Origin of the sequence: Nonomuraea helvata (assembly GCF_039535785.1) — a bacterium.
Lineage (GTDB): Bacteria > Actinomycetota > Actinomycetes > Streptosporangiales > Streptosporangiaceae > Nonomuraea > Nonomuraea helvata.
Genome location: NZ_BAAAXV010000011.1, coordinates 338,810 through 435,393 on the forward strand (window position 1 = coordinate 338,810; position 96,584 = coordinate 435,393).

At 71.1% G+C, this 96,584-nt stretch carries 96 protein-coding genes (1 of these 96 cut by a window edge); 63 read left to right on the plus strand and 33 right to left on the minus strand.

Going from position 1 to position 96,584, the window contains the following annotated elements:
* A protein-coding gene (locus ABD830_RS49540) for a cytochrome ubiquinol oxidase subunit I (RefSeq protein ID WP_345002675.1) crosses the window boundary here: on the minus strand, positions 1-1,173 show its 5' portion. 171 nt of this gene lie to the left of the window's left edge; only the first 1,173 of its 1,344 coding nucleotides appear in the window; it begins with the start codon at positions 1,171-1,173; its stop codon lies off the left edge, out of view.
* A 749-nt stretch (positions 1,174-1,922) separates the two neighbouring features.
* Between ABD830_RS49540 and iscB the strand changes: the two genes are divergently transcribed.
* From iscB to ABD830_RS49565, 5 genes are read left to right on the plus strand one after another with little or no spacing between them, the layout of a single operon-like run.
* Entirely contained in the window at positions 1,923-3,233 is a 1,311-nt protein-coding gene (iscB, locus tag ABD830_RS49545) for an RNA-guided endonuclease IscB (protein ID WP_345002563.1), read from the plus strand.
* 55 nt (positions 3,234-3,288) lie between these two features.
* Positions 3,289-3,951 (plus strand): SRPBCC family protein, encoded by a 663-nt coding sequence (locus ABD830_RS49550; protein WP_345002564.1) that lies wholly within the window; start codon positions 3,289-3,291, stop codon positions 3,949-3,951.
* Positions 3,952-3,998: 47 nt separating this feature from the next.
* Entirely contained in the window at positions 3,999-4,895 is an 897-nt protein-coding gene (locus ABD830_RS49555) for a hypothetical protein (RefSeq protein WP_345002565.1), read from the plus strand.
* Between the two features lie 35 nt (positions 4,896-4,930).
* Positions 4,931-5,602, plus strand: a complete 672-nt coding sequence (locus ABD830_RS49560; protein ID WP_345002566.1) for a DsbA family oxidoreductase — start codon at positions 4,931-4,933, stop codon at positions 5,600-5,602.
* A 10-nt stretch (positions 5,603-5,612) separates the two neighbouring features.
* On the plus strand, positions 5,613-6,020 hold the full coding sequence (locus ABD830_RS49565) for a MarR family winged helix-turn-helix transcriptional regulator (RefSeq protein ID WP_345002567.1): 408 nt from the start codon (positions 5,613-5,615) through the stop codon (positions 6,018-6,020).
* Here the strand turns inward: ABD830_RS49565 and ABD830_RS49570 are convergent.
* Positions 5,988-6,632, minus strand: a complete 645-nt coding sequence (locus tag ABD830_RS49570; RefSeq protein WP_345002568.1) for a thymidine kinase — start codon at positions 6,630-6,632, stop codon at positions 5,988-5,990. The two genes, ABD830_RS49565 and ABD830_RS49570, sit on opposite strands and share 33 nt — an antisense overlap.
* 152 nt (positions 6,633-6,784) lie before the next feature.
* On the opposite strand from ABD830_RS49570, the gene ABD830_RS49575 reads away from it, so the two are divergent.
* The 5 genes from ABD830_RS49575 (at position 6,785) to ABD830_RS49595 (ending at position 13,664) form a co-directional block, all read left to right on the plus strand.
* The gene (locus tag ABD830_RS49575) at positions 6,785-8,785 is read left to right on the plus strand and encodes a hydantoinase/oxoprolinase family protein (RefSeq protein WP_345002570.1); all 2,001 of its coding nucleotides are present in this window, start codon (positions 6,785-6,787) and stop codon (positions 8,783-8,785) included.
* Complete coding sequence (locus ABD830_RS49580) at positions 8,778-10,586, plus strand: hydantoinase B/oxoprolinase family protein (RefSeq protein WP_345002571.1); 1,809 nt, start codon at positions 8,778-8,780, stop codon at positions 10,584-10,586. The genes ABD830_RS49575 and ABD830_RS49580 overlap by 8 nt, the downstream gene beginning before the upstream one ends.
* Positions 10,587-10,600: 14 nt before the next feature.
* Positions 10,601-11,485, plus strand: a complete 885-nt coding sequence (locus ABD830_RS49585; protein WP_345002572.1) for a Gfo/Idh/MocA family protein — start codon at positions 10,601-10,603, stop codon at positions 11,483-11,485.
* Between the two features lie 83 nt (positions 11,486-11,568).
* Entirely contained in the window at positions 11,569-12,576 is a 1,008-nt protein-coding gene (locus ABD830_RS49590; protein ID WP_345002573.1) for an NAD-dependent epimerase/dehydratase family protein, read from the plus strand.
* A gap of 32 nt (positions 12,577-12,608) precedes the next feature.
* Positions 12,609-13,664: a dihydrodipicolinate synthase family protein gene (locus ABD830_RS49595; protein ID WP_345002574.1), complete on the plus strand. Its 1,056-nt coding sequence runs from the start codon at positions 12,609-12,611 to the stop codon at positions 13,662-13,664.
* A 254-nt stretch (positions 13,665-13,918) separates the two neighbouring features.
* On the opposite strand, the gene ABD830_RS49600 is transcribed toward ABD830_RS49595, so the two are convergent.
* Complete coding sequence (locus tag ABD830_RS49600; RefSeq protein ID WP_345002575.1) at positions 13,919-15,124, minus strand: hypothetical protein; 1,206 nt, start codon at positions 15,122-15,124, stop codon at positions 13,919-13,921.
* A 60-nt stretch (positions 15,125-15,184) separates the two neighbouring features.
* On the opposite strand from ABD830_RS49600, the gene ABD830_RS49605 reads away from it, so the two are divergent.
* The 5 genes from ABD830_RS49605 (at position 15,185) to ABD830_RS49625 (ending at position 20,317) form a co-directional block, all read left to right on the plus strand.
* Positions 15,185-16,336 (plus strand): DegT/DnrJ/EryC1/StrS family aminotransferase, encoded by a 1,152-nt coding sequence (locus ABD830_RS49605; RefSeq protein ID WP_345002576.1) that lies wholly within the window; start codon positions 15,185-15,187, stop codon positions 16,334-16,336.
* Positions 16,337-16,423: 87 nt separating this feature from the next.
* Entirely contained in the window at positions 16,424-17,668 is a 1,245-nt protein-coding gene (locus ABD830_RS49610; RefSeq protein WP_345002577.1) for an extracellular solute-binding protein, read from the plus strand.
* Positions 17,669-17,701: 33 nt separating this feature from the next.
* Positions 17,702-18,568 (plus strand): carbohydrate ABC transporter permease, encoded by an 867-nt coding sequence (locus ABD830_RS49615; protein WP_345002578.1) that lies wholly within the window; start codon positions 17,702-17,704, stop codon positions 18,566-18,568.
* Positions 18,565-19,431 carry a carbohydrate ABC transporter permease gene (locus ABD830_RS49620; protein ID WP_345002579.1) on the plus strand — a complete coding sequence of 289 codons (867 nt, stop codon included), beginning with the start codon at positions 18,565-18,567 and terminating at the stop codon, positions 19,429-19,431. The genes ABD830_RS49615 and ABD830_RS49620 overlap by 4 nt, the downstream gene beginning before the upstream one ends.
* Positions 19,432-19,441: 10 nt before the next feature.
* Positions 19,442-20,317 carry a dihydrodipicolinate synthase family protein gene (locus ABD830_RS49625; RefSeq protein WP_345002580.1) on the plus strand — a complete coding sequence of 292 codons (876 nt, stop codon included), beginning with the start codon at positions 19,442-19,444 and terminating at the stop codon, positions 20,315-20,317.
* Here the strand turns inward: ABD830_RS49625 and ABD830_RS49630 are convergent.
* Positions 20,301-21,173, minus strand: a complete 873-nt coding sequence (locus tag ABD830_RS49630; protein ID WP_345002581.1) for an NAD(P)-dependent oxidoreductase — start codon at positions 21,171-21,173, stop codon at positions 20,301-20,303. The two genes, ABD830_RS49625 and ABD830_RS49630, sit on opposite strands and share 17 nt — an antisense overlap.
* A 301-nt stretch (positions 21,174-21,474) precedes the next feature.
* On the opposite strand from ABD830_RS49630, the gene ABD830_RS49635 reads away from it, so the two are divergent.
* The 7 genes from ABD830_RS49635 to ABD830_RS54530 all read left to right on the plus strand — a co-directional run bounded on the left by ABD830_RS49635 (position 21,475) and on the right by ABD830_RS54530 (position 27,022).
* Positions 21,475-22,005, plus strand: coding sequence for a hypothetical protein (locus tag ABD830_RS49635; RefSeq protein ID WP_345002582.1), 531 nt, complete (start codon positions 21,475-21,477; stop codon positions 22,003-22,005).
* Positions 22,005-22,961, plus strand: a complete 957-nt coding sequence (locus ABD830_RS49640; protein ID WP_345002583.1) for a DUF4097 family beta strand repeat-containing protein — start codon at positions 22,005-22,007, stop codon at positions 22,959-22,961. Before ABD830_RS49635 ends, ABD830_RS49640 begins: the two co-directional genes overlap by 1 nt.
* Positions 22,961-23,926: an ATP-binding cassette domain-containing protein gene (locus ABD830_RS49645; protein ID WP_345002584.1), complete on the plus strand. Its 966-nt coding sequence runs from the start codon at positions 22,961-22,963 to the stop codon at positions 23,924-23,926. Before ABD830_RS49640 ends, ABD830_RS49645 begins: the two co-directional genes overlap by 1 nt.
* Positions 23,923-24,726 (plus strand): ABC transporter permease, encoded by an 804-nt coding sequence (locus ABD830_RS49650; protein WP_345002585.1) that lies wholly within the window; start codon positions 23,923-23,925, stop codon positions 24,724-24,726. Before ABD830_RS49645 ends, ABD830_RS49650 begins: the two co-directional genes overlap by 4 nt.
* Positions 24,723-25,229 (plus strand): DUF1707 SHOCT-like domain-containing protein, encoded by a 507-nt coding sequence (locus tag ABD830_RS49655; RefSeq protein WP_345002586.1) that lies wholly within the window; start codon positions 24,723-24,725, stop codon positions 25,227-25,229. Before ABD830_RS49650 ends, ABD830_RS49655 begins: the two co-directional genes overlap by 4 nt.
* Positions 25,230-25,358: 129 nt before the next feature.
* Positions 25,359-26,564, plus strand: coding sequence for a cytochrome P450 (locus ABD830_RS49660; RefSeq protein WP_345002587.1), 1,206 nt, complete (start codon positions 25,359-25,361; stop codon positions 26,562-26,564).
* A gap of 35 nt (positions 26,565-26,599) precedes the next feature.
* A complete protein-coding gene (locus tag ABD830_RS54530) occupies positions 26,600-27,022 on the plus strand; it encodes a KUP/HAK/KT family potassium transporter (RefSeq protein ID WP_425567266.1) in 423 nt (140 codons plus the stop codon).
* On the opposite strand, the gene ABD830_RS49665 is transcribed toward ABD830_RS54530, so the two are convergent.
* Genes ABD830_RS49665 through ABD830_RS49675 form a run of 3 tightly spaced genes read right to left on the minus strand, consistent with a single transcriptional unit; the run spans position 26,997 to position 30,485 of the window.
* Positions 26,997-28,940 (minus strand): hypothetical protein, encoded by a 1,944-nt coding sequence (locus ABD830_RS49665; protein ID WP_345002588.1) that lies wholly within the window; start codon positions 28,938-28,940, stop codon positions 26,997-26,999. The genes ABD830_RS54530 and ABD830_RS49665 overlap by 26 nt on opposite strands.
* A gap of 58 nt (positions 28,941-28,998) precedes the next feature.
* On the minus strand, positions 28,999-29,715 hold the full coding sequence (locus ABD830_RS49670; protein WP_345002589.1) for an amidohydrolase family protein: 717 nt from the start codon (positions 29,713-29,715) through the stop codon (positions 28,999-29,001).
* Complete coding sequence (locus ABD830_RS49675; RefSeq protein WP_345002590.1) at positions 29,712-30,485, minus strand: amidohydrolase family protein; 774 nt, start codon at positions 30,483-30,485, stop codon at positions 29,712-29,714. The genes ABD830_RS49670 and ABD830_RS49675 overlap by 4 nt, the downstream gene beginning before the upstream one ends.
* An 85-nt stretch (positions 30,486-30,570) precedes the next feature.
* Here ABD830_RS49675 and ABD830_RS49680 point away from each other — a divergent pair, with 85 nt between their 5' ends.
* Genes ABD830_RS49680 through ABD830_RS49700 form a run of 5 tightly spaced genes read left to right on the plus strand, consistent with a single transcriptional unit; the run spans position 30,571 to position 35,823 of the window.
* Positions 30,571-32,535 (plus strand): PQQ-binding-like beta-propeller repeat protein, encoded by a 1,965-nt coding sequence (locus ABD830_RS49680; protein ID WP_345002591.1) that lies wholly within the window; start codon positions 30,571-30,573, stop codon positions 32,533-32,535.
* Positions 32,536-32,554: 19 nt separating this feature from the next.
* Positions 32,555-33,247 carry an amidohydrolase family protein gene (locus ABD830_RS49685; RefSeq protein ID WP_345002592.1) on the plus strand — a complete coding sequence of 231 codons (693 nt, stop codon included), beginning with the start codon at positions 32,555-32,557 and terminating at the stop codon, positions 33,245-33,247.
* Entirely contained in the window at positions 33,244-33,954 is a 711-nt protein-coding gene (locus ABD830_RS49690; RefSeq protein ID WP_345002593.1) for an amidohydrolase family protein, read from the plus strand. The genes ABD830_RS49685 and ABD830_RS49690 overlap by 4 nt, the downstream gene beginning before the upstream one ends.
* Positions 33,955-33,967: 13 nt before the next feature.
* Positions 33,968-35,128 carry a DegT/DnrJ/EryC1/StrS family aminotransferase gene (locus ABD830_RS49695; RefSeq protein WP_345002594.1) on the plus strand — a complete coding sequence of 387 codons (1,161 nt, stop codon included), beginning with the start codon at positions 33,968-33,970 and terminating at the stop codon, positions 35,126-35,128.
* 59 nt (positions 35,129-35,187) lie between these two features.
* Positions 35,188-35,823 carry a histidine phosphatase family protein gene (locus ABD830_RS49700; RefSeq protein ID WP_345002595.1) on the plus strand — a complete coding sequence of 212 codons (636 nt, stop codon included), beginning with the start codon at positions 35,188-35,190 and terminating at the stop codon, positions 35,821-35,823.
* Here the strand turns inward: ABD830_RS49700 and ABD830_RS49705 are convergent.
* The gene (locus ABD830_RS49705) at positions 35,820-36,353 is read right to left on the minus strand and encodes a uridine kinase family protein (RefSeq protein ID WP_345002596.1); all 534 of its coding nucleotides are present in this window, start codon (positions 36,351-36,353) and stop codon (positions 35,820-35,822) included. The two genes, ABD830_RS49700 and ABD830_RS49705, sit on opposite strands and share 4 nt — an antisense overlap.
* Before the next feature lie 210 nt (positions 36,354-36,563).
* Between ABD830_RS49705 and ABD830_RS49710 the strand changes: the two genes are divergently transcribed.
* Complete coding sequence (locus ABD830_RS49710; protein WP_345002597.1) at positions 36,564-38,066, plus strand: carboxyl transferase domain-containing protein; 1,503 nt, start codon at positions 36,564-36,566, stop codon at positions 38,064-38,066.
* 12 nt (positions 38,067-38,078) lie between these two features.
* Here ABD830_RS49710 and ABD830_RS49715 read toward each other — a convergent pair whose 3' ends face one another.
* The 7 genes from ABD830_RS49715 to ABD830_RS49745 are packed head-to-tail and all read right to left on the minus strand — an operon-like array spanning position 38,079 to position 44,781.
* Positions 38,079-39,989, minus strand: coding sequence for a hypothetical protein (locus ABD830_RS49715; protein WP_345002598.1), 1,911 nt, complete (start codon positions 39,987-39,989; stop codon positions 38,079-38,081).
* Positions 39,986-40,483, minus strand: a complete 498-nt coding sequence (locus ABD830_RS49720) for a sigma-70 family RNA polymerase sigma factor (RefSeq protein WP_345002599.1) — start codon at positions 40,481-40,483, stop codon at positions 39,986-39,988. The genes ABD830_RS49715 and ABD830_RS49720 overlap by 4 nt, the downstream gene beginning before the upstream one ends.
* 34 nt (positions 40,484-40,517) lie before the next feature.
* On the minus strand, positions 40,518-40,913 hold the full coding sequence (locus ABD830_RS49725; protein WP_345002600.1) for a hypothetical protein: 396 nt from the start codon (positions 40,911-40,913) through the stop codon (positions 40,518-40,520).
* Complete coding sequence (locus tag ABD830_RS49730) at positions 40,910-41,356, minus strand: hypothetical protein (protein WP_345002601.1); 447 nt, start codon at positions 41,354-41,356, stop codon at positions 40,910-40,912. Before ABD830_RS49730 ends, ABD830_RS49725 begins: the two co-directional genes overlap by 4 nt.
* Before the next feature lie 26 nt (positions 41,357-41,382).
* Positions 41,383-42,159 carry a carbon-nitrogen hydrolase family protein gene (locus tag ABD830_RS49735; RefSeq protein ID WP_345002602.1) on the minus strand — a complete coding sequence of 259 codons (777 nt, stop codon included), beginning with the start codon at positions 42,157-42,159 and terminating at the stop codon, positions 41,383-41,385.
* On the minus strand, positions 42,119-43,090 hold the full coding sequence (locus ABD830_RS49740; RefSeq protein ID WP_345002603.1) for a DUF418 domain-containing protein: 972 nt from the start codon (positions 43,088-43,090) through the stop codon (positions 42,119-42,121). Before ABD830_RS49740 ends, ABD830_RS49735 begins: the two co-directional genes overlap by 41 nt.
* Positions 43,066-44,781 (minus strand): alpha/beta hydrolase, encoded by a 1,716-nt coding sequence (locus ABD830_RS49745; protein WP_345002604.1) that lies wholly within the window; start codon positions 44,779-44,781, stop codon positions 43,066-43,068. The genes ABD830_RS49740 and ABD830_RS49745 overlap by 25 nt, the downstream gene beginning before the upstream one ends.
* Before the next feature lie 25 nt (positions 44,782-44,806).
* Between ABD830_RS49745 and ABD830_RS49750 the strand changes: the two genes are divergently transcribed.
* The 5 genes from ABD830_RS49750 to ABD830_RS49770 all read left to right on the plus strand — a co-directional run bounded on the left by ABD830_RS49750 (position 44,807) and on the right by ABD830_RS49770 (position 50,201).
* A complete protein-coding gene (locus tag ABD830_RS49750; protein WP_345002605.1) occupies positions 44,807-45,973 on the plus strand; it encodes a pyridoxal phosphate-dependent aminotransferase in 1,167 nt (388 codons plus the stop codon).
* 995 nt (positions 45,974-46,968) lie between these two features.
* On the plus strand, positions 46,969-47,958 hold the full coding sequence (locus tag ABD830_RS49755; RefSeq protein ID WP_345002606.1) for a hypothetical protein: 990 nt from the start codon (positions 46,969-46,971) through the stop codon (positions 47,956-47,958).
* Between the two features lie 382 nt (positions 47,959-48,340).
* Positions 48,341-49,558 (plus strand): hypothetical protein, encoded by a 1,218-nt coding sequence (locus ABD830_RS49760; protein ID WP_345002607.1) that lies wholly within the window; start codon positions 48,341-48,343, stop codon positions 49,556-49,558.
* A 68-nt stretch (positions 49,559-49,626) separates the two neighbouring features.
* Complete coding sequence (locus ABD830_RS49765) at positions 49,627-49,824, plus strand: CopG family transcriptional regulator (RefSeq protein WP_345002608.1); 198 nt, start codon at positions 49,627-49,629, stop codon at positions 49,822-49,824.
* Positions 49,821-50,201: a type II toxin-antitoxin system death-on-curing family toxin gene (locus ABD830_RS49770; RefSeq protein ID WP_345002609.1), complete on the plus strand. Its 381-nt coding sequence runs from the start codon at positions 49,821-49,823 to the stop codon at positions 50,199-50,201. The genes ABD830_RS49765 and ABD830_RS49770 overlap by 4 nt, the downstream gene beginning before the upstream one ends.
* Positions 50,202-50,213: 12 nt before the next feature.
* On the opposite strand, the gene ABD830_RS49775 is transcribed toward ABD830_RS49770, so the two are convergent.
* From ABD830_RS49775 to ABD830_RS49785, 3 genes are all read right to left on the minus strand, one after another.
* Positions 50,214-51,311 (minus strand): FUSC family protein, encoded by a 1,098-nt coding sequence (locus tag ABD830_RS49775; protein WP_345002610.1) that lies wholly within the window; start codon positions 51,309-51,311, stop codon positions 50,214-50,216.
* A gap of 49 nt (positions 51,312-51,360) precedes the next feature.
* Positions 51,361-52,473 carry an FUSC family protein gene (locus ABD830_RS49780; RefSeq protein ID WP_345002611.1) on the minus strand — a complete coding sequence of 371 codons (1,113 nt, stop codon included), beginning with the start codon at positions 52,471-52,473 and terminating at the stop codon, positions 51,361-51,363.
* Positions 52,474-52,577: 104 nt separating this feature from the next.
* A complete protein-coding gene (locus ABD830_RS49785) occupies positions 52,578-53,246 on the minus strand; it encodes an alpha/beta fold hydrolase (RefSeq protein WP_345002612.1) in 669 nt (222 codons plus the stop codon).
* 148 nt (positions 53,247-53,394) lie between these two features.
* Between ABD830_RS49785 and bar the strand changes: the two genes are divergently transcribed.
* The 10 genes from bar to ABD830_RS49835 all read left to right on the plus strand — a co-directional run bounded on the left by bar (position 53,395) and on the right by ABD830_RS49835 (position 61,165).
* A complete protein-coding gene (bar, locus tag ABD830_RS49790; protein ID WP_345002613.1) occupies positions 53,395-54,486 on the plus strand; it encodes a barbiturase in 1,092 nt (363 codons plus the stop codon).
* A gap of 106 nt (positions 54,487-54,592) precedes the next feature.
* The gene (locus tag ABD830_RS49795; protein ID WP_345002614.1) at positions 54,593-54,940 is read left to right on the plus strand and encodes a PadR family transcriptional regulator; all 348 of its coding nucleotides are present in this window, start codon (positions 54,593-54,595) and stop codon (positions 54,938-54,940) included.
* Complete coding sequence (locus ABD830_RS49800; RefSeq protein ID WP_345002615.1) at positions 54,937-55,929, plus strand: HD domain-containing protein; 993 nt, start codon at positions 54,937-54,939, stop codon at positions 55,927-55,929. Before ABD830_RS49795 ends, ABD830_RS49800 begins: the two co-directional genes overlap by 4 nt.
* Positions 55,930-55,938: 9 nt before the next feature.
* On the plus strand, positions 55,939-56,472 hold the full coding sequence (locus ABD830_RS49805; protein WP_345002616.1) for an SseB family protein: 534 nt from the start codon (positions 55,939-55,941) through the stop codon (positions 56,470-56,472).
* A 50-nt stretch (positions 56,473-56,522) separates the two neighbouring features.
* Positions 56,523-57,131 carry a prepilin peptidase gene (locus ABD830_RS49810; RefSeq protein WP_345002617.1) on the plus strand — a complete coding sequence of 203 codons (609 nt, stop codon included), beginning with the start codon at positions 56,523-56,525 and terminating at the stop codon, positions 57,129-57,131.
* 43 nt (positions 57,132-57,174) lie between these two features.
* Positions 57,175-58,356, plus strand: coding sequence for a chorismate synthase (gene aroC / locus ABD830_RS49815; RefSeq protein ID WP_345002618.1), 1,182 nt, complete (start codon positions 57,175-57,177; stop codon positions 58,354-58,356).
* On the plus strand, positions 58,353-58,853 hold the full coding sequence (locus ABD830_RS49820) for a shikimate kinase (protein WP_345002619.1): 501 nt from the start codon (positions 58,353-58,355) through the stop codon (positions 58,851-58,853). The genes aroC and ABD830_RS49820 overlap by 4 nt, the downstream gene beginning before the upstream one ends.
* Positions 58,854-58,914: 61 nt before the next feature.
* Positions 58,915-59,985, plus strand: a complete 1,071-nt coding sequence (gene aroB, locus ABD830_RS49825) for a 3-dehydroquinate synthase (protein WP_345002620.1) — start codon at positions 58,915-58,917, stop codon at positions 59,983-59,985.
* Positions 59,982-60,416 carry a type II 3-dehydroquinate dehydratase gene (gene aroQ, locus ABD830_RS49830; RefSeq protein WP_345002621.1) on the plus strand — a complete coding sequence of 145 codons (435 nt, stop codon included), beginning with the start codon at positions 59,982-59,984 and terminating at the stop codon, positions 60,414-60,416. The genes aroB and aroQ overlap by 4 nt, the downstream gene beginning before the upstream one ends.
* Positions 60,413-61,165, plus strand: coding sequence for an SGNH/GDSL hydrolase family protein (locus ABD830_RS49835; RefSeq protein ID WP_345002622.1), 753 nt, complete (start codon positions 60,413-60,415; stop codon positions 61,163-61,165). Before aroQ ends, ABD830_RS49835 begins: the two co-directional genes overlap by 4 nt.
* A gap of 405 nt (positions 61,166-61,570) precedes the next feature.
* Here ABD830_RS49835 and ABD830_RS49840 read toward each other — a convergent pair whose 3' ends face one another.
* Positions 61,571-63,571: an ATP-dependent DNA helicase gene (locus ABD830_RS49840; protein ID WP_345002623.1), complete on the minus strand. Its 2,001-nt coding sequence runs from the start codon at positions 63,569-63,571 to the stop codon at positions 61,571-61,573.
* 233 nt (positions 63,572-63,804) lie between these two features.
* Here ABD830_RS49840 and ABD830_RS49845 point away from each other — a divergent pair, with 233 nt between their 5' ends.
* Together ABD830_RS49845 and ABD830_RS49850 are read left to right on the plus strand one after the other, a co-directional pair.
* The gene (locus ABD830_RS49845) at positions 63,805-65,037 is read left to right on the plus strand and encodes a hypothetical protein (RefSeq protein ID WP_345002624.1); all 1,233 of its coding nucleotides are present in this window, start codon (positions 63,805-63,807) and stop codon (positions 65,035-65,037) included.
* Positions 65,038-65,103: 66 nt separating this feature from the next.
* Positions 65,104-66,681, plus strand: coding sequence for a Na+/H+ antiporter (locus tag ABD830_RS49850; RefSeq protein WP_345002625.1), 1,578 nt, complete (start codon positions 65,104-65,106; stop codon positions 66,679-66,681).
* Here ABD830_RS49850 and ABD830_RS49855 read toward each other — a convergent pair.
* Positions 66,678-66,935 carry a UBP-type zinc finger domain-containing protein gene (locus tag ABD830_RS49855; RefSeq protein WP_345002626.1) on the minus strand — a complete coding sequence of 86 codons (258 nt, stop codon included), beginning with the start codon at positions 66,933-66,935 and terminating at the stop codon, positions 66,678-66,680. The two genes, ABD830_RS49850 and ABD830_RS49855, sit on opposite strands and share 4 nt — an antisense overlap.
* 288 nt (positions 66,936-67,223) lie before the next feature.
* Between ABD830_RS49855 and ABD830_RS49860 the strand changes: the two genes are divergently transcribed.
* The 3 genes from ABD830_RS49860 to ABD830_RS49870 are packed head-to-tail and all read left to right on the plus strand — an operon-like array spanning position 67,224 to position 68,747.
* A complete protein-coding gene (locus ABD830_RS49860; protein ID WP_345002627.1) occupies positions 67,224-67,706 on the plus strand; it encodes a DUF4231 domain-containing protein in 483 nt (160 codons plus the stop codon).
* On the plus strand, positions 67,703-68,176 hold the full coding sequence (locus ABD830_RS49865) for an SLATT domain-containing protein (protein ID WP_345002628.1): 474 nt from the start codon (positions 67,703-67,705) through the stop codon (positions 68,174-68,176). Before ABD830_RS49860 ends, ABD830_RS49865 begins: the two co-directional genes overlap by 4 nt.
* A gap of 19 nt (positions 68,177-68,195) precedes the next feature.
* On the plus strand, positions 68,196-68,747 hold the full coding sequence (locus ABD830_RS49870) for a hypothetical protein (protein WP_345002629.1): 552 nt from the start codon (positions 68,196-68,198) through the stop codon (positions 68,745-68,747).
* 53 nt (positions 68,748-68,800) lie between these two features.
* On the opposite strand, the gene bla is transcribed toward ABD830_RS49870, so the two are convergent.
* The 3 genes from bla to ABD830_RS49885 form a co-directional block, all read right to left on the minus strand.
* Positions 68,801-69,718 (minus strand): class A beta-lactamase, encoded by a 918-nt coding sequence (gene bla / locus ABD830_RS49875; RefSeq protein ID WP_345002630.1) that lies wholly within the window; start codon positions 69,716-69,718, stop codon positions 68,801-68,803.
* A gap of 96 nt (positions 69,719-69,814) precedes the next feature.
* Positions 69,815-71,023, minus strand: coding sequence for an MFS transporter (locus ABD830_RS49880; RefSeq protein WP_345002631.1), 1,209 nt, complete (start codon positions 71,021-71,023; stop codon positions 69,815-69,817).
* Entirely contained in the window at positions 71,016-71,612 is a 597-nt protein-coding gene (locus tag ABD830_RS49885; protein WP_345002632.1) for an ArsR/SmtB family transcription factor, read from the minus strand. Before ABD830_RS49885 ends, ABD830_RS49880 begins: the two co-directional genes overlap by 8 nt.
* Before the next feature lie 72 nt (positions 71,613-71,684).
* Here ABD830_RS49885 and ABD830_RS49890 point away from each other — a divergent pair, with 72 nt between their 5' ends.
* From ABD830_RS49890 to ABD830_RS49910, 5 genes are all read left to right on the plus strand, one after another.
* Positions 71,685-72,074 carry a hypothetical protein gene (locus ABD830_RS49890; RefSeq protein ID WP_345002633.1) on the plus strand — a complete coding sequence of 130 codons (390 nt, stop codon included), beginning with the start codon at positions 71,685-71,687 and terminating at the stop codon, positions 72,072-72,074.
* A 46-nt stretch (positions 72,075-72,120) separates the two neighbouring features.
* Positions 72,121-72,447: a YidH family protein gene (locus ABD830_RS49895; RefSeq protein ID WP_345002634.1), complete on the plus strand. Its 327-nt coding sequence runs from the start codon at positions 72,121-72,123 to the stop codon at positions 72,445-72,447.
* An 11-nt stretch (positions 72,448-72,458) separates the two neighbouring features.
* Positions 72,459-72,794 (plus strand): DUF202 domain-containing protein, encoded by a 336-nt coding sequence (locus ABD830_RS49900; protein ID WP_345002636.1) that lies wholly within the window; start codon positions 72,459-72,461, stop codon positions 72,792-72,794.
* Between the two features lie 50 nt (positions 72,795-72,844).
* Positions 72,845-73,174 carry a hypothetical protein gene (locus tag ABD830_RS49905; protein ID WP_345002638.1) on the plus strand — a complete coding sequence of 110 codons (330 nt, stop codon included), beginning with the start codon at positions 72,845-72,847 and terminating at the stop codon, positions 73,172-73,174.
* 111 nt (positions 73,175-73,285) lie between these two features.
* Positions 73,286-73,708: a hypothetical protein gene (locus tag ABD830_RS49910; protein WP_345002639.1), complete on the plus strand. Its 423-nt coding sequence runs from the start codon at positions 73,286-73,288 to the stop codon at positions 73,706-73,708.
* A gap of 5 nt (positions 73,709-73,713) precedes the next feature.
* On the opposite strand, the gene ABD830_RS49915 is transcribed toward ABD830_RS49910, so the two are convergent.
* The gene (locus ABD830_RS49915) at positions 73,714-75,543 is read right to left on the minus strand and encodes an ABC transporter ATP-binding protein (RefSeq protein WP_345002640.1); all 1,830 of its coding nucleotides are present in this window, start codon (positions 75,541-75,543) and stop codon (positions 73,714-73,716) included.
* Positions 75,540-77,321, minus strand: coding sequence for an ABC transporter ATP-binding protein (locus tag ABD830_RS49920; protein WP_345002641.1), 1,782 nt, complete (start codon positions 77,319-77,321; stop codon positions 75,540-75,542). Before ABD830_RS49920 ends, ABD830_RS49915 begins: the two co-directional genes overlap by 4 nt.
* 295 nt (positions 77,322-77,616) lie before the next feature.
* Here ABD830_RS49920 and ABD830_RS49925 point away from each other — a divergent pair, with 295 nt between their 5' ends.
* Both ABD830_RS49925 and ABD830_RS49930 read left to right on the plus strand, forming a co-directional pair.
* Positions 77,617-78,093, plus strand: a complete 477-nt coding sequence (locus ABD830_RS49925; RefSeq protein ID WP_345002642.1) for a nucleoside deaminase — start codon at positions 77,617-77,619, stop codon at positions 78,091-78,093.
* A gap of 53 nt (positions 78,094-78,146) precedes the next feature.
* Positions 78,147-79,463: a sensor histidine kinase gene (locus ABD830_RS49930; protein ID WP_345002643.1), complete on the plus strand. Its 1,317-nt coding sequence runs from the start codon at positions 78,147-78,149 to the stop codon at positions 79,461-79,463.
* A gap of 4 nt (positions 79,464-79,467) precedes the next feature.
* On the opposite strand, the gene ABD830_RS49935 is transcribed toward ABD830_RS49930, so the two are convergent.
* Complete coding sequence (locus tag ABD830_RS49935) at positions 79,468-80,580, minus strand: ferritin-like domain-containing protein (RefSeq protein WP_345002644.1); 1,113 nt, start codon at positions 80,578-80,580, stop codon at positions 79,468-79,470.
* An 86-nt stretch (positions 80,581-80,666) separates the two neighbouring features.
* On the opposite strand from ABD830_RS49935, the gene ABD830_RS49940 reads away from it, so the two are divergent.
* Positions 80,667-81,314, plus strand: coding sequence for a TetR/AcrR family transcriptional regulator (locus ABD830_RS49940; protein ID WP_345002645.1), 648 nt, complete (start codon positions 80,667-80,669; stop codon positions 81,312-81,314).
* 6 nt (positions 81,315-81,320) lie between these two features.
* Here the strand turns inward: ABD830_RS49940 and ABD830_RS49945 are convergent, their stop codons facing one another.
* Positions 81,321-81,545, minus strand: a complete 225-nt coding sequence (locus ABD830_RS49945; protein ID WP_345002646.1) for a hypothetical protein — start codon at positions 81,543-81,545, stop codon at positions 81,321-81,323.
* Between the two features lie 111 nt (positions 81,546-81,656).
* The gene (locus tag ABD830_RS49950; RefSeq protein ID WP_345002647.1) at positions 81,657-82,118 is read right to left on the minus strand and encodes an aggregation-promoting factor C-terminal-like domain-containing protein; all 462 of its coding nucleotides are present in this window, start codon (positions 82,116-82,118) and stop codon (positions 81,657-81,659) included.
* Between the two features lie 423 nt (positions 82,119-82,541).
* Between ABD830_RS49950 and ABD830_RS49955 the strand changes: the two genes are divergently transcribed.
* The gene (locus ABD830_RS49955; protein ID WP_345002648.1) at positions 82,542-83,027 is read left to right on the plus strand and encodes a glutathione peroxidase; all 486 of its coding nucleotides are present in this window, start codon (positions 82,542-82,544) and stop codon (positions 83,025-83,027) included.
* 4 nt (positions 83,028-83,031) lie between these two features.
* Here the strand turns inward: ABD830_RS49955 and ABD830_RS49960 are convergent, their stop codons facing one another.
* Together ABD830_RS49960 and ABD830_RS49965 are read right to left on the minus strand one after the other, a co-directional pair.
* The gene (locus ABD830_RS49960; protein ID WP_345002649.1) at positions 83,032-83,919 is read right to left on the minus strand and encodes an alpha/beta fold hydrolase; all 888 of its coding nucleotides are present in this window, start codon (positions 83,917-83,919) and stop codon (positions 83,032-83,034) included.
* A 2-nt stretch (positions 83,920-83,921) separates the two neighbouring features.
* The gene (locus tag ABD830_RS49965; RefSeq protein ID WP_345002650.1) at positions 83,922-86,666 is read right to left on the minus strand and encodes a helix-turn-helix transcriptional regulator; all 2,745 of its coding nucleotides are present in this window, start codon (positions 86,664-86,666) and stop codon (positions 83,922-83,924) included.
* A 70-nt stretch (positions 86,667-86,736) separates the two neighbouring features.
* On the opposite strand from ABD830_RS49965, the gene ABD830_RS49970 reads away from it, so the two are divergent.
* Complete coding sequence (locus ABD830_RS49970; protein WP_345002651.1) at positions 86,737-87,513, plus strand: SDR family oxidoreductase; 777 nt, start codon at positions 86,737-86,739, stop codon at positions 87,511-87,513.
* Positions 87,514-87,530: 17 nt separating this feature from the next.
* Positions 87,531-87,920, plus strand: coding sequence for a hypothetical protein (locus ABD830_RS49975; RefSeq protein WP_345002652.1), 390 nt, complete (start codon positions 87,531-87,533; stop codon positions 87,918-87,920).
* Positions 87,921-87,926: 6 nt separating this feature from the next.
* Here the strand turns inward: ABD830_RS49975 and ABD830_RS49980 are convergent, their stop codons facing one another.
* Positions 87,927-88,985 (minus strand): LacI family DNA-binding transcriptional regulator, encoded by a 1,059-nt coding sequence (locus ABD830_RS49980; RefSeq protein ID WP_345002653.1) that lies wholly within the window; start codon positions 88,983-88,985, stop codon positions 87,927-87,929.
* Between the two features lie 179 nt (positions 88,986-89,164).
* Here ABD830_RS49980 and ABD830_RS49985 point away from each other — a divergent pair, with 179 nt between their 5' ends.
* Positions 89,165-90,373 carry an ABC transporter ATP-binding protein gene (locus ABD830_RS49985; RefSeq protein ID WP_345002654.1) on the plus strand — a complete coding sequence of 403 codons (1,209 nt, stop codon included), beginning with the start codon at positions 89,165-89,167 and terminating at the stop codon, positions 90,371-90,373.
* Between the two features lie 125 nt (positions 90,374-90,498).
* Here the strand turns inward: ABD830_RS49985 and ABD830_RS49990 are convergent, their stop codons facing one another.
* A complete protein-coding gene (locus tag ABD830_RS49990; RefSeq protein WP_345002655.1) occupies positions 90,499-91,248 on the minus strand; it encodes an SDR family NAD(P)-dependent oxidoreductase in 750 nt (249 codons plus the stop codon).
* Between the two features lie 59 nt (positions 91,249-91,307).
* The gene (locus tag ABD830_RS49995; RefSeq protein WP_345002656.1) at positions 91,308-91,643 is read right to left on the minus strand and encodes a carboxymuconolactone decarboxylase family protein; all 336 of its coding nucleotides are present in this window, start codon (positions 91,641-91,643) and stop codon (positions 91,308-91,310) included.
* A 262-nt stretch (positions 91,644-91,905) separates the two neighbouring features.
* On the opposite strand from ABD830_RS49995, the gene ABD830_RS50000 reads away from it, so the two are divergent.
* The 3 genes from ABD830_RS50000 to glnII form a co-directional block, all read left to right on the plus strand.
* Entirely contained in the window at positions 91,906-92,586 is a 681-nt protein-coding gene (locus ABD830_RS50000; protein ID WP_345002657.1) for a hypothetical protein, read from the plus strand.
* Positions 92,587-92,596: 10 nt separating this feature from the next.
* The gene (locus ABD830_RS50005; protein WP_345002658.1) at positions 92,597-95,596 is read left to right on the plus strand and encodes an AAA family ATPase; all 3,000 of its coding nucleotides are present in this window, start codon (positions 92,597-92,599) and stop codon (positions 95,594-95,596) included.
* A 193-nt stretch (positions 95,597-95,789) separates the two neighbouring features.
* Positions 95,790-96,584, plus strand: a 795-nt coding sequence (glnII, locus tag ABD830_RS50010; RefSeq protein WP_345002659.1) for a glutamine synthetase GlnII, incomplete at its 3' end; no start/stop codon positions are given.

Consider the following 96,584-nt stretch of genomic DNA (forward strand, 5'->3'; position numbering starts at 1 on the left):
CGACACGCTGGAGGCGGTGAGCAGCTCGCCCGCGACCGTCCACGGCTGGCGGCCGATCTCGCTCAGCAGCCAGCCCGAGATCACCGCGACCAGCGGCAGCGGCAGGGCGAGCAGCAGCGCCCGCGACAGCCAGCTCGGGAACTCGCGCCTGCGCCGGGTCAGCCAGAGGCCGAGCACCGACAGGCCCACCGTGGCCATCCCGAACACGATCATCACCCGGAACGACCAGAACACGACCGGCTGGTCCGGCCGGTAGTCGGCCGGGCCGAACTGCTGCTCGAAGCGGCGCTGCAGGTCCTCGGTGCCCTGGACGGCGGCGTCGGGGTCGTGGTCGGACAGGAGGCTCAGCAGGCGGGGGATCTCGATGCCGGGCACCACGGAGAACGCCGCGCCCGTCGTGTCGCGCTCCAGGCCCTCGGCGGAGGCCAGCTTCATGGGCTGCTGCTCGTACATCAGCCTGGCGGACGTGTCGCCGGTGCCCGCGACGACGGCCCCCGCGATCGCCGTCATCACCAGCGCGGCCCTGGCGGCGCTGCGCCACATCGGGGCCCGCGTCTTGAGCAGCCAGTAGCCGCTCACGGCCAGCACGAACCCGCCCGCCACGACGAACGCGGCCCCGATCACATGGGGCACCTGCGCCAGTGCCGTGGAGTTGGTGAGCACGGCCCACAGGTCGGTCATCCTGGCCTTGCCGTCCACGACCTCGTAGCCGACGGGATGCTTCATCCAGGCGTTGGCCGCGAGGATGAAATAGGCCGACAAGTTGGACCCGATGGCGGCCGCCCAGATGCACGCCAGATGCGCCTTCTTCGGCAACCGCTCCCACCCGAAGATCCACAGCCCCAGGAACGTGGACTCCATGAAGAAGGCCAGCAACGCCTCCATGGCCAGCGGCGCCCCGAAGACGTCGCCGACGAACGTGGAGTATTCGCTCCAGTTCATCCCGAACTGGAACTCCTGCACGATGCCGGTGACCACGCCCATGGCGAAGTTGATCAGGAACAGCTTCCCGAAGAACTTCGTGAGCTTCAGGTACTGGTCCTTGCCCGTGCGGTGCCAGGCCGTCTGCAGGCCCGCCACGAAGATCCCCAGACCGATGGTGAGGGGCACGAACAGAAAGTGGTACACGGTGGTCACCCCGAACTGCCACCGCGCCAGGTCAAGTGCGTCCATCATCCCCGTCCACTCCGTGAGCTCTACAAGCCGTAGTACATCTACTTGAAGTAGTACTACAAGTCGTAGAGCAATGCGATGCGATGTGCTGCGAGCTTGGTCACATCGCTGTCGCCTGGTTGTCGCTGCGTACCGAGGATCCCCTGCGCGGCCGGTCCGGCGCGTCAGCCGACGGGTTGATTCATCCGTACGTCCGCAGGCGGACCCTCGGTCCTTCCAGGTCGGCGGTGCCCCTACTTCGTTCGAAAACAGTATGGAAAACATCGGTAGCAGCCAGTAAGGTTGCACTCCGTAAGAATCCTGTTACAGAAGGTGCGTAATGGTCATCCGCCGATCCACCACCAACCGTTGCGCGCCGCTCTTATGGCAGCTGTTGCCCTTATCCGCCCGATCCTGACTGCTTAAAGTTGCCGCGTAACGGGATCCCGGCCTTGGAGGGCCGGGCTTTCAGCCCCATGGGCTGAGGGCCGCCGTTACCAGACCCAGCCAACACCGACAAGGAGGTGACCATGTTGGCTACCTTTCGCGCAGGACAGAAGACCCACCAAGCTGTGCTTCCTCAGCAGCTTGCTCTGGAACTGTGGGCAGCAGACACTCCCCGGGTCGGGAACGAAACGGGCCCGCAGCGCCGTATGGCACCGTGCGTGGAAGATGGTCGAGAGGAGATCGCCAGGCGTTCACCTGCGACTGGTGGCGTCACCCCCGAGCCTTTCGGAGCCGGGGAGGAGCCGCGTGAGCGGCACCCGTTCGTGTTCGTACTCGACAAGCACGGGAGACCGTTGCAGCCGTGTACGCCCGCCAGGGCGCGCAGGCTGCTGAAGTCCGGGCGGGCGGTGGTCGCCAGGCACACCCCTTTCGTCATCCGGTTGAAAGATCGCATCGCCGCTGACAGTCAGGTCGACGGGGTGGAGCTGGGCATCGACCCCGGCTCCCGCCACACCGGCATCGCGGTATTCACCGCCGTGGCGGGGGAGCGTCGCGCCCGGTTCGCTCTCCAGCTCGACCACCGTGGCGCACAGATTCAGAAGAAACTGGCGAAGCGGGCTACCTATCGCAGGCGACGCCGTTCGGCGAACCTTCGCTACCGCGCACCGCGGTTCTTGAACCGTGCCCGCCCAGGCGGCTGGCTCGCCCCGTCGCTGCGGCACCGCGTCGGCAGCACGGCTTCGTGGGTAGACCGGCTCGTCAGGTGGGCGCCGGTCCGCGCGGTGCATGTGGAGCAGGTCGCGTTCGACACCCACGCCATCAGTGCGGGGCGTCCGCTGGAGGGAGCCGAGTATCAGCACGGCACCATGTACGGGTACGAGGTGCGCGAGTATCTACTGTTCAAGTTTGGCCGGGCCTGCGTCTACTGCGGCGCAACCGGTGTGCCGTTGAACATCGACCATGTCCGCCCTCGGTCGCGGGGTGGCTCGGACCGGGTGTCGAATTTGGTCTTGGCTTGTATCCGGTGTAATCAGGCCAAGAGCAACCGCCCGGTTGAGGAATTCGTCACCGACCGGCGGGCGCTGGCCCGGATCCTGGCCCAAGTGAAAGCACCGTTGCGGGACGCAGCAGCGGTGCAGTCGGTTCGCTGGGCTTTGTGGCGTGCCCTCGACCAGCTGCTGCCTACCCACAGCGCGTCGGGTGGGCGGACCAAGTGGAACCGCACCCGATGCGGCCTGCCCAAATCTCACACGCTCGACGCTCTGGCGGTAGGCAAGCTCACCATCATCACCGAGGCTGTCAGCCGCGTGCTGATCGCGGGATGTGCGGGCCGTGGCAGCCACGCCCGAACCCGCACCGACAAGTACGGCTTTGCCCGCCTGCGGCTACCGCGTCGCAAGCAGTTCTACGGCTTCGCCACCGGCGACCTTGTTCGTGCTGTCGTCCCCAGCGGCAAAAAGGCCGGAACCTACACCGGTCGAGTCGCCGTACGTGCCACCGGAAGCTTCAACATCGCCACCGCCCACGGCACTGTCCAGGGCGTCCATCACAGGCATGTCCGTCTGCTGCAGCGGGCGGATGGTTACACCTACACCCTCACGAAGGAGGAAGAGGTATGTGGGCTTCGCGCTTGAGGCTGTCCCGGTGGGGTTTGCTCGGGGGACTCCGATGAAAGTGGAGGGTAGTGCCGTGATCGGCGTTCAGAGGGATCGGGTGTGGGCGGCGCTCCAGGATCCCGCGGTGCTGGTGCGCACCATTCCGGGGTGCGAGCGCCTGGAGGAGACCGGGCCTGACACGTACCGGATGACGGTCAACGCGGGCGTCGCGTCCATCAAGGGCGTCTACCAGGGGGAGGTGGCGCTGTCCGATCCGCTGGCTCCTGAGTGCTTCACGCTCAAGGCGCGGGGGCAGGGGGCGCCCGGGACGGTGGACGCCACCGTGCTGGTACGGCTGAGCGAGGTGGAAGACGGGACCCGGGTGGACTACGACGCCGACGCGATGATCGGCGGGATGATCGGCGGGGTCGGGCAGCGCATGCTCGGCTCGGTGGCCAAGCGGACGGCGGAAGAGTTCTTCTCGGCGGTCGAGGATCACCTGCGTGCGGCGCCCGCGGGCGTCCCGGCGGTCGTTGGGGCCGGTGCGCATGTGCCGGCCCAGGCGGCGGGTGTGGCGGACCAAGAGGGCGCGGTGGGTCCTGTGGGGGGTGCTGTTTACGAGCGGCCCGCCGAGCGGCGCACGCAGACGCGGCCGTGGGTGATGCTGGCGTCGTTCGGGATGGGGGCGGGCATCGCGCTCACCGGGGTCGCGGTGGGCTGGCTGCTCGGACGGGCCTCCCGGCGCGGGCGCACATGAGACCGGGGCCTCTCGCGGAAAAGGATCTCCAGGCGTAGCGTGGCTGTATGCGGCAGGCACACGCGGAAGACGCACGGACCGAAGCCAGGCGAATCGTACGCAACCTGCTGGGCGACGAGCGCCCCACAGCCGAGACCCTGATGGCGGACGTGCGCCCGGCGCTCGGGGAGGAGCGGACCGCCCGCGCCCTCGAGCTGGCGCTGGGCGCCTCGCTCACCCGGCGGTCGGCCGAGCTGGCGGCCATCGCCGCGCTGCTCGTCGGCACCCGCGAGCTGGGTGCGGAGTGGTGGAGCCGGCCGAGAGGCGGCAAGCTGCCGGCTCCCGACGAGGTGGTGCGTACGGCGGTCGCGATCGAGCCGTGGACCGATCTGACCGCGCTCGAGATGCTGGCCGCCTGGATCGCCGACGACGCCGCCGACCAGATGTGGGGCCGGTCGGTCGCCGAGGTCGACCTCAACTCGTGGCAGGCCGAGGACCGGTTCGAGCTGCCGCCGGGCGTGAAGCCGGGGCAGCGGCTGGTCGTCCACTTCGACGCCGGCGGGCGGCTCGACGCGGTCGTCACCCGGCGGCCCGACGACGAGCTGGGGTCCAACCTCGACTTCCACTCCCTGCGCTACTCCCGGCCCGCCGAGGCCCAGTGGAGCTGGGGCGTGGCGGCCGGGCTGGGGCCGCACCGGCTGCCCGGCGAGGACCCCGACCCGTACACCCGGGAGGTGCCCGCCGCGGCCGTGGGCGTCCTGCGTGCCTGGGCGTTGCGGCACGGCGCCACCCGCGAGCAGCTCGGCGAGCGGTGGGAGACGGTCGGCGACGTGGTGGCGGCCATCGAGCGCGTGGACTGGATGTGGCGCAGCGGCGAGTGGTTCGGGTGGTGGCGCGGCGCGTCGGCGCTGGTGGACGACTCGGCCTACCTTCCGTACCGGCTGGAGGAGCTGGCCGCGGGATAGGAATCATCGGCGGCGCCCGGCGGTTGCCCATAGGCGTGAAGGTTGAGATTTTCTCCGACGTCGTGTGCCCCTGGTGCTACATCGGGCACGTGAGGTTCGCCAAGGCCGCCGAACGGTTCCGCGCCAAGGGCGGCACGATCGACGTGACGATGCGCCCCTACCAGCTCAATCCCGACGCCCCCGTGGCGGGCGAGCCGCTGATCCCCGCGCTGGAGCGGAAGTTCGGGCCGAACGCGCGCCAGATGGTCGAGCGGGTCACCGGCGCCGCCGCCGGCGAGGGGCTCGAGATGGACTACGACCACGCCGTCAGCGCCAACACGTTCGAGGCGCACCGGCTGATCGAGGTCGCCCACCGGCAGGGGCGCGGCAAGGAGATGACCGAGCGGCTGTTCCGCGCGTACTTCAGCGAAGGGCTGAACGTGGGCGACGCGGACGTCCTGGCCAAGCTGGCCGCCGAGGTCGGGGTCGAGGACGGCGGCGAGGGCGCCGATCAGGTGCGCGAGCAGCTCGGCAGGGCGCGGGCGCTCGGGATCAGCGGGGTGCCGCTCTTCCTGTTCGAGGGCATCTACGCGGTGTCGGGCGCCCAGCCGGAGGAGGCTTTCGCGGCGGCGATCGACGAGGTGGCGGAGCGCACCGGCCAGACGCCGATCACCCAGCTGGCGGCCCCGGCCGACGGGTGCGACGACGACGGGTACTGCGCCGTGTGAGAATCGTGACGTGTCGCGACCTCGCCGCCTCGGTTATCTGCTCAAGCATGCCAACCTGCGCCTGGGGGAGCTGACCGGCCCGGCGCTGGAGCCGTACGAGATCGACGGTCGCGAGTTCGGGGTGCTGTCGGTGCTCCGCACGCCGGAGCCGCTCTCCCAGCTGGACGCCGCCCAGCGGCTGGGCATCGACAGGACGACGATGGTCGCCCTGCTGGACGGGCTGGAGCGGAAGAAACTCGTCGGGCGCCGGCCGCATCCCGGCGACCGGCGCAAGAACATGGTCGAGCTGACCGAGCACGGCCGCGAGGTCCTCGAGGGGGCCACGCGCGCCGTGGAGGCGGCCGAGGAGCGGTTCCTCGCCGCCCTGCCGGGCGACGACGCGCGGCTACTCAGACAGCTGCTGGACCGTCTCATCTGAGCCCGCTTCCGGGCCATCTTGTGGGCCCTCTTCTGTGCCTTCGCCGAGCAGGCCGGAGCGGTGGTGGCGACGGCAGAGCACCTGGTAGCGCACGTGCGAGGCGTCGGTGTCGCCGATCACGACCTGTTCGCCCGTGCGTGCCATCACCCCGCCCACCACCCTGGCGTTGAGCTGCCCGGGACGCCCGCACCAGCACAGCACCTCGACCTGCAGCCGGCACACCTCGTCGGCCAGCTCGAACAGCCGCTGCGCCGCCGGGAACATCACCGACCTGAAGTCCGAGGCCAGCCCGAACGCGTAGACGTCCACGCCGTGCTCGTCCACCAGGTCGGCGAGCTGCTCGATCTGCTCGACGGTGTAGAAGCAGGCCTCGTCGCAGATGAGATAATCGATGCGGTGGCGGGAGGTGACCAGCCGCACGAGGTCGAGCGAGTCCTCCACCTCGATGGCCTCGAGCCCGAGCCCGATCCGGCTGGTGACCTTCGGGCCGCCGGAGCGGTCGTGCTTGGTCAGCACCAGGCCGCGCCTGCCCTGACGTCCGTGGTTGTAGTTCATCTGGAGCGCCAGCGTGGACTTTCCGCAGTCCATGGGGCCGAAATAAAACTTGAGCACGGCATCCCTGGCGCCAGAGGGCACGGCAGACAACGCAGACAGTTCGGTCACGGGGGGCCAGCTTAGTGGCTTGGCTTGTTCCATGACCTCGTGGGACATTTCTCCTCTGGAGTTCGCAGGAGGAACAGTGGTCACCGGCCAACCGAGGAGCCATGCGTAACGTCCGTATCGGAGTTGACACCGGGGGAACGTTCACCGACGTGGTGGCGGTGGACGAGGAGACCGGCGAGCTCCTCAGCACCAAGACCCCTTCGACGCCCGCCAACCCGGCGGACGGGTTCGTCGCGGGCATCGCCAAGCTCGGCGCGCTCGACATCGGCTCGATCGTCCACGGCACCACCGTGGCCACGAACCAGCTCCTCGAAGACCGGATCTCCAACCTCGGGTTCATCACGACCGAGGGGTTCGAGTTCGTCCTGGAGATCGCCAGGCAGAGCGTGCCCGACGGCTACGGCAACTCCTACTTCTGGGTCAAACCGCCCCGCATCGTTCCCGCGCACCTGGTCAAGACCGTCGGCGGGCGGCTCGACCACCGGGGCGAGGAGGTGTGGCCGTTCGCGGAGGAGCAGGCCGCCGAGGTGGCCCGCTGGTTCAAGGCCAAGGGCGTCACCGCGATCGGGGTCTGCTTCCTGCACTCCTACGCCAACCCCGAGCACGAGCGCCGCATGCGCGAGGTGCTCTGGCGCGAGCACCCGGAGGCGGTGATCTCGCTGTCGAGCGACGTGCTGCGCGAATACCGTGAGTACGAGCGCTCGGTCACCACCCTCGTGGACGCCGCCGTCAAGCCCGCCATGCGCGGCTACATCGCCAACCTGTCCAACCGTCTCGGCAAGCCGTTCTCGGTCATGAAGTCCAACGGCGGCATCCTGTCCGCCCGCGAGGTCGTCAACCAGCCGATCGCCACGGTCCTGTCGGGCCCGGCGGCGGGCGCGCTCGGCGCGGCGCTCATCGCCTCCACAGCGGGGCACGATTCGGTGATCACGCTGGACGGCGGCGGCACCTCGACCGACGTGGCCGTGGTGATCGACGGCGAGCCCTCCGTCACGACCGAGGGGTCCGTCGGCCGCTACCCGTGCAAGATCCCGATGATCGACATCATCACCGTCGGCGCGGGCGGCGGCTCCATCGCGTGGATCTCGCCCGAGGGCACGCTCAAGGTCGGCCCCAGATCCGCCGGCGCCGACCCGGGGCCCATCTGCTACGGCAGGGGCGGCACGGAGGTGACGGTCACGGACGCGCACGTGTTCCTCGGCCGGATCCCGCCCCACCTGCTCGGCGGCGAGATCCCGCTGGACGCCGACGCCGCGCGCGGCGCGATCGAGGCGCTGGCGGACAAGCTCGGCCTCACCCCCGAGCGCACGGCGACCGGCATCCTGGAGATCAGCGCGTTCAACCAGAGCAACGCGATCAGGCAGCTCACCGTCAAGCGCGGGCTCGACGTGCGGGACTTCCCCCTGGTGACCTTCGGCGGCTCCGGGCCGCTGCTGGCGTGCCGGCTGATCGACATCCTCGGCCTGCCGGCCGTCGTCGTCCCGCGCGACCCCGGTAACGTCTCGGCGTTCGGGCTGCTCACGGTGGACGTCAAGAACGACTACGTCCGTACGTACGTCACCCGCGAGCTCTCGCTCGGCAAGGCGGTCGAGATCTTCCACGACCTGGAGCATCAGGCGGGCGAGGCCCTCGACCGGGAGGGCTTCGACGACCCGGTCTACCTGCGCAGCGCCGACCTGCGGTATTACGGCCAGGCCTACGAGGTCAGCGTGCCCGCCCCGGCGGGCGAGATCGACGACGACTGGCAGGCCGAGGTGGTCAACCGCTTCCACGAGGCCCACGAGAAGCTGTACGGGTACGCGTACCGGGAGGATCCCCGCCACGGCGTCGAATGGGTGAACCTGCGCGTCTCCGGCATCGGCCCCATCACCCGCCCGGCCATCCGGCGCCTGGAGCAGGCCGGCGCGGGCGCCACCTCGGTACGTCCGGTGCATTTCGACGACACCCGCGACACCCCGATCCATCAGCGCTCCGCGCTCGGCCCCGGCGCCGTGCTCAAGGGCCCGGCCGTGATCGAGGAGTACGGCTCGACGATCCCCATCCACCCCGGTTTCACCGCGAAGGTGGACCAGTATGGAAATGTGGAGATAAGGCGTGACTGATCCGATTCTGGTGGAGATCGTCGAGGGCACGCTGGCGTCCGTCGAGAAAGAGGTCGAGACGGCCATCGCGCGTACGGCCCGCTCGCCGATGATCCGCGACGCGCACGACTTCCGCGCGGGCATCCACGACGTACGCCTGCGCAAGCTCACCGGACGCTCCTACAGCGCGCTCGTCCAGCCGGTCGTGCGCGACTTCCCGATCGAGACGATGCGGCCCGGCGACGTCTACTTCCACAACGACGTCTACCTCTCCGAGGGCGGCATCGGCCACCTGCCCGACCTGTGCGTGACCGTGCCCGTCTTCCACGAGGGCTCCGTGGTCGCGTTCGTGCAGGCGTTCGGCCACCACGACGACATCGGCGGGTCCGTGCCCGGCTCCATGCCCTCGCACGCCAGGTCGGTGTTCGAGGAGGGCCTGATGGTGCCGCCGATCAAGCTGTGGGACCAGGGCGTGCCGAACGAGGCGGCGCTGCGCATCATGACGCGCAACTCCCGCATGCCCGACTCGCTCGCGGGCGACCTCGACGCCGAGTGCTCCGCCTGCCTGATGGGGGCGCGCCGGCTGGGCGAGCTGTTCGACCGGTACGGCAGGCAGGCCGTCGAGGAGTGCTTCGACGCGATCATCGGCGGCACCACCGAGACGTTCCGCAGGGAGCTGCTTGCCAAGATCCCCGAAGGCACGTACGTGTGGGAGGACTACGCCGAGCACGACGGCGTGGACGAGCCCCGTCTGCACGCCCAGCGCATCACGCTCACCGTCGACCACGCCGCCGACACACCTCTGACCATCGACTTCACCGGCACGTCGCCGCAGGCCAAGGGGCCGATCAACCACGCGGGCGACTACGCCGACGGCGTCTTCCTGAAGAAGTGGCTGGCTCCGGTCCTGCGCAACCTGGCCGACACGCCGGAGCGCATGGCCGAGCTGGACGTCAACGAGGGCGTCGTCCCCCTCATCAAGATGATCTTCCCGGAGAAGGGCACCCTGCTCACCCCGGTCTTCCCGGCTCCCACGAACGCCCGCACGTTCGTCATCCTGCGCCTGCTCGGCGTGCTCGCCGGCGTGCTGGCCAAGGCCACGGGCGGGCGCATGCCGGCCGACCAGGAGACCATCCGCTACACCGGCGTGTACGGCACGGACGCCGACGACCAGCCGTACCTGATGCGTGAGGTCCTGGGCGGCGGCTCCGGCGGGCGCTGGTACGCCGACGGCGAGGACACGATCCACGTCGTGCCCGACTCGCGCAACATCCCGGTGGAGTTCGCCGAGGCGCGCTGGCCGTTCCGGGTGGAGCGGCTGGCACTGGCCTGCGACTCCGGCGGGCCGGGGATGTTCAGGGGCGGACTGGGCTACGACAAGCACATCAGGATGCTCAGGGACGCCTCGTACATGTCCATCGCCGACCGCTCGATCCTGTCCTGCTGGGGCGTCAACGGCGGCCTCGCCGGGCGGCCGTTCCGGGTGGAGATCGCGGGCAAGGAGATGGAGGGTCTGGTCGACGACCATCCGGTGCAGGCCGGTGAGCTGATCCGCATCCGTACGACCGGGGGCGGAGGCTGGGGCTCCCCGTACGACCGGGACCCCCGGGCGGTGGCGGCCGACGTGCGGGACGGCAAGGTGTCGATCGCGGGCGCGCTGGGCGACTACGGCGTGGTCCTCGACGGCGACCGCATCGACGAGCAGGCCACCGCCGAGCTCCGCGCCCGCCTGCGCCCGCCGGCCGACCGCTTCTTCGACCGGGGGCCGGGGTACGCGAAGCTCTCGGGCGGGCGGGCGTTCGCCGAGGTGGACGAGCTGTAGAAGGAGTCCGGACCGTGCGTATCGTCCTCGCTGGGCTGGCCACCAGCCATCCGTACACCGATGCCCGCACCCTGACCCGCCACGGCGAGCTGGTGGTGTGGGAGCCGGATCCCGAGCGGCTGCGGCGCTTCACCGACGAGCACCCGGCGGCGAAGGTGGCCGGCAGCCTCGCCGAGGCGCTGGCCACCGGGCCCGACGGCGTGGTGCTGACCGTGCCCAACCCGCAGGTGCCCGAGGCCCTGGCGCGGGTGCTGGAGACCGGCGTGGCCTGCTTCGTGAACAAACCGGCCGCCGCCAGCAGGGCCCAGCTCGACGCGCTCGACCGGCTGGCGATCCACGAGCGGGTGCTGTCGGGGTCGGTGCTGAGGTTCGCTCCCGCGTTCGCCGGGACCCGGATCGATCCCGGCGAGGTGCTGGCGGTGCGGGCCACCGTACGGCACGACGTGGGGCTGTGGGCGGACGGCTACAACGCCTGGCAGGACACCCCGGGCGAGGGCGGCGGGACCATGGTGACCATGGGCGTCCACGGCGTGGAGCTGCTGGTCGCCCTGCTCGGGCCGGACGTGCGGCTGGTGGGCGCCGCCGGGGCCAAGCGGCACTACCAGGGCCTGCGCTCCGAGGACACCGGCGTGATGGCGCTGCGGTGGGGGAGCGGCGTCACCGGGACGGTCGAGATCCTCGGCGTCTCCGAGGGCGAGTCCTACGCCGTCACCGTGCACCGACGCGACGGCTCCGACACGATCGTGATCGAGAGCGGCGACGACCCGCTCAAGGGGCTCGGGTACGAGGGGACCATCGACGCGTTCCTCTCCATGGTGCGCGGCGCGCCCAGCCCGGTGCCCTGGGAGCAGACGAGGGCCATCCTCGAGGTGCTGGTGGCCGCCCGCGAGGTCGCCTGACGCACTTGCGCGTACCCGTTGACAGCCGAAGTCTGCGCCAGTTACGGTCTGGACCGTAAATGACAGACGGAGGAGATACGCGCGTGCGCACGACAGCGGAACTCGAGGAGCGCCTTGCGCGGCCCAGCCCCGGGCTCGTGGACGATCTGGGCAGGCTCGACGGCGACATCCTGATCCTGGGCGCCGGCGGCAAGCTGGGGCCGAGCCTGGTGCGGCTGGCGCTCAACGCCACCGGCGGCAACCGGCGGATCATCGCCGTCTCGCGCTTCTCCGAGCCGGGGCTCGCCGAGTCGCTGGCCGAGGACGGCGCGACGGTGGTCCCCGCCGACGTGGCCGACGAGCGGGCGCTGCGGGACCTGCCGGACGCGCCGAACGTCGTCTTCCTGGTCGGCGCCAAGTTCGGCACGCAGGGGCGCGAGCACGCCACCTGGTTCACCAACGCGTACCTGCCCGGACGGGTCGCCGACCGGTTCAGGGGCAGCAGGATCGCCGCCCTGTCCACCGGGAACGTCTACCCTCTCGTCCCCGTCGCCGGCGCCGGCAGCACGGAGGACTCTCCGGTCGGGCCCGTGGGCGACTACGCCATGAGCTGCCTGGGCCGCGAGCGCGTGCTGACCCACTTCTCCGAGACGCACGGCACGCCGATGTCGCTGATCCGCCTCAACTACGCGGTCGAGCTGCGCTACGGCGTGCTCGTCGACCTGGCGCAGAAGGTGCTCGCGGGAGAGCCCGTCGACCTCGCGACAGGGCACGTGAACGTGGTCTGGCAGGGCTACGCCAACGAGGTGACGCTCCGGTCGCTGGCGCTGGCCGCCACGCCCCCGTACGTCCTCAACGTGACCGGCCCCGAGCTGCTCTCCGTGCGCCAGATCGCCGAGGCCCTCGGCGCGGCGCTGGGCAAGGAGCCGGTGTTCACCGGCGAGGAGGCGCCGACCGCGCTGCTGTCGAACGCGGGGCGCTGCCACCGCCTGTTCGGCTACCCGGAGCTCACGCCCGCCGAGCTCGTCGAGCACACGGCGCGCTGGGTGGCGGACGGCGGGCCGCTGCTCGGCAGACCCACCAAGTTCGAACGGCGCGACGGCCGCTTCTGACCCGCTCACCCACGACCGAAGGGGGACCTCACGTGCTCAGCACGGCTCCAGAGGCGCAGACGTCCGTGCGCGATCTGTTCAGGCGCGGCCTGGTGATCCCGGCGCACCCGCTCGCGCTCACCGAGGACAGGAAGCTGGACGAGCGCCGCCAGCGGGCGCTGACCCGTTACTACGTCGAGGCGGGCGCGGGCGGGCTGGCGGTGGGCGTCCACACGACGCAGTTCGCCATCCACGGCACCGGCCTGCTGCCGCCCGTGCTCGAGCTGGCCGCGAGCACCGCCGGGGAGTTCGACCGCGAGGTGGTGCTGGTGGCCGGGGCGACCGGGCCCACGTCCCAGGCGGTGGCGGAGGCGGAGCTCGCCAGGTCGCTCGGCTATCACATGGTGCTGCTCAGCCCGTACCGGGAGCTCGACGAGAACGGGCTGATCGAGCGGGCCAGGGCGGTGGGGGAAGTGCTGCCGGTGATCGGCTTCTACCTGCAGCCGGCGGTGGGCGGCCGCCCCTTGTCCCGAAATTTCTGGACACGTCTGGCCGCCGTGGAGTCCGTGGTGGGCATCAAGGTCGCCCCCTTCGACCGGTACCGCACGCTGGACGTCCTGCACGGCGTCGTACGCGCGGGGCGGGCCGGGGAGGTGGCCCTCTACACCGGCAACGACGACCACATCCTGGCCGACCTCATCACCACCCACCGGGTGGTGGTGGACGGGCGCGAGGTGGACGTCGAGTTCGTCGGCGGGCTGCTCGGACAGTGGGCGGTGTGGGTGAGGCGGGCCGTGGAGCTGCTGGAGCAGGCCAAGCTCGCCCGGGGCGGGGAGGACTCGGCGGTACGGCGGCTGCTCACGCTGGACGGCCACCTGACCGACGCCAACGCGGCCATCTTCGACTCGGCCAACGGGTTCCACGGGTGCATCCCGGGGATCCACGAGGTGCTGCGCCGCCAGGGGTTGCTGGCGGGGCGCTGGTGCCTCGACCCCGGCGAGGAGTTGTCCCCGGGGCAGCTCGACGAGATCGACCGGATCTGGGGCGCCTACCCGTGGCTCCGGGACGACGACTTCGTCGCCGCCGGGCTCGACCGCTGGCTCTCCTGACCTCATGCCTGCCCGCCCCGTGCCCGCGATCCTCGTTTCTGGGACGCCACCGGCCGCGTGGCGCGCGCCCGTCCCTGCACGTGGGGGCGCGTTGCGCCGCTCGCCGTACCGGCGCCGGGTGCGACGGGCGCAACCTCGGCGAGTGGCGGTGGCGTGGTGAAGACGTCGGACGGGCGGGCGATGCCGTGGTGAGGCGTGCGGTTCCGGCCGGCCCGTTGGATGGTGTGCTCCGGAAAAGGGCCGGAGAGCCCCGGTCAGAGGGCGAGGCGGTAGAGGGTCAGGGGGCGGCCGCTGGAGCCGCTGGTGAGGTTGCCCGTGCGTTCGGCCAGCCCCGCCAGCTCCAGCCGGTGGAGCATGCGCCGGGCCGTGCGTTGCTGGACGCCCAGCCGGTCGGCGATCTCGCGGGTCGTCAGCGGCTCCTCCCCGGCCGCCGCCCGCGCCTCCAGGAGCTTCTCCAGGGTGGACACCGACAGGCCGACGCGCCGGGCGATGACCGACAGGTTCTGCGCGCCCGCCGGGGCCGAGGTGACCGACTCCAGGACGATGTCCGTGTCCGCCCGCAGCGACAGGACCGCGGCCACCTCGCCGATCCTGCGGGCCCTGGCCAGGGCGCGGCGGGCCAGGCTCTCGGCCTCCGCCGCGCTGCGCCCCAGGCCGAAACCGACCCGGACCGCGTCGTTCTGGGCGGCCAGCCGCCCCAGCATGGGCAGCCCCGTGAAGCCGCCCGTGGCGTCGTGCAGCGGGCCGCGGGTCGTCACCAGCAGGTGCGTGCCGCCGCGGAAGGCGGCCAGGGTGCCGCCGAGCGCCGTGGCCTCGCGCAGCAGGCCCTCCTCGTTGGCCACCTCGATCAGACCGAGCGCGATCTGGGCGTCCTCCTGCGCCTGCCCCTCGGCGGTCAGCATGAGCTGGCGCAGCGCCACCCGTACCGAATGGACCGACGGGACCAGGCGCAGCACGTGCAGCTCGTCGCGGAGGGCCTCGTGCACGGAGCTCAGGCAGGTGATCACCGCGTGCGCGGGGCCCTTGCGGTGGAAGGCGATGGCTTTCTTGGAGGTCATCTCCGGCCGGTACGGGAGCGTGCGCAGCTCGGCGGTCGGCAGCCCGGCCTCGGCGAACGTGGTGTTGACGTCGGCGGCCGACAGCGTGTCGATCGACAGCCGGGTGACGTCCTGGCCCTCGTGCTGCAGGCGTACCAGGGCGCTGAGCAGCGTCGCGCCGGAGTAGTCGACGAACGCGGCCGGGCGGGTGAGCGCCTCGGCGTCGCGGGAGAGCATGTAGGGCACTATGCCGGTGAACAGCCACCCCTCGACGGCGGAGGCGTGCGCCTCGACGATCGCGGGCGCCTGCGACTCGTGGTCGTAGTCGAGGCGCAGCGTGCTGACGCCGGGCTGCTCCTCGCAGACGGCCGCGACGTCGTCGACCAGGTCATGCGGTCCGACGACCCCGATGACGATTCCCACCCACGCCTCCCTCTCGCTCATTTCGGTCAAGACCGCAACTATAACTTGTGAGGTGCCCCCGTGAAGTTCCCGTCCATGGCAGAGGCGGACGGCCGCACACTCGGCGACGAGGAGGTGGCCGCCGCCGAACGGGTGATCCGCTCCGGCATGCTCAACTCCGTCTGGGGGACCGAGGCGCGGGCGCTGGAGCGCGAGATCGCCCGCGTGTACGGCACCCGCCACGCGGTCGCCTGCAGCTCCGGCACCGCGGCCCTCCATCTGTCGGTCGTCGCGGCCGCGCCGGACCCCGGGGACGAGATCATCACGACACCGATCACGGACTTCGGGACCGTGGCCCCCATCTTGGCGCAGAACGCGGTTCCTGTCTTCGCGGACGTGGATCCATCGGACGGCAATCTCGATCCGGACTCGGTGGCCGGGCTCATCGGCCCCCGTACGAAGGCGATCATGGCGGTCCACCTGTTCGGCGCGCCCGCCAGGGTCGCCGAGCTGCGCGCGCTCGCCGACGAGCACGGCCTGACGCTGATCGAGGACTGCGCCCAGGCCTGGCTGACCGGGCTCCCGGACGGCCGGCTCGCGGGGACGGCGGGTCAGGTGGGCTGCCTCAGCCTGCAGCAGTGGAAGCACATCACCTGCGGCGACGGCGGCGTGGCGATCACCGGCGACGACGAGCTGGCCAGGCGGATGCGGCTGTTCTCGGACAAGGGCTGGGACCGCGCGGCCGGGCGGTCGCACGCCGCCTTCGGGCTCAACTACCGCATGACCGAGCTCCAGGCGGCCGTGGCGCGGGCCCAGCTCGCCAAGCTGCCCGGCGTGGTCGCCGCCCGCCGCCGCACCGCTGTACAGCTGCTGGACGCACTGAAGGGCCTCCCCGGGGTACGGCTGCCGCGCCCCGAGGGCCACGCCTGGTGGCTCTTCCCGGTCGTGTGCCCGGACGGGGACGCGCCCGAGCTGGCCGCGCACCTGGCGGCGGCCGGGATCCCCGCGCGGGCCGGATACCTCGCCGAGCCGCTGAACAGGGCGCCCGTGTGGGGCGCGGCCATCTACGGTGCCTCCCGCTACCCGCTCGACGGCTACCGGCCGAACCCCTGCCCGCGGGCCGAGCGCATGGTGGACCGTACGCTGCTGGTGATCGACTGGAACGAGAACTACACGTCCGAGCACGTCGAGCTGATCGCCGCCGAAATGACGAAATTTCGGGCTCGACCGTAGTTACGTTCATGTATCAAGCATTGACCCGGCCAAGATGCGCTCATTAGGTTTCGGTCAGGACCGGTATTAGTCGAAAGGAAGCCGCAGATGAAGAAGGCAGCGGCAGTCGGCGTCGTGGCCGCCCTGAGCCTCGCGGCCGCCGGGTGCGGATCCAGCAGCGGCTCGGACAAGAGCGCCGTGACCCTGTGGATGTATCCCGTCATCGGTGACCAGGCCAAGAGCCAGGCGTTCTGGGGCAAGGTGGAGAAGGACTTCGAGGCCGCGAACCCCACGATCGACGTCAAGATCGACCAGCAGCCCTGGGAGGGCCGCCAGGAGAAGGTCACCACCGCGCTCGTCTCCAAGAAGGGCTTCGACCTGGTGGTGCTCGGTCCCGACCAGATCCCGCAGTACGCCCAGCAGGGCACGATCGAGGCGGTGGACGACGTCGTCGCCCCGGCCAAGGCCTCCTACCTGCCGAACTCCCTGACCGCCCTCACGGTCAACGGCAAGCTGTACGGCGTCCCCATCTACCAGACGATCACCGCGCCCATCTACAACAAGAAGCTGTTCGCCGACGCGGGCGTCGAGAAGGCGCCGGAGACGCTGGCGGAGCTGAAGGAGGCCGCGCCCAAGCTGGCCGCCAAGAAGGTCGCCGTGCTCGACTACCCCGGCAAGCCCGACGTCAGCCTGAACCAGAGCTTCTACCCGATCCTGTGGGCCAACGGCGGCTCGGTCTTCGCCCCCGACGGCAAGACCGTCGCGTTCAACGGCCAGGAGGGTGTGGACAGCCTGCAGCTCCTGCTCGACCTCAAGGCGGTGGGCGGCCTGCCGGAGAACACCGCCAGCAAGACCAACGACATCGAGGGCGGCCCGCTGGCCGCCGGCAAGACCGCCATGTACCACGCGGCCACCGCGGGCATGGCCGACCAGCTCGCCGCCGCCATCGGCGCCGAGAACGTCGGCATCGGCCTGCCCCTCGAAGGCAAGAAGCGGGTCGCGTTCGGCATCCCCGGAGCCCTGGTGCTGGCCAAGCACTCCGACAGCAAGGACGCCGCCAAGAAGCTCGCCACCTACGTGGCCTCGCCCGAGGTGACCGCCGCGCTGGCCAAGGAGTCGGGCTTCTTCCCCGCCCGCACGGACGTGACGGTGCCCGACCAGTCGGCTGCCTCCAAGGAGTTCGCGAAGTCCCTGCAGTACGCCTTCCCCGGCGACACCCACCCCAAGGCCCGCCAGGTCATGGGCGTGCTCGGCCCGCACATCCAGGCCGCGCTGCTCGGCAAGGAGGACGCGAAGACCGCGCTCGACGCGGCCGCCAAGGAGGCCGACCAGCTGCTCGGCAGCGGCGGCTGAGCGCCCGCACCCCCACCGGAAAGGAAACACCTGGTGCGTCAACGCCTGCGTGACCCCGTCACCGGCCTGCTGTTCGTGCTGCCCGTGCTCGTGCTCTTCCTGATCTTCCGGATCTTCCCGTCGCTGGGCGCGGCGGGTATGAGCCTGACGAACTGGAACATCGGCGGCGAGTGGGACTTCATCGGCGCCGACAACTACACCCGGCTGTTCGACGACGTGAACTTCTGGCTGAGCTTACGGGTCACGCTCGTGTACGTGGCGATCTACGTGCCGCTCACGCTGCTCGTGGCGCTCGGCACGGCGTTGCTGCTCAACCAGGTGGTCTTCCTGCGCGGGCTGTTCCGCGGCATGCTCTTCCTGCCGTACGTGACCAGCTTCGTGCTGGCGGGCATCATCTGGCGCTGGATCTACGAGTTCGACGGGCTGATCAACGGCCTGCTGGCCAAGGCGGATCTCGGACCGGTGGCGTTCCTGGAGCAGACGGCCCTCGTCCTGCCCGCGCTGGCCGTGGTGTCGGTGTGGAAGGGGTTCGGCTACTCGATGCTGATCCTGCTGGCCGGGCTGAAGTCGATCCCGTCGTCGTACCTGGAGGCGGCCAGGGTGGACGGGGCGAGCGCGTGGCAGCGCTTCCGCCGCATCACGCTGCCGCTGCTCAAGCCCACGATCTTCTTCGTCGTGGTGATCGAGACGATCAGCGCGTTCCAGACCTTCGACACCGTGTACGTGATGACCGGCGGCGGCCCGGTCCGGGCCACCTACACCCTCATCTACGGCATCTACGACCACGGCTTCAGGTCGTTCGACTTCGGCTACGCCGCCACGTGGGGCATGGTGCTGTTCGCCATCGTGCTGGTCGTGTCGCTGGTCCAGCGCCGCTTCCTCGATCGGGGGACCACATGACGATCACCGCCTCCCGGCCGGTCGCCCAGGTGGGGGCGGCCCGCGTGGCCCGCCGCCGGTGGCGGCGGAGCAGGTGGCCGCTCGCGGCCCTGCTCGCGCTGCTGTCGGTGCTGACCGTCAGCCCGTTCCTGGCGATGTTCGTGGTGGCGCTGTCGCCGGCGGGCCGGCCGACCGTGCCGGCGCAGTGGCCGGACTCGCTCACGTTCGACAACATCGCGCGGGTGCTGTCGGCGTCGGGGTTCGCCACGTGGACGGTCAACTCGCTGGTGTACGCCGTCGTCTCCGTGGTGATCATCCTGCTCACCTCGTCCATGGCCGGGTACGCGTTCGCCAAGAAGCGCTTCCCCGGCCGCGAGGCCATGTTCTGGACGTTCCTCGCCACCATGATGGTGCCGTTCCAGGCCACGCTCATCCCGACGTTCGTGCTGGTCAACAGCCTGGACGGGGTGGACACGTTCTGGGGCCTCATCGTGCCGACGCTGGCGAACTCGCAGGCCGTCTTCCTGATGCGGCAGTTCATCCTGGGGCTGCCCGACGAGCTGTTCGACGCGGCCAAGGTGGACGGGGCCTCCGAGTGGCGGGTCTACTGGACGATCGTGGTGCCGCTGACCAGGCCGATCCTGGCCACGCTCGGCGTGTTCGTGTTCCTGTGGCACTGGAACGACTTCCTGTGGCCGCTGGTCGTCGGGCAGAGCGACGCCACGCGTACGCTGACCGTGGGGCTGACCACGCTGCGGACCGAGGAGCTGCAGCTGTCGGTGCTCATGGCCTCGGCGGCCGTGTCGGTGGTGCCGTGCCTGCTCGTGTTCTTCCTGCTGCAGCGGTACCTGGTCAACAGCATCGCGATGACCGGTCTGAAATAAGGTCTTTCGGGTGGATGTTGCTGCACGAAACCTTAGGGACCGGCTCCGGGGCGCGCTGATCGCCGCCGCGGCCACCCCCATGACGGCGTCCGGCGAGGTGGACCTCGACGTGGTCTCGCGTTACCTCGCCGGCCTGGTGGCCGATGGCGTCACCGGCCTGGCGGTGCTCGCCCACACGGGCCGCGGCCCGTACCTCGCCCCGGACGTCCGCGCCGGGGTCGTCGAGCGCGCCGTGGCGATGGGCGTGCCGGTGCTGGTCGGCGTGGGCGGCGGACCGTCCGATCCGGCGGAGCAGGCGGGCGTCGCGGCCGAGCTGGGGGCCGACGGCGTGCTCGTGTTCCCGTCGAACGGCGACCGGGTGGCGCTGCACGAGGAGGTCTGGCAGGCGGCCCGCCTGCCGATGATCGCCTTCGACCTCTACACCCGCCCGTGCCCGGCCGGCACACTGCGCGAGCTGCTGCGGCACCCCGGCGTGGCGGGGCTCAAGACCGCCCTGCTGTCGGACGCGATGGGCTGTCAGCGGGCCATCGCGCTCACCAGGGAGGCGGACAGGCTGGCGATCACGGGGGAGGACCGCATGTTCGGCCCGTCCCTGCTGTGGGGCGCCGAGGCGGCCCTGGTCGGCATCGCGGCGGCGAGCGTCGGCGTGACCGCGGCCGTCCTGGAGGCGTTCGACGGCAAGGACCTGGGCGCTTTCGTCGCGGCGTCCGGGCGGCTGGACCGGCTGGCGCAGGCCACGTTCACCGAGCCCATGGAGGGCTACGTGCAGCGCATGCTCTGGCTGGCCGCCGCCGAGGGCCGCGTGCCCGAGTCGCACGCCTATGACCCGTACGGCCCGCCCCTGCCGGAGGAGGAGCGGGCCGGGGTCATCACGGCTTCTCGGTGAAACTGGCGTAGTAGTTGGCGGCCATGTCCTCGTCGCCGTGGCCCTGCGCCTCGGCGCGGCGCATCCGCTCGCCCGCCGCCTGGATCACGTCGAGCCGGACACCGGCCGACTCGCCCGCCTGGGCGATCAGGCGGGTGTCCTTCTTCGCGTTGCTGACGGTGAAGCTGGGCTCGAACTCGCCCTCCAGGATGGCCTTGGACTTGGTCTGGAAGTAGACGTTGTCCATCGGCCCGCCGGTCACGACCTGACGCACCAGGTCGGGGTCCAGGCCGAGCCCCTTGGCCAGCGACAGCGCCTCGGCCACGGCGGCCGTCATCGAGATGCCGTAGCTGACAGCGGCCATCTTGAGCTTGGTCGCGGCGCCGCCCGCGCCGTCGTCGCCGAGCCAGAGCGTGCGCTGGCCGAGCACCTCGAAGAGGGGCGCGAGCGCCTGCCTGGCGTCCTGCGGCCCGGCGGCCAGGATGACCAGCTTGCCCTGCTCGGCCGGCTGCCTGGTGCCCTGGACGGGAGCGTCCACGAACGTCAGCCCGTGCTCCGCGGCCAGCGCGGCCAGCGGCTCGATCGCCTCCAGGCCGACCGTGCTCATCTGCGCCCACACCTGGCCCTCCCGCAGGCCGGGAGCTGCGGCGGTCATCGCAGCGCGTACGGCGTCGCCGTCGAGCAGCATCGTGATCACCACGTCGGCGCCCTCGACCGCCTCGGCGGGCGAGCCCGCGACGGTCGCGCCGTCGGCCGCCAAGGGCTCGGCCTTCTCCTTCGAGCGGTTCCATACCCTGACGTTGCTACCTGATCTGGCGAGGTTGCGGGCCATGGGCGCACCCATGAGCCCGGTCCCCAGCACTGCGACTACAGCCATACGATCAACCCTACGAGCTCCGGTCGCGCGGCTCGCGGGCGGGTGTTTCCTGCCAGGACGTGGAGCCCGGAGGCTCAGTGGCTGCGGGCCGTTCCTGCGTGGGTGGCGTTCCGTCGGGACTTCCCTGCCACCGGCGTACATCCTTCCGCCTCCAGCGGTGACGGGCCATCAGCATCGTGACGAGCCGGTCCCTGGCGAACCAGGCGGGTACTCCGAAGCCGAACACGCATGACGCCCTGATGGCGCCATAATGATGTCATTCTGCCTTGAAATGACGCCATGGCGATGGCATCATGACGTTATGGACCTTGCGCCGTATGTCGCCTACCTCCGCCGCGAACTCGCGATCGCCGCCGGAGCGGGCGGCGAGGAAGCCCGCGCGCTGGCGGAACGTCTCGCCGCGACGCTCGAGTCGGCCACCCGGCTCGCGCTGCTGGAGGCCCTGTCCACCGCCGCGGACGAGATCACCCAGGACCTCGCGCCGGGCTCGGTCGAGGTGCGCCTGCGCGGACGCGACCCCGACTTCGTCGTGACGCCACCGCCGAGCGCCCGGTCGTTCGAGGATGAAGGCGAGGTCGAGCGGATCAAGAGGCCGCCTGCCCCGCCGCCACCCCCGGACGCCGACGAGGGAGGTACGTCCCGGATCTCGCTCCGGGTCCCCGAGCACCTCAAGCCTCGCATCGAGGAGGCGGCCACCCGGGACGGGCTGTCTGTCAACGCCTGGCTGGTCCGGGCCGTCTCAGCCGCGCTCGACCAGGGCGAGCCAGGCCGCGGCTCCGGCCGCCGCCCGACCGCGCAGAGCGGCAACCGCTACAGCGGCTGGGTGCGCTGATGGCCACGCCAACGCAGGAGGAGGGGAACGCCATGCCGACCTTCGACACCCCAGAACCCATCCTCGCCATCATCGACATGGCGACCGCCAACGTCAGGATCGACGCGAGCGACCGCACGGACACCGTCGTGGAGGTCCGCCCGAGCGATGAGTTCAACGACGCCGACGTGCAGGCCGCCCGGCACACCCAGATCGAGTACGCCGACGGCCGGCTCCTGGTGCGGGCGGACAAGGAGCAGACCGGCTCGGCGTCCGGCTGGGGCCTGTCGCTCGACAGGCTCATCGAGTCGCCCAAGGACTGGGCGCGCTCGTTGCTGCTCGGCTCGGGCTCGGTCGACGTGACGGTCAGCCTGCCGGCGGGCTCCCGCGTCGATGCCAAGACGGAGGCGAGCCTGCGCTGCCAGGGTCCGCTCGGCGAGGTGAGCTTCACCACCTCCTACGGCGGCATCCGGATCGAGCAGGCCGGGCGGCTGCGGCTGAAGAGCACCTACGGCGACATCTCGGTCAACCGCTCGTCCGGACACGCCGAAATCACCGGGACCCACGGCGGCATCAGCATCGGAGAGATCGACGGCACGGCCGCGGTCAAGACCGCCCACGGCGACGTCCGCCTCGGCGAGGTGACCGGTGAGCTGCGGCTGCACTCCTCCCACGGCGACATCGCCGTCGATCGCGCCCTGGCCGGCGCCGTAGCCAAGACGGCGTACGGCAGCGTGCGGATCGGTGAGGTGGTGTCCGGCTCGGTCTTCATGGAGACCACTGGCGGCGGACTGGAGCTCGGGATCCCCGAGGGCACCGCCGCCTGGCTGGACGTGAGCTCGAAGTACGGCACCGTGGACGTCTCCCTCGACTCCAGCGACGGCCCCGGCCAGTTGGATCAGGTCATCGAGGTGCGGGCCCACACCACCCACGGCGACATCGTCATCCATCGTTCCGACGCCCCAAGGAGACTGTGATGCCAGACGCGATCATGGCCGAGGGCCTGGTCAAGAAGTACGGCAATGTGACCGCCCTCGACGGGATGGAGCTGAACGTCCCGGAGGGGACGGTGTTCGGGCTGCTCGGCCCGAACGGTGCCGGCAAGACCACGACCGTGCGGATCCTGACCACGTTGCTGAAGCCGGACGTCGGGCACGCCCGGGTGGCCGGGTTCGACGTCGTCCGTGACGCCTCCAGGTTGCGTGCCCGCATCGGCGCCTCCGGCCAGTACGCCGCCGTCGACGACCACCTCACCGGCGCCGAGAACCTGGAAATGGTGGGCCGCCTCTACCACCTGGGCGTCAGGCGGGCCAAGCAGCGCGCCCGCGAGCTGCTGGAGCGCTTCGACCTGACGGAGGCGGCCGACCGGTCGGTCCAGGGTTACTCCGGCGGCATGCGGCGCCGGCTCGACCTGGCCGGCGCGCTGGTCGCCAACCCGCCGGTGCTGTTCCTCGACGAACCCACTACCGGCCTGGATCCGCGGGCCCGCGCGGGTCTGTGGGACGTCATCGGCGAGCTCGTCGCGGACGGCACGACCGTGCTGCTGACCACGCAGTACATGGACGAGGCGGACCGGCTTGCCGACCGCATCGCGGTGGTCGACCACGGGCACGTGATCGCAATGGGTACCGCCGACGAGCTGAAGGATCAGGTCGGCGGCGATCGCATCGAGCTGTCGGTCACGAGCACGGCCGACTTGCAGGCCGCCTCGCGGACGCTGGCGCCGCTGGCCGTCGGCGACATGCGGCTCGACGTCACCACCTTCCGGATGACGATCCCGGTCACCGGCGGCGCAGCCGCGCTGACCAGCGCCCTCGGCCACCTGGCCGCCGAGCGCATCACCGTGCGCGATGCCGGCCTGCGCCGGCCGACCCTGGACGACGTGTTCCTGATCCTCACGGGACGCCAGGCCGACGAGAAGATCAAGGAGGGCGCCCGATGAACGCTCTGCAGATCGCCGTCGCCGACGGCGTGACGATCGCCAAGCGTAACGCCCTGAAGATCCGGCGAGCCCCCGATCTGCTGGGCGGCGTGGTCATGCTCCCGATCGTGTTCGTGCTGCTGTTCACCTATGTCTTCGGCAGCATGATCAGCCTGCCGGGCATGTCGTATGGGGAATACCTGCTTCCCGGGATCTTCGTCATGACGATCGTCTCCAGCGCGCAGATCACCGGCTACACCCTGACGCAGGACCTGCAGAAGGGCATCTTCGACAGGTTCCGCACGCTGCCCATGTCCCCCTCCGCGGTGCTCACCGGCCAGACCGTCAGCGACGTGATCATGAACCTGACCAGCATCGTCACGATGGCCCTCGTCGGGCTGCTCGTCGGGTGGCGCATTCACAGCTCGCCGTGGGAGGCCGCTCTGGGGTTCCTGATGCTGGTGCTGTTCGCGTACGCCTTCTCCTGGGTGACGGCGACGGTCGCGCTGGCTCTGCGCACCCCGGAGGTCTTCAACAACGTGGCCACGATCATGTCGTTCCCGCTGGTCTTCCTGTCCAACGCCTTTGTCGACAGCACGCGTCTGCCCGGTCCGCTCAAGCTGATCGCCGAATGGAACCCCGTCTCCACACTCGTACAGGCCGCCCGCGAACTGTTCGGCAACACCAGCCCGGCCATCCCCCCACCCAGTGCCTGGCCGCTGCAGCACGCGGTGCCGGTGTCGTTCCTGTGGTCGGTCGCACTCCTGGCCCTGTTCGTGCCGCTGGCCACGCGGCTGTACAAGAGAGCCGTCAGTCAATGAACTCGGTCTCCGTCCCGGATCGTGAGAGGGCGGTGGAGCTGGTCCAGCAGGCGTATGCGGATGGCCGGCTCAACCCCGCCGAGCTGGAGCGGCGGCTCGAACTGGCGCTCACCGCCGCCTCCTCCCAGGAGCTGGCGTCGGTCGTCGCCGACCTGCCGGACGACGTGGTCCGGCTCGGCTCCACCGGCGGGCGCGTCATGCGAACAGGCGACTGGCAGGTGCCCCGCCGCCTGCGCATTGACTCCGAGTACGGCAGGGTGCGGCTCGATCTGTCCAAAGCCCGCATCCCGTACGCGCGGATCGACATCGAGCTCCGGCTCGCGTACGGCGGCGCCGTGATCATTCTGCCCGCCGGCGCGAGCGCGAACGTCGACGGAGTACGTACCGAGTGGGGCGGCGTGACCTGCAAGGCAGCAGGCCGCCCACGTCCAGGCGGGCTGCACGTGCACATCACCGGAGAATTTCCCTACGGCCGCCTGAGGATCCGCAACTCGCGCACGTGATCCGGCGCTCGCCACTCGCAGGGCCATGCGCGTGAGATCGCGAGACACGCGCCAGGTTCACCGAATTCTGAATGCAACGCAAGCTTCGACCGACTTAAAACACGTAATATCTCGAGATAGGGGAACATCATGGGTGACTCCCTCCACACCGTCACGGCGATGCCGACGACCCGTCAGCCCAGCTGTCCCTTCGACCCGCCGGCAGAGCTGATCCAGGCCCGCGAGCACGGCCCGATCAACCGCTACATCTTCCCCGGCGGGCAAGAAGGCTGGCTGATCACCGGATACGACCTGGTCCGGTCGGTCTTGGCCGACTCGCGGTTCAGCTCGCGCAAGGAGCTCATGCTCTACCCGTTCATCGACGTCACCGGCATGGAGATCCCCCCGGCGCCGCCGGGCGAGTTCCTGCTCATGGACGAGCCACGGCATGGCCGCTACCGCAAACCGCTGGTGGGCAAGTTCACCGTACGGCGGATGCGGCTGCTCGCCGAGCGCGTCGACCAGGTCACCGCCGAGCACCTGGACGCCATGGAGCAGGCCGGCCCGCCCACCGACGTGGTGACCGCGTTCGCCAAGCCCATCCCCGCCATCATGATCTGCGAGCTGCTGGGCGTGCCGTACGAGGACCGGGGCTCCTTCCAGGAGCACGTCGACAAGTTCATGAACGGGGAGACCAGCGACGAGGACCTGATGGCGGCCTACACCGCGGTCCAGCAGTACCTCGCCGAGCTGGTGGTCGCCAAGCGCGCCGACCCCACCGACGATGTGCTCAGCGAGCTCACCGACAGCGACCTGACCGACGAGGAGCTGAAGGGTATCGCCCTCATCCTGCTGGCGGCCGGGCTCGACACCACCGCGAACATGCTGGCGCTGGGCACGTTCGCGCTGCTGCAGAACCCGGAGCAGTTGGCCGCGCTGCGCGCCGATCCCACACTCGCCGACCAAGCCGTCGAGGAGCTGCTGCGGTATCTGAGCGTGGCCAAGACGTTCCAGAGGGCGGCGCTGGAGGACGTCGAGCTGGGCGGCCAGACCATCAAGGCCGGTGCGACCGTCATCCTGTCGATCAACACCGCCAACCGCGACCCCGAGCGCTTCGCCGATCCCCACGTGCTCGACGTTCGCAGGCAGGACGGCGGGCACCTGGCCTTCAGCCACGGCATCCACCAGTGCCTGGGTCAGCAACTGGCCCGCGTCGAGATGCGGGTCGCGTTCTCCGCGCTGGTCGACCGCTTCCCCACGCTGCGCCTGGCCGTACCGGCTGAAGAGGTCGCCTTGCGCCCGGAGATCGCAGACATCTACGGGCTCAAGAGCCTCCCGGTCACCTGGGATGCGTGACCGCGAGCTGAGGCCGGATCGGTGCTCTCGTTGTGGTGTTCGGCGACATCGGGACCAGTCCCATCTACACCTTCCAGACGGTGTTCAACCCGAGCGACCCGCATCCCGTCCCGGTCAGCACGGAGAACGTGTTCGGGGTGGTGTCGCTGGTGTTCTGGTCAGTGATGATCATCGTCACGGTCACCTACGTGCTGCTGGCGATGCTCGACTCGGCAACGACCGGGGGCGGCTGCAGCTCGACCAGGCGTCCTACTTCCTGTCGAAGATCGAGCTTCAGCGCGGGCATGATCCGACGATGTCTTCGGCCTACCCTGCGACCGCACGGCCATCATGGGCTCGCAGATCGAGGTGTAGAGGGTGGACCATGGCGCGGCGGCGCGTCGGCGAACGCCACCGGCCCGAACGCTGAACGACTGGTCGATCAGGGGCATGTCAACGCCCGGCGATGGCCACCCTGACCAGGTTGCGGCCGCGTACCGCGTACAGGGCCCGGTGGGAAGGGTCGAGCGCCAGCTTGGGCTCGCCGCCGAACCACTGCCCGGCCAGCCCCTCCACGATGGGCTTCGCGGTGAACGCGACCAGGTCGATCTTGTAGATCGCGTCGCCGTCCGTGCAGTACGCCACCCGGCCGGTCACGAACAGCTCGCCGCCCTTCGCCCCCACCTTGATCGTCCTGGTGACCTTCCTGCTCCGCAGGTCGAACTCGAACACCTCGCCCGTGCTCGCCATGCCGTACAAGGTGCCCGTCCTGCCGAGGGAGAGTGAGGAGATCTGGCGGGCGCCGGGCACCGGCTCCAGCTGCCAGAGCAGCTTCCGCCTGACGAGGTCGAAGGCGGCCAGGCGGGCGGTCGTCGTGACCGGCGGCAGGCCGAGGCCCTCCTGGATCAGGGTGCCCAGGTAGGCGACGCCGTGCCGGGCGGCGACCGAGTAGACCGTCTGGCGCTCCACCACCGGCCGGTACGTCTCGAACGTGCCGGTGCCGGGCGAGTAGAGCGAGAGCGCGCCGTTCATGTGGCCGGGCTCCGGCTGGGTGGGCATCACGATCAGACCCGTCGCGGGGTCGTGGGCGAGGTCGCGCGGGCGGTCCTGCTGGTTGCCCGTGCGGGCGATCAGCCTGGCCTCGGTCTGGCCGGGGCGGTGCGCGTACAGGGCCGCCTGGGTGTAGACGCCCAGGTACGTGGTGTCGCCGACGGTGATGAGCGTCTTCGGCTCGCCCGCGATGCCCAGCCTGGTCACCTTGCCGGTCGCGACGTCGTGGATGTCGGCGCCGCCCTTGCCGCCGACGTAGACCCGCCGGCCGTCGGAGTGCACGGACATCGGCTCCTCGGGCGCCGATCTGAAGCCGCGCTGCACGAGGTTGACGTAGTCGATCGAGCCGGTCGCCGGGTCGTAGACGAAGACCGCGCTGTCCTGGATGCCGTAGATCCGGCCCTCGTGGGCCAGCAGGCGGTGGGTGGCCGCCTCGAAGTACGGGACGCCGAGCACCTCCAGCCGCTCCGTGGCCAGGTGGTAGCGGTAGAACGTGCCGGAGGGGCGGCCCGCGAAGTAGACGTACCCGTCGTGGATCAGGACCGAGACGATGTACTTCTCGCCCGCGGCGGTGGCCTTGACGACCTTGTGGTTCTGCGGCGCGGCCTTCTCCAGCACGAGCAGCTCGGCCAGCGAGTTCATGCCGCCGGCCAGATGGGTGTCCGACATGGCCAGGCTGGCGACCCAGTCGCGGTCGGCCACGGCGGGCGGCAGGAGCTCGCGCTTCTCGCCGGTCGCGCGGTCGATGGCGATCAGGTGGGCGTGGGTGCCGATCCCGGCGTAGACGTACCTGTCGTCGGCCTGGATGCTGCGGACGTACGCCTCCCCGGGGGCGGGCTGGCCCAGGTCGCGGCTCGTGCTCGTGGCCGGGTCGTACTCCCAGACGCGGCCCGGCTCGGACGTGCCCAGGTAGACCTTGCCGTCAGGGGAGGAAGCCATGGTCCAGATGTAGTGGTCGGGGTATTCGGCGACCTTGGTGACCTGGTTCGCGACGGTGTCGATCCGGTACAGGTCGGATCTCGCGTGGGTGCCGACGTAGACGTCGGTGCCGACCCGGCACATCGCCCAGATGCCCACGCCGGTCGGGATGTCGAAATGGGTCGTGACCGAATCTTTGGCGAGGTCGTACGCGCCGACCACGTTGGGCGACAGGCCGCGCGAGCCCGCGTAGAGCACGCCGCCGACGAACTCGCCGTTGCCGAGCGGGCTGGCGACGCTGGCCGGGCCCAGGTCCGTGAGGGTGCCCTCGGACTGCGTGCGGTTGGCGGCGCGGGCGGGCGTGGCCGTGAGAGTGGCGGCCGCCGTGGTCGCGGCGGCCGCCTGGAGGAAACGACGGCGGGGGATCATGCGCGGGGCTCCCTTGGTGAAGTTGGGCCGCACGCTATAACGGACTAGGCCGTAATGTCTAGATCCGGAACAGGGCCGCGGCATTGCGCCAGGCGACCCGCTCGGCGGTCTCGCCGGTGAGCCCCGCCGCCGCGACCGCTCCGAACGCCGACGACGGGTCGATCAGCGTCGCGTCGGTGCCGAACAGCAGCCGTGCCGGGTCCACACCCGCCACCACCTCCGCGATGCGGCCCGCGGGGGCGTGCGACCAGCAGGGCTCCAGGTAGAGGCGGTCGCAGGCGTTCGCGGCCTCGATGGCGTACCGGAAGCCGTCGGCGCCCATGTGCCCGGCGATCACCCGCAGGTCCGGGATGTCCTGGCAGAGCTCCGCCAGGGCGAGCACCGACGTGCCCCAGGTGTGCACGAGCGCGGGCCGGCCGGTCGCGGCGACCAGCGTGAGCGCGTCGCGGAGCTGCGGAGAGGCGACCGGCGAGCCCGTGTAGTCGGTGTGGATCTTGACGCCGACGAACCGCCCGCCCGGCAGGTACGCCGCCAGGTCCGCCTCCGCCTCGCGCAACCGGCGCGGGTTGACCGTGACGTAGCCGAGCAGGCGGTCCTGCGTCTCCAGGTACGCGGCGAGTGCGCGGTTGCCCGCCTGCGCGTCGTAGATGACGGCCTCGGTGGCGGAGACGATCGCCCGGTCGATGCCGTAGCGGTCCATGGTGGCGAGGTTGGCCTCGGCCACGTCCATGGTGAAGAACCACGGGCCCCAGTGGGCGTGCACATCGATGATCACGGCTGGGACCTCCCCAGGAGTCCTGTCGCGTTGCCGCCTGCCACGGCGGCGATCTCCTCCGGCTTCAGCCCGCTGGTCGCCAGCCGCAGGAGGGGCACGAGAGGCTCGTAGTGCGGGGTGCGCGAGCCGTACAGGAGGCGGTCGGCGCCGAGTTCGGCGGCGGCGAGCTCCAGCGCGTCAGGGGAGTTGAGCAGGCGGGTGGAGGTATGGAAGCCGGGCTCGTCCGCGGCGGCCACCAGGAAGTCGCCCAGGTGGTAGAAGTGCGTGTCAAGGAAGACCACCCTGGCCCCGAGCCCGGCGAAGGGCTGCCAGAACCTGCGCACGTCGCCTCCGGTGAGCACCACCAGGCCGAGCCGCGCCGCCCGCCGGGCGACGTGCCGCACGGACGGGAACCCCGCCTCGACGCCCTGCTCGTCGGGGAACAGCCGCACGGCCCGGACGCCTTCCGAGGCCAGCCGGTCCAGCTCGCGTGCCGCGCCGATCGGGTCGCGCAGGTCCACAGCCCCGACCGGAACGACCTCCGGGGCCTCCCGCGCGAGCAGCTCGTCGTTGCCCGAGCGCACGTCGAACAGCGCCGCCCGCAGGCTCGCCACCGCCCCCGCCCGGATCCGGTGCCCGTCCAGCAGCCCGAGCACCGAGTCGGGCGTGCCGGGTGGTCCGTCGCGGTCCGGGTAAGCCCCGAACAGCACGTCCACGTCGAGCGCCACCTCCAGCTCGCCGACCAGCCGCCACGCGTCGAACGGCATACCGGTCCGATCCTCAATCGCCATGGCGCACATCATGCCATTGACGAACCGTGCTTATAAAGTTACGGTCTGGCCCATAATTGCTCAGCAATGAACGTGAGGTGCGACTGTGCTCCGCTCCGTCCTGGTCATCCTGTCGGCGCTCTTACCCGCGCTCCTTACCGGCCCGGTCGCCCGGGCGGCCTCCTGCGACGCCCCGGCGGTGGAGCGGTTCGGCCCGGCGTCGGTCACCGGCGCCATCGTGGGCGCCGCCGTGCACGACGGGCACGCCTACGTGGTGACCCGCGGCCTGAAGCCGCCCGTGCTCGCCGACGTCGACCTCGCCACCCGGAAGGTCGTCAGGAGCGTCACCCTGCCCGACGGCCCGGCCGCCGGTGAGCCGGAGGGCGCGTGGGCCACGGCCGTGTCCGGCGGCAAGATCTACGTCGGCACCTATCCGGTGCCCGACCTCTACCGCTTCGACCCGGCCACGGGCGCCGTGGAGCGTCTGGCGTCGTTCGGGAAGAACGGCGGCTTCGTCTGGAGCCTCGCCGCCGCGCCCGACGGCACGATCTACGCGGGCACCTACCCGGACGGCAAGGTCCGTGAGTACGTCCCGGCCACCGGCGCGGTGCGCGACTTCGGCGTGCTGGTCCAGGGCGAGCGGTACGTGCGGGCGGTCGCCGCCGACGACACCTACGTGTACGCGGGGCTGCTCGACAAGGGCAAGCTCGTCCGGATCACCCGGGCGGACGGCACGGTCAAGGAACTGGCGAACGCCCCGACCGGCGTCGGCGCCGTCACCGTCCACGGCGACCGGGTGCTGGCCGCCGCCGGCGACGTGCTGATCGACGTGCGCTCGGACGGCACGGACGAGCGGCGCGTTACCCTCGAGGGCGGCACGATCGACATGCTGACCGTGGCAGCCGATGAAACCGTCTACGCCACCTCCCGGCCCGACGGCGCCGTCCACCGCTACCGGACGGGCGACACCGCCTTCACCAAGGTCGCCGACCCGCCGTCGCCGGGCGACGAGACCAGGCGGCTGCAGCAGCTCGACGAGAACACCCTGCTCGGCTTCGCGGGCAGCGGCGGCATGTGGTGGCTGGACCTCCGTACCGGGAAGTCCGATTTCGTCGACCTGATCGACGCCGGCCTGCCCAGCGGCCCGGAGCGGCCGCAGAGCATGCTCCTTGTGCCGAACCGCGCCGTCTACATCGGCGGCCACTTCTCCATGGAGGTACGCGACCTGCGTACGGGCGAGCGGCGCAGGTTCCGGATGCCCGGCGAGCCGAAGGACCTCGTACGGCGGGGCGACAAGATCTACGCCGCGATCTACCCGAGCGGTCAGATCGTCTCCGTCGACCTGCGCACGGACAAGGTGCGCAGCGTCGGCTACCTGGGACACGGCCAGCAGCGCCCCTGGGACATCGAGTACGACCCCACGACCGACAAGCTCGTTGTCGCCAGCGCCCCGCTCGGCGCCAGGCTGAACGGCGCCCTGTCCGTGGTCGACCCGCGCACTGGCCGCATCGACGTCTACGAGGGCGTCATCCCCGACGAGAGCCTCATGAGCCTCTCGCTCGACCCCCGGGGTGGTGTCGTCTACCTGGGCGGCGACGTGCTCGGCGGCGGCGGGACCCCGCCGGTCAGGACGTCCGCGTCCGTGGCCGCCTTCGACCTGCGCGCGCGCAAGGTGCTCTGGCAGGTGGACCCGGTCCCGGGACACCGCACGTTCCAGGACATCAAGGTGCACGACGGGCTGCTGTACGGCGTCTACAAGCGCGACACCGGCACCTGGATCGCCATGGACCTGGCCACCAGGCAGGTGGTCCGGCAGGGCAAGCTCTCCGGGTACGGCGAGCTGACCGTGCACCGGGGCAGGGTGTTCGCGTCCACGTTCTTCGGCGGCGGGAACGCGTACGAGCTGGGCGCCGAGGCGAAGCTCCTGGCGACCGGGCTCGGCGACGAGTGGTACACCAACCCGCAGCTGCACTTCGAGCCCGGCTCCTGGCGGGCGTGGGCGCTCGTGGGCAGGGACCTGGCCAGGATCAGGCTCGATCCGGGCTGCCCGGCCTTGACCGTCAATCAGTGACTCTATTAGGTTTCGGTCTGTGCCGAAATACGTGATCGACGCCCACCGGCTCATCGGTCCCGTGCCGTTCGACGACCTGCCGAACGACCCCCGGGACGAGATGGGCCGGCTGGGCATCGACCGGGCCTGCGTCACCCACACGCTCAGCCTCTACTCCGACCCGCGGGCGGGCAACGAGGCGCTGCTCGCGCTCGGCGACCCCCGGCTGATCCCCGTACCCGTGGTGGTGCCGGGGGCCGGGGGCGAGCCGGAGGGCCCTGAAGCGGTGGCGGCGTGGGGCGTACGGATGATCAGGCTCTGCCCCGAACGCCACCGCTTCGACCTCACGGGACCGACCGCCGTGCGGTGGCTGGCCGAGATCGGCCTGCCCGTGGCGGTCGACCTGGACGAGACCTCGCCCGCCCAGCTCCGCCACCTCGCCGAGCGCCTGCCCGGCCTGCCCCTCCTCGTGCTCAACCCCGGCTACCGCAGGCTTCGCGCGCTGGCCGAGCTGATGACCGAGGCGCCGGACGTCCTGGCCGAGATCGGCACCGTCAACACCCAGGGCGGCGTCGAGTGGCTGGCGGCGCGGTTCGGGGCGGAGCGGCTGGTGTTCGGCACGGGCGCGCCGGTGTCCGACGACTGCGGGCCGCGCTTCCTGCTCGACCACCTCGACCTGCCCCCGGAGGACGTCGAACGGATCGCCGCCGGGACGCTGGAGGCGCTGCTGTGATCCTCGACGCCCACGGCCACGTCGGGACCTGGCCCGACTTCATCGTCCCGCATCCCACCGCCGAGCACCTCGTGGCCGCGATGGACCGGATCGGCGTCACCGCGATGGGCATCAGCCACCTGCTCGCCGTCGGCCCGGACGCCGTGCGCGGCAACGAACTGGCCATGGAGATCGCCGAGCGCTTCCCCGGCCGGTTCGGCGTGTGGCAGGTCTACAACCCGCACCACCGCACCCCGCTCGCCCGCGACGGCGTGTGGGGGGTCAAGCTCCACCCCGACGTGCACCGGTGCCGCCTCGACGACTCCCTGTACGAGCCGGTCTGGCGGCTCGGCCTGCCGGTGCTCGCGCACGGCCAGACGGACTCGCCGTGGAGCGACCCCGCCCAGTTCGCCGCCGTCGCCGCCCGGCATCCGCACGTGCGGCTGATCATGGGGCACACGGGGCTCTGGGCGTACGGTTTCGGCCGGGCGGCCCGCCTCGTGGCCGAGCACCCGAACGTGTTCCTGGAGACGTGCGGCTCGAGGATGACCGGCCGGTGGATCGCCCGGCTGGCCGCGCTGGCGGGCGCCGAGCGGGTGCTGTTCGGCTCGGACGCGTGCTTCCTCGACCTGCGCACGGGCTACGGCCGCGTCGCCCTGGCCCCGCTCAGCGACGCCGATCGCGCCCTCGTCCAGGGCGCCAACCTGGCCCGCCTCCTCGGTTCATGAAGGGAAAGCTCTCGTGACGCTCGCCCTCCACGGCGGCACCCCCGTCCGGTCGGCCCCCTGGCCCGCCTGGCCGCCGCCCCTCGATCCCGCGCAGCGCGAGCTCGTCACCAAGGTGCTCGAGAGCGGCCTCTGGGGGGCCACGCAGGGCGGCTCCGTGGTCGCGGACCTGACCGCCGCGTTCGCCGGGCTCTCCGGCGTCCCGTACGGCGTCGCGGTCGGCAACGCCACGCTCGGCCTGTTCGCCGCGCTGCGCGGTCTGGGCGTGGGCAGAGGGGACGAGGTGGTCGTCCCGGCGTACACGTTCGTGGCGTCGGCCACCGCCGTGCTGCTGACCGGTGCCACGCCCGTCATCGCCGACGTGGACCCGGCCGACCTGCACCTGTCCGCGCAGACCGTACAGGACGCCCTGACCGGCAGGACAGCCGCGATCATGCCCGTGCACCTGGCGGGCAGCCCGGCCGCCATGGACCCCCTCAACGCCCTGGCCGCCCGCCACGGCCTCGCGGTCGTCGAGGACGCCGCCCAGGCGCACGGCGCCACGTACCATGAGCGGCCCGTCGGCGGCCTGGGCGACGCGGGCGTCTACAGCTTCCAGTCCAGCAAGGCGATGACCGCGGGCGAGGGCGGCCTGATTGTCTGCCGCGACGAGGCCGTGCACGGTCGTTGCTGGTCGGCCTGCAACGTCGGCCGCGAGCTCGGCGGGCGCTGGTACGGCCACCCGTCCGTGGGCTGGAACCTGCGCCTCACCGAGATCCAGGCGGCACTCCTGCTGCCCTGGCTGGACCGCCTCGACGCGGAGATCGACCGCAGGAACGCCTTCTGCGCCGCCCTGGAACGCGAGCTGGCCGCCGTCCCCGGCGTGAGCGTGGTGCCCCGGCCCGAAGGCACGACCCGCGACTCGCGCCATCTCCTGATGCTCCGCCTCGACCCCGGCGTGGACCGCGTGTTCGTGCTCGCCGCCATGGCCGCGGAGGGGGTGCCGCTCGACGCCGGGTATCCGCCGCTCGGGACCATGGCCGCCCTCAGCGCCGAGGGCGCCCGCGCCGAACCCTGCCCGGCCGCCGAGGAGGCCGCCAGGACCGTCGTGTGGGTCCGCCAGGCGATGCTCATGGCCGCCCCGGAGGCGGCCGCCGACGTCGCCGAGGCGCTCGCAAAGGTGCTGTCCGCTCGCTGATCAGCCGGTGGGCAGGTCCGTGACAAGATGGCGGAATGGCCCCGGAGCGGATCATCGCTGTGCGACACGGACAGAGTTCGGCGAATCTCGCCCACCAGCAGGCCGGCGACCGGCCGCTGCGCTACGAGCCGGGCGACCACGAGGTCACGCTGACGGAGCTGGGCAGGCGGCAGGCCGCGGCGCTCGGGCGGTTACTGGCGGGCATGCCCGCGGCCGAGACCCCCGAGGTGGTGTGGTGCTCGCCCTACCTGCGGGCGCTCGACACGTGGCGGGTGGCCCTGGAGGCGTGGGGCGCCGGCCCGCTCCCGGTGACCGTGGACGAGCGGCTCAGGGACCAGGAGGCGGGGGCGTTCGCGCACTACAACCTGGCGGCGATCAGGGAGAGGTTCCCCGGAGAGCTGGCGCGGCGGGAGGCCGAGGGGCCCTACGCCTTCCGGCCGCCCGGCGGCGAGTCCCTGGCCGACGTCGTGACCAGGCTCCGCGACCTCCTCGCCGACCTGCGCGAGCACGCGGCGGGGCGGCGGGTGCTGATCGTCGCCCACGACTCGGTGGTGCTGGGGCTGCGCCACGTCCTCGCGGGCGGCCCTGACGCGGAGCTGGGCGCCGTGCTGGACTTCGCGCCGGTGCTGAACGGCTCCGTGTCCGTCTGGGACCGTTCCGGGATCGTCCGGTTCAACGACGTCGCGCACCTCTAATCGGTGGGGACGATCAGATCGGCCCGCTCCCGGGTCCGGTCATCGGCGAACCACTCCTCCTCCGCCGCGAACCACTCCCGCCACCGCGGCTCCAGCTCGGCCCCGTCCCGCTCCATGACCCGGGCGAACCGCAGCTCCCGGGGAGCCTCCAACCAGACGGTGAACGCCAGCGAACGGGCGATGGAGGCGCGGGCCGTGCCGACGCCCTCGATGACCAGGGCCGGTGCGACCGGGACGGAAACTCTCTCGGCGTATTCGCCGCGTACCCAGTCGTACCTGCGAAAATCTCCCGGCAGACCGTCCCGCAGCGGGACGAGCACCTGCGACTCCAGCGCGTGGAACCAGCCGCCGGGGCCCTCCTCCCACGGCACGGGGAAGTCGTCGCTGTGGATCGCCTGGCAGCCCAGCGCCGCACCCAGCCGGATCGCGAACGTCGTCTTGCCCGCCCCCGCCGGACCGTCCACCGCCACCAGCCGGACGGGGCCGCACGAAGGGCGCAGGCTCATGATGCGCTCGGCCAGGTGATTCACCGGACCCAGGGTAGGCCACCGGGTGCGTGCAACTGAGAGAATGTTCTTTCGCCCCGAACGCACGCGGGAGGTTGATCTTGCTCGGACCCCTCGGGGACATCGCGGTGCTCGCCTGGCTGGAAGAGCGCGAACGATGATCCGCATCCGGCGGCACCGGAGGGCGCTTTCATGCGTCAACATTGCAATGTGGCTGACATCTAGGGAGCGATAGTGAGCCGTCCGGACGCGCGCACACTGATCGAAACGATCCTCGACCGGGGGTCGTGGAAATCGTGGGACGCGCCGCCCGCCGACCCCGCGCAGCCCGGCTCCTCCTACGCCGACGAGCTGGCCGCGGCCCGCGCCAAGTCCGGCTACGACGAGGCGGTCATCACCGGCGAAGGGCTGCTCGGCGGCCGCAGGGTGGCCATCGCGGCCTGCGAGTTCTCGTTCATGGCGGGCTCGATCGGGCTGGCGGCGGCCGAGCGGCTCACGGCCGCGATCGAGCGGGCCACCCGCGAGCGGCTGCCGCTGCTGGCCGCGCCCGCGTCGGGCGGCACGCGCATGCAGGAGGGCGCGCTCGCGTTCGTCCAGATGGTGAAGGTCGCCGCCGCGATCCAGGCGCACCGGGCCGAGGGCCTGCCCTACCTGGTCTACCTGCGGCATCCGACGACGGGCGGGGTGTTCGCGTCGTGGGGCTCGCTCGGCCACGTCACGCTGGCCGAACCGGGCGCGCTGATCGGGTTCCTCGGGCCGCGGGTGTTCGAGTCGCTGCACGGCTACCCCTTCCCCGAAGGCGTTCAGGTCGCCGAGAACCTGCACCGCAAGGGGCTGCTCGACGCGGTGGTGCCGGCCGAGGAGGCACGGGAGATCGCCATCAAGGCGCTCGGCGTGCTCGCCGACGACAGGTCGGGCGTCGTGGCCGGCGAGCCTCCGGAGGAGGACCTGCGGCCCGTCGAGCCTTGGGAGGCGATCACCCGCTCCCGCCGCGACGACCGGCCCGGCGTGCGCGCGCTGCTCAAGCTCGCCGCCACCGACGTGACCCCGCTCAGCGGCAGCGGCGAGGGCGAGAACGAGCCGGGGCTGCTGCTCGCGCTGGCCAGGTTCGGCACGGTGCCGGCGGTGGTGCTCGGCCAGGACCGGCGGGTCCAGCGGGCCAACTCGCCGCTCGGCCCGGCCGGGCTCAGGGTGGCCAGGCGCGGCATGCGGCTGGCGGCCGAGCTGGGCCTGCCGCTGATCACGGTGATCGACACGGCCGGGGCCGACCTGTCGAAGGCGGCCGAGGAGGGCGGGCTGGCCGCCAAGATCGCCCGCTGCCTGGCCGAGCTGGTCATGCTCGACGCGCCCACCGTGTGCCTGCTGCTCGGCGAGGGCGCCGGCGGCGCGGCCCTGGCGCTGCTGCCCGCTGACCGGGTGCTCTGCGCGCAGCACGCCTGGCTGTCGCCGCTGCCGCCGGAGGGCGCCTCGGCCATCCTCTACCGCTCGGTGGACTTCGCACCGGAGATCGCCCAGGCCCAGCGCATCCGCGCCACCGACCTGCGCCAGGACGGCATCGTGGACCGGGTCGTCCCGGAGCTGCCCGATGCCGCCTATGAGCCGAGGCAGTTCTGCGAGCGGGTGGGGCGGGCGCTGGAGTACGAGACGGCGCGGCTGCTGGAGGCGAGCCCGGCGGACCGTTTCGCGGCCCGCCAGGCCCGCTTCCGCAACCTCGGCGTCGGAGGCGCTCTCGGCTAGGAGGGGCCTCGGCTAGGAGGGCGGGTCCTTCCGCCACAGCTCCTTGCCGTCGGCGTCGTAGCCCTTCAAGACGACGTCCCCGACGGTGAACTTTCTCGCCGATTCACGGGCGGCGAACAGCGCCACATCCTGTCCCCACGGATCGGGGGCGGCGTCGGCCGTGGCGGTGGTGCCGTTCTTCCTCGTGGCCACGACCTTGACGGTGCCGGCGAGGGCGTAGCCGTACCAGGTCTTCTCTCCGTCGATCCACCGGGTCGGCCGCTCCTGGTCCAGCAGGTCGCTCAGCTTGCCGTCCGGCAGCGGCCCGGGCAGCGACGGCACCACCTCGCTGCCCTCCCAGAACGCCACGCAGTCCGGGGTGAGGAGAGCGGTGACGCCCGCGGGCAGCGTGTGATGCGTGGCGTCGGATCTCGCGGCTTGTCGCGCGCAGTCCTTGGTGTATATCGGGACCTGCTTGACCGGCTTGTCCTTCAGCTTCATGAGGAAGCCCCCGACCTCGGCGCCGAGAGGGACGTTGACGTACCAGACCGGGCGCGGGGTGCCCGTGCCACGCAGGAACGAGCCGCGGATCTGCCGGCCGTCGGAGAGCACCGCGTCGACCGACTCCCAGTCCTCGCCGGCCGGGCCGAAGTAGCTGACGACACCGGGGTCGGGCAGGTAGCTGGTCGTCTCCTCGTAACCGAAGGGGCCCTCCCGGAAGCTCTCCACGCAGCTGCTGGAGGAGCTCCAGTCGTCCGGCACGACGCCTCCGGAGTAGCAGAACTCGTTGTTCTTGTCGAACCAGACGCGCATCGGCTTGCCGGAGCCCTCGGTGCCCGGGATGGTCATCACCTCGCCGACCGCCGGGCGTGGGTCATCGTTGGTGCCCCCTACCATGTCCACGTTGACCCGCCAGCCTGACGCGTCATAGGAGATCACGCGATAGCCCTTCCCGCGGGCATCAGCCGACGACGGTCCGGCGAACAGCGCCACTCCCAGGTTCCACGGATCCGGCCTGGTCTCCATGGTTACCGTGCCTCCGTCGTTGACCGAGACCTCGATCCTGACGACGTCCTTGGGCGCGACGCCGACGATCACGTCGGAACGCGAGATCGTCTGCGTGGGCCCGAGCTGCGGAGGGACCGCCAGGCTGCCGACATACGCGCCGGCCCGCGTCCAGGTGAGTTCCTGCCCCTGCTTCGATCGGACCGCCCGCACCGAGACGCCCTCGGGCAGCTCCATGGACGCGCCCAGGGCGGGCTCGGTCGGCGGAGACATCATGGCGCGGGGTCGCCAGCCGACGTTTCTGCCCTTGACGTCGGCGATCTCCACCTTGAGTATCGTTTCCTGGGCCGGATAGGTCACGGTCCAGATCCGGTACGGCGCTCCGTCCAGGCTCCGCAGCGTGCCGGGGAACTCCTTCCCGCCCTTTGTGACACCCGTGACCGCGCCCACGTCCTGGCGTGCCACACCCCAGTCCATCGCGGTGGCCGCCCCGTCCCGCAGGCTGCCGCCCACGAACCAGGCGTCCGAGGAATCCCCCTGATAGAGATCCGAGCACTTCCCGTACGGCTCGGAGGCAGCCCGCTCCACGACGACGCAGAGCTCGGGATAGCCGAGCTTCGCCTTGGCGAACCAGAGGCGCAGCGGCTTGCCCTCGGAGGGGTTGTCGACGGTCACCTCCTCGCCGAGGGGCGTCCTCTCCTTCATGAGCTGCTGGTAGACCCCGGTCGGGTCGGTCGCGGTGTTCCTGCCCAGGCCCCCGTTGAGCAGGACGGGAACGAACGCGGCCAGCAGCGCCGCCGGCAGCGCGGCCAGCAGCCACCGGGACGGGTGGCGGCGCGCTCTGCGCTCCATGACACGCGTCCAGGCGTGCGGGCCGGCCTCGAAGGTCCGGGCACGGGCGTCGAGCGCGGATCGCAGGCGCTCTTCCAGGTCGTTCACGCGTCCTCCTCCTTCAGCGCCTTGCCCAGGGCGGCCAGCGCCCTGCTCGCGTGGGTCTTCACCGATCCGGGCGACACGCCCATGGCCTCGGCGATCTCGCGTTCCGAAAGGTCCAGCCAGTAACGCAGGACGAGGGCCTCGCGCTGGCGGCGCGGCAGGCGGTCCACGGCGGCCAGCAGTTCGCGGTGCTCCTCGGAGACGATGACCGCGTGTTCGCTGCTGCGGGCCGGTTCGGGCGGGTCGGGGCGGCGCAGTCGTACGAGCCTGAGATGTCGCAGGCGGTTACGGGTGAGGTTGCAGACGGTCGCGCGCAGGTAGGACAGGGCGGCCCCGTCGTCGCGCAGGCGCCTGCTGTGCAGCCGGGCGAACGCCTCCTGGGCGATGTCCTCAGGGTCGTCCGCGCCGAGCAGCCCGGCCAGGCGTACCAGGGAGTGGTACTGGGCCGCGAACAGGTCGGCGAACGACGGCTGCGCCATGGTCGCTGTTTCGGTCACGCCATAGAGACACCCGGAACGGCGGCCGGTTGACTTACGGGACCGGAATCCGTTCGACGCGGATCGAGAAGACCTCCTCGCGGGGCACCACGACCTCGTAGGCGCCGTGGTCGACCATCCAGTAGCCCAGTGCCTCCGCCTTCATCCCGCTGTGACCCGTGTAGGCGATGTGCAGCCCGTCGTCGTCCTCGTCCAGCACGATGCAGGGCTCGCCGCCGAACGCCCCCACCGTGCGGATCAGCACCAGCCATTCGATCTGCGACCTGGCCACCACCCGCCGCCAGTAGCCCGAGGCGGGCTCGAACCCATCCAGCTCGGTCTCGCTGAACAGCACCACCTGGTCGCTGTCGGGGCCCAGGGCGGCGGGCAGCGTGCGATCGCCGAAGCGGGCCACGAAGCCGGACGCCACCGGCGTAATCGTCTCACTCATGCGGCACGCCGCCAGGTCAGGCCGTCGTACTCGGCGAAGGGTTTCTCGCCGCCGGCGGTGACGTGCACGATCTCCGCCCCGGCCGGGATCGGCATCGGAACGGTGTGGAACTGCGGCACCACGTGATCCGACGACGTCGTGAACCCGTTGCCCGCGAACGGCGGCGTGTCGCTCCAGTCGCCACCCATGTGCGGCCCGTACGGCACCGCGTACGTGTCGACGTCGCGCGCGTACCAGCGCATGACGTAGAGCTCGGGCACCTCCGCGAACAGCTCCGACCCGTCGAACGACAGGTCGAGCCCGAAATAGAGCGACTCGGGCGTGGTCAGTCTGACGCAGTCCTGGACGCGGTAGACGTAACCCGAGATGACCGTGCGCTTGCCCGACAGATATGGCACGAGCAGACGCGGCGGGACAACCTTCTGCATCTGCGTTCCGCTCACGGTACTACTTTACGATCGGTTGAACCTCAGAGGACCCGGTGTTGGAGGCACGGCAGGGTGGTTCTGGCGGTGGACGTCCATTCGTGGTCCACCCGTACGATCTGGACGCCGGGCGCCGTGCCCAGGTCGGCGCGGACCACGCCCAGCGGATCGACCAGCATGCTGCGCCCCACGCCGTAGCCGTCGGACGACTCGGCCGGATTGGGCGCCTGGCCGACGGCCGCGGTCCACATGGTGTTCTCCAGCGCGCGGGCCCTGACCAGGGTGACCCAGTGGTCCTCCTTGAGCGGCCCCGAGCCCCAGGCGGCGATCACCGCGAACAGCTCGGCGCCCTTGTCCACCAGCGCCCTGGCCAGCTCGGGGAAGCGCACGTCGTAGCAGGTGACGAGGCCGATCCTGAGCCCGGCGAGCTCGACCACGGTCGGCTCCGCGCCGGGTGCGACCAGGTCGGACTCCTTCGCGCCGAACGAGTCGAACAGGTGGATCTTCCGGTACGCCGCCTGCACCGCGCCCTGCGCGTCGATGGCCACGGCCGTGTTGTGGACCCGGCCCTCACCCGGCTCGAAGACCCCGGCGATCACCGACAGGCCGTGCTGCTTGGCCGCCTGCGCCAGGCCGGACACGAACGGTCCGTCCAGCGGCTCGGCCAGGTCCGTGATGCGCCTGCCGTAGCGGGTGAGCGTGGCCTCGGGGAAGATCGCCAGGTCGGCCCCCTCGGCCCTGGCGAGCGCCTCCGTGGCACGCATGAGGTTGACGGCGGGATCAGGTGAGACCGGGATCTGGCAGAGGGCGATTGTGGTCACGGACCGACTCTAGCCGGTTGGGCACCGGTCGAAACCAGGTCAGGCATCGCCAGATCCATTCGAGGGGGCCGTACCTGAACCTGCTCAGCCACCACCTGCTGAACAGCACCTGCGCGGCCACCGTCAGCGCCGCCAGCGCCACCACCGACCAGCGGGTCGGGTCGGCGTTCAGCAGCGGCAGGGCCAGGACGATCACCGCGGTGCCCGAGACGTAGTTGGTCAGCGCCATCCTGCCCAGCGGCTCCAGCACCGCCGACAGCTGGGGCCGCAGGAGGAGCAGCAGCCCCAGCGAGTACGCCGCCGCGCCCGCCAGCGCGGCCACGCTGTAGAGGATCCAGGCCTGCGCGCTCGCGTGCCCGACCGCCTGGGCGCGCACGCTCGCCCAGGCGGCCGTCAGCAGCACGGTGGCCAGCGCCGTGACCGCGAACGAGGGCAGCAGCAGCCACCTGGGCGGACGCAGCCGGCACAGCCCCATGCCGACCAGGAACAGGCCGGGGATCAGATACGGCCCGGCGCCCACCTGAAGCCCCCAGACCATCGCCGCCAGCCCCAGCAGCAGCACCGGCAGGCCGCCGGACAGGAAGGAGGCGGGCAGCAGCACCGCCGCGCCGCAGACGGCGTAGTCGGTCAGCACCTCGCCGTCGTAGAACAGGTGCTGCGCCATCCCGAGGCAGAACAGCCAGAACAGCCTGCTCAGCAGCGCCCAGCGGCTGTTGGTACGCAGTACCAGCACGAAGCTGATGCCGAACAGCAGCGAGAAGATCGGGTAGAACCGGCTCTGGAACAGGGCCTCGATGGTCCAGTCGACCGCGTTGCGCGCGCCCTTGTCGGTGTGCTGCCAGGTGTTGACCAGCATGATCCCGCCCACCGCGAAGCCGCGTAGGGCGTCGAGCTCACGGATGCGTGTCAGAGGAACCAGGTGAACCACCATACGAGGAATCCGGCGCCGATGACGGCCGCCGCGATCTGCGGCCACCGGCGGTGGCGAAGGAGCGCCGCGGCGGTCAGCACGACCGAGGCGGCGGCGATCCAGGTGCAGGTGACGACCGTGCCGGGTACGCCGACGGCCAGCGCGGTCTCGTTCCTGCCGGCCAGGGCGTAGACGGACTGGCCGACCAGCCCGGCGAACGCCACGCCGGACAGCCCGCCGAAGGCCCCCAGCGCCCGGCCCTTGAGCGCGTTCGCGACCAGCTGGATCAGGGAGACGATCGCGAACAGGGCGAAGGGCGCGGCCAGCCACGGGGAGTTCGAGATCCGGTACGGGGCCGCGGTCACGTGCAGGTCGCCCGGACGCACGGCGGCGTCGGCGACGTCGTCGTCCCGGCAGGGGGAGGCCGTGTGCTGCGCCGGGTCGTTCATGAACTCGAGGATCTTGCGCCGGGCGCAGGCGCTGGTCAGGAAGACGGCGTGGGCGGCGCCGGGGAACTCCTCGAAGCGGGCGCCGGGGAGGGCTTCCGCGGCGGGCTTGCTGGTCCTGGTCGGGGTGGTCGGGTCGTACTGCCCGCCCACCACGTACACCGGGGCCTTGGTGGTGGCGTTGACGGGCTGGGCCTTGGGGAGCTGCCAGGCATCACACACCGCCTTGTCCGCATTTACGGTGAAAAGTCGGGACTTAGGGGTGTATGTGTTGAACGGGACCTCGTCCTGGCACTGCACCGCGTGATACAGCCCGAACTCGTGCGACACCAGCCCCCCGCCGACGGCGTCGGCCAGCGGCCGCAGCAGCTCGTCGTGGCCCTCGGCGAGCGCGCCGACCATCGCGGGCGCGACCGCTGCCACGTCCGCCTCGTGCAGCGCCTCGGCCATGATCGTGGCCAGGTCGTCGCCGCTGATCCGCGCCTGGAACGCCCTGCCGAGGATCGGGTCGTTGGTGGTCACCTGGGCGGGTGCCGCGTTCAGCCGGGCGGTCGCGGCGTCGAACGCGTCCTTCATGCCGAGCCGGGCGGCCGTGTCCGCGAGGTTCCCGGCGGCGTCGTCGTACCAGTTGACGCTCTCCGGCAGGTACGAGTCCAGCACCACCGACCGCACCCCTCGGGGGTCGGCGGCGGCCACGTCCACCATGACCCTGGTGGAATAGCTGACGCCGAACAGGTTCCAGGACTCGTAGCCGAGCTTCTGACGTAACGCGACGACGTCGGCCGCGATCTCCTTGGTGTTGTATCCCCGCAGGTCGATGCCCTGCTCCTGCAGCCTCGCCCGGCACTGTCCGGCGGCCGCCGCGACGTCGGCGGGCGGCCGCCTGAGCTGCCCGAGCAGCGCCTCGGCCGTCTCGGGGCAGCCCAGGACCGGCTGGGAGTACTTGCTGCCGCGCTGCTCGACCGCCACCACGTCGCGGTCGGGGAACATCTGGCTTAGGAACCCGGTGAGCTGCATGGACGCCGACGCCGGGCCGCCGCTCATGTACACGACGGGGTCAGGTCTGCGGTTCCTGGCGGTCGAGGTGTGGACCGCGTACCCCACCTTGATCGTCCGGCCGGGCGCGTCCCTGCGCTCCGGTACCTCCAGGAAACCGCAGGCCGTCCGCGCGGGGACGGCGACCGGGCACGCGGACGCGCCGGCGGCGCTCGGGGTCATGACGGGGGGCACGGTCAGGGCAAGGGCGAGCACGACCCGGGTGATCATGGGATGAGACTAATAGTGTGGCGTTGTGACCGGACCACTTGTTGCCAGGATGCGCGCCTTCGGCACGACGATTTTCGCGGAGATGAGCGCGCTCGCCCTCGAGACCGGATCGATCAACCTCGGTCAGGGCTTCCCCGACACCGACGGGCCCGCGGCGATGCTCGACCGCGCGGTCCAGGCGATCAACTCGGGCGCGAACCAGTACCCGCCGGGTCCGGGCACGCCGGAGCTGCGCCGGGCCGTCTCGGAGCACCGCGCCGCCCACTACGGCCTCTCCTACGATCCGGCTGGCGAGATCCTGATCACGGTGGGGGCCACGGAGGCCATCGCGGCGGCCGTGCTCGCCCTGTGCGAGCCGGGGGACGAGGTGATCGCCTTCGAGCCGTACTACGACTCCTACGCGGCGTCGATCGCGCTCGCCCAGGCGCGGCTGGTGGCGGTGACGATGCGGCCGGTGGAGGGCCGCTTCACGTTCGACCCGGACGAGCTGCGTGCCGCGGTCACCCCCCGCACCCGCGCGATTCTCGTCAACTCGCCGCACAACCCCACGGGGACCGTGTTCACCCGCGCCGAGCTGGAGGTCATCGCCACGCTCTGCCAGGAACGCGACCTGGTCGCGGTGACGGACGAGGTGTACGAGCACCTGACGTTCGACGGGGTCGAGCACATCCCGCTGGCCACGCTGCCCGGCATGCGCGAGCGCACGGTGATGATCTCCTCCGCGGGCAAGACGTTCTCGGTCACCGGCTGGAAGACCGGCTGGGTGTGCGCCCCTCCCGCCCTGGTCACGGCGGTGCAGACGGTCAAGCAGTTCCTCACGTTCACGGCGAGCGCGCCGTGGCAGCTGGCGGTGGCGTACGGGCTGCGGAACGAGCTGGAGTGGGTCACCGCCCTGCGCGCGGGGCTCCAGGACAAGCGCGACCGCCTCATGGAGGGCCTCGCGGCCGCCGGTTTCTCCGTCCTGCGGCCTTCCGGCACGTATTTCGTCCAGACGGACATCCGCCCCTTGGGCTTCTCGGACGGCCTCGAGCTCACGCGCCGCCTCCCCGAGCTCGCCGGGGTGGTGGCCATCCCGACCCAGGTCTTCTACGACCACGCCGAACGCGGCCGCCACTTCGTCCGGTTCGCCTTCTGCAAGAAGGACGAGGTCATCGACGAGGCGGTGACCCGGCTCAAGCACCTCTCGGCCTGACCTCTATGTCAATGGGCGCAGGCCGTCGAAGACGATGGCGAGCGTCCTGGTACGCAGGGTATGAACCGGATCCGGCGGAGTCTTATCGCTCAAGCCTTCTACCTCATGGTGCAAACTTTAGGTAGTGTGGCGGTCACATATCGTGAGTTCTGAGGCGGGGGTGGGCGGAGTGCAGCTTGTGCGGCGCACGCATCGATACCGCTTGCGGGCAGGGAGCGGTGCGTGAGCACACTGACCGCGACCGCTCCCTGTACCGCGCATGGCGCGATAGTGGAAAAGACCGGCGAGATCGTCCCTCGGCTGTTGCTGGCGCAGCGGGTGGCGTGGCTGGCCGATCTGGCGCGGGATCTGACCGCCCGCCTCCTCGCAGAGCGGTGGACTGCGGCTGATCTGGACGCGCTGGCCTCCGGAGTCGGTGGGGACGGGCGGGCGTTGCCGTCCAAGGGCTGGATGGCGATCCGGCGGCTGGGCTGGGCCGTGGCCCCGCCCACGGGCGTGCATGTGTGCGATCGCGTGCTGCGCTGCGCACAAGAGCAGGCCGCCCGCGCGTTGCGTCTGGTGCTGCATCGCCGCTGCCTGGTGGCGGCGATCATCCAGACCTGGCCAGCCGATCCGCGCAAGCGGGCCATCGCCGAATGGGAGGCGCTGCGGACGCTGCTCCCGGACGGGGTGACGGCGGTGGAGATCCGTAACCGCACGCGGCAAGGTGCGCGCCCACCTGGCCGAGTATGGCGCGTTACCGGCAGATCTGACCGACCTGGAGCAGCCGCCGACGGTTGCGGCGCAGATCGTGCTGGCCGCGGCGGACAAGCAACTGGTCGTCGGCGAGCGCACCGGCGAGCGCAACGCCCGTCTTCGGGTCCGGCTCCCCCTGACCGACGCTCCCACCTCCGGCAGGGAATGGGCCTGGCACGTGCTGCCGCTCACCCTGCCCCCCCACCGTTCCTGCGGACGCGAAGCTGTGCACCCCCACGCTGCGCGTCACCAAGGGCCGGGTGCGCGTCGATCTGCCGTTCCAAACCCCGATCGCGATCGCGCCCGCCACCGGCCACGTGCTCGCATGCGGGTTCGACTGGGGCCTCAACACACTTTTGACCGGCGCGACAGGACGCCTGAGCGGCGGCCGGGTCACCTCCGACGGACGGCCGCTGACCTACGACGCAACCGGCGTCTCGGCCAAACTGCACCGGCTGCGGCACCTGCGTGAGCACCTGGCCGCCAAACGTGAGCGTCTGCAACGGCTGCTGGCCGGCCTCACGCCCGCCGACCTGCGCCACGCCACCCTGAGTCGGGCTTGTGAGGTCCTCGAGGTCGAGCACGAACGCGTGTGCACACGCATCCGCAACCTGAACCACGCGCTGGCCTGGTCGGCCGCCCGCTGGGCGGTCGACCAGGCGCTCACCGCCGGGGCGACGGTCATCTACCTGGAGGACCTGGCCACCCTGGAAGCACGCGGACGCCGCGGACGGGCCAACGCCCGCCTGTCCGGGCAGGTACGCGGGCAGGTCGCCGAGGCGATCCGGCACCTGGCCGCCAAGCACACCGTCACGGTGGTCACCGTCCCGGCCCGCGGCATCTCCAAGTACTGCCCCCGCTGCGGAGAAGGCACCTCGCCCCTGAAACATTCCCCGGCCCCCGACCGGCTCGCCGAGCAGGGCTGGACGTGGGCGTCCTGCCCCAGCCTGCGGGCTGTCGTGCGACCGGGACCGGGCGGCGGCCGAGCGGATCCTCGCCCGCGGCCTGCTCGGCCAGCACGCCACCCGCACCCACCGCACCACCGGCGAACGCACCATCGCCACGGTGGTGGAGGGCAACGTCGCCCGCGCCCGCCGGCCCCGAAAGGCCACGCGGGCGGCGCGGCGCGCCCGCCGCACCCGGACCGACCTGCACCCCCGACCGGCGGCACGGGACAGATCCAAGAACCGCCCCACCCCGAAACGGCCCGCACGCACCGCCACCAACGCAGCAACGACCAACGCAGTTAAGAACGATGCGATGACCTCCAGCCGTGTGCCCGACCGGCGCACGGTGCCCGCCCCACCACCGCCCGGTGATGGACAGCGTCCGGCGGGCCATGCACCCCAGCCGGTACGGCACCAGCCGTCCCGAACAGGGCATGTCAGGAATTCTCACCACCGGACCGGCTTCCACCACGCCCACGCCACCCCTGTGTTAGCTCTCACCGAGCACAGGGGTGGCATGGGCCGGGTCACGCCTGTCCGAGTTGCCTGATTCCTTCAGGGAACTTATAGAGAATTCAAGACGCTGGACGAGATCTCCCGCGTCGACGTCGGCCCGATGGACGGGTCGTTCTTCCATCTCGTGCCGCGCTGAGCATACGGACGAGTACTGCCGATAAATCGTGGTATGTCTGGCTGGGTGAAGCGCCGGCATGTCGCGATGGCCCTGCTGCTCGGACTCGCCGCGGCCTGCCAGGCCCCGGCGCGTGACCATGGGTCCCAGCCGCCCGCCGTACCGGCCACCACACAGGCCGTCCCCACGCCCGCGACGGGGGAGAGCCCCGACGTCCCGGCCGCGGCGCCCGGCGGCTGGCGTTACGCCTACGTCGGCGCGGAGCCCGGCGGCGAGCTCTGGGACGTCGTCGCCACCGGCCCCCACGACGCGTGGGCGGTCGGGGTACGGGACAGCAAGGCGTTCCTGCTCGGCTACGACGGCAGCACCTGGCGGCCGGCCCCGCTGCCCGACGGTCTCGGCGACATCGAGGTGATCGGGGATCTCCGCCTCGGCGCGTCGGGTCCAGGCGGCCTGTGGCTGTTCCGGTCGGACGATAACGACACGCGCGTGTTCCGCCGGGACGGCACGGGCTGGCGCCGGCTGCCGCCGTACCGGTGGCACGTCAGCGACGCGCAGGTGTTCTCGCCCGACGACGTCTGGGTCATCGCCGAGGAGCGCAGGGTGGGCCACTGGGACGGCGCGCGCTGGCGAACCGTCATGCTCCCCGCCCAGGCCAGCGCCCTGGACGCCGCCGCGCCCGACGACATGTGGGCGGTCGGCCACCGGACATCGAGCACGACACCGGGCCCGCTCACCCAGCCGGCCGCCATGCACTGGAACGGCCGCGCCTGGCGCCTGGTCCCCACCCCCGCCTACCGCTTCCCCGACCCCGCGCCGCCCGAGGAGGACGCCTTCCTCACCGACGTCGTGGCCCTGTCGGCGAAGGAGGCGTGGGCGGTGGGCGAGCACACGTTCAACCATGGGGAGGGCGGCCCCGACCCCGCCGACCCGCCGCCGATCGTGCTGCGCTGGAACGGCTCCACCTGGAACCGCCACCCGGTGACCACCCCGCCGATCTGCTGCCCGAAACTCGCCCAGGACGGCTCCGGCGGCGTCCTGCTCGGCTCGAGCGGCCCGGGTCTCGGCAGCACCTGGCGCCTCGCCCCCGACGGCGCCGCGACCCGCCTGCCGCGGATGAAGGTCGATCCGAAGGCGTCACGCAAGCAGTACGGGTCCATCGAGGCCATGGCCCACATCCCTGGCACCTCCACGGTCCTCGCGGTCGGCAGGCTGAGCGCGCGCAACTGGTCGCGGGCGGTCATCGCCGAACTCAACGCCGACGGAGAGTAGTGAAGGGTAAACTGGCGGTGGTGGTATCGCGGTGATACCGCCTTCGACCTACGATGGGAGGTATGGCTATGACCCTTCGCTTGACCGATGAGCAGACCGCGGCCCTCCGTAAGCGCGCCGAGTTCGAGGGGCGCAGCATGCAGCAGGTGGCTCTGCACGCGATCGACTATTACCTCGAGCACGTCTCCGACGACGAAGTCACCGACGCGCTCGCGGAGAAGGGCGCTCGGCGCTTCGCCGACCTGTTGCGGAGGCTAGGCGAGTGACCCGTTATGTCACTCTCGAGCAGGGGCTGCGCATCGCCCGCACTGCCGTGGGCGGCCCCATCCAGATGCGCGATCTCGGGCTGCTCGAGGCGGCGCTCCTGCGGCCGCAGACGTCCCTGTTCGGCCACGACGCCTATCCCGACGTGTTCGTGAAAGCCGCGGCCTTGCTCCATTCGATCGTCACCAATCACCCTCTCGTTGATGGGAACAAACGGGCAGGGTGGCTGACGACGTATGTCTTTCTCGCCAAGAACGGGATCGAGCTCGATCCGGTCGACGACTCTGCCTACGACCTCGTCATCGCCGTCGCATCCGGCAAGCTCACTGAGGTGGACGAGATCGCGGACGTCCTGCGTACCTTCGCGACGCCATCCTGACCGGCGCGCCCCTCAGCTGCGGGAGCCCTCGTTGCTCGCCTCGTCCAGCGGCGTCAGCGTGTCCGTGGCGGCCTCGTGCTCCATCCCCGTCGCCTGCAGCAGGTCGACGACCACCGAACGCAGCTGCGCGATGATCACGTGCGCCGAGAAGCCGAGCCCTTCGGGCCGTTCGCGGGCCGCGACGGCGAGCAGCGCCTGCCGGGCCAGCGTCGGTTCGCGGCCCGCCCCGAGCTCCAGTTGCAGTAGCAGCGCCGCCTCCGAGACCTCGCGCAGCGCCTCCGCCAGGGCGGGGGGCGGCGGGCTGGCCTCGCCGAGCGCCGCGAGGGTGCGCCTGGCCAGGACCCGCGCGTTCCGCAGTGCCAGGTCCACCGGCACGGCCGCGGTCTCGTAACGTGCCAGGCTGGCCTTGCGGTGCCAGTGCAGCGGCGAGATGAGCGTGATCTCCTTGGCGGTCTCCAGCGCCTGCTCGTACTCGTGGACCGCGTCCTGCGTGGTGCGCGCCTGCTCCAGCGCCTCGGCCGCCAGGTCCACGTCCCGCTTCTCGATCGCCTCCGCGGCCCGTTCCAGCACCGTGGACAGCGCGTCGAGCACCCCCGACAGGTGCTTGGCCGCGATCGTGAACGGGCTGGCGGGCAGCAGGGCCACCGCCAGGATCCCGATGACGCCCCCGGTGAGCGCGTCGACCATCCGGTCCAGGCCCCCGCCCCCGTCGCCGGGCACCAGGGCGGCCACCAGCACGGCCGACGAGCCGGCCTGCGCGACGAACAGCGCCCCGCTGTTCAGCAGCACCGCCACGGTCATCGCCAGCGCCACCACGAGCGCGAGCTGCCATGCGCCCGAGCCGATCCACGACACCAGCAGGTCGCCGATGCCCACCCCGAGGCTGACGCCGATCACCAGTTCGGCCACTCTGCGCAGCCGTTGTCCGAGCCCGACGCCCACGCAGATCAGCACGGAGATCGGGGCGAAGAGGGGGTGTGGGTGGCCGAGCAGTTCGATGGCGATGATCCAGGCCAGCGCGGCTCCGATCGCGCACTGCGCGATGGAGGGTGTCATGAGGCCGAACGTGCCCAGTCGTTCCTTCACATGATCGCTGAGCCTGGTTCGCACCCTTATACCTTGGCGGATCTTTATGACGTTGAGGTCACATTCGCCCTATCTAGGCCCCTTTGGTCGGAGCCGTTCCCGGCGGAGCGGGAGGAGGGCGCGTCTCCTCCTGGTCACGCGGCGCCTGCCCGTCGGCGTCGTGGGTGTGGACGTCGGTTGGCGGCAGGGCCGCCAACGCCTCCTCGCGCTGGGCGCCGCTCGCCTGGAGCAGGTCCACGATGATGGACCGTAGCTGGGCGATCATCACATCCGCCGAGAAGCCCCACCGCTCCGACCTCTGGCGGGAGGCCACCTCCAGGACCGCCTTGGTGACCTTGTCCGGCGGTCGTTCGGCGGCCAGCTCGTCCCGCAGCATGAGACTGGCGTCCGCCAGGTCGCGTAGCGCGCCGGGCAGCCACGGCGGGAGCGGGCTGCCGCCGTCGAGCGCCACGATGGCCCGCCTGGCCAGCACCCTGGTGTTCCTGAGCGCGTGATCGAGCGGCACGGCCGCTTTCTCGTACCCCTCGAGGGTGGGGCGGCGGTGGCGGTGCAGCGGCGAGATGGTGGCGATCTCCTTGCTCGTCTCCAGCGCCTGCAGGAACTCCTCCACCTTCGTCTGGCTGCTCCGCGCCTCCTCCAGCGCCTCGCCGGCCAGGCGCACGTCGCGCTGCTCGATGGCCTCGGCGATCTGCCGCAGCGAGTCGGCCAGTGTGCTGAACATTCCTTTGGCGTACCGCTGGGCGAGCGCGGACGGGCTGGCGGGCAGCAGGGCCACCGCCGCGAGCCCCACGAGGCCGCCGACCAGCGCGTCGACCATCCTGGCGAACCCGCCGGCGCCGCTCGGCGGCAGGAGGGTCGCGACGAGCACGGCCGAGGAGCCCGCCTGCAGCACGATCACCGAGCCGCGGTCCAGCAGCACCGCCGTGGCCATCGCGATCGCCACCACCAGTGCGATCTGCCACGCGCCCGAGCCGATCCACGACACCAGCAGGTCCCCGACGCCGATGCCGACGCTGACCCCCGCGACCAGCTCCACCACCCGCCGCAGCCGCTGCCCCAGCCCCACGCCGATGCAGACCACGACCGCGATGGGCGCGAAGAACGGGCGGCTGTGGCCGAGGAGGTCCTTGGCCACGAGCCAGGCGATCGCGGCGCCGACGGCGCACTGGCCGATGGAGGGGGCCATCAGCCTCAGCCTCTTCAGGCGCTGGTGTACGTGCATGTCAAACACGCCACTACCCTGGCCCGGAAACGTGACACCAAGGTTACGGCCCGATGAGGTCGGGCGGCTCAGCCGTTCAGGAAGGCGTCCACGGCCTCCAGGAACGGCCCCCGGGCGGTCACGTGGATGAGGTGGCCGACCTCGATCGTGACCAGCCGCGCCCCCGGGATCCGCTCGGCCACCGCCTCGGTGCCGACGTGGCTCAGCTCCCCGCCCGACAGCACCAGCGTGGGCGCGGTGATCTCCGCGAGCCTTTCCAGCACGGCGGGGTCGGGGTCGGTCAGCTGCCGCTCGGTCTGGTGCATCATGCGCCAGTCGAACGCGGCGGAGTCGTCCTCCACGATCGGCGGGCGGTTCCCGAACGGGAGCGGCGGCGGCGCGTCCTCGAGCACCAGCCGCTCGACGCGCGCCGGGTGGTCCATCGCCATCCGGTACGCCACCACGCCGCCCAGCGAGTGCCCGATCACCGTGGCCCGCCCGATGCCCAGCTGGTCGAGGAGCGCGACGACGTCCGCCGCCATCTCGGCCAGCTCGTACGAACCGGGATGGTCGCTCCCCCCGTGCCCGCGCAGGTCGAGGGCGAGCACGCGGTAGCGGGCCGCGAAGTGCTGGGTGATGCCGTTCCAGTCGTTGTGATCGGCGGTCCGGCCGTGGATCAGGACGAGTGGGGGAGAGGCGAGGTCGCCTTCCTCGCGATATACGAGCTTGATCCCGTTGACGTGTGCTTCGCGAATCACAACGAGGACCATACCGGCCGCCCCGCGGTGGCGCTGAGCGCACCTTGACATCGTCGGCGGCGTTCGTGGGCAGACATTGACATGTGTCCCGCCGACCACCTCGGCTAGCGTCGCCAAGCGGGACGGGTAGCGGAGAAGGGGGCGTCACATGCCGGACCCGATTGAAGTGCGCAAGGTGCCGATCGAGAGCGTCACCGACGCCTCCGGCCTGTCACGGCTCATCGCCGACGGGGTGATCGAGGCACACCGGGTGCTCGCCGTCATCGGCAAGACCGAGGGCAACGGCGGCGTGAACGACTACACCCGTATCCTCGCCGACCGGGCCTTCCGCGAGGTGCTGGCCGAGCACGGGCATCCGGCCCCGGACAGCGTGCCCCTGGTGTGGTCCGGCGGCACCGACGGCATTCTCAGCCCGCACGCCACCGTCTTCGCCACCACGGCCGACGCTCCCGCCTCCGACGAGCCGCGGCTGTCGGTGGGCGTGGCGATGAGCGAGGTGATCCTGCCCGAGGACATCGGCAGGCCCGCCATGGTGGAGAAGGTCGCGGCAGGCGTCCGCGAGGCCATGAAGATCGCGGGCATCGACGACCCGCGCGACGTCCACTACGTGCAGACCAAGACGCCGCTGCTCACCCTGGCCACCATCACCGACGCCAAGAGTCGCGGCCAGGACACCGCCATCGAGGAGACCGGCCCCTCCATGGACCTGTCCAACTCCACCACCGCCCTCGGCATCGCCGTCGCGCTGGGCGAGATCGACATGCCGCGCGCCGACCAGATCCACAAGGACCTGTCGCTGTACTCGTCCGTGGCATCGTGCTCGTCGGGGGTGGAGCTGGACCGGGCGCAGATCGTTCTGGTGGGGAACGTACGCGGCATCGGCGGCCGCTACCGCATCGGCCACAGCGTCATGAAGGACGCCCTCGACGCCGACGGCATCTGGGAGGCCATCAGGGACTCCGGCCTGCCGCTGCCGGAGCGCCCGCATCCATCGGACCTCGGCGGGCGGCTGGTGAACGTCTTCATGAAGTGCGAGGCCGACCCGTCAGGACGGGTGCGCGGACGGCGCAACATCATGCTGGACGACTCCGACGTGCACTGGCACCGGCAGATCAAGGCCGCGGTCGGCGGGGTGGCGGCCTCGGTCACCGGCGACCCGGCGGTCTTCGTCTCGGTGGCCGCCGTCCACCAGGGCCCCTCGGGCGGCGGACCGGTGGCGGCCATCGCCGACCTGGGATAGCCGGTCCGGCCGCGTGCCGGCTCGGGATCGACATCGTCGGCGGGGTACGGGCATGTCGCCGAAGCGCGAGGGGCCGGGCTTGTTCTAGCTATGTAGAGTACGAGATATGAAGAGAAGCCTGCGGATGACCATGCCGACGCAGGCTGTCCTGCGGGCCCTGCTCCACGATCCCGGGCGCGATCGCTACGGGCTCGAGGTGTGTGAGCTGGCCGAGCTGCCGAGCGGGACGGTCTACCCGATCCTGGCCAGACTGGAGCAGGTCGGCTGGGTGGAGAGCCGGTGGGAGGACCCGGAGACGCACGTGACGGAAGGACGTCCGCGCCGCCGCTACTACCGGATCACTGCGGACGGGGCGGAGCAGGCGCGTGACGCTGTCGCGCGGGCATACCGGTCGCGCAGGCAGCAGGCGCCCGGCTGGCTGAACCGTCCGGGCCCGGCCGGGGGGCGGCTGTGAACGGCTCGCTCCAGCCGCTGCTGAAGGTCGTCGGCGACACGCTCACCGGCGAACGGCTGCATATGGTCGAGCGGGCCTACCTGACGGCCGCCCACTGGCATCGCGGACAGCGGCGGCGCAGCGGCGAGCCCTACATCACCCACCCGGTCGCCGTCGCCGCGATCCTGGCCGAGCTGGGCATGGATCATGAGGTGCTCTGCGCGGCCCTGCTGCACGACGTGCTCGAGGACACCGACTGCCCGGAGCAGGAGCTGGTGCGTGGGTTCGGCGAGCCCGTCGTGCGTCTGGTACGCGACATGGCCGCGCTGCGGGATCCCCGGCAAGTGCCCGCGATCTGGGCGAGCGAGACGGGCGAGCGCGTGCTGATGCTCAAGCTGGCGGACCGGCTGCACAACCTGCGGACGCTGCGCTGGCTGCCCGAGGCGAAGCGCCGGCGGACAGCGCGCCAGACGCTCGAGACTTTCGCGCCGGTCGCAGGCAGGCTCGGTCTGGGGCGTCTCGAACAGGAGCTGGAACGGCTGTCCATCGCCAACCTCCCCGGCGGGGAAGGCGTCCAGGCGTCCTTCGGCGTCATCTCCGCGGGCGCCACCCTGCTTCCACGCGAAGCGCGTGCCCGCTGGCTGGAGGAGTGGCTCGGCGAACTGCACACACTCCCGGGCAGGTGGCCGCGGATACGGTTCGCCGTGCAACTGGTCAGCGGGATGCCGCGGCTGGCGATCACCCTGCGACGGTGGGACGCCCGGGACGGCCACCCCCGGCCAGGCATGGCCGCCGTGCGGGGAGCCGGTCTCCGTTGCCTGCGGTGGGTGCTGGCCTCGGACGTGCGGACCTGGAGTCTGCTCATGCCGCTGGTCGCCTGGCTGGTGCTCGACACGGCGGGGGAGCGGCTCGGTGATGCGGTGACCATCCTGATCACCGTGCCTCCGGTGCTCGCCGCAGGGGTGCGGGCGCTCCGGACCCGGCTCGGAGAGCGGGACGGGCGCGGGTAGTCTCGGGCTGTGCCGAGCATCCCGCGACCTCTCGATCCCAGCGACGACGGCAGCGCCGCGCCCGCCGTCGCCGCCGCGCTCGCCTCCTACCAGGCGGGCACGGCCGATGCCGCCGACGTGCTCAACGCCCTCGGCGGGGCCAGGCTGCTGGTGCCCGTGGTGGCGCTGCTGGCCGAGAGCGAGGTCGGCGCGCACGGGCTGCGGCAGGAGAAGGAGAGCGAGATGGCGCTGCCCAAGCTCGTCGGGGCGGACGGCAGGCAGGCCGTGCTCGCCTTCACCGGCGCGGACGCGCTGGCCAGATGGCGGCCCGACGCGCGGCCGATTCAGGCCACGGCGCTGCAGGTGTGCCAGGCGGCCGTGCAGGAGAAGGCGGCGGCGGTCGTGGTGGACGTGGCGGGGCCGGTGCAGTTCGTGATCGAGGGGGCGGTGCTGGAGGCGCTGGCGGCCGTCGAGTCGGGGACCGTCGATCGGCTCGACGGCGTGACCGTGGCCCGCGTGGAGCCCGCCCGGCGCCGCCGGTGGTTCTCCAAGAAGGTCCGCTGACTCTCTCCATACGGGCGCCGGTGGCGCGAGGGGCGCATTAAGGTCGGCTCGTGGTCGCACTCATGGCGCTCGCCGGGCTGATCTGCGGACGCCGCATCCGGGCGCTGGCCGGCTCCTACGACGACAGCCCGCTCTACTACGACGACCAGGGTCCGGCGCGCCTGTCCGGGTGGTTTCCCGGCGTGGAGGTGGTGACCGCCGCCGTGACCGCCCTCGTCGCCTGGCGGTTCGGGTTGCCGTACGTGACGGGAGCCGTCATCGGCACCGCCCTGGCGGTCATCGACTGGCGTACCAGCCTGCTGCCCGACGCGATCACGCTCCCGGCGTACCCCGTCATGGCCCTGTCACTGGCGCCGACGGGAGAGCTGCCCAGGGCGCTGGCCGGCGCGGCGGCCCTGACGGCGGTGTACGGGGTGCTCTGGTTCATCAGGCCGGAGGCGATGGGGCTGGGGGACGTCAAGCTGGCCGGGCTCATCGGCATGACCGCCGGGGCGCTGGGCTGGCAGGCGTGGATCGTGGCGGCCTTCTGCGGGCAGGTGCTGGGCGCCCTCTACGGCCTGGCGATCCTCCTGACCAGGCGCGGCACCAGGCACACCCAGTTCCCGTTCGGGCCGTTCATGCTGCTGGGCGCGTTCACCACACTCTGTCTCGGCTGGTGAACGCCGGACATCTCACTAGGCAGCACGTGGAAGACTTGTACGCATGTTGCGCTGGTTGACCGCCGGAGAGTCCCACGGCCCCGAACTCGTCGCCATCCTCGAAGGCCTGCCGGCCGGGGTGGAGGTGACCACGGCCGCCATCGACGAGGCCCTGCGCCGCCGGAGGCTCGGTTATGGCCGCGGCGCGCGGATGAAGTTCGAGCAGGACCAGGTCACGATCGTGGGCGGCGTCCGCCACGGCCGCACGATGGGCAGCCCCGTCGCCATCCGCATCGGCAACACCGAGTGGCCCAAATGGGAGAAGGTCATGGCGGCCGACCCGGTCGACCCGGCCGAGCTGGAGGGCCTCGCGCGCAACGCGCCCAGGTCCCGTCCGCGCCCGGGCCACGCCGACCTGGCGGGCATGCAGAAGTACGGGTTCGACGACGCCAGGCAGGTGCTCGACCGGGCCAGCGCCCGCGAGACGGCCGCCCGCGTCGCGCTCGGCGAGGTCGCCAGGCGCTTCCTCAAGCAGGCGCTGGGCGTCGACATCGTCAGCCACGTCACCGAGATCGGCGGCGCGAAGAGCCCGGCCGAGACCCTGCCGGGGCCCGGCGACCTGGCCAGGATCGACGAGGACCCGGTGCGGTGCTCCGACCCCGACGGCAGCGCCGCGATGATCGCCGTGATCGACAAGGCCCACAAGGACGGCGACACGCTCGGCGGCGTCGTCGAGGTTCTCGCGTACGGCCTGCCGCCCGGCCTCGGCAGCTACACGCACTGGGACCGCAGGCTCGACTCCCGCCTCGCCGGCGCGCTCATGGGCATCCAGGCGATCAAGGGCGTCGCGGTCGGCGACGGCTTCGAGACCGCGCGCAGGCCGGGCTCCCGAGCCCACGACGAGATCGAGTACACCACCGAAGACGGCGTACGACGCATCACCAACCGCGCGGGCGGCGTCGAGGGCGGCATGACGAACGGCGAGATCCTGCGCGTCAGCGCCGCCATGAAGCCGATCTCCACCGTCCCCAGGGCGCTGGCCACCATCGACGTCAAGACCGGCGAGGCGGCCAAGGCCCACCACGAGCGCTCCGACGTCTGCGCCGTCCCGGCCGCCGGCATCGTGGCCGAGGCCATGGTCGCGCTGGTGCTGGCCGACACGGCGCTCGAGAAGTTCGGCGGCGACTCCGTCGAGGAGGTCGCCCGCAACCTGTCCGGCTACCTGTCTTCGATGGTGATCAAATGACTCTCGCCGTGCTGATCGGTCCCCCTGGATCCGGTAAGACCACACTCGGGCTGCTGCTCGCCGAGCGGCTCGGCGTCGGGTTCCGCGACACCGACTCCGACGTGGAGGCCGTGGCGGGCAAGCCCGTCTCCGACATCTTCGTCGAGGACGGTGAGGCCCGCTTCCGCGAGCTGGAGCACGAGGCCGTGCGCCGGGCGCTGGCCGAGCACGACGGCATCCTCTCGCTCGGCGGCGGCGCCGTGCTCAACGAGGAGACGCAGGCCCTGCTCGACGGCCACCACGTGGTCTACCTGCAGGTGGGGCTGTCCGACGCGGTCCAGCGGGTCGGCCTCGCCTCCGCCAGGCCGCTGCTCGTGCTCAACCCGCGCAGCCAGCTGAAGAAGCTCATGGAGGAGCGGCGGCCGGTCTACGAGCGGCTCGCGTCGGTCACCGTGGTGACCGACAAGCGTGAGCCCGAGGAGCTCGCCGACGAGATCGTCAAGGGGCTGCCCTCATGAGCGAGCGACCAATCAAACACAGCCGCCTTGTCGCGGTCATGCGACCGACGAAGGAGGGCGCATGAGCGCCACGCGGATCACCGTACGCGGCGACAGCCCGTACGACGTGGTGATCGGCACCGGCGTGCAGGCCGAGCTGACCACGCTGCTCAAGCCCGGCGTGCGCACCGTCGCCGTCATCCGTCCTGAGACCCTGCCGGAGATCTCCGGCCCGGTCGGCGCGGCGCTGCGCGAGGCCGGCCACGAGGTGGTCGAGCTGCCCGTGCCCGACGGCGAGCAGGCCAAGACCGTCGAGGTGGCCGCCGGGCTCTGGTCGGCGCTCGGCCGCCACGGCGTGACCCGCTCCGACGCCGTGGTGGGCGTGGGCGGCGGCGCGACGACCGACCTGGCCGGGTTCGTGGCGGGCACGTGGCTGCGCGGCGTGCAGGTCGTGCTCGTGCCGACGACGCTGCTGGCCATGGTCGACGCGGCGGTCGGCGGCAAGAACGGCATCGACACCCCCGAGGGCAAGAACCTCGTGGGGACGTTCCTGCCGCCCGCCGGAGTGCTGTGCGAGCTGTCCACGCTGGCGAGCATGCCGAAGCGGGACTACGTGGCCGGCCTGGCCGAGATCATCAAGGGCGGCTTCATCGCCGACCCGGAGATCCTCCGGCTGATCGAATCCGACCCGGAGGCCGCCACCCGGCCCGACGGCCCGCACACCCGCGAGCTGATCGAGCGCAAGATCCAGGTCAAGGCCGACGTCGTGGGCGCCGACCTGCGCGAGGCGGGCCTGCGCGAGATCCTCAACTACGGCCACACCCTCGCCCACGCCATCGAACGCGAGGAGCACTACGCCATCCGCCACGGCGAGGCCGTCGCCATCGGCATGGTCTACGCCGCCGAGCTCTCCAGGCTCTCCGGCCGCGCCGACCTCGTCGAGCGCACCCGGTCCATCCTCACCAGCGTCGGCCTGCCCATCGCCTACCGCGCCGACGCCTGGCGGTCGCTGCGCGACCACATGCGGCTGGACAAGAAGAACCGCGGCGCCAAGCAGCGGTTCGTCGTGCTCGACGGGCTGGCCAGGCCGGGCCGGCTCGAAGGCCCCGCAGAAGAGCTGCTCGAAGCCGCCTACAAGGAGATCTCCGGATGATCCTGGTGCTCAACGGCCCCAACCTGCGCCGGCTCGGCACCCGCGAGCCCGACGTGTACGGGGCGGAGACGTTCGACGACCTGGCCGCCCTCTGCCGCGACACGGGCAGGAAGCTCGGCGAGCACGTCGAGGTGCGCCAGACCGACGACGAGGCCGAGCTGATCGGCTGGATCCACGAGGCCGCCGACGGCCGCATCCCGGTGGTGCTCAACCCGGCCGCGTTCACCCACTACTCCTACGCCCTGCGCGACGCCATCAAGCAGCGCACGGCCCCGCTCGTCGAGGTGCACATCAGCAACCCCGCCGCGAGGGAAGAGTTTCGCCATAACTCGGTCGTCGCCGGGGTGGCGACGGGCACGATCGCGGGGTTCGGACTACAGTCATACGTTCTTGCGCTGCAGGCTATTGCGGAGATGAACACCACCTCATGAGGCACTACAAGTCCTTCGTCGCCGTCGGCGACAGCTTCACGGAAGGACTGAACGATCCCGGCCAGAACGGTCACTACCGTGGCTGGGCGGACCGGGTGGCCGAACGGCTCGCCGCCGACGAGCCCGGCTTCCGCTACGCCAACCTGGCCGTGCGCGGCAAGGTGCTCGACCAGATCGTCACCGAGCAGGTGCCGCTGGCCGTCGAGATGGCGCCCGATCTGGTCAGCTTCTGCGCCGGGGGCAACGACCTGCTCAGGCCGGGCAGCGACCCCGACGAGATGGCCAAGAAGCTCGCCCGCGCCGTCCGCGACCTGCGGGCCGGGGGCGCCGACGTGGTGCTGTTCACGGGGGTGGACCCGCGCGACACGCCGCTGATGCGACGGCTGCGCGGCCGCTTCGCCATCTTCTACCTGCACATCCGCTCCATCGCCGACCTGTACGGGTGCCGGGTGGTGGACCTGTGGTCGATGCAGGGGCTGCGCGACTGGCGGGCGTGGAGCGCGGACCGGCTGCACATGAACGCGGACGGGCACCGGCTGGTGGCGGCGCGGGTGCTGGATGTGCTGGGGGTGCCGTTCGAGGACTGGCGCATGGACTGGCCGCCGCAGGCCGTGGATCCCCGGGCTCGGCGGCGCGAGGATGCCCAGTGGATCCGCGAGCACCTGGTGCCGTGGATGTCCCGCCGACTCCGCGGCGTCTCCTCGGGCGATGGTCTTTCTCCTAAGCGCCCCGATTTGAGTCCGTTCTGATTCGCTGCGGCTTCGTGCGGGGTTGATGGCCTTTCATCTTGTACGGCTGCGCACGGGCAGGCCACCCGCCGTACTTCGGCTGATGGAGCGGCGAGCCTGGGGCGGAGAGCGGCAGCCTGCGTGACCAGCGGAGCCCCGTGCGAGCGCGACCATGAGCAGAGCCTTCCAGGAAACGGCCTCTGACCCTTCACCGGCTGAGCGCCGTTACGGAGCGCCTTCTTGGCCGGCTGGGTGGTGCGTCCCCATGCCCGCCGCACACGTTGCGCCGAGCTCCACCGCACACCTCCTCACCGCACCGGCGCCCGACTGCGCGCCGCATCACGCCCGCCCTCGAGGCGCGTCCGCGTGGCAACGCGCCCCCGAAGCGCGGTCATCCCGCGCCCCCGTTGCCGGGCGTACGTGAGGTCAGTCTGCCGACTCTGCTGCCAGGCGCTTCAAGGCGGCCCTGGGGATGGCCGGGTCCGTGGTGCGCCAGAACGGGGGGAGGGAGCCCAGGAGGAAGCCGCTGTAGCGGGCCGTGGCGAGCCGGGGGTCGAGGACCGCGATGACGCCCTTGTCGTTCTGGGCCCGCAGCAGCCGCCCCGCCCCCTGGGCCAGGAGGAGGGCGGCGTGGTTGGCGGCGACCGCCATGAAGCCGTTGCCGCCCCTGGCCGCCACGTGGCGCTGACGGGCCGACGTCAGCGGATCGTCGGGGCGGGGGAACGGCACCCGGTCGATGATGACCAGGCGCAGCGAGGGCCCGGGTACGTCCACGCCCTGCCACAGCGACAGCGTGCCGAACAGGCATGTCGGCTCGTCCTCGGCGAACTGCTTGACCAGCAGCATCGTCGAGTCGTCCCCCTGACAGAGCAGCGGCACGTCCAGCCGCTCGCGCAGCGCCTCCGTGGCCGCCTTGGCCGCGCGCATCGACGAGAAGAGGCCGAGCGTGCGCCCCCCGGCCGCCTCGATCAACTCGACGATCTCGTCCAGGTACTGCTCGGGCAGCCCGTCACGCCCCGGCTGGGGCAGGTGCTTGGCGACGTACAGGATGCCCGCGCGCGGGTGGTCGAACGGCGAGCCCACGTCGATGCCCTGCCAGCCCTTGCCCTCGCCCAGCCCCCACTGCGCGGCGAGGCCGTCGAACGTGCCGCCCAGTGCCAGCGTGGCGGAGGTGAGGATCACCGTGCGCTCGCCGAACAGCTTGTCGCGCAGCATCCCGCTGACCGTCAGGGGCGCGACCCGGAGCATGGGCGGACGACGGTCGGTGCCGGCGTCGAGCCAGACCACCTCGGCCCGGTCGGCCTCCGAGTCGTGGCCGTACGCCTCGAGCATGCGCACGGCCGTGTCGTGCACGTCGTCCAGGGTCGAGAACGCGGCCTTGCGCTGCCCCGCCTTGTCGGGGTCGTCCTTGTCGGCGCCGCGCGGCCCCAGGGCCGTGATGCACCGCCAGGCGGTGTCGCGTATGAGGGCCAGCGTGAGCCCGAGCACCTGCGGCAGCTCGTCGATGCGCCCGGGCGGCGCGGCCGTCAGCAGTGCCTTGAGGTCCTCGCCCGCCTCCTGGAGCTGGTCGGCGATCGCCTGCTCGATCAGCCGCCCCACCCGGCGCACCGCCAGTGACACGGTGAGCTCCGACAGCTCGCCGGTCACCACCGACGTCACCCGGTCGACCAGCTCGTGGGCCTCGTCCACGACCACGACCTCGTGCTCGGGCAGCACCGGCAGGTCGCCCATGGCGTCGATGGCCAGCAGCGCGTGGTTGGTCACCACGACGTCCACCTCGCCCGCACGGGCGCGGGCCAGCTCGGCGAAGCATTCGGCGCCGCTCGGGCAGCGCTGGGCCCCCAGGCACTCCTGCGCGCTCACCGAGAACTGCCGCCACGCCTGCTCGCTCACCCCCGGCACCAGCTCGTCGCGGTCGCCGGTCTCGGTCTCGTCGGCCCACTCCTGGATGCGCTGGACCATGCGGCCGGTCGCGCTCACCTCGCGCGGGTCGAAGAGCTGGTCCTGCTCGTCCTCCTCGGGCCAGCCCGCCGTGGCCTTGTAGCGGCACAGGTAGTTGCGCCGGCCCTTGAGGATGGCGAACGTCGGCTCGTGCGGCAGCTCCTTGCCCAGCGTCTCGGCCAGCCGGGGCAGGTCGCGGTCGACGAGCTGGCGCTGCAGCGCGATCGTGGCCGTGGAGATCACGACGGGGGAGTCGCTCTCCATCGCGTGGCGGATCGACGGCACGAGGTACGCCAGCGACTTGCCGGTGCCGGTGCCGGCCTGGACCGCCAGGTGCTTCTCGTCGTCGATGGCCTGCTGCACGGCGTGGACCATGGTGAGCTGGCCCTGCCGTTCGCTCCCTCCGAGAGCGTTTACCGCGACCTTGAGCAGTTCGTCCACTGACGGGAGATGGGAGTCCGGCACGGCAGTAAACGCTACCCGCATTCCGGGGTCGCCGTGCCGAACGCGCTGTGATCGGCCAGACGCATCCCGGCGTTCCCGGGACGCTCCCGGCTGGTCCCATGGCACACTGGGCGACCGGGACTCCGGCTGGGTGAAGAAAGTTCTTCACGGACTGTGACCAGTGGGGTTCCCGGTGTAGGTGGGAAGTCCGGTTTCCAGAGGGTTTTCCGGGGTTGAGTGGACGGATAAAGGCTGGTTAAAGCAGTATGTCTGCCATGTCGGAAGTTGTCCCGTTGCCGTCGTTCGGCGAAGTGTTCTTCGATGCACGAGGTCAGGAGCGGTGTCTCCGTGTCACGTGGCATGAGGGCACGCTGGTTCTCAGCCTCTGGCGCGGCGAGATGTGCACAGCGAGCTTCCGTATGCCGATGGAGGACGTCGGCCGCCTGCTCGACACGCTCGACGAGGGGTTCGCGGAGGCCACGGGCGAGCAGCCCGCCGTGCCCGCGCACGACCCGGGCACCGAGGTCATCCCGGGCACCGGCCAGTACCATCGGCCGCCCCAGCAGGTCTCGGCACCGCCGCAGCAGCACCAGCCTCAACACCAGCCCGACGACCGGCCCACGGCCGCCCTTTCGCCCAACGACGTCCTCGTGGCCAGAGGCGCCCCCTCCGCCCACCAGGACAAGCTGGTGGCCTCGTACAGCGAGACCACGGCGCCCCGGGACAGCATGCCCCCGGCGTACGGCGAACCGCCCCGGGAGCCGGCTCCGGCCTACGGCGACCCCTCCAGGGAGAATCCGGCCTACGGCGAGCGCAACCCCTTCACCGGGCCCCAGTACGTGGACAGCACCGGCCCCCAGCAGCGATACACCGGCGACCCCTTCAGCGGTCCGCAGTACACCGGCGATCCCTTCAGCGGACCGCAGTACACCGCGGACCCGCCCCAGTACGCCGCCCAGCCCGAGCAGCCCTTCGCCGGCCCGCAGTACTCCGACACCGGCCCCGTCTACCAGATGCCCGGCGAGCAGCGCAGCCAGTCGCCGCTGAGCACCGATCCGCTCGGCTTCCCCTCCCAGGCGCCCGCTCCCCACCAGCCGTCCCAGCACCGCGCCGACCCGTTCCAGAACGACCCGTACCCCTCCGACCCCTACGCCCGGCGGCCTGAGGCTTACCAGCAGCCACAGCAGCCACAGCAGCCACAGCAGCCACAGCAGCTACAGCCGCAGCAGGTCCAGGGCGCCGCGGGCCTGGGCACCCCCATGCACGGCATCCCCGGCGCGGGCAGGCGCCGCTCCGCGCCCCAGCCCGTCCGCGACGACTACGCCTCCTACCAGCAGAGCCAGCCGAACCCCGTGGACCCGCTGCTCGCCATGGGGCGGCCGGAGCCGTCGCAGGGCGACCCGCTGTCCCGCCCCTACGTCGGGGACCCCATGTTCTCCACGGGCGAGCGCCTGCGTCCCGAGCAGCAGCCGGACTACCACGAGCGGAGCGACCGCAGGGAGTGGTGACACACTCCTGAGCACCGGCAGGTACGCTCCTGGCGAGGCGATCGGGCCGAGGCAGAAGGAGCGCCGGTGAATCCGAGCATGGGCCTGCAACTGCTGCTGCTGGCCGGTGGCGCCATCGGCGTCGCGGCCGTGGCGCGGCGCAAGGGCTGGCCGGCCCCGTTGCTGCTGGTGGCGGCGGGGCTGCTGGTCTCGCCGCTGGTGCCGTCGGTGCCGCTGCAGCCGGAGCTGGTGCTGTACGTGTTCCTGCCCCCGCTGCTCTACTCCGCCGCGCTCGACAGCTCCTACCTGAGCCTGCGCGAGGTCAAGCGGGCCGTGGCGCTGCTGTCGATCGGGCTCGTGCTGTTCACCACGGCCGTCGTCGGGATGGTCGTCCACCTGATGCTGCCCGCCCTGCCGCTGGCGCTGGCGTTCGCGCTGGGCGCCATCATCGCGCCGCCCGACGCCGTGGCCGCCGTCGCGGTCGGCCGGCGGCTGGGCCTGCCGCGCAGGACGCTGACGATCCTGGTGGGGGAGAGCCTGTTCAACGACGCCACGGCGCTGACGGCGTACCGGGTGGCCATCGGGGCCGCCGTAGGCGGGACCGTGGACCTGTGGCACAGCGTCGGCCAGTTCCTCTACTCCGCGGCGGTCGGCGTGGCGATCGGGCTGGCGCTGGCGTTCGTGCTGGCCTGGCTGTTCCGGCACACGCGTGACTCGCTGGTCGAGAACACGCTGATGCTGCTCATCCCGTTCGCCGCCTACCTCGCGGCGGAGTCGGTGCACGCCTCCGGCGTGATCGCCGTGGTGATCGTGGGCCTCTACCTGGGCAACCGCATGCACCTGCAGGGGTTCGGGACGCGGCTGGTGTCGGACGCGGTGTGGAAGGTCACCGACTTCTTCCTCGAGACGATCGTCTTCGCCCTGATCGGGCTGCAGCTCTCGACCGTGGTCCAGGGCATCTCCGGCTACAGCCCGTGGGCGGTCGCGGGGTACGCGGCCGTCGTGCTGGCGGTGACGCTCGTCAGCAGGTTCGTCTGGGTGTTCGCGGTGACGTACCTGATCAAGTTGGTGCGCAAGGGCCATGCGCAGCCGACCGTGCAGCAGACGGTGATCCTCGGCTGGGCCGGCATGCGGGGCGTGGTGTCGCTGGCGGCGGCGTTCGCCATCGATCCGCGGGTCGCCGAGCGGGACCGCGCGATGCTGCTCTTCCTGACGTTCACGACCGTGATCGGCACCCTGCTCATCCAGGGCACCACGTTCCCCGCGCTGATCAGACGGCTGGGCGTGTCGAGCGAGCGGGAGCAGTACGAGGACCGCCTGGCCGAGGCGGCGGCCCAGCAGGCCGCGCTGGAGGCGGGCCTGGCGGAGCTGGACCGGCTGGTGCGTGAGGCGGGCGAGCCCGACGAGATCCAGAAGCAGGTCATCGACCAGCTCAGGGAGAAGTCGTGGCGCCGCTCGCTGACCGCCTGGGAGCGCCTGGGCGGCGGTAGCGGGCAGGGTGGCGCGGAGACCCCCAGCGCGCTCTACCGCCGCCTGCGCCGTGACATGCTCCAGGCCGAGCGGCAGGTGTTCGTGCGTCTGCGCGACGAGCGCCGCCTCGACGACGAAGTGCTCCGTGACGTGATGAGCGAGCTCGACTTCGAAGAGGCGATCCTGGAGCGCTAGCCCATCTGGCTGTCGACGAAGCACCACCGCCAGTCCTCGCCGCGTTCGTACGACTGGACCACCGGGTGGCTCGTGTCGTGGAAGTGCTTGGTGGCGTGCTTGCCCGGCGAGGAGTCGCAGCAGCCGATGTGGCCGCACTCCAGGCAGCGCCGCAGGTGCACCCAGCGGCCTCCGACCGCCAGGCACTCCTCGCAGCCCTCTGGCGTCTTCGGCGCCGGGTCGCCCGTCTCGGAAAGATGTTCGCAAGTTGCCATACCAGAAATCCTAGGACCAGTGCCGCAGCGTCCTGACAGCCGCCTGAGCGCCCATCACCGTCCGGCCCGCCCTGCTCGGCCCGGACGCCGCCGTCATCGGCGCCGCCCTGACCTCCATCGACCAGATCCGCCGGCATCCGACCGCCTGGCTCGCCCGCCAACCGGCCCATTCGGCGGTGCCCTGAGCCGAGTGCGTTGCCGGTGCACCGGAATTTGCATACATTGCCACTTGCGAGAGCGCCTTCTCCCTCCCCGGTGCAGGAGGTAGCCGTGAGGCCACCATTGCTCGTGCGATTCCCTACGCTCCGCGCACCGGCCACGTCCCGGTCGGTGATCCCCGCGCGGAAGCAGGACGCCTATCCCGGGCTGGCCGCCGACTTCGAGGTGCTCGACCGCGAAGTGACCCCCGTGTTCGCCAGGTACGACGGCGCGGCGCTGCGCGACCAGAACCGCTACCGCCGCCAGCAGGTCCTGATCCTGCTCGGGTCGGCTCTCATCGCCGGACTCGGCGGCGTGCAGGCCGTGCTTCCCGACCACCGGTGGCCGGCCGTCCTGCTCACCGTCATCGGGGTCGCGCTGGCCGCCAGCACCAAGTACGCCAGGGAGAGCGAAACGCTGGACGGCTACCTCGCCGCGCGGGCGAAGGCCGAACGGCTGCGCGCCCTTTACTTCCGCTACCTGTGCAGAACCGGCCCGTACGCGGGCGAGGACAGGCAGCTCGCACTCCGCCGCGCCGTGCTCGCGATCGAGGCCGACAAGGAGCCGGAATGACGGAACGGGACGCGCAATTCCGGGCGTTATATCGGGAATTGCGGATCGACGAGCAGCGCCGGTTCTACGAAAAGCGGAGCGACGAGTACGAGCTGGCCCACCGGCAGGCGATCGGGGTGCGCAACGTGCTGCTCATCCTGTCGGCGCTGGCCGGCGTGGCGGGCCAGTTCGCGACCGGCACGGGCAGGGCGACGTGCGGCGTCGCGGCCGCCGTTCTCGCGGCGCTGGCGGGCGGGGTGACGGCGTTCGAGGCCCTCATCGGCTTCGCGCAACTGCGCAAGCTGTACGGCGACGCGGCACTGAACCTGCGGACCGCCGCCCTCGACTGGGATGCCGCGGAGGCCGAGGCCGACGTGGCGGCACAGGTTGAACGGATCGAGCAGATCTTCCGTACGGAGAACGGCCAGTGGGGCCAGCTCATGGTCCAGCATGAGGTGACGCCCCCGCCGGGCGCGGAGGAGCAGCCCTGAGACTTTCGAAGGTAGGCGTATGCGCGTACTCATCGTGAGCGGCCACCTGGTGGACCGGCCCGGCCGGGAGCCGCCGCGCTTTCCGCAGCACCTGGTCGGCGAGGTCACGGCCGAGATGAGCGCGGTCTTCCAGGAGTGGGACATCGGGCCGGGAACGGCCGTGTTCTGCGGCGGCGCGCGTGGCGCGGACCTCATCGGCGCCGAGCTGGCGCTGCGCCGCGGCGCCTCGGTGCACCTGTTTCTGGCTCTGCCGCCCAAGGAGTTCGTACGGAGCTCGGTTGATCTGCCGGGTACGACCTGGCGCGCCCGGTTCGAGGAGCTCCGCCGCCACGCGAACGTCAGATCGCTGCCGGCGGGCGCGGCGTCGGGTGACGAGGTGTTCGCGCGGACGAACGCGTGGATGGTCGAGGAGGCCCTGGAACTCGACCCCGAGCCCAGGGCCGTCGTCGTGTGGGACGGCAAGGCAGGCGACGGGCCCGGCGGCACGTCGGATCTCGTCTCACGGCTGCGCCGCGGGCCCGGCGACCCCCGCGTCCGGATCATCGACCCCACCGCCCTGGTCCCGCGCTAGCGCCTCACCCGGAGCGCAGCCGTGACGCGTGAAAGGCCCCGGACGGCGTGCCGTCAGAGCTTGCCGAGGCCGCGGGCCAGGATGGTGGCGGTGCGGGCGAGCGCCGTGTCGTCACCGGCCTCGCCACGGGCCCGGTTGGTGTAGACCGCCATGATGATGGGGGCGGCGTCCTTGGCGGGCCAGACGACCGCGATGTCGTTCGCGCCGCCGAACTCCGAGTTCGTGCCGGTCTTGTCCCCGACCGTCCAGGTCTTGGGCAGGCCGGCGCGGATGCGGGCGTCGCCCGTCTTGGTCGCGAGCAGCCAGGCGTTGAGCTGCTCCCGGTCCTTGGCGTCGAGCGCGTTCCCGGTCGTGACCGCGCGCAGGTCGCGGGCGATGGTCGCGGGCGTGGTGGTGTCGCGCTTGTCCTTGGGCGTCCAGTCGTTCAGCTCGGTCTCCCAGCGGTCCAGGCGGGAGATCGGGTCCTTGAGCGTCCGGAAGTACCGGGTCAGCCCGGCCGGTCCGCCGAGCTGCTTGAGCACCATGTTGCCCGCGGTGTTGTCGCTCAGGGTGATGGCCGCCTCGCACAGCCGGCCGACGGTCAGCCCGTCCTTGACGTGCTTCTCGGTGGTGGGGGAGTTCGGCTTGAGCTCGTCGGCCGTCCAGTGCACGACCTTGTCCATCAGCCCCGGGTCGGAGGTGCGGGCCTTGTGCAGCACGGCCGCGCAGGCCATCGCCTTGAACGTGGACAGCAGCGGGAAACGTTCGCCCGACCGGTACGCGATCGTCTTGCCGGTGGCGGTGTCGATGGCGTACGCGCCGATGCGGCCCTTGAAGGAGACTTCCAGCGCGCGCAGCTCCTTGCGGGCCTGGGCCTCGCCGGAGAGCGCCTGCACCGAGGTCCCGGCGTGAGCCGCACCCGCCGGGAGGGCGCCGCCCGCCAGGAGGGAGATCGTCAACGTGGTCACGGCCGTGAGGCGGCGGTTGCGCATGCTCTGTCCTTACTGTCGTTCGTCAGTGGGCAAGGAGCAAAGCAGATGTGATCACATGATGTCTAATAGCGATATCGCGAATGGATCAATATCGACTCACGCATGATCCCAGGCCAGAGCCATGATGCCGGCGGCGATGAGCCCGGCGGCGTGCAGACACAGCGCGGGCACCACGCCGATCGTCCCGCCGAGCATCCCAGCCAGCACCATGCCGGTCAGCGCGGTGGCCGCCTGGGCGCTGCCCAGGATCCCGAACACGCTTCCCCGGTGGTCGTCACCCGCGACGCTCTGGGCCAGCGTGGTGAACCCGGCCATCGCGGCCGCCGCAGGCACCCCGGCCAGGCCGATCAGCACCAGCGCGGGCCAGAGCGCCGGCACCGCCAGCGGGTACGCGAACAGGGCCAGATCCATCACCCCGAACGCGACCGTCGCGCCTCCCAGAAGCACCCGCGGGGCGGCGCGACTGGGATGGAGGGCGACCACGAGCCCGCCGGCGATCCCACCCACCGCCTGCACGGACAGGAACAGCCCGTACGCGCCGCCGTCGCCCCCGAGCACACCGGAGACGAAGGGCGCCGCGAGCGTGGCGAAGATCCCCTCGCCTAGCCCTGTGATCACCATGTACGCAACCAGCAGGCGAACTCCGGTGTCCCGCGTGGCGAGACGCAGCCCGGCGATCCAGTGCCCGCCCATCGTCGCCGCGCCGGCGGGGCGTCCGGGCGTGCGGAGCGTGGCCTGGAGCAGCGCGGAGAGCAGGAAGCTCGCCACGTCGATCAGGACGACCGCGGCCAGCCCTCCGGCGCCGACGGCGACCCCGCCCAGCATCGCCCCCAGCAGGCGGGCGACCTGACCGGTCTGACCGTGCAGGGCGTTCGCCCGTACCAGCTGGGAGTCCGCCACGACCTGGGGCACGAGCGCCTTCTGCGCGGGTGCGAGCACCGTGCTCAGGACGCCGGTCGAGAGGGCGACCCCGTACACGATCCACACCTGGTCCGGCTCGCGTACGGCGAGCAGGGGCAGCAGGCCGAGCGCGAGCAGCACGTCGGTGGCGACCAGCAGCCGGCGGCGGTCCCACCGGTCGGCCAGCGCCCCGGCCACGGAGCCGAGCACCACGTCGGGCAGTCGCGAGGCCAACAGCATGATCGCGGTGGACAGTGTCGAGCCGGTGAGGCGGTAGACGTGGAAGGCCAGCCCGGTGCCGACCACCCAGTCGCCGGTCTGCGAGATCAGCCCGGCGACGAGTAACCGCCGGTAATCCCGGTTGCCGCCGAGCAGCGCCCGGATGCCGGGCCGGGTCTCAGTCACCGGAGCCGGTGGGTGGGAGGGGGACGACCACCTGGGTCAGGAGCACCGGCCGGGCGTCCTCGGGCCGTGCCGACGGGTCGTCGACGCGCGACATCAGCGGGCCCAGCAGCTCCGCGATGGCGGCGCCCACCGCCGTCAGCTCGTCCGGCGTGGCGTAGAGGTACGTGTTGCCCACGCCGCCGATCCGCCGCCAGGCCTCGGGCTCGTCGGGGCGCCGCTGCTGCCACTCCACCAGCCGCGACAGGGCCCGTTCGGCGATGACCTGCTCCAGCAGGCTCCGGGCGGCCGCCTGCTCCGGCGCTGTCGCGCCGTCGTCCCATTCCTGGACGGTCTCGGTCACCTTCCACGGCCGCTCGCGCTCGTCCCTGGCCTCGGCCTGCTCCACGAAGCCGTACTTGGCCAGTTGCCGCAGGTGGTACGAGGCCAGCGCCTGGCTGACGCCGACCTCCCGCCCGGCCTCGGCGGCGGTCATGGCGCCCGACCTGAGCAGCAGCTCGTGCAGCGCCAGCCGCACCGGATGCGCGAACGCCCGCATCGCCGCCGCGTCGTCGAGCAGCCGCCGCGGAGACCCCGAAGATTCCAAAGACATGCTTGGGATACTGAGCGACCCACGACGAAGATGTCAAGGGATCCTTTGGAATACGTTGGGTAGGGTCGAATCATGCGACTCCTCAAGAGCCGGTTCCTTCCCCTGACAGCCTTCGCCGCGTGCGTCCTGGTCGCCGGATGCGGCGAGGTCAACAACACCATCGACAAGGCCCAGGCCTGCCTCGAAGCCCCGAAGATCGTCACAGAGCTGGCCGCCCAGGTCACCAAGCTGACCGACGACCCCAAGGCCATGGACAAGGCCCTCGACGACGCCTCGGCCAAGCTCAATGACGTCGCCGACAAGGCCGCCAACACCACGCTCAAAGAGGCCTCCGACGACCTGGCCAAGACGTTGAGCAGCATCAGCGTCAAGGACGTCAACGACGCCGTGGACGCGGCCCAGAAGGTCGGCACCGAGAGCGCGGCCTACGTGGAGAAGGTGGCCAAGGCCTGCGGCAGCTGAATCCCGGCTTCTCTAGGGGAAAAGGGGACGAACTAGCGTTTGTCCCATGGAACCCGACCCGCGTTTCACCTTGGCCAACGAACGGACCTTCCTCACCTGGCTGAGCACGGCGCTGGCACTCAGCGCGGGTGGAGTGGCGATGGCGGCGGTGCCGCCGCACGTGTTCGTGCCGTGGATCCGTACTGCGCTGGCCGTCATACTCGTGACGCTCTCCGCGCTGGCCGCGGGCATGGCGTACCCGCGCTGGCGTCACATCCAGCGTGCCCTGCGCCAGCAGGCGCCGCTGCCGCCGCCCGCGCTGGCGGCCGTCTTCGGGTACGGCGTGGCGGCGGTGGCGGTGATCGCCCTGATTCTGATCATCCTGGCAGCCTGAGCGCGATCGGGATGGCGCCGGAGAAGGAGATCTGGGACAGCGGGCTGCAGAGTGAGCGGACCCGGCTGGCCTGGGTGCGCACGGCTGTGGCGCTGTGCACCGGCGGCCTCGGTGCGGCCGGCCTGTCGCTCAGGCAGGGTCTGCCCCTGCCCGCCGCCGCGGCCTTCGCGCTGGCCGCGCTCTGCGGCAGCCTGCTGCTCATCAGGACCGGGGTGCGGTGGCGCCGCGTGCAGGAGGCCCTGCACGGCGGCAGGCCCCTGGACCCCGGCCTCGACGTGTTCCTCGCCTGGCTCGGCACGCTGAGCGTGGTGGCGGGCGCCTTCACTTTTGTGTTCGTGGTTCGGTGACATGGGTTGCGATATCCGGATAAAGAGGCACAAACTCAAAAGGTAAGGGGGTGACCTCGTTGGAGGAAGAACGCAGGAACGTACCTTTCGAGTGCCGTGGTTGCTGGCACGTCTGGGAAGAGGAGTACCTCGTCAGGCACTTCAGTGATCGTCACGGGAACGAGTGCCTGATCTGGCTGTGCGGTGGGCTGCCCGTGCTGCCGCCGTCGCCGGGCGCCGTCATCTGCCCGCGCTGCGGAAGTCAGCAGGCCACGACGTTCCCGGACGGCTATCTGGCGCGCCATCCGGAGTTGATCCCGCCGGCCCACCCACCGGTGCCCGACGACGCGCCGCTGCGCAGCCCGGTCAAGTATCCGCTCTTCTATGAACGAGTAACCTGACACTTGGTGAGCATTTCATAACGGTAAGTGTCATACAGCCCCGTCTTGCGGGGCTGCGGGACCCGGCGGACACTCAGGATCGGACGGCGAACTGAAGCCGGGGGTGGTCCTGTGACCGATGGGTTCGAGACCCGCGAGGCGTGGCCTTTCGAATGCCTGCGTTGCCTGTACGTCTGGGAAGAGGATTTCGTCGTCAGACACCTCACCGACGTCCACGGCAACGACGTAGAGATCTGGCTCAGCTCAGGAGTGGCGGTGCAGCCGCCCTGGTCGGGCACCTGCTGCCCGCACTGCGGGGCGTACCGCGTCACGTCCTTCCCCTCGGGGTACCTGGCGCGACATCCGGAGCTCGTCCCCGACCCCGCGCCGGAGCCCGCGCCGGTCTTCGCGCCGGCGGCCGGGCGGCCGGGCAGGGTGTCCGCGGCGCGGACGAACCTGCCCGGCCGGTTATTAGTCGCGCTCGGGGTGCCGCTGGCGATGTTCGTCGGTTATGAGCTGTACGCGAACACCGTGGCCGTGGCGCACCACCACTAGGGTGCTCAGCTGAGACTCTCCAGCCAAGCCCGGTGCAGCGCGGCGAACCGGCCCGAGGCGGCGACGAGCTGGTCCGGCGGCCCGTCCTCCACGATCTCGCCCCGGTCCATCACCAGCACCCGGTCGGCGATCTCCACCGTCGAGAGCCGGTGCGCGATGATCAGCGCCGTCCGGTCGGCCAGGATCGTCCGGAGCGCGCGCTGCACCAGCCGCTCGCTCGGCACGTCGAGGCTCGAGGTGGCCTCGTCCAGGATCAGCACGGCCGGATCGGCGAGGAAGGCCCTGGCGAAGGCGACGAGCTGGCGCTGACCGGCCGACATGCGGCCGCCGCGCTTGCCCACCTCGGTGTCGTAGCCGTCGGGCAGGCCGGAGATGAAGTCGTGCGCGCCGATCGCCTTGGCCGCCTCGCGTATCTCCCGGTCGGTGGCGTCCGGCCGGCCGAACCTGATGTTGTCGGCGACCGTACCGCTGAACAGGAAGTTCTCCTGCGTCACCATGACCACGGCCTGGCGCAGCGTCGGCTCGTCCAGCGTGCGCAGATCGACGCCGTCGAGCAGCACGCGGCCGTCGGTGGGGTCGTAGAAGCGGGAGATCAGCTTGGCCAGCGTCGTCTTGCCCGCGCCCGTCGCCCCGACCAGCGCCACGCTCTGCCCGGCCGGGACGGTCAGGTCGAGGCGCGGCAGGATCGGCATCTCCTCGACGTAGGCGAACCTGACGCCCTCGAAGCGCACCTTGCCGCGCGCCCTGCCCTGCGGCAGCGCCGCGGGCTTGCGCGGCTCCGGCACGGAGGGCTCCTCCTCCAGCACGCCCGACAGCTTCTCCAACGCCGCGCCGGCGGACTGGAGCGTGTTGTAGAACTGGCTGATCTCCTGCATCGGCTCGTAGAACTGCCGCAGGTACAGCAGGAACGCGGCCAGCACGCCGACCGTGACCTCCTGGTTGAAGGCCAGGTAGCCGCCGTAGATGAGCACGCCGCCGACCGTCATGTTGCCGATCAGCTTGATCCCGGGCATGAAGACCGCGATGAGCTGCATGCTCCGGGCGTTCGCGTCGCGGTAGTCGTCGTTGAGCTGCTGGAAGATCTCCTGGTTACGCGGCTCCCTGCGGAAGGCCTGCACCGCGCGGATGCCGGTCATCGACTCCACGAAGTGCACGATCACCAGGGCCACCGTCTCCCGCGTACGCCGGTAGACGATCGCCGACTGCCGCCGGAACCACCTGGTGAACAGCAGCAGCAGCGGCAGCGGGATCAGCGCCACCAGGCCCAGGTGGACGTCCAGCACCAGCAGCAGCGCCGCCGTGCCGAACATCGTCAGCACCGCCGTCACCAGCCCGTCGAAGCCCGACTGGAGCAGCTCGGCGATGGCCTCGATGTCGGAGGTGAGCCGGGAGATGACCCGGCCGGAGGTGTACTTCTCGTGGAAGCTCAGCGACAGCCGCTGGAAGTGGTCGAACACCCTCCTGCGCAGCTCCAGCAGGATGCTCTGGCCGATCTTTCCCGACAGCCGCAGGAACGCCTGCCTGGTCAGCGCCTGGGTCACCGCGGCGGCCAGGATGACCCCGACCACCGTCAGCAGCGTGGCGGGGCCGCTGCCGCGCAGCATCGGCGGGATGCCCGCGTCGATGCCCACCTTGACCAGGTAGGGGATCGCGAGCCCCGCGAGATTGGAGACGACGATGATCGCCGTCAGCAGCGCGATCTGCTTCCGGTACGGCGAGAGCAGGTCGCCCAGCAGCCTGCGGGAACGTTCCCGCAGCAGCACGGAGACCTTCTCCGACAGCTCGTCCTGGTCCTCGGAGGCGACGCCGCGCCAGTCGGTCGTGGTGGCGGTCAACGCAGCGCTCCTTCCGTGGAGTCGAAGTCGGCGTCCTGCGCGAGCAGCTCGCGGTATTCGGGCACCTCGGTCAGCAGCTCGTTGTGGTGGCCGACGTGCGTGATCGTGCCGTCGCGCAGCAGCGCCACCTTGTCGGCGAGCAGCACGGTGGAGGCCCGGTGGGCCACCACGATGCCGGTGGCGTCACGCAGCACGTGGCGCAGCGCCTCCTCCACCAGCGCCTCGGTCTCGACGTCGAGCGCGGACAGGGTGTCGTCGAGCACGAGGATCCGCGGCTTGCTCAGCACGGCCCTGGCCAGGGCGAGCCGCTGACGCTGGCCGCCGGAGAGCGACAGGCCCTGCTCGCCGATGCGGGTGTCGAGGCCCCACGGCAGGTCGTACACGAACATCGCCTGCGCGGTCTGGATGGCCGCGGCCAGCTCCTCCTCGGTGGCGTCGAGCCGGCCGAGGGTGAGGTTCTCGCGCACGCTCATCGAGAACAGCGTGGGCTCCTCGAACGCGGTGGCCACCACCGAGCGCAGGGTGGGCAGGGTCAGGTCGCGCACGTCGTGGCCGTCGATCGTGACGCGCCCCTCGGTGGGGTCGATCAGCCGGGGCACCAGCGCGGTCAGCGTGGTCTTGCCCGAGCCGGTCGCGCCCACGATGGCGACCGTCTCACCGGGCCGCACGTCCAGCCAGACGTCGCGCAGCACCGGCTGCTCGGAGCCGGGGAAGTGGAACCCGACGCCCTCGAAGCGCAGGTGGCCGCGCGGCCTGTCGACGGTCTCGGCGCCGCCCTCGATGGACGGCACGGTGTCCATGACCTCCATGACCCGGTCGGCGGAGGTCATGGCCTCCTGTGCCATGGCCAGGATGTAGCCGAGGCTCGCGATCGGCCAGACCAGCTGCAGCATCAGCGTCGTGAACGCGACCAGCCCGCCCAGCGTGAGATCCCCGGACCCGACGGCCAGCGCACCGAGCAGCAGCACCAGGGCGAGCGTGATGTTGGGGATGACCTCGAGGAAGGCGAAGAACTTCGCCGACAGGCGCACCTTGTCCATCGAGGTGCCGTAGACCTTCAGCGCGGCGTCGTCGTAGGTGTCGTAGACGTGGTGACGGCGGCCGAACGCCTTGATCGTCCGGATGCCGATGGCCGACTCCTCGACGAGCGTGGCGAGGTCGCCCTGCTCGTCCTGGACCTGGCGGGAGACCTTGATGTAGCGCTTCTCGAAGCGGAGGGAGGTCCACACGATCGGCACGGCCGAGGCCGCGACGAGCAGGCCCAGCGGCCAGTACTTGTTCAGCAGCAGCACGGTCACCGTGATCAGCTGGAGCACGTTCATGACCAGGAAGAGCATGCCGAAGCCGAGGAAGCGGCGGATGGTGGACAGGTCGGTCGTGGCCCGCGACAGCAACTGGCCGGACTGCCAGTCGCCGTGGAATCCCATCGGCAGGCGCTGCAGGTGTTCGTAGAGGTCGTCTCGGATGCGGGTCTCGAGCCCCAGCACGGGCGTGATCTGCGACCAGCGCCTGAAGAAGATCAGGAACGCTTCGAGGGCGCCCACGCCGAGCGCCAGCAGCCCGAGCGGGAGTAATGCTCCGTGATCGCCATGGAGGATCGGGCCGTCGATGACCTTCTCGCTGACGAGGGGCATGGAGATCCCGGCGGCGATCGTGACGACGGCGACCAGCCAGATGAGGATCAGCCTGACGGCGTACGGGCGGAGGTAGGACTTCATCCGCCACAGGGAGTTGGAGGAGAGCAGGGGACGGCGAGGTATGCGCGTATCGGGAGGCATCCCATCTAGGCTAATACGTGGGATCAACCGATTTTCAGTAGCCTCGGCGCGAGGTTTCCTCTCCGTGACGTGCGGAAATAGTGAAACATCATGAATTTTCGGAGGACCGCTACCTTCGTTGTGATGTGTGCAGGAATCTTCTTTGTCCTGCTCGACGTCACGATTGTGAACGTGGCCCTGCCCGCCATCGGACGCGGCACGGGGGCCCCACACCTCGCCGACCTCCAGTGGGTGGTCGACGCCCCTACTGCTGCGCGGCCGTGCTCACCTTCGCCACCTCTAGAATGAGTGCCTCATGATCACGGAATCGGAGATGCCGCACCTGCGGCGCTGTGTCGAACTGGCCACTCAGGCGCTGGAAGTAGGGGACGAGCCGTTCGGCTCGGTGCTGGTCTCGGGCGACGGGACCGTCCTGGCCGAGGACCACAACCGGGTGGCCTCCGGCGACAACACCCAGCACCCCGAGTTCGCCCTGGCCCGCTGGTCGGCCGCGCACCTGACGCCTGCCGAGCGGGCGGCCGCCACCGTCTACACCTCGGGCGAGCACTGCCCGATGTGCGCCGCCGCCCACGCCTGGGTGGGGCTGGGCCGCATCGTGTACGTGTCGTCGTCGGAGCAGCTCGCCTCGTGGCTGTCGGAGCTCGGCGCGCCGCAGCCGCCCGTACGCACGCTCCCGATCAACGAGGTCGCCCCCGGCGTGTTGGTCGAGGGCCCGGTGCCGGAGCTGGCCGAGGAGGTGCGCGAGCTGCACCGCCGCAGCTTCCTCAGCTGACGGCGTATGCCGTTTTACCTGGGGTTTGTTCGGTCCGTGACACAGTACGGACCATGGTGTTCGGCCGCTCCATCAGGGCCCGGATGACCATCGCGACGGTGGTGGTGTTCGGCGCCGTCGTCTTCGCGCAGGTGCTGGCGATCTCGCTGACGTACCCGGTGCGGGCGCGGGCCGACCTCGTCGACCAGGCCGACGAGGCCAGCCGCCACCTCGCCGGCGTCATCGGCGAGCACCGGTTCACCGGCCCGATCCCGCCCATGAAGGGCGTGGTCACCATGCAGGTCGTGGACCGCGGCGGACACGTGCTCGCCGCCAACGCGGCGCTCGCCGGCCGGCCGCCCGTCACCCGGGCCTGGCCCACCGGTCACGACATGCGGGTCCAGGCCAGGGTGTGCCCGCCCGGCGGATGCATGGTCGTGGTGGGGACACGCAACTCCGCCAGCGTGTACGGGTCCGTGGTCGCCTACGCCGCCATGCGCGAGCCGTTCCTGCTGCGCTCGCCGTTCCTGCCTGTGCTGCTGTCCGGCTCGGCGGCGGTGATCGTGGCGCTGCTGGGATGGGGCGCCTGGTACGGGACCGGTCGCGTGCTGGCCCCCGTGGAGCGGATCAGGTCAGGACTGGAACGCATCAGCGGCCAGGACCTGAGCCGGCGCGTCGACGTGCCCGACACGCAGGATGAGGTCGCCCAGCTGGCCGTCACGGTCAACGACACCCTGGCGCGGCTGGAGGACGCCGTGGAACGCAACCGGCACTTCGTCTCGGACGCCTCCCACGAGCTGCGCTCGCCGATCACGGCCCTCATGGTCCGGCTGGAGGCGGGGATGGCGTACCCGGACGCGGCCGACTGGCAGGCGGCGTACGACGACGCGCAGCGGCTGTCGGACATCGTGCACGACCTGCTGCTGATGGCCCGGCTGGACGCGGGGGCGGAGACGGCCAAAGAGCGGTTCGATCTGGGGGTGCTGGTCGAGGAGGAGGTCGCGCGGCGTCCCTCGCGGCTCCCACTGACCATGGACGTGGAGCCGGAGCTCTTCGTCCGGGGGAACCGGCTGCGGCTATGCCGAGTGCTGACCAACCTCCTGGCCAACGCCGACCGGTACGGCGACACCCGGGTGTGGGTCTCCGCTCGGGGCGAAGGGAACCAGGCCGTGGTGGAGGTGCGGGACGACGGGCCGGGCATACCCGTGGAGATGCGGGAGCGGGTGTTCGAGCGGTTCACCCGGCTCGACCAGACCCGGTCGCGCGACAGCGGGGGGAGCGGGCTGGGGCTCCCGATCGCCCGCGACATCGCCAGAGCCCACGGGGGGACGCTGGAGATCGGGGACGGCGGACCGCAGACCCGGCTCGTCCTGCGCCTGCCTCGCGACTAGGGGATCAGGAGCTGCCCAGCTCGACGGTCTCCGCCACCTCGGCGTGCCGCTCGGCCTCCTCCTGCGCGAACCGCTCCGCGTCCAGCTTGTCGGCGATCTCCTCGTCCTGCCGCATCAGCGCCTCCAGGGACTGGCCGGCCATCTCCAGCACGCCCATCTCCGCGTACGCCTGCTGCAACCGAGGGCTCCACAGCCCGATGTCCTTCACGCACGGCACGATCCGGCTGAACAGCAGCGACCGGAACAGCTTCAGGTAGTCCGAGTGCTCCGTGGCCTCCATGGCCTCCTCGACCTCGGGCTTCGACAGGCCCAGATTCTCCCAGGTCTCGCGGCCCCGCAGCCGGTCGCGCATCAGGTAGCACCCCTCGATGACGAAGTCCTCGCGCTCGCGCCGCTCGCCCTCCGACAGGTTGCGGTAATAGTCGCGCAGCGCCATCCGGCCGAACGCCACGTGCCTCGCCTCGTCCTGCATCACGTACGCGAGGATCTGCTTGGGCAGCGGCTTGGTCGTGATGTCGCGCATCACCCCGAACGCCGCCAGCGCCAGCCCCTCGATCAGCACCTGCATGCCGAGATAGGGCATGTCCCAGCGCGAGTCGCTCAGCGTGCTGTCGAGCAGGGCCTTGAGGTGCTCGTTGATCGGGTAGGCCAGGCCCACCTTCTCCTGGAGGAAGCGCGCGTACGTCTCGGCGTGGCGGGCCTCGTCCATCGTCTGCGTGGCCGCGTAGAACTTCGAGTCGAGGTCGGGGACCGACTCCACGATCTTGGCCGAGCAGATCATCGCACCCTGCTCGCCGTGCAGGAACTGGGAGAACTGCCACGCCGCGCCGTGCCGCCGTACCTCTTTACGGGTCTGCTCGCTCATCCGCTCCCAGAGCGGGGTGCCGTAGATCGCGATGGTCTGGTCGGGGATGCCGAGCACGTCGTACGGATCGACCTCGATGTCCCAGTCGATGCGTTTGGTCGAGTCCCACTGCTTGTCCTTGCCCTTCTGGTACAGGGCCAGCATCCGATCCCTGCCGTCGTCGTACTCCCAGGTGAACCGGCTCGCGCCGGACATCTCGACGTCCCAGGTGGAGAGCTCTGTGGGGATGGTGTAGAGATCGTGCGTCGACATCGGACCTCCGAGGGGGGGTTACGTACACCGTACGTCCACGCTGTGAGACTTGCACGTACGCCGTACGTGCGTCAATACAATGGAGCATGCCCACGGAGCCACTGTCGCGGGGCCGCATCGTCGCCGCGGCCATCGACCTCATCGAACGCGAGGGCGCCGACGCGGTCTCCATGCGGCGCATCGCGGCCGAGCTCGGCGTCGGCGTGATGTCCCTCTACAACCACGTGCCCAACAAGGACGCCCTGCTCAACGGGGTGGCCGAGGCGGTGCTGAGCGAGATCGAGTTCACCGACGACCCCGACGCCCACTGGAGCGATCGGGTGCGCACGCAGGCGCGGGCGTTCCGGCAGATCGCGCACGACCACCCTCGCTCCACCATGCTCGTGGTCAGCCGCCAGCTCCACTCCACGGCCGGGCTGCTGCCGGTCGAGCGGGCGCTCGCGACGCTGCGCAGCGCCGGGTTCGACGGGGCCGACGCGGTCAGGATGCTGCGGATGTTCATCGCGTACATCGTGGGCTCGCTGCTGCGGGAGGTCGGGGTGACGCCCACGTTCGCGCCTGTCCACAACCGTCTGGTCAAGGCCGAGAGTGTCGATCCGGCGCTCTTCCCCGAGGTCAGTGCGCTGGCGCCGCTGCTGGACCAGTGTGACCACGAGGCGGAGTTCGAGTTCGGGCTCGAGCTGCTGATCCAGGCGATCTCGGTGCACGCGGCGCGCCGGGAGGGCACGCGGTAGCGGCTCTCAATACACGAACGGGACGAGCCTGGCGGCGCGGCGCCCCACGCCCGCCAGGCCCAGCACGATGATCAGCACGATGGCCAGGGTGTACGCGGCGACCAGCAGCAGCGTGCTGCCCCGGTCGGTGTCGCCGCCACCACTCGGGTGGTCGGTACGGCGGCGGAGCGCGGTCTCGTAGCCCAGCCACAGGAGGAGGCCGGCGAGGGCGAGCCAGTTGGTGATCGGCACAGCGCCATCCTCGCCCAGGACTCCGGGCGGTGGTCAAGCAGGTTCGGCCTCAGCGCAAACAGGGAGGGCAACCGGCGGGCGTTCGCCCCGGTTGCCCTCCAGCTATCGTGCTCAGTACCAGTTGTGCGATCTCCAATGTCCCCAGGCGCCGCAAGGCCTGCCGTACCTCCCCTTGATGTAGGCGAGTCCCCACCGGATCTGCGTCTCCGGGTTGGACTTCCAGTCGCTGCCGGCGCCTCGCATCTTGCCCCCGGGCAGTGCCTGCGGGATGCCGTACGCGCCGGACGAGCGGTTATATGCGTGGTGGTTCCAGCCACTTTCCCTGGTCCACAGGTTGTCCAGGCAGCGGAACTCCTGAAGGTTCCACGATCGCTGGACCACCTGGTCCAGCGCGATCCTCTTGTTCCTGTTGGGCATCGCCACCGGGATCTTGGGCTTAGCCGATGTCGTCCACGTCTTGGTCCTGACCACGGGCGGGCGCTTGGCCCAGGCTGCCGGGGTGTCGATCACGTTGATCGCGGTGAACGTGGTGACGAAGATGAGTGTGCCACTGAGGGCGCGTTTGCTGTCCAAGTCGATCCTAGCTATCGGGTCGCGTGCGGACAGGCCCGCATTCCAGCGGCGCCCTTGCCGGTCCGCGTCCGTGGCTCGGGCGCGGAGGGTCCGCGCGGCCCCCCGGGAATCCGTACACCGCCCGATCATGCTGGGCGGCCCGGAAGGCGCCGCGACGTGTCCTCTAGCACGATTCCTATTACGGACAGTCACCGTGGGTCCTCCATCTCGACACGCGGTGGAGAGGTGTTTGCGGGATCGTTGCGCACATGAACCTGTCTCGCGCCCCCGCCCTTGCCCGCCCCGTTCCGCGCGTGGGCCGGGCTTGCCGAAAGGCGTGACGAAGTATGGGGTTTGCCCGGGCGCGCAGAGCGGGTACCGGTCACGCTGCGTAGCGCCGGGGCGGCGGCCCGCGGCTCGAACGTCCTTCTGTAGGGTCGGGACATGAGCCTCAGTGACATCCAGCTCCGCACCCTCGACGACGCCCCCACCACCTTGGGGGAGCTGGCGGCCGGCAAGGCCGTGCTCGTCGTCAACGTGGCCTCGCGATGCGGCCTGACCCCGCAGTACGGCGCCCTGGTCCAGCTCCAGGAGCAGTACGGCCCCCGCGGCTTCACGGTGATCGGCATGCCGTGCAACCAGTTCGCCGGCCAGGAGCCGGGCGCGGCGGAGGAGATCCAGGAGTTCTGCTCCACCACGTACGGGGTGGACTTCCCGCTGCTGGAGAAGGCCGACGTCAACGGCCCGGACCGGCACCCACTCTACGCCGAGCTGACGCGGACGCCCGACGAGCAGGGCGAGGCGGGCGACGTCCAGTGGAACTTCGAGAAGTTCCTCGTGGACCGGGACGGCAAGGCCGTGGCGCGCTTCCGCCCCCGCACCACGCCGGACGACCCGGCCGTCACGTCGGCCATCGAGAAACTGCTCTGAAGCTTCACCGCTCGAGCTGGTCCGCCGTGTGCGCGAGGACGGCCTCGGCCAGTTCCTCGTGCACCTCCGGCGGAAGGGTGTGCCCCATGCCCGCCACCATGAGCAGCCGCGCCCCGGGGATCCGGTCCGCGATGATCGCCCCGTGGCCCGGCTTGGCGGGCTCGTGGGTGCCCTCGATGACCAGGGTCGGCGCCTTCACCCGGTCCAGCACGCCCACCGGCTCGAAGTCCGGCCTGGCCATGGCGGCCAGGCGGTGGTTGGCCACCGCGGCGAGGTCGCGGGCCCGGTCAAGGATGCGCTCCTGCAGCCGGCGGGCGGCGTCCTCGTCGAACGGCAGCCCGGTCCCGTGCAGCACGCGCTGCTCCGCGATCATGCGGTCGATCTGCTCGCGCCGGTCGCCGGGCGGCGGGGCGGTGAACAGCCCCTGGTAGAACGCCACGAACTCCGGGGCCGGCTCCGGCAGGCTGCCCTCCGGCTGGGGCTCGCCCATCAGGGCCCGCACGATCACTGCGCCCTCACCGCCGCCGAGCGGCGAGGAGCCGATGACGGTGAGCGTCCGCACGCGCTCCGGCCGCTCCACCGCGACCAGCTGCCCGAGCAGCCCGCCCGCCGAGTGGCACACCAGATGCGCGCTCTCCAGACCATGTGCGTCCATCACGCGCAGCAGGTCGTTCTTGATGTCGTCCCATGTGTACGGCTCCTTCTCGAAGTCAACGGTGTCGGACCTGCCGGTGTCGCGGTGGTCGTACCGGATCACCCGGCGCCCGCCGGCGGTCAGCCTGCCGACGAACTCGTCCGGCCACAGGACGCCCTGCGACATCGACCCCATCACCAGCACGATCGGCGCGTCGGTCGCGGCGCCGAACTCTTCACTCCAGATGTTCGGTTGCATGCTCAAAGCATGTCCTGGGGAGTTACCGGTGCCTTCCGTAGGACTACTAGGCGCGCCAGTTCGGTACGGGTCCCGATGCCGAGCTTCGGATAGATCTTGTACAGGTGGTATTCGACCGTACGGGGGCTGAGGAAGAGCTGGGCGGCGATCTCCTTGCTGGACAGGCCGTCCGCGACCAGGCCCGCGATCCGCAGCTCCTGGGGCGTCAGCGCGTCGAGCGCGGCGTTGCGCGGGGCCTGCGCGCTCTCGCCCGCCGCCCGCAGCTCGCCGCGAGCCCGCCGCGCCCACGGCTCCGCTCCCGCCCCCTGGAACGTCTCGTACGCCGCCCGCAGGTGCCTGCGCGCCTCCCCGGGCCGCTGCGCCCGGCGCAGCCGCTCGCCCAGCAGCAGCCCTGTCCTGGCCGACTCGAAAGGGTTGACGTGCAGCCGCAGCGCCTCCTCGAAGGCGGCCGGCGGCCCGTCGCCGGCGTCGTCCGCCGCCACCAGCGCGCGGCAGCGGGCGAGGAGGGCACGTGACTCCGGCGTGCCCGCGTGTGCCGACCAGCGCTCGTACGCCTCCAGCGCCGCCAGCGCCGCCTCCCGGTCGCCCGCCCCCATGGCGGCCTCGATGCGGTCGGGCGTCGAACGCCACACCACGGTCGGATTCCCGGCCCCGGGACCGGCGGCCACGATCGCGGTGAAGCGCTCGTGCGCCGCGGCGTACCGGCCCAGGCCCAGGTCGAGCATGGCCAGCGCGTACGCGGCCGTCCCGGCGCGCATGCCCACCCGATGGGGGATGACGATGGCCAGCGCGTCCCGGGCGTGCCGGCGGCAGGCCTCCTCCTCGCCGCGCAGCGCCGCCACGACCGCGAGGTTGGCCAGGTGCGCCGCCACCGTGTTGGTGTACCCCGCCTCGCGGGCCAGCTCGAGCCCCTCCTCGGCGATCGCCTGGCTCTCGGCGAGCCGTCCGGCGATCCGCTCCGCCGTGGCCACGAACTCCAGCACCACGGGAAGCTGTCCCACCATCCCCGACATCCTGGCGAGCCGCCCGGCCCGCTCGATCAGCTCGGCCGCCAGGTCGGCCTCGCCCAGATAGCTGGCCGCGGCCGACGCCCACATGAGCTCCGCCGGCTCGCCCAGCTCCGCCACCTGCCCGAGCGCCCGTCTGAGCAGGTCGTGCCCGCCGGCGCCGTCGAGCATCGCGCCGATGCCCACGACCACGTCGCGCAGGAACCCCTTGGGGAACGCCGCCGCCTGCCGCCCGATCTCCACGATGGCCGCCGTGTCACCCACGTACGAGGCCGCCTCCGCCGCGTCGGCCAGCATGCTCAGGCTCTTGCCTGCCCGCAGGATCCGCACGGCCTCGGCGGCGTCGCCGGAGTTGAGCTCGAACCGTCCCCGCAGCTGGGCGAGCTCCATCGACAGCGCGGCGTCCGAGCCCGCGTGCTCGCGCGCCTCGGCCAGCAGGGACTCCGCCTGGCCCGGCCGGCCTCCGAGCCAGGCGTTCACGGCGGCGTCCTTGAGGCGTCCGGCTCGGGTGAGAGGCGCGGGGGTGAGCTCGGCGGCCCTGGCCAGAGCGGTGGCGGCGTCGCCGTACCCGCCGCGGTCGCGGGCCCGCGCCGCGCTCTCGGCCAGCGCGGTGGCGACGGCCTCGTCAGGGCCGAGCGCGGCCTCGGCCAGGTGCCTGGCCCGGCGGTCGCCGTCCGTCAGCTCCGCCAGGGCCGCGTGCGCCTCCCGGCGGGTGGCGGGGGCCGCGCTCTCGTACACCGCCGACCGGACGAGGGGGTGGCGGAAACGTACGTGCGCGCCCGAGGCCGTCGCCAGCCCGGCGGACTCCAGCTCGTCCAGCGCCGCCCGGCTCGCGCCCAGCCCCGCCCGGTTCACGCCCAGCGCCGTCCGGCTCGCGCCCAGCCGGTCGGCGGCGCGGAGCACGAGATCGAGGTCGCCTTCGACGGCGGCCACGAGGGCCAGCAGCCGCGCCGGGGCGGACAGCGCGGCCACCTGCTCGCCGAAGAGCTGCCTCCCGCCGGGCAGCGGGTCGGGGAGCGGCTCGCGCCCGGCGAGCTGTCCGGGCGTCAGCCGCCCGACCGTCTCGCGCAGGGCCAGCGGGTTGCCCCCGGTCAGCACGACGAGATCGCGCCGCACCCGATCGGAAACCGCGCCGCCGGCCTGCGCTCGCCCGGCGCCGCCGTTCATCGGGGTCCGCGCCGAGAGGAGCTCGGCGGCGGCGTCATCGTCCAGGCCGCCGACGTTCACCGACGGCAGGCCTTTCACCGGCGTGTCCCCGCGTACGGCGAGCAGCATCGCGACGCGCTCGGTGCCCAGCCGCCTGGCCGCGAACAGCAGCGCGTCGGCCGACGCCCGGTCCACCCACTGGAAGTCGTCGACCACGCAGATCAGCCCGTCCGGCACCGCCGCCTCGGCCAGCAGCGACAGCACCCCGGCCGCGAGCAGGAACCGGTCGCCGGACGCCGCCAGCCCGAGCGCGCCGCGCACGGCGTCGCGCTGCGGCTGCGGCAGCGTGTCCAGCAGGCCCATCACCGGCCGCAGCAGCTGGTGCAGCGCCGCGAACGCCAGGTCCGACTCCGGCTCCACGCCGGTGGTCCTCAGCACCCGCATGGCGCCGCCCCGCGAGGCCGCCAGGTCCAGCAGGGCCGTCTTGCCCACGCCCGCCTCGCCGCGCAGCACCAGAGCGCTCCCACTGCCGCCGAGCGCCCGGGCGATCACGTCATCGAGTGCGGCGATCTCCACCGTTCTGCCGTAAAGCACAACAGAACACTGTATTGGCAGCTCGGAAAACCCTTCGACGCCGGAACCGGGCATCGGAGAGGATGCTCGGATGGAGTCGAGGGTTGCCGTCGTGACCGGCGTGAGCAGGCGGATCGGCATCGGGTACGCCATCGCGCAAGAGCTGCTCGCGACCGGTGCCAGAGTGCTGGTGCAGTCGTGGACCCCGCACGACGCCGAGATGCCGTGGGGCAGCGACCCCGCGGGCATGGACGGCGTGCTGGAGTCGCTGGGCGGCGTCGGCGACCGGCTGCACCACGTCGAGGCCGACTTCGCCGATCCGGAGACGCCCGCGCGGGTGATGGAGCAGGCGGTCACCAGGTTCGGGCACGTGGACGTGCTGGTCGCCAACCACGCGCGCAGCTGCAGGCAGTCGCTGGAGGAGCTGACGGCCGCCGAGCTGGACCTGTCGTGGGCGGTGAACGCCCGGGCCAGCGCGCTGCTGACGAAGGCGTTCGCGGCCCAGCACGACGACCGGCGTCCAGGTGGGAGGGTCATCCTGTTCACCTCCGGCCAGCATCTGGCCCCGATGCCGGGCGAGCTGCCGTACGCGATCAGCAAGGGCGCGATCCAGCAGATGACGCTCAGCCTCGCCGACGCGCTCGCGGACCGGGGCATCACCGTCAACACCGTCAACCCGGGACCGGTCGACACCGGCTGGGCCGACCCCGAGCTCACCCGGCACGTCGGCCGGGCCCTGCCGGCGGGGCGCTGGGGGCGGCCGGAGGAAGTGGCCCGGCTGGTCCGCTGGCTCGCCTCCGACGAGGCGGCCTGGATCACCGGGCAGGTGATCAACTCCGAGGGCGGATTCCGCCGCTGGGTCCCGTGATCAAGCAAAATGATCGTGTGGCAGATGTCCTCCGGGCCGAGCGCATGCCGGTCCCCGTGCGGGCCGCCAGGTTCGTCCTGACCCTCCAGGTAGCGTTCGGCATCGCGGGCGTCGCCTTCAGCGTGATCGCCTTGGCTTCCGTGGGCGCCGCGTTCATCCCGTTGCTGCTCTTCCAGGTTGCCATCACGTCGCTCGAGGGCTGGCTGCTGTCCCGCTGGCCGTCGCGGAGGAAGCCGGTGCGCTGGGGCGCCGTCGCCGTCGAGGTGGTCTCGGCGGCTGCTCTCCTCGCGATCGTAGCGATCGACGGCGACGTCGGCTGGGCCGGCGTGCTGCCCCGCGTGCTCTTCCCGCTGGCGGTCGTCATCCCGCTGCTCACGCCCCCGGCGGGGCGGTGGTTCGACCGCTGACCCCCGTTACCGGCGAGGGCCGCAGCTGCCCCTGATGATGAGCTCCGTCGGCAGGATCACGCTGCGCGGTCTCCTGGACCCCGCCCGGAGCACGAGCTCCGCCGCCCGGTAGCCCATGTCCCTGCCCGGCTGGGCGATCACCGTCAGGGGAGGGGCGCACAGCTCGGCCCAGGGCACGTCGTCGTACATCACCAGCGACACGTCCCGCGGCACCCGCAGGTCCAGCTCCCTGGCCGCCAGCACCGCCGCCTCCCCCAGCACGTTGCCGCCGGCGACCACGGCCGACAGGTCGGGGCGGGTCTGGAAGAGGCCCGAGGCGGCGGCGTAGGCGGAGTCGCGGCTGCCGGTGCCGAACACGACCAGCTCCTCGTCCACCGGCGAGCCCACCGCCTCCCTGAACGCGGCCACCCGGCGGTCTTGGCCGGGCCCGCCGAGGAACGCGATGCGCCTGTGGCCCAGGCCGCGCAGGTAGCGCACGGCCGTGCGGATGCCGGCCCGGTCGTCCGCCAGCACGGCGGGCACGTCCAGCGGGCGCGTCTGCGGGGCGGGGGAGAGGCCGTCGAGGGCCATGAGGTCGGCGATGGCCGCCGCCCCGACGTCCTCGTGGGACGACAGGACCGGGAGGCGGTCGGCGAAGATCACTGTCATGCCCGCGCGGATCGCGGGCGCCCAGGTCTCCGCGTCGCCCGACGGTACGGCGATCAGGCGGTCCACGCTCTGTTCCAGGAGCATGCCGATCAGGTCGGCCTCCTGCTCCGGGTCGCCGCCCGTGGAGCCGAGCACGACGGGCTCGCCGGCCGATCGGGCGCAGGCGAGCACGCCCTCCGCCAGCTGGCCGTAGAAGGTGTCCGTCAGGTCGGGGACGAGCAGGCCCATGCCGCCCGTGCGGCGTTGGCGCAGGTTACGGCCGAGGGCGCTGGGGCGGTAGTCGAGCTGGGCGGCGACGGCGAGGACGCGCTCCCTGGTCGCCGGGCTGGCCGAGCCGCCCGACAGCACCCGGGACACGGTCGCGACGCCCACACCCGCCGCCTCGGCCACGTCCTTGATCGTCGCCCGCTTCTCCATGGAAACGATTCCATCATGGTTTCCGGAAAACGGGAAGTCACGGGATCCACAACGGCTGGTCACGCGGTAACCCTTGACACCGATGTCCGTTTCGGGTGAGATGCTTGAAAACGTATCCACGTGAGTGGGTCACGGCAATACCATCCGGGCACCCCCGCCCTGGAGCGCGAAGGAATGTCATGGCATCCATCGTTCTGACGAACGTCGACAAGGTCTACGCCGGTGGCGTAAAGGCTGTGAACGGGCTCAACCTTGAGATCAAGGATGGCGAGTTCATGGTGCTGGTCGGCCCCTCCGGTTGCGGTAAGTCGACCGCGCTCCGGATGATCGCGGGCCTCGAGGACATCAGTGGCGGCGAGATCGCCATCGGCGACAAGGTGGTCAACCACCTGCCGCCCAAAGACCGCGACATCGCGATGGTCTTCCAGAACTACGCGCTCTACCCCCACATGACGGTCGAGGAGAACCTCGCCTTCGGCCTCAAGCTCCGCAAGATGCCCAAGGCGGAGATCTCGAAGCGCGTCAACGAGGCCGCCAAGATGCTCGGCCTCGAGACGTACCTCAAGCGCAAGCCGGCCGCCCTCTCCGGTGGTCAGCGCCAGCGTGTCGCCATGGGCCGCGCCATCGTGCGTGAGCCGCAGGCCTTCCTCATGGACGAGCCGCTGTCCAACCTCGACGCCAAGCTCCGCGTCTCCATGCGCGCCTCGCTCAACACGCTGCACGAGCGCCTCGGCGTCACCACCGTGTACGTCACGCACGACCAGGTCGAGGCCATGACCCTCGGCGACCGCGTCTGCGTGCTCCGCGACGGTCTGCTCCAGCAGGTCGACACCCCGCAGAACCTGTTCGACAAGCCGGTCAACCTGTTCGTGGCCGGGTTCATGGGCTCGCCCTCGATGAACTTCGTCACCGCCGAGCTGGTCCGCGACGGCGGCGCCGCTGTGACCTTCGCCGACATCAAGCTGTCGATCCCCGACTCGACCTTCTCCGAGAAGCCGGGCCTCGACCAGTACATCGGCAAGAAGATCATCCTCGGCATCCGCCCGTCCGACTTCGAGGACGCGGCCTCCGCCGGCAACCACGCCAACGGCTGGGCCACGCTGCCGGTCAAGGCGGAGGTCACCGAGGAGCTGGGCTCCGAGATCAACGTGCTGTTCCTGATCGACGCCCCGCCGGTCGAGCACGCCGACACCACGGCCGCGCAGGACAACGACGACGACGAGGCGGCGCTGCCGCTGGTGGGCGACAAGTCCCTGTGGACCGCCCGCGTCAACGCCCGCAGCCACGTCCGTCCCGGCCAGAACATCGACCTGGTCGTCGACACGCACAACCTGCACTTCTTCGACCCGGCCAGCGGCCTCGCGATCGGCCACGAGGCCAACCGCTAAACGCCACTGTCTTCTCGTTCCCGGTCGTGAGCCCAGCTCACGGCCGCTCGGGCCCCCACCGCGACCCCCTCCCGCGGCGGGGGCCCGTTCTCTTCGCCGCCGCCGTGGCAGGATCCGGTACGGTCTCAGCGGCCGAGGCTCGCCGACACGCGGGACTGCACGCTGCGCGGCACGTACTTGCCGAGCGCCACGATGGCCTTGTAGCGCAGGTCGGGCACCGACACGCGCTTGCCCAGCGCCAGATCGCGCATCGCCTCCCGCACCACGTCGTCGGCCTTCAGCCAGAGGAAGTCGGGGATCCCCGTCGTGTCCATCGAGGCCCGCTGGTGGAACTCGGTCCGCACGAAGCCGGGGCAGAGCGCCATGATCTTGATGCGCGGGTTGCCCACCTCGTTCGCGGCGGACTCGCTGAAGTTCACCACCCACGCCTTGGACGCGCTGTACGTGCCGTGCGTGAAGAACGCCGCCACGGACGCCACGTTGACGATCGCGCCCCGGTCGCGCTCCCGCATGCCGGGCAGCGCGGCCAGCGTCAGCCTGAGCACGGCCTCGCAGTGCACCTTGAGCATGCGCGTCTCGTCCTGGACGGGCACCTCGGTGAAGCGGCCCGGGTGTCCGAAACCGGCGTTGTTCACCAGCAGGTCGACGCCGTCGGCGACCCTGGACTCGACCCTGGCCAGCCCTTCCTCGGTGCCGAGGTCGGCGGGCAGCACCTCGGTGGCGACCCCGTACCTGAGCTTGAGCTGGTCGGCGCTCTCGGAGAGCCGGCGCTCGTCGCGGGAGACCAGGACGAGTGAGAAGCCGTCGGCGGCCAGCCGCCGGGCGAAGGCGGCGCCGATGCCGGAGGCCGGGCCGGTGATCAATGCGGTAGGCATGCCAGAACCCTAACGCCGGGCGAGGACGGGCGGCGTGCGACGCGTCGCGCTCCACGCGCTCAGCCTGCGGGGCCCTCTCTGTCGGATCGAGCCCGCCTGACCCGCTCGATCAGCTCTTCGACCTGGTCGTTCAGCTTGCTGCCCCGTGCCCAGCCCGCGTAGTGCGTCAGGAAGACGACCACCTCGCGCAGCTCCGTCTCGGTGAGCTCCCCGGCCCGCAGCGCGGCGTCGAGGTGGAGGTCCGCCTGGTCGTGGAGTCCCTGGCCGACGAGCAGCCCGAGAAGGAGCAGGCGACGTTCCTTCACCGAGAGGACCTCCCTCGACCAGAGATCGGCGAACTGCCGTTCCGCGGCCAGCCCGAAGGAATCGACGGTCTCCATTGCCGGTTCTTTCATCGCGCGCTCCCGGGGCGGTCGGAAGGGATCCTCATATCTTTCGCTACTTCCTGAGTTGAACCAATGGGGGTTGCATGAACGTTGTAGTCATCCCCTGTCACGGACCGCGACGCCCCGGCCACAAGGACCGAAATTGATCTGTAACAAGTAAAGCCAATGGACGGCCAAGATTTGGTCAAGATTTTTAACCGTGCGCCGGGCTCATTCAGCCTGAAAGCGGGCACAACAACTCCGTTGGTCCGTAAAGCGGAGGTAAGCCCTGGTGAAAAAGGCACGGGGTTTGATCGCGGTCACGGTCGCGATCCTGATGCTGTCCGCGTGCGCCGGACAGCCCGATTTCCACTACGTACGTGACAGGGCGGGCACCACCTACTTCAAGGTGCCCTCCTCGTTCACGCAGCTCAACGCCGATCCCATCGAGATGTACCTGTCCGGCGACCACCCGAACTCGGCGGCGGCGCTGGTCCGGGCCCAGCGGGTCTGGTCGACGGCCTTCGACCAGTCCGCGGAGCCGTCGGTCGACCATCTGCTCGGCTCGACCGATCCGTTCGTCTACGCCACCGTTCACCAGCTCACGGAGGAGCAGCGGGACACGATCTCGCTGAACAGGCTGCGCGACTTCGTGCTGCCGGTGACGGATCAGATGCGTGAGCTCTACACGCAGCAGGCCGTGGCGACGGGTCAGCCGCCGATGTTCCGGAACTTCGAGCTCCTCAACGACGAGGTCCTGACCCTGGACGACGGCGCCAGGGGGGTCCGGGTCCGCTTCAACTACCAGATCGGCAACGACGTCCAGACGTTCGACCACACCGCCATCCTCGACGAGAAGGGCGCCACGGTCTCCGTCATGCTCATCGGCTGCCAGTCCGCCTGCTTCAGGAAGCGCGCCGCCGAGTTCGACAAGATCGAGAGTACGTTCAAGCTGCTCCGGCTGCCTGGATGAGGGAGCACCATTGACCACGACCATTCACCATGAAGGGCTGCGTGCCCCCGGCAGCGGGCCCTCCGATCCCGAATCCGTGACCAGGAAGAAGATGCAGTTCTGGGATCGGAGCAAGTTCCTCATCGCCCTGGTGGCCGCGTACCTCATCCTCACGTGGAAGGTGATGGCCGACTTCGCGGGCGTCGCCACGTTCCCCGAGGCCGCGCAGGCGATCGCGTACGCGTACCAGTGGATCTTCTGGCTGCTCGGCGTGGAGGTCGTGCGGCAGCTGCACTTCTTCGTCAGCGAGCACTGGTCGGCCTACCACCGTTTCTGGAGTCACCGGGTCTTCGGCGGGTTCGAGCGCTGGACGCACCGCCGCTTCGACGACTGGACGAGATACCGCCTCTCGCGCGCACTCAAGGTCGCCTTCTTCATCGTGCTGACCGCGCTGGTGCTGGGGGCGGTGCTGGACGTCAGCCCGTTCGTGGCGGTGATGCAGGCGCCGACGCTGCTCTGGAACGCGATGCCGTTCCTGATCCAGATCGTCTTCCTGTTCTTCGTGGTCATCATCCAGTTCGTCGGCCTGTTCTGGTTCCTGTCCAGAGGCGGCGTGGAGACGTACTTCCCCGACGACATCAAGACCCGCTTCCAGGACGTGTGGGGGCAGGACCACGTGGTCGAGCGCGTCCGGGAGAACATCGTCTTCCTGGAACGCCCCGACGAGATCGAGCGGCGCGGCGGGTACGTCCCCAGCGGCCTGCTGCTGTGGGGGCCGCCCGGCACCGGCAAGACCCTCATGGCCGAGGCCGTGGCGGGCGAGACGGGCAAGCCGTACGTGTTCGTGGATCCGGGTGCGTTCACGAACATGTTCATGGGCATCGGCATCCTGAAGGTCAAGTCGCTGTTCAGGAAGCTGCGCAAGCTGGCGCTCAGGTACGGCGGCGTGATCGTCTTCTTCGACGAGGCCGACTCCCTCGGCAAGCGCGGCCGGCTCGCGCAGCAGGGCCCGCCCGGACAGGGCGGCTTCTCCGGGCTGTCGGGCTCCCACGGTTGCCACGGGCTCAACTACCTGTCGGAGGAGACCCGCCAGATGCTGGCCTTCCGCGGCGCCCGCGACGCCGGCGAGGAGCCGGGCCGGCGCAACCGCTTCGTCATGGGCGGCGGCATGATGAACAGCGGCGACCCCGGCACGCTGCAGGCCCTGCTCACCGAGCTGTCCGGGCTCAAGAAGCCGCGCGGGTTCTTCAACCGGCTCGTGCGCCGGGTGCTCGGCATGCGGCCCAAGCCGCCGCCCAAGTACCGCATCCTCGTCATGATGGCCACCAACCGGCCCGACGCCCTCGACGAGGCGCTGCTGCGGCCGGGCCGTATCGACCGCATCTACAAGGTCGGCTACCCGTCCAAGGCGGGCCGGGTGCGTACGTACCAGGGCTATTTCGACAAGGTGTGGCATGAGCTGACCCCGGAGCAGATCGACAAACTGGCCACGATCACCCCGTACGCCACCGGCGCCACGATCAAGGACCTGGTCAACGAGTCCCTGATCACCGCCATCAGGGACGGCCGCGAGGTCATCACCTGGTCGGACGTGCTGCGGGCCAAGCGGCTCAAGCAGCTCGGGCCGCCCGAGGACGTCGAGTACATCGAGCGCGAGCGGCACGCCGTGGCGGTGCACGAGGCGTGCCACGCCGTCGTGGCGTACGTGACCCGCTTCCACCTCGAGATCGACATCGCCACCATCGAGAAGGGCGCCGACTACCTGGGCATGGTCGCCTCGATCAAGCCGGAGGACCAGTTCACCAGGTGGAAGTCCGAGCACGAGGCCGACATCATGGTCTCCCTGGCCTCGCTGGCCGGCGAGCGGATGTTCTTCGGCGAGGACAACTCCTCCGGGGTCTCCGGCGACCTGTACTCGGCCACGTACCTGACCGCCATGATGGAGTCGTACTGGGGGATGGGCACCGGCGTCACCTCGCTGCCCGCACTCCAGGAGCTGGAGATCATGGGCGGCAAGGCGATGCGCAAGTCCCGCCCCGGCGGCTCCATCGGCATCACCGACAGGGAGCCGGCCAGGCGCGACCAGGACCTGACCCCCGACGTGCTGGGGGAGCGGATCGAGTTCAACCTGGTGCGGCTGCTGGAGCAGACCCAGGAGCTGCTGCAGGAGCACCGCAGGGAGGTGCTCTGCGTGGCGCACGCGCTGGAGACGCACAAGACGCTCAACGGCGACGACGTGGTGGCGATCATCCGCAGGGAGCCGGGTCCGCTCATCGACGGCACGATCTACGGCTCCGACGAGCTCTACCACGAGTTGGAGGACTATCACCGGGACGCGGCCAGGGCGCACAAGGAGCACAGCCGCATCGAGCGGGACCTGCCCGGGCCGGCGGAGGAGCCGGTGGAGCTGCAGCCGGTCGGCTACGGCGGTCCCGGCGTGCACGCCGTCCAGCTCACGGCGCCGCCGGCTCCGCTGCAGGCGTCGCCCGTCGTTCCCGGGGTGGCCGCTGCTGCCGTCCCTGCCGGGTCCGTCGAGCCGTCCGACCGGCCCGAGTTCGTGCCGTGGGCGGCGTCTCCTCCCGCGTCCGCGCCCGTGTCCGTCGTGGTCGGCCCGCCCACGGACGCTCCCGCCCCGCCTCACGCCCCGCCTCCCGCCCCGGCTTCCGGGCGGCGCCGGCGTGCGGGCCGGGTCTGGCTGGTCGTCGCGAGCCTGCTGGGGCTGGTGGCGCTGTCCATCATCGCGGCGCTCGCGGTCACGGGCACGGTGGCGGGCGGCGGCCCGAACGCGACGGCCTCGGCCGTGGCCTCGCCCGGGCTGCTGCTCCTGCTGTTCGTGGTGGTCGTCGCGGTGATCGTGGGCGCCGGGCTCGCGCTCGTGGCCATCAAGGGGGTACGCGCGGCGCAGGCCAAGGCCGAACGCGAACGCGACCAGGCCCATGCCCGTGCCCAACTCCTGGCGGCAGCGATGGACCCGGACACGGCCATGCGGCTGCTCGGCTACGACGGCAACGGGACGGAGGGACGTACCTGACACGACGGCCCTGACACGATGGCGTGGTGCCACGGCACCACGCCATCGTCGGCGGCGGGCGGGCCTGCGCGGTACACCAGCGTTAACACAGGTCGGCCCTGATTAACACGGCGTTCACATATGGGCAAAAACCGGGAAACGGCCGTCCATAAGACTCGGCGTGGCTGTGAAACACCCCGAGAAAAGGACCGCCGTGAGCTACAAGGCTGAGTACATCTGGATCGACGGCACCGAGCCGACCGCTCTGCTGCGCTCGAAGACGAGGATCCTCGCCGACGGGGCCGAGCCGCCGGTCTGGGGCTTCGACGGGTCCAGCACCAACCAGGCCGAGGGCCACTCGTCGGACCGCGTGCTCCGCCCCGTGTTCGTCTGCCCCGACCCGATCCGCGGCGGTGACAACGTCCTCGTCCTGTCCGAGGTCGAGGAGATCAACGGCGAGGCGCACGTCAGCAACACCCGCGCCCTGCTCCGCCCGATCGCCGAGAAGTTTGCCGAGCAGGACTCCTGGTTCGGCATCGAGCAGGAGTACACCTTCTTCAAGGGCAGCCGCCCGCTCGGCTTCCCCGAGGGCGGCTTCCCGGCCCCGCAGGGCCACTACTACTGCGGCGTGGGCGCCGAGGCCGTGTTCGGACGCGAGATCGTCGAGCTCCACCTCGACCGCTGCCTCGCCGCCGGCCTGAAGATCTCCGGCATCAACGCCGAGGTCATGCCCGGCCAGTGGGAGTTCCAGGTTGGCCCGGCGGGTCCGGTCGAGGTCTCCGACCACCTGTGGGTCGCCCGTTACCTGCTCTACCGCACCGCCGAGGAGTTCGGCGTCGAGGCCACCCTCGACGCCAAGCCCGCCCGCGGCGACTGGAACGGCGCCGGCGCGCACACCAACTTCTCGACCAAGGCCATGCGCGAGAACTACGACGCCATCATCACCGCCTGCGAGGCGCTCGGTGAGGGTGACAAGCCGATGGAGCACGTCTCCCAGTACGGCGCCGAC

What these genes read in the sequence shown, in the direction of transcription:
- ABD830_RS49660 (WP_345002587.1), top strand. Translation starts at nt 25,359, where the DNA reads ATGGGTGACTCCCTCCACACCGTCACGGCGATGCCGACGACCCGTCAG.
- ABD830_RS49940 (WP_345002645.1), top strand. Translation starts at nt 80,667, where the DNA reads ATGCCCACGGAGCCACTGTCGCGGGGCCGCATCGTCGCCGCGGCCATC.
- ABD830_RS49845 (WP_345002624.1), top strand. Translation starts at nt 63,805, where the DNA reads ATGTCGGAAGTTGTCCCGTTGCCGTCGTTCGGCGAAGTGTTCTTCGAT.
- ABD830_RS49575 (WP_345002570.1), top strand. Translation starts at nt 6,785, where the DNA reads ATGCGTAACGTCCGTATCGGAGTTGACACCGGGGGAACGTTCACCGAC.
- ABD830_RS49740 (WP_345002603.1), bottom strand. Translation starts at nt 43,090, where the DNA reads ATGGTGGTTCACCTGGTTCCTCTGACACGCATCCGTGAGCTCGACGCC.
- ABD830_RS49870 (WP_345002629.1), top strand. Translation starts at nt 68,196, where the DNA reads ATGCGCGTACTCATCGTGAGCGGCCACCTGGTGGACCGGCCCGGCCGG.
- ABD830_RS49610 (WP_345002577.1), top strand. Translation starts at nt 16,424, where the DNA reads ATGAAGAAGGCAGCGGCAGTCGGCGTCGTGGCCGCCCTGAGCCTCGCG.
- aroC (WP_345002618.1), top strand. Translation starts at nt 57,175, where the DNA reads ATGTTGCGCTGGTTGACCGCCGGAGAGTCCCACGGCCCCGAACTCGTC.
- ABD830_RS49930 (WP_345002643.1), top strand. Translation starts at nt 78,147, where the DNA reads ATGGTGTTCGGCCGCTCCATCAGGGCCCGGATGACCATCGCGACGGTG.
- ABD830_RS49990 (WP_345002655.1), bottom strand. Translation starts at nt 91,248, where the DNA reads ATGCCTACCGCATTGATCACCGGCCCGGCCTCCGGCATCGGCGCCGCC.
- ABD830_RS49995 (WP_345002656.1), bottom strand. Translation starts at nt 91,643, where the DNA reads ATGAAAGAACCGGCAATGGAGACCGTCGATTCCTTCGGGCTGGCCGCG.
- ABD830_RS49640 (WP_345002583.1), top strand. Translation starts at nt 22,005, where the DNA reads ATGGCCACGCCAACGCAGGAGGAGGGGAACGCCATGCCGACCTTCGAC.
- aroQ (WP_345002621.1), top strand. Translation starts at nt 59,982, where the DNA reads ATGATCCTGGTGCTCAACGGCCCCAACCTGCGCCGGCTCGGCACCCGC.
- ABD830_RS49970 (WP_345002651.1), top strand. Translation starts at nt 86,737, where the DNA reads ATGGAGTCGAGGGTTGCCGTCGTGACCGGCGTGAGCAGGCGGATCGGC.
- ABD830_RS49795 (WP_345002614.1), top strand. Translation starts at nt 54,593, where the DNA reads ATGAAGAGAAGCCTGCGGATGACCATGCCGACGCAGGCTGTCCTGCGG.
- ABD830_RS49665 (WP_345002588.1), bottom strand. Translation starts at nt 28,940, where the DNA reads ATGATCCCCCGCCGTCGTTTCCTCCAGGCGGCCGCCGCGACCACGGCG.
- bla (WP_345002630.1), bottom strand. Translation starts at nt 69,718, where the DNA reads ATGCGCAACCGCCGCCTCACGGCCGTGACCACGTTGACGATCTCCCTC.
- ABD830_RS49760 (WP_345002607.1), top strand. Translation starts at nt 48,341, where the DNA reads ATGTCTGGCTGGGTGAAGCGCCGGCATGTCGCGATGGCCCTGCTGCTC.
- aroB (WP_345002620.1), top strand. Translation starts at nt 58,915, where the DNA reads ATGAGCGCCACGCGGATCACCGTACGCGGCGACAGCCCGTACGACGTG.
- bar (WP_345002613.1), top strand. Translation starts at nt 53,395, where the DNA reads ATGCCGGACCCGATTGAAGTGCGCAAGGTGCCGATCGAGAGCGTCACC.
- ABD830_RS49630 (WP_345002581.1), bottom strand. Translation starts at nt 21,173, where the DNA reads ATGGCTGTAGTCGCAGTGCTGGGGACCGGGCTCATGGGTGCGCCCATG.
- ABD830_RS49675 (WP_345002590.1), bottom strand. Translation starts at nt 30,485, where the DNA reads ATGGCGATTGAGGATCGGACCGGTATGCCGTTCGACGCGTGGCGGCTG.
- ABD830_RS49745 (WP_345002604.1), bottom strand. Translation starts at nt 44,781, where the DNA reads ATGATCACCCGGGTCGTGCTCGCCCTTGCCCTGACCGTGCCCCCCGTC.
- ABD830_RS49835 (WP_345002622.1), top strand. Translation starts at nt 60,413, where the DNA reads ATGAGGCACTACAAGTCCTTCGTCGCCGTCGGCGACAGCTTCACGGAA.
- ABD830_RS49900 (WP_345002636.1), top strand. Translation starts at nt 72,459, where the DNA reads ATGGCGCCGGAGAAGGAGATCTGGGACAGCGGGCTGCAGAGTGAGCGG.
- ABD830_RS49935 (WP_345002644.1), bottom strand. Translation starts at nt 80,580, where the DNA reads ATGTCGACGCACGATCTCTACACCATCCCCACAGAGCTCTCCACCTGG.
- ABD830_RS49865 (WP_345002628.1), top strand. Translation starts at nt 67,703, where the DNA reads ATGACGGAACGGGACGCGCAATTCCGGGCGTTATATCGGGAATTGCGG.
- ABD830_RS49645 (WP_345002584.1), top strand. Translation starts at nt 22,961, where the DNA reads ATGCCAGACGCGATCATGGCCGAGGGCCTGGTCAAGAAGTACGGCAAT.
- ABD830_RS49955 (WP_345002648.1), top strand. Translation starts at nt 82,542, where the DNA reads ATGAGCCTCAGTGACATCCAGCTCCGCACCCTCGACGACGCCCCCACC.
- ABD830_RS49840 (WP_345002623.1), bottom strand. Translation starts at nt 63,571, where the DNA reads ATGCGGGTAGCGTTTACTGCCGTGCCGGACTCCCATCTCCCGTCAGTG.
- ABD830_RS49960 (WP_345002649.1), bottom strand. Translation starts at nt 83,919, where the DNA reads ATGCAACCGAACATCTGGAGTGAAGAGTTCGGCGCCGCGACCGACGCG.
- ABD830_RS49650 (WP_345002585.1), top strand. Translation starts at nt 23,923, where the DNA reads ATGAACGCTCTGCAGATCGCCGTCGCCGACGGCGTGACGATCGCCAAG.
- ABD830_RS49980 (WP_345002653.1), bottom strand. Translation starts at nt 88,985, where the DNA reads ATGGAGAAGCGGGCGACGATCAAGGACGTGGCCGAGGCGGCGGGTGTG.
- ABD830_RS49855 (WP_345002626.1), bottom strand. Translation starts at nt 66,935, where the DNA reads ATGGCAACTTGCGAACATCTTTCCGAGACGGGCGACCCGGCGCCGAAG.
- ABD830_RS49555 (WP_345002565.1), top strand. Translation starts at nt 3,999, where the DNA reads ATGCGGCAGGCACACGCGGAAGACGCACGGACCGAAGCCAGGCGAATC.
- ABD830_RS49765 (WP_345002608.1), top strand. Translation starts at nt 49,627, where the DNA reads ATGACCCTTCGCTTGACCGATGAGCAGACCGCGGCCCTCCGTAAGCGC.
- ABD830_RS49925 (WP_345002642.1), top strand. Translation starts at nt 77,617, where the DNA reads ATGATCACGGAATCGGAGATGCCGCACCTGCGGCGCTGTGTCGAACTG.
- ABD830_RS49820 (WP_345002619.1), top strand. Translation starts at nt 58,353, where the DNA reads ATGACTCTCGCCGTGCTGATCGGTCCCCCTGGATCCGGTAAGACCACA.
- ABD830_RS49890 (WP_345002633.1), top strand. Translation starts at nt 71,685, where the DNA reads ATGCGACTCCTCAAGAGCCGGTTCCTTCCCCTGACAGCCTTCGCCGCG.
- ABD830_RS49635 (WP_345002582.1), top strand. Translation starts at nt 21,475, where the DNA reads ATGGACCTTGCGCCGTATGTCGCCTACCTCCGCCGCGAACTCGCGATC.
- ABD830_RS49780 (WP_345002611.1), bottom strand. Translation starts at nt 52,473, where the DNA reads ATGGCCCCCTCCATCGGCCAGTGCGCCGTCGGCGCCGCGATCGCCTGG.
- ABD830_RS49885 (WP_345002632.1), bottom strand. Translation starts at nt 71,612, where the DNA reads ATGTCTTTGGAATCTTCGGGGTCTCCGCGGCGGCTGCTCGACGACGCG.
- ABD830_RS49895 (WP_345002634.1), top strand. Translation starts at nt 72,121, where the DNA reads ATGGAACCCGACCCGCGTTTCACCTTGGCCAACGAACGGACCTTCCTC.
- ABD830_RS49920 (WP_345002641.1), bottom strand. Translation starts at nt 77,321, where the DNA reads ATGCCTCCCGATACGCGCATACCTCGCCGTCCCCTGCTCTCCTCCAAC.
- ABD830_RS49655 (WP_345002586.1), top strand. Translation starts at nt 24,723, where the DNA reads ATGAACTCGGTCTCCGTCCCGGATCGTGAGAGGGCGGTGGAGCTGGTC.
- ABD830_RS49985 (WP_345002654.1), top strand. Translation starts at nt 89,165, where the DNA reads ATGGCATCCATCGTTCTGACGAACGTCGACAAGGTCTACGCCGGTGGC.
- ABD830_RS49620 (WP_345002579.1), top strand. Translation starts at nt 18,565, where the DNA reads ATGACGATCACCGCCTCCCGGCCGGTCGCCCAGGTGGGGGCGGCCCGC.
- ABD830_RS49725 (WP_345002600.1), bottom strand. Translation starts at nt 40,913, where the DNA reads ATGAGTGAGACGATTACGCCGGTGGCGTCCGGCTTCGTGGCCCGCTTC.